The organism is Nocardia sp. NPDC004340, from assembly GCF_053602575.1.
This window is the reverse complement of the sequence record NZ_JBSGDW010000008.1, coordinates 166857-279442: the sequence shown is the minus strand read 5'-3', so window position 1 is coordinate 279442 and position 112586 is coordinate 166857. Positions and strand designations below refer to the sequence as shown.

General features: G+C 69.1%; 106 protein-coding genes and 2 pseudogenes (1 of these 108 only partly in view). 45 read left to right on the top strand and 63 right to left on the bottom strand.

What is annotated here, in order from left to right; translation table 11 throughout:
- Positions 1-453: 453 nt before the first annotated feature.
- From tyrS to ACWEOI_RS28435, 3 genes are all read right to left on the bottom strand, one after another.
- The gene (tyrS, locus tag ACWEOI_RS28445; protein WP_452361544.1) at positions 454-1737 is read right to left on the bottom strand and encodes a tyrosine--tRNA ligase; all 1284 of its coding nucleotides are present in this window, start codon (positions 1735-1737) and stop codon (positions 454-456) included.
- Positions 1738-1901: 164 nt separating this feature from the next.
- A complete protein-coding gene (locus ACWEOI_RS28440; protein WP_433666571.1) occupies positions 1902-2324 on the bottom strand; it encodes a DoxX family protein in 423 nt (140 codons plus the stop codon).
- A gap of 115 nt (positions 2325-2439) precedes the next feature.
- Complete coding sequence (locus ACWEOI_RS28435; RefSeq protein WP_433666572.1) at positions 2440-3111, bottom strand: FCD domain-containing protein; 672 nt, start codon at positions 3109-3111, stop codon at positions 2440-2442.
- 216 nt (positions 3112-3327) lie between these two features.
- Between ACWEOI_RS28435 and ACWEOI_RS28430 the strand changes: the two genes are divergently transcribed.
- The gene (locus ACWEOI_RS28430; protein ID WP_452361552.1) at positions 3328-4932 is read left to right on the top strand and encodes a 2-isopropylmalate synthase; all 1605 of its coding nucleotides are present in this window, start codon (positions 3328-3330) and stop codon (positions 4930-4932) included.
- Between the two features lie 10 nt (positions 4933-4942).
- Here ACWEOI_RS28430 and ACWEOI_RS28425 read toward each other — a convergent pair whose 3' ends face one another.
- The 5 genes from ACWEOI_RS28425 to ACWEOI_RS28405 all read right to left on the bottom strand — a co-directional run bounded on the left by ACWEOI_RS28425 (position 4943) and on the right by ACWEOI_RS28405 (position 8782).
- On the bottom strand, positions 4943-5488 hold the full coding sequence (locus tag ACWEOI_RS28425; protein WP_433666573.1) for a Clp protease N-terminal domain-containing protein: 546 nt from the start codon (positions 5486-5488) through the stop codon (positions 4943-4945).
- 89 nt (positions 5489-5577) lie between these two features.
- A complete protein-coding gene (locus ACWEOI_RS28420) occupies positions 5578-6201 on the bottom strand; it encodes a DNA-3-methyladenine glycosylase (protein ID WP_433666574.1) in 624 nt (207 codons plus the stop codon).
- Positions 6202-6278: 77 nt separating this feature from the next.
- A complete protein-coding gene (locus ACWEOI_RS28415; RefSeq protein ID WP_433666575.1) occupies positions 6279-6572 on the bottom strand; it encodes a DUF3761 domain-containing protein in 294 nt (97 codons plus the stop codon).
- A 98-nt stretch (positions 6573-6670) separates the two neighbouring features.
- A complete protein-coding gene (locus ACWEOI_RS28410; protein ID WP_433666576.1) occupies positions 6671-7582 on the bottom strand; it encodes an RNA polymerase sigma-70 factor in 912 nt (303 codons plus the stop codon).
- A 15-nt stretch (positions 7583-7597) separates the two neighbouring features.
- Entirely contained in the window at positions 7598-8782 is a 1185-nt protein-coding gene (locus tag ACWEOI_RS28405; RefSeq protein ID WP_452361543.1) for an NAD(P)/FAD-dependent oxidoreductase, read from the bottom strand.
- 176 nt (positions 8783-8958) lie between these two features.
- Between ACWEOI_RS28405 and ACWEOI_RS28400 the strand changes: the two genes are divergently transcribed.
- Positions 8959-9678: a DsbA family oxidoreductase gene (locus ACWEOI_RS28400; RefSeq protein WP_452361542.1), complete on the top strand. Its 720-nt coding sequence runs from the start codon at positions 8959-8961 to the stop codon at positions 9676-9678.
- Between the two features lie 23 nt (positions 9679-9701).
- On the opposite strand, the gene ACWEOI_RS28395 is transcribed toward ACWEOI_RS28400, so the two are convergent.
- Both ACWEOI_RS28395 and ACWEOI_RS28390 read right to left on the bottom strand, forming a co-directional pair.
- A complete protein-coding gene (locus ACWEOI_RS28395; RefSeq protein WP_452361541.1) occupies positions 9702-10346 on the bottom strand; it encodes a low temperature requirement protein A in 645 nt (214 codons plus the stop codon).
- A gap of 70 nt (positions 10347-10416) precedes the next feature.
- Positions 10417-10899: pseudogene (locus ACWEOI_RS28390) on the bottom strand (low temperature requirement protein A); the annotation flags it as partial.
- Between the two features lie 198 nt (positions 10900-11097).
- On the opposite strand from ACWEOI_RS28390, the gene ACWEOI_RS28385 reads away from it, so the two are divergent.
- Both ACWEOI_RS28385 and ACWEOI_RS28380 read left to right on the top strand, forming a co-directional pair.
- On the top strand, positions 11098-11796 hold the full coding sequence (locus ACWEOI_RS28385) for a response regulator transcription factor (RefSeq protein ID WP_452361540.1): 699 nt from the start codon (positions 11098-11100) through the stop codon (positions 11794-11796).
- The gene (locus ACWEOI_RS28380; protein WP_433666583.1) at positions 11786-12820 is read left to right on the top strand and encodes an ATP-binding protein; all 1035 of its coding nucleotides are present in this window, start codon (positions 11786-11788) and stop codon (positions 12818-12820) included. The genes ACWEOI_RS28385 and ACWEOI_RS28380 overlap by 11 nt, the downstream gene beginning before the upstream one ends.
- Here the strand turns inward: ACWEOI_RS28380 and ACWEOI_RS28375 are convergent.
- Genes ACWEOI_RS28375 through ACWEOI_RS28360 form a run of 4 tightly spaced genes read right to left on the bottom strand, consistent with a single transcriptional unit; the run spans position 12744 to position 15794 of the window.
- Entirely contained in the window at positions 12744-13199 is a 456-nt protein-coding gene (locus tag ACWEOI_RS28375) for a hypothetical protein (RefSeq protein ID WP_452361539.1), read from the bottom strand. The two genes, ACWEOI_RS28380 and ACWEOI_RS28375, sit on opposite strands and share 77 nt — an antisense overlap.
- On the bottom strand, positions 13196-14395 hold the full coding sequence (locus ACWEOI_RS28370) for a molybdopterin-dependent oxidoreductase (protein ID WP_452361538.1): 1200 nt from the start codon (positions 14393-14395) through the stop codon (positions 13196-13198). The genes ACWEOI_RS28375 and ACWEOI_RS28370 overlap by 4 nt, the downstream gene beginning before the upstream one ends.
- A 26-nt stretch (positions 14396-14421) precedes the next feature.
- Entirely contained in the window at positions 14422-15135 is a 714-nt protein-coding gene (locus ACWEOI_RS28365; RefSeq protein WP_433666589.1) for a DUF2064 domain-containing protein, read from the bottom strand.
- On the bottom strand, positions 15132-15794 hold the full coding sequence (locus tag ACWEOI_RS28360) for a glycosyltransferase family 2 protein (RefSeq protein ID WP_452361537.1): 663 nt from the start codon (positions 15792-15794) through the stop codon (positions 15132-15134). The genes ACWEOI_RS28365 and ACWEOI_RS28360 overlap by 4 nt, the downstream gene beginning before the upstream one ends.
- A gap of 125 nt (positions 15795-15919) precedes the next feature.
- Here ACWEOI_RS28360 and ACWEOI_RS28355 point away from each other — a divergent pair, with 125 nt between their 5' ends.
- Positions 15920-17305: a hypothetical protein gene (locus ACWEOI_RS28355; RefSeq protein ID WP_452361536.1), complete on the top strand. Its 1386-nt coding sequence runs from the start codon at positions 15920-15922 to the stop codon at positions 17303-17305.
- Between the two features lie 15 nt (positions 17306-17320).
- Here the strand turns inward: ACWEOI_RS28355 and ACWEOI_RS28350 are convergent, their stop codons facing one another.
- A complete protein-coding gene (locus ACWEOI_RS28350) occupies positions 17321-18379 on the bottom strand; it encodes an NAD-dependent epimerase/dehydratase family protein (RefSeq protein ID WP_433666595.1) in 1059 nt (352 codons plus the stop codon).
- A 176-nt stretch (positions 18380-18555) separates the two neighbouring features.
- Here ACWEOI_RS28350 and ACWEOI_RS28345 point away from each other — a divergent pair, with 176 nt between their 5' ends.
- From ACWEOI_RS28345 to ACWEOI_RS28335, 3 genes are read left to right on the top strand one after another with little or no spacing between them, the layout of a single operon-like run.
- Positions 18556-19290 carry an ATP-binding cassette domain-containing protein gene (locus tag ACWEOI_RS28345; RefSeq protein WP_433666597.1) on the top strand — a complete coding sequence of 245 codons (735 nt, stop codon included), beginning with the start codon at positions 18556-18558 and terminating at the stop codon, positions 19288-19290.
- Complete coding sequence (locus ACWEOI_RS28340) at positions 19287-20075, top strand: ABC transporter permease (RefSeq protein WP_387309581.1); 789 nt, start codon at positions 19287-19289, stop codon at positions 20073-20075. The genes ACWEOI_RS28345 and ACWEOI_RS28340 overlap by 4 nt, the downstream gene beginning before the upstream one ends.
- The gene (locus tag ACWEOI_RS28335; RefSeq protein ID WP_433666599.1) at positions 20072-20689 is read left to right on the top strand and encodes a TetR/AcrR family transcriptional regulator; all 618 of its coding nucleotides are present in this window, start codon (positions 20072-20074) and stop codon (positions 20687-20689) included. The genes ACWEOI_RS28340 and ACWEOI_RS28335 overlap by 4 nt, the downstream gene beginning before the upstream one ends.
- Before the next feature lie 18 nt (positions 20690-20707).
- On the opposite strand, the gene ACWEOI_RS28330 is transcribed toward ACWEOI_RS28335, so the two are convergent.
- The 3 genes from ACWEOI_RS28330 to ACWEOI_RS28320 are packed head-to-tail and all read right to left on the bottom strand — an operon-like array spanning position 20708 to position 23650.
- Positions 20708-20929 carry a Trm112 family protein gene (locus ACWEOI_RS28330; RefSeq protein ID WP_357097016.1) on the bottom strand — a complete coding sequence of 74 codons (222 nt, stop codon included), beginning with the start codon at positions 20927-20929 and terminating at the stop codon, positions 20708-20710.
- Between the two features lie 10 nt (positions 20930-20939).
- Positions 20940-21419 carry a GtrA family protein gene (locus tag ACWEOI_RS28325; RefSeq protein ID WP_452361535.1) on the bottom strand — a complete coding sequence of 160 codons (480 nt, stop codon included), beginning with the start codon at positions 21417-21419 and terminating at the stop codon, positions 20940-20942.
- Positions 21416-23650 carry a hypothetical protein gene (locus tag ACWEOI_RS28320; protein WP_452361551.1) on the bottom strand — a complete coding sequence of 745 codons (2235 nt, stop codon included), beginning with the start codon at positions 23648-23650 and terminating at the stop codon, positions 21416-21418. Before ACWEOI_RS28320 ends, ACWEOI_RS28325 begins: the two co-directional genes overlap by 4 nt.
- Before the next feature lie 422 nt (positions 23651-24072).
- Here ACWEOI_RS28320 and ACWEOI_RS28315 point away from each other — a divergent pair, with 422 nt between their 5' ends.
- From ACWEOI_RS28315 to ACWEOI_RS28305, 3 genes are all read left to right on the top strand, one after another.
- Positions 24073-25104, top strand: coding sequence for a glycosyltransferase (locus ACWEOI_RS28315; RefSeq protein ID WP_357097148.1), 1032 nt, complete (start codon positions 24073-24075; stop codon positions 25102-25104).
- Positions 25101-26240 carry a dTDP-4-amino-4,6-dideoxygalactose transaminase gene (gene rffA, locus ACWEOI_RS28310; RefSeq protein WP_433666604.1) on the top strand — a complete coding sequence of 380 codons (1140 nt, stop codon included), beginning with the start codon at positions 25101-25103 and terminating at the stop codon, positions 26238-26240. The genes ACWEOI_RS28315 and rffA overlap by 4 nt, the downstream gene beginning before the upstream one ends.
- 186 nt (positions 26241-26426) lie before the next feature.
- On the top strand, positions 26427-26849 hold the full coding sequence (locus ACWEOI_RS28305; RefSeq protein ID WP_452361534.1) for a hypothetical protein: 423 nt from the start codon (positions 26427-26429) through the stop codon (positions 26847-26849).
- 65 nt (positions 26850-26914) lie between these two features.
- Here the strand turns inward: ACWEOI_RS28305 and ACWEOI_RS28300 are convergent, their stop codons facing one another.
- Positions 26915-27823, bottom strand: a complete 909-nt coding sequence (locus tag ACWEOI_RS28300) for a LysR family transcriptional regulator (protein WP_452361533.1) — start codon at positions 27821-27823, stop codon at positions 26915-26917.
- A gap of 70 nt (positions 27824-27893) precedes the next feature.
- On the opposite strand from ACWEOI_RS28300, the gene ACWEOI_RS28295 reads away from it, so the two are divergent.
- Positions 27894-28301, top strand: a complete 408-nt coding sequence (locus ACWEOI_RS28295; RefSeq protein WP_452361532.1) for a nuclear transport factor 2 family protein — start codon at positions 27894-27896, stop codon at positions 28299-28301.
- Between the two features lie 103 nt (positions 28302-28404).
- On the opposite strand, the gene ACWEOI_RS28290 is transcribed toward ACWEOI_RS28295, so the two are convergent.
- The gene (locus ACWEOI_RS28290; RefSeq protein ID WP_433666609.1) at positions 28405-31368 is read right to left on the bottom strand and encodes an AMP-binding protein; all 2964 of its coding nucleotides are present in this window, start codon (positions 31366-31368) and stop codon (positions 28405-28407) included.
- 345 nt (positions 31369-31713) lie between these two features.
- Between ACWEOI_RS28290 and ACWEOI_RS28285 the strand changes: the two genes are divergently transcribed.
- The 4 genes from ACWEOI_RS28285 to idi all read left to right on the top strand — a co-directional run bounded on the left by ACWEOI_RS28285 (position 31714) and on the right by idi (position 36210).
- Positions 31714-33120, top strand: a complete 1407-nt coding sequence (locus ACWEOI_RS28285; protein ID WP_433666610.1) for a family 2B encapsulin nanocompartment shell protein — start codon at positions 31714-31716, stop codon at positions 33118-33120.
- Positions 33121-33135: 15 nt separating this feature from the next.
- Entirely contained in the window at positions 33136-34647 is a 1512-nt protein-coding gene (locus ACWEOI_RS28280) for a family 2 encapsulin nanocompartment cargo protein terpene cyclase (protein WP_452361531.1), read from the top strand.
- Between the two features lie 103 nt (positions 34648-34750).
- Entirely contained in the window at positions 34751-35623 is an 873-nt protein-coding gene (locus tag ACWEOI_RS28275) for a geranyl diphosphate 2-C-methyltransferase (protein WP_433666612.1), read from the top strand.
- The gene (gene idi, locus ACWEOI_RS28270) at positions 35620-36210 is read left to right on the top strand and encodes an isopentenyl-diphosphate Delta-isomerase (protein WP_433666613.1); all 591 of its coding nucleotides are present in this window, start codon (positions 35620-35622) and stop codon (positions 36208-36210) included. Before ACWEOI_RS28275 ends, idi begins: the two co-directional genes overlap by 4 nt.
- Positions 36211-36282: 72 nt before the next feature.
- On the opposite strand, the gene ACWEOI_RS28265 is transcribed toward idi, so the two are convergent.
- The 3 genes from ACWEOI_RS28265 to ACWEOI_RS28255 form a co-directional block, all read right to left on the bottom strand.
- Positions 36283-37530 carry an FAD-binding oxidoreductase gene (locus ACWEOI_RS28265; protein ID WP_452361530.1) on the bottom strand — a complete coding sequence of 416 codons (1248 nt, stop codon included), beginning with the start codon at positions 37528-37530 and terminating at the stop codon, positions 36283-36285.
- An 8-nt stretch (positions 37531-37538) separates the two neighbouring features.
- Positions 37539-37997: an Rrf2 family transcriptional regulator gene (locus tag ACWEOI_RS28260; RefSeq protein WP_433666617.1), complete on the bottom strand. Its 459-nt coding sequence runs from the start codon at positions 37995-37997 to the stop codon at positions 37539-37541.
- A 179-nt stretch (positions 37998-38176) separates the two neighbouring features.
- Positions 38177-39667 carry an NCS1 family nucleobase:cation symporter-1 gene (locus tag ACWEOI_RS28255; protein WP_452361529.1) on the bottom strand — a complete coding sequence of 497 codons (1491 nt, stop codon included), beginning with the start codon at positions 39665-39667 and terminating at the stop codon, positions 38177-38179.
- 217 nt (positions 39668-39884) lie between these two features.
- Here ACWEOI_RS28255 and ilvA point away from each other — a divergent pair, with 217 nt between their 5' ends.
- On the top strand, positions 39885-41108 hold the full coding sequence (gene ilvA / locus ACWEOI_RS28250) for a threonine ammonia-lyase (RefSeq protein WP_433666620.1): 1224 nt from the start codon (positions 39885-39887) through the stop codon (positions 41106-41108).
- 15 nt (positions 41109-41123) lie between these two features.
- Here the strand turns inward: ilvA and ACWEOI_RS28245 are convergent, their stop codons facing one another.
- On the bottom strand, positions 41124-41447 hold the full coding sequence (locus tag ACWEOI_RS28245) for a DMT family transporter (protein ID WP_213554672.1): 324 nt from the start codon (positions 41445-41447) through the stop codon (positions 41124-41126).
- Positions 41448-41473: 26 nt separating this feature from the next.
- The gene (locus ACWEOI_RS28240) at positions 41474-44296 is read right to left on the bottom strand and encodes an ATP-binding protein (protein ID WP_452361528.1); all 2823 of its coding nucleotides are present in this window, start codon (positions 44294-44296) and stop codon (positions 41474-41476) included.
- A 156-nt stretch (positions 44297-44452) separates the two neighbouring features.
- Between ACWEOI_RS28240 and ACWEOI_RS28235 the strand changes: the two genes are divergently transcribed.
- The 5 genes from ACWEOI_RS28235 to ACWEOI_RS28215 all read left to right on the top strand — a co-directional run bounded on the left by ACWEOI_RS28235 (position 44453) and on the right by ACWEOI_RS28215 (position 46920).
- A complete protein-coding gene (locus ACWEOI_RS28235; RefSeq protein ID WP_433666622.1) occupies positions 44453-44800 on the top strand; it encodes a VOC family protein in 348 nt (115 codons plus the stop codon).
- A gap of 48 nt (positions 44801-44848) precedes the next feature.
- Entirely contained in the window at positions 44849-45307 is a 459-nt protein-coding gene (locus tag ACWEOI_RS28230; RefSeq protein WP_452361527.1) for an iron chaperone, read from the top strand.
- A gap of 101 nt (positions 45308-45408) precedes the next feature.
- Positions 45409-45957: an RNA polymerase sigma factor gene (locus tag ACWEOI_RS28225; protein WP_379278469.1), complete on the top strand. Its 549-nt coding sequence runs from the start codon at positions 45409-45411 to the stop codon at positions 45955-45957.
- A 79-nt stretch (positions 45958-46036) separates the two neighbouring features.
- Entirely contained in the window at positions 46037-46507 is a 471-nt protein-coding gene (locus ACWEOI_RS28220) for a peroxiredoxin family protein (protein ID WP_452361526.1), read from the top strand.
- 179 nt (positions 46508-46686) lie between these two features.
- The gene (locus ACWEOI_RS28215) at positions 46687-46920 is read left to right on the top strand and encodes a hypothetical protein (RefSeq protein ID WP_452361525.1); all 234 of its coding nucleotides are present in this window, start codon (positions 46687-46689) and stop codon (positions 46918-46920) included.
- Between the two features lie 73 nt (positions 46921-46993).
- Here the strand turns inward: ACWEOI_RS28215 and argH are convergent, their stop codons facing one another.
- The 3 genes from argH to ACWEOI_RS28200 are packed head-to-tail and all read right to left on the bottom strand — an operon-like array spanning position 46994 to position 50589.
- On the bottom strand, positions 46994-48415 hold the full coding sequence (gene argH / locus ACWEOI_RS28210) for an argininosuccinate lyase (RefSeq protein WP_433666630.1): 1422 nt from the start codon (positions 48413-48415) through the stop codon (positions 46994-46996).
- The gene (locus tag ACWEOI_RS28205) at positions 48412-49338 is read right to left on the bottom strand and encodes an SAM-dependent methyltransferase (RefSeq protein ID WP_433666632.1); all 927 of its coding nucleotides are present in this window, start codon (positions 49336-49338) and stop codon (positions 48412-48414) included. Before ACWEOI_RS28205 ends, argH begins: the two co-directional genes overlap by 4 nt.
- 48 nt (positions 49339-49386) lie before the next feature.
- Entirely contained in the window at positions 49387-50589 is a 1203-nt protein-coding gene (locus tag ACWEOI_RS28200; RefSeq protein ID WP_433666634.1) for an argininosuccinate synthase, read from the bottom strand.
- Positions 50590-50826: 237 nt separating this feature from the next.
- Between ACWEOI_RS28200 and ACWEOI_RS28195 the strand changes: the two genes are divergently transcribed.
- Positions 50827-51612, top strand: coding sequence for a trans-aconitate 2-methyltransferase (locus ACWEOI_RS28195; protein WP_433666636.1), 786 nt, complete (start codon positions 50827-50829; stop codon positions 51610-51612).
- An 8-nt stretch (positions 51613-51620) separates the two neighbouring features.
- On the opposite strand, the gene ACWEOI_RS28190 is transcribed toward ACWEOI_RS28195, so the two are convergent.
- From ACWEOI_RS28190 to argC, 6 genes are read right to left on the bottom strand one after another with little or no spacing between them, the layout of a single operon-like run.
- Positions 51621-52151 carry an arginine repressor gene (locus tag ACWEOI_RS28190; protein ID WP_357097067.1) on the bottom strand — a complete coding sequence of 177 codons (531 nt, stop codon included), beginning with the start codon at positions 52149-52151 and terminating at the stop codon, positions 51621-51623.
- Positions 52148-53092, bottom strand: a complete 945-nt coding sequence (argF, locus tag ACWEOI_RS28185) for an ornithine carbamoyltransferase (RefSeq protein WP_357097069.1) — start codon at positions 53090-53092, stop codon at positions 52148-52150. Before argF ends, ACWEOI_RS28190 begins: the two co-directional genes overlap by 4 nt.
- The gene (locus tag ACWEOI_RS28180) at positions 53089-54282 is read right to left on the bottom strand and encodes an acetylornithine transaminase (RefSeq protein ID WP_379276844.1); all 1194 of its coding nucleotides are present in this window, start codon (positions 54280-54282) and stop codon (positions 53089-53091) included. Before ACWEOI_RS28180 ends, argF begins: the two co-directional genes overlap by 4 nt.
- Positions 54279-55178 (bottom strand): acetylglutamate kinase, encoded by a 900-nt coding sequence (argB, locus tag ACWEOI_RS28175; RefSeq protein WP_357288456.1) that lies wholly within the window; start codon positions 55176-55178, stop codon positions 54279-54281. The genes ACWEOI_RS28180 and argB overlap by 4 nt, the downstream gene beginning before the upstream one ends.
- On the bottom strand, positions 55175-56377 hold the full coding sequence (gene argJ, locus ACWEOI_RS28170) for a bifunctional glutamate N-acetyltransferase/amino-acid acetyltransferase ArgJ (protein ID WP_433673413.1): 1203 nt from the start codon (positions 56375-56377) through the stop codon (positions 55175-55177). The genes argB and argJ overlap by 4 nt, the downstream gene beginning before the upstream one ends.
- Positions 56378-56409: 32 nt before the next feature.
- A complete protein-coding gene (gene argC, locus ACWEOI_RS28165) occupies positions 56410-57483 on the bottom strand; it encodes an N-acetyl-gamma-glutamyl-phosphate reductase (RefSeq protein ID WP_433666640.1) in 1074 nt (357 codons plus the stop codon).
- Between the two features lie 88 nt (positions 57484-57571).
- Between argC and ACWEOI_RS28160 the strand changes: the two genes are divergently transcribed.
- Positions 57572-59308: an LCP family protein gene (locus ACWEOI_RS28160; RefSeq protein ID WP_452361524.1), complete on the top strand. Its 1737-nt coding sequence runs from the start codon at positions 57572-57574 to the stop codon at positions 59306-59308.
- A gap of 66 nt (positions 59309-59374) precedes the next feature.
- Complete coding sequence (locus tag ACWEOI_RS28155; protein WP_452361523.1) at positions 59375-60151, top strand: isocitrate lyase/PEP mutase family protein; 777 nt, start codon at positions 59375-59377, stop codon at positions 60149-60151.
- Between the two features lie 16 nt (positions 60152-60167).
- Here the strand turns inward: ACWEOI_RS28155 and ACWEOI_RS28150 are convergent, their stop codons facing one another.
- A complete protein-coding gene (locus ACWEOI_RS28150; RefSeq protein ID WP_452361522.1) occupies positions 60168-61067 on the bottom strand; it encodes an RNA polymerase sigma-70 factor in 900 nt (299 codons plus the stop codon).
- An 89-nt stretch (positions 61068-61156) separates the two neighbouring features.
- Between ACWEOI_RS28150 and ACWEOI_RS28145 the strand changes: the two genes are divergently transcribed.
- The 3 genes from ACWEOI_RS28145 to ACWEOI_RS28135 all read left to right on the top strand — a co-directional run bounded on the left by ACWEOI_RS28145 (position 61157) and on the right by ACWEOI_RS28135 (position 63911).
- The gene (locus tag ACWEOI_RS28145; protein ID WP_433666644.1) at positions 61157-61642 is read left to right on the top strand and encodes a nitroreductase/quinone reductase family protein; all 486 of its coding nucleotides are present in this window, start codon (positions 61157-61159) and stop codon (positions 61640-61642) included.
- Positions 61643-61914: 272 nt separating this feature from the next.
- Positions 61915-62793: an alpha/beta fold hydrolase gene (locus ACWEOI_RS28140; protein WP_452361521.1), complete on the top strand. Its 879-nt coding sequence runs from the start codon at positions 61915-61917 to the stop codon at positions 62791-62793.
- A 38-nt stretch (positions 62794-62831) separates the two neighbouring features.
- Positions 62832-63911, top strand: a complete 1080-nt coding sequence (locus ACWEOI_RS28135) for a GlxA family transcriptional regulator (RefSeq protein ID WP_452361520.1) — start codon at positions 62832-62834, stop codon at positions 63909-63911.
- On the opposite strand, the gene ACWEOI_RS28130 is transcribed toward ACWEOI_RS28135, so the two are convergent.
- From ACWEOI_RS28130 to ACWEOI_RS28115, 4 genes are all read right to left on the bottom strand, one after another.
- Positions 63887-64069 (bottom strand): hypothetical protein, encoded by a 183-nt coding sequence (locus ACWEOI_RS28130; RefSeq protein WP_452361519.1) that lies wholly within the window; start codon positions 64067-64069, stop codon positions 63887-63889. The two genes, ACWEOI_RS28135 and ACWEOI_RS28130, sit on opposite strands and share 25 nt — an antisense overlap.
- Positions 64070-64118: 49 nt before the next feature.
- Entirely contained in the window at positions 64119-64550 is a 432-nt protein-coding gene (locus tag ACWEOI_RS28125) for a hypothetical protein (RefSeq protein ID WP_452361518.1), read from the bottom strand.
- A 104-nt stretch (positions 64551-64654) separates the two neighbouring features.
- Positions 64655-65695 (bottom strand): hypothetical protein, encoded by a 1041-nt coding sequence (locus tag ACWEOI_RS28120; RefSeq protein WP_452361517.1) that lies wholly within the window; start codon positions 65693-65695, stop codon positions 64655-64657.
- A gap of 24 nt (positions 65696-65719) precedes the next feature.
- A complete protein-coding gene (locus tag ACWEOI_RS28115; RefSeq protein WP_433666650.1) occupies positions 65720-66229 on the bottom strand; it encodes a PspA/IM30 family protein in 510 nt (169 codons plus the stop codon).
- 205 nt (positions 66230-66434) lie between these two features.
- Between ACWEOI_RS28115 and ACWEOI_RS28110 the strand changes: the two genes are divergently transcribed.
- The gene (locus ACWEOI_RS28110; protein ID WP_452361516.1) at positions 66435-67607 is read left to right on the top strand and encodes a transcription termination factor Rho, short form; all 1173 of its coding nucleotides are present in this window, start codon (positions 66435-66437) and stop codon (positions 67605-67607) included.
- Here ACWEOI_RS28110 and ACWEOI_RS28105 read toward each other — a convergent pair.
- From ACWEOI_RS28105 to pheS, 3 genes are all read right to left on the bottom strand, one after another.
- Positions 67594-68379: an alpha/beta hydrolase gene (locus ACWEOI_RS28105; protein ID WP_452361515.1), complete on the bottom strand. Its 786-nt coding sequence runs from the start codon at positions 68377-68379 to the stop codon at positions 67594-67596. The two genes, ACWEOI_RS28110 and ACWEOI_RS28105, sit on opposite strands and share 14 nt — an antisense overlap.
- A gap of 64 nt (positions 68380-68443) precedes the next feature.
- A complete protein-coding gene (gene pheT / locus ACWEOI_RS28100; RefSeq protein ID WP_452361514.1) occupies positions 68444-70945 on the bottom strand; it encodes a phenylalanine--tRNA ligase subunit beta in 2502 nt (833 codons plus the stop codon).
- 32 nt (positions 70946-70977) lie between these two features.
- Entirely contained in the window at positions 70978-72036 is a 1059-nt protein-coding gene (pheS, locus tag ACWEOI_RS28095; protein WP_433666654.1) for a phenylalanine--tRNA ligase subunit alpha, read from the bottom strand.
- A 185-nt stretch (positions 72037-72221) separates the two neighbouring features.
- Here pheS and lipB point away from each other — a divergent pair, with 185 nt between their 5' ends.
- On the top strand, positions 72222-72893 hold the full coding sequence (gene lipB / locus ACWEOI_RS28090) for a lipoyl(octanoyl) transferase LipB (protein WP_433666655.1): 672 nt from the start codon (positions 72222-72224) through the stop codon (positions 72891-72893).
- Between the two features lie 63 nt (positions 72894-72956).
- Here lipB and ACWEOI_RS28085 read toward each other — a convergent pair whose 3' ends face one another.
- Positions 72957-74408 (bottom strand): DHA2 family efflux MFS transporter permease subunit, encoded by a 1452-nt coding sequence (locus ACWEOI_RS28085; RefSeq protein WP_433666656.1) that lies wholly within the window; start codon positions 74406-74408, stop codon positions 72957-72959.
- A 102-nt stretch (positions 74409-74510) separates the two neighbouring features.
- On the opposite strand from ACWEOI_RS28085, the gene ACWEOI_RS28080 reads away from it, so the two are divergent.
- Positions 74511-75083 (top strand): TetR/AcrR family transcriptional regulator, encoded by a 573-nt coding sequence (locus ACWEOI_RS28080; protein WP_452361513.1) that lies wholly within the window; start codon positions 74511-74513, stop codon positions 75081-75083.
- Between the two features lie 27 nt (positions 75084-75110).
- Here ACWEOI_RS28080 and ACWEOI_RS28075 read toward each other — a convergent pair whose 3' ends face one another.
- The 4 genes from ACWEOI_RS28075 to infC all read right to left on the bottom strand — a co-directional run bounded on the left by ACWEOI_RS28075 (position 75111) and on the right by infC (position 77429).
- The gene (locus ACWEOI_RS28075; RefSeq protein ID WP_452361512.1) at positions 75111-75914 is read right to left on the bottom strand and encodes a TrmH family RNA methyltransferase; all 804 of its coding nucleotides are present in this window, start codon (positions 75912-75914) and stop codon (positions 75111-75113) included.
- 107 nt (positions 75915-76021) lie between these two features.
- The gene (gene rplT, locus ACWEOI_RS28070) at positions 76022-76402 is read right to left on the bottom strand and encodes a 50S ribosomal protein L20 (protein ID WP_040807291.1); all 381 of its coding nucleotides are present in this window, start codon (positions 76400-76402) and stop codon (positions 76022-76024) included.
- A gap of 69 nt (positions 76403-76471) precedes the next feature.
- A complete protein-coding gene (rpmI, locus tag ACWEOI_RS28065; protein ID WP_040856904.1) occupies positions 76472-76666 on the bottom strand; it encodes a 50S ribosomal protein L35 in 195 nt (64 codons plus the stop codon).
- A gap of 64 nt (positions 76667-76730) precedes the next feature.
- Positions 76731-77429: a translation initiation factor IF-3 gene (gene infC, locus ACWEOI_RS28060; RefSeq protein WP_433673414.1), complete on the bottom strand. Its 699-nt coding sequence runs from the start codon at positions 77427-77429 to the stop codon at positions 76731-76733.
- 332 nt (positions 77430-77761) lie between these two features.
- Between infC and ACWEOI_RS28055 the strand changes: the two genes are divergently transcribed.
- A complete protein-coding gene (locus tag ACWEOI_RS28055) occupies positions 77762-78130 on the top strand; it encodes a DUF1844 domain-containing protein (protein WP_213560615.1) in 369 nt (122 codons plus the stop codon).
- Between the two features lie 79 nt (positions 78131-78209).
- Here ACWEOI_RS28055 and ACWEOI_RS28050 read toward each other — a convergent pair whose 3' ends face one another.
- A complete protein-coding gene (locus ACWEOI_RS28050; protein ID WP_452361511.1) occupies positions 78210-78818 on the bottom strand; it encodes a TetR/AcrR family transcriptional regulator in 609 nt (202 codons plus the stop codon).
- A gap of 6 nt (positions 78819-78824) precedes the next feature.
- On the bottom strand, positions 78825-79661 hold the full coding sequence (locus tag ACWEOI_RS28045) for a class I SAM-dependent methyltransferase (RefSeq protein WP_452361510.1): 837 nt from the start codon (positions 79659-79661) through the stop codon (positions 78825-78827).
- A gap of 403 nt (positions 79662-80064) precedes the next feature.
- On the opposite strand from ACWEOI_RS28045, the gene ACWEOI_RS28040 reads away from it, so the two are divergent.
- From ACWEOI_RS28040 to ACWEOI_RS28025, 4 genes are all read left to right on the top strand, one after another.
- The gene (locus tag ACWEOI_RS28040) at positions 80065-80895 is read left to right on the top strand and encodes an LppX_LprAFG lipoprotein (RefSeq protein WP_357097123.1); all 831 of its coding nucleotides are present in this window, start codon (positions 80065-80067) and stop codon (positions 80893-80895) included.
- Between the two features lie 212 nt (positions 80896-81107).
- Positions 81108-82592: a fatty acid desaturase gene (locus ACWEOI_RS28035; protein WP_379280307.1), complete on the top strand. Its 1485-nt coding sequence runs from the start codon at positions 81108-81110 to the stop codon at positions 82590-82592.
- An 82-nt stretch (positions 82593-82674) separates the two neighbouring features.
- A complete protein-coding gene (locus ACWEOI_RS28030) occupies positions 82675-83871 on the top strand; it encodes a 3-oxoacyl-[acyl-carrier-protein] synthase III C-terminal domain-containing protein (protein ID WP_433666662.1) in 1197 nt (398 codons plus the stop codon).
- A gap of 36 nt (positions 83872-83907) precedes the next feature.
- Entirely contained in the window at positions 83908-85761 is a 1854-nt protein-coding gene (locus tag ACWEOI_RS28025; protein WP_433666663.1) for an ATP-binding cassette domain-containing protein, read from the top strand.
- Positions 85762-85820: 59 nt separating this feature from the next.
- Here ACWEOI_RS28025 and uvrA read toward each other — a convergent pair whose 3' ends face one another.
- Positions 85821-88808, bottom strand: coding sequence for an excinuclease ABC subunit UvrA (uvrA, locus tag ACWEOI_RS28020; RefSeq protein WP_452361509.1), 2988 nt, complete (start codon positions 88806-88808; stop codon positions 85821-85823).
- Positions 88809-88954: 146 nt separating this feature from the next.
- Positions 88955-89791 carry a sigma 54 modulation/S30EA ribosomal C-terminal domain-containing protein gene (locus ACWEOI_RS28015; RefSeq protein ID WP_452361508.1) on the bottom strand — a complete coding sequence of 279 codons (837 nt, stop codon included), beginning with the start codon at positions 89789-89791 and terminating at the stop codon, positions 88955-88957.
- A 262-nt stretch (positions 89792-90053) separates the two neighbouring features.
- Between ACWEOI_RS28015 and ACWEOI_RS28010 the strand changes: the two genes are divergently transcribed.
- Positions 90054-90701, top strand: a complete 648-nt coding sequence (locus ACWEOI_RS28010; RefSeq protein WP_357097132.1) for a response regulator transcription factor — start codon at positions 90054-90056, stop codon at positions 90699-90701.
- 71 nt (positions 90702-90772) lie between these two features.
- On the top strand, positions 90773-92518 hold the full coding sequence (locus tag ACWEOI_RS28005) for a GAF domain-containing protein (protein WP_433666666.1): 1746 nt from the start codon (positions 90773-90775) through the stop codon (positions 92516-92518).
- A gap of 30 nt (positions 92519-92548) precedes the next feature.
- On the opposite strand, the gene ACWEOI_RS28000 is transcribed toward ACWEOI_RS28005, so the two are convergent.
- Positions 92549-93694 (bottom strand): beta-ketoacyl synthase N-terminal-like domain-containing protein, encoded by a 1146-nt coding sequence (locus ACWEOI_RS28000; protein WP_452361507.1) that lies wholly within the window; start codon positions 93692-93694, stop codon positions 92549-92551.
- A 177-nt stretch (positions 93695-93871) separates the two neighbouring features.
- On the opposite strand from ACWEOI_RS28000, the gene ACWEOI_RS27995 reads away from it, so the two are divergent.
- Both ACWEOI_RS27995 and ACWEOI_RS27990 read left to right on the top strand, forming a co-directional pair.
- Positions 93872-95206, top strand: coding sequence for a diguanylate cyclase (locus ACWEOI_RS27995; protein ID WP_433666668.1), 1335 nt, complete (start codon positions 93872-93874; stop codon positions 95204-95206).
- A gap of 158 nt (positions 95207-95364) precedes the next feature.
- Positions 95365-97650 (top strand): HelD family protein, encoded by a 2286-nt coding sequence (locus tag ACWEOI_RS27990; protein WP_452361506.1) that lies wholly within the window; start codon positions 95365-95367, stop codon positions 97648-97650.
- A gap of 64 nt (positions 97651-97714) precedes the next feature.
- On the opposite strand, the gene ACWEOI_RS27985 is transcribed toward ACWEOI_RS27990, so the two are convergent.
- From ACWEOI_RS27985 to ACWEOI_RS27975, 3 genes are all read right to left on the bottom strand, one after another.
- Positions 97715-98167, bottom strand: a complete 453-nt coding sequence (locus tag ACWEOI_RS27985) for a universal stress protein (protein ID WP_357097823.1) — start codon at positions 98165-98167, stop codon at positions 97715-97717.
- 349 nt (positions 98168-98516) lie between these two features.
- The gene (locus ACWEOI_RS27980) at positions 98517-98936 is read right to left on the bottom strand and encodes a DoxX family membrane protein (RefSeq protein ID WP_433666670.1); all 420 of its coding nucleotides are present in this window, start codon (positions 98934-98936) and stop codon (positions 98517-98519) included.
- 89 nt (positions 98937-99025) lie between these two features.
- Positions 99026-99889, bottom strand: coding sequence for a DUF6597 domain-containing transcriptional factor (locus ACWEOI_RS27975; protein WP_433666671.1), 864 nt, complete (start codon positions 99887-99889; stop codon positions 99026-99028).
- A 56-nt stretch (positions 99890-99945) separates the two neighbouring features.
- Between ACWEOI_RS27975 and ACWEOI_RS27970 the strand changes: the two genes are divergently transcribed.
- On the top strand, positions 99946-100428 hold the full coding sequence (locus tag ACWEOI_RS27970) for a VOC family protein (protein ID WP_452361505.1): 483 nt from the start codon (positions 99946-99948) through the stop codon (positions 100426-100428).
- Positions 100429-100574: 146 nt separating this feature from the next.
- Here ACWEOI_RS27970 and uvrB read toward each other — a convergent pair whose 3' ends face one another.
- Complete coding sequence (gene uvrB / locus ACWEOI_RS27965; RefSeq protein ID WP_452361504.1) at positions 100575-102740, bottom strand: excinuclease ABC subunit UvrB; 2166 nt, start codon at positions 102738-102740, stop codon at positions 100575-100577.
- Positions 102741-103303: 563 nt separating this feature from the next.
- Between uvrB and ACWEOI_RS27960 the strand changes: the two genes are divergently transcribed.
- Entirely contained in the window at positions 103304-103681 is a 378-nt protein-coding gene (locus ACWEOI_RS27960; RefSeq protein WP_433666674.1) for a DUF402 domain-containing protein, read from the top strand.
- 82 nt (positions 103682-103763) lie between these two features.
- Here the strand turns inward: ACWEOI_RS27960 and ACWEOI_RS27955 are convergent, their stop codons facing one another.
- Positions 103764-104240 carry a hypothetical protein gene (locus ACWEOI_RS27955; RefSeq protein ID WP_357097840.1) on the bottom strand — a complete coding sequence of 159 codons (477 nt, stop codon included), beginning with the start codon at positions 104238-104240 and terminating at the stop codon, positions 103764-103766.
- A 209-nt stretch (positions 104241-104449) separates the two neighbouring features.
- On the opposite strand from ACWEOI_RS27955, the gene ACWEOI_RS27950 reads away from it, so the two are divergent.
- The gene (locus tag ACWEOI_RS27950) at positions 104450-104974 is read left to right on the top strand and encodes a DUF402 domain-containing protein (RefSeq protein WP_357097843.1); all 525 of its coding nucleotides are present in this window, start codon (positions 104450-104452) and stop codon (positions 104972-104974) included.
- A gap of 78 nt (positions 104975-105052) precedes the next feature.
- Here the strand turns inward: ACWEOI_RS27950 and coaE are convergent.
- Positions 105053-105997: pseudogene (coaE, locus tag ACWEOI_RS27945) on the bottom strand (dephospho-CoA kinase); the annotation flags it as partial.
- A 294-nt stretch (positions 105998-106291) separates the two neighbouring features.
- Here coaE and ACWEOI_RS27940 point away from each other — a divergent pair.
- A complete protein-coding gene (locus ACWEOI_RS27940) occupies positions 106292-106510 on the top strand; it encodes a hypothetical protein (RefSeq protein WP_379280555.1) in 219 nt (72 codons plus the stop codon).
- Between the two features lie 115 nt (positions 106511-106625).
- Here the strand turns inward: ACWEOI_RS27940 and ACWEOI_RS27935 are convergent, their stop codons facing one another.
- Positions 106626-108149, bottom strand: coding sequence for a phospholipase C (locus tag ACWEOI_RS27935; RefSeq protein WP_452361503.1), 1524 nt, complete (start codon positions 108147-108149; stop codon positions 106626-106628).
- 181 nt (positions 108150-108330) lie between these two features.
- Positions 108331-109797, bottom strand: a complete 1467-nt coding sequence (gene rpsA, locus ACWEOI_RS27930) for a 30S ribosomal protein S1 (protein WP_357097851.1) — start codon at positions 109795-109797, stop codon at positions 108331-108333.
- A 226-nt stretch (positions 109798-110023) separates the two neighbouring features.
- On the opposite strand from rpsA, the gene ACWEOI_RS27925 reads away from it, so the two are divergent.
- The gene (locus ACWEOI_RS27925) at positions 110024-110896 is read left to right on the top strand and encodes a methyltransferase domain-containing protein (RefSeq protein ID WP_433666676.1); all 873 of its coding nucleotides are present in this window, start codon (positions 110024-110026) and stop codon (positions 110894-110896) included.
- Positions 110897-110932: 36 nt separating this feature from the next.
- Here the strand turns inward: ACWEOI_RS27925 and ACWEOI_RS27920 are convergent, their stop codons facing one another.
- From ACWEOI_RS27920 to ACWEOI_RS27910, 3 genes are all read right to left on the bottom strand, one after another.
- Positions 110933-111097, bottom strand: coding sequence for a hypothetical protein (locus tag ACWEOI_RS27920; protein WP_433666677.1), 165 nt, complete (start codon positions 111095-111097; stop codon positions 110933-110935).
- Positions 111097-111972, bottom strand: coding sequence for an SPFH domain-containing protein (locus ACWEOI_RS27915; RefSeq protein WP_433666678.1), 876 nt, complete (start codon positions 111970-111972; stop codon positions 111097-111099). Before ACWEOI_RS27915 ends, ACWEOI_RS27920 begins: the two co-directional genes overlap by 1 nt.
- A 126-nt stretch (positions 111973-112098) precedes the next feature.
- On the bottom strand, positions 112099-112586 hold the end of the coding sequence (locus ACWEOI_RS27910; RefSeq protein WP_452361502.1) for an FAD-binding oxidoreductase. The gene runs 877 nt beyond the window's last position; only the last 488 of its 1365 coding nucleotides appear in the window; the start codon falls outside the window, past its right edge; its stop codon occupies positions 112099-112101.

Genomic DNA, 112586 nt, shown 5'->3' with positions numbered 1-112586 from the left:
CCCTCACGGGGGTGAGAATGATTGGAACCAAATATAATATTTGGCACTGACATTCATCGACACACTATTGAGTTCTCAAAGAACACACGCACACGCCATCGAACCTGAAGTTGATCAGATTCCCCTGCGAGGCAACTTTTCCAGCCTAGTCATAGAACCCGACTGATGTCAAGAACTTTTTTCTGACTGGAAGGTGTTCATGTCCGGCGCTCCTCGTCCAACCTCGTTTTCCGTTTCCGATTTCCAGCCTCTGAGCTGGGCGTTTCGGTCCCGGTCGGTGTCCGTGTCGCTCTGACCTGGACTAAGTTACGCGGCGGATAACGCCAGGTCAAATCCGCTGGTCACCGGGACGTTTGCGCAGGTGAACGGGTTGCGGATCGGGCGAATCGGGGGCCTGAGCCACCGGCTTGTGACTCAGGTCATTTCGATCTTGTTCGCCTATCGAGGATCGCGTCAGGCGTCCGCGCGGCGCACGCCGGCGAAGTTCTTCTTGCCGCGACGCAGCACCAGCCAGCGTCCGTGCAGGTAGTCGGCCTCGGCGGGGATCCACTCGGGGTCGGCGATCTTCTCGTTGTTGACCGCCGCGCCACCCTCGTTGACCGCGCGACGGGCCGCGCTGCGGCCCTCGCACAGACCGGAGTCGACCAGCAGATCGACGATGGTCGAGGTGGGAGTGGCCTCGGCGAGCTTGCCGTCCACCGCGGATTCGGCCAGTGCCGACGACAGCGTGGACTCGTCGAGTTCGCGCAGGTCGCCGCGACCGAACAGGGCCTGGCTGGCGAGCTGCACCGCGCGGGTGTTCTCCTCACCGTGCACCAGCGTGGTCATCTCCGCGGCCAGGCGCTTCTGCGCCTCGCGGGCGAAGGGCCGCTCGGCGGTGGCCTTCTCCAGTTCGTCGAGTTCCTCGCGGGACAGGAAGGTGAACCAGCGCAGGTAGCGGACCACGTCGGCGTCGGCGGTGTTCACGAAGTACTGGTACCAGGCGTACGGGCTGGTCATCTCCGGGTCCAGCCACAGACTGCCGCCACCGGTGGACTTGCCGAACTTCTTGCCGTCGGCCGAGGTGACCAGCGGGACGGTGAGCGCGTGCACGTGCTCGCCGTCGACGCGGCGGTTGAGCTCGACGCCGGCGATGATGTTGCCCCACTGATCGGAGCCGCCGACCTGCAGCGTGCAGCCGTACTCGCGGCGCAGCTGCAGGAAGTCGTTGGCCTGCAGGAGCATGTAGCTGAACTCGGTGTAGGACATGCCGTCCGACTCCAGGCGGCGCTTGACCGTGTCACGGGCCAGCATGACGTTCACCGAGAAGTGCTTGCCGATGTCGCGCAGGAACGAGACCGTGCTGAGCGGTCCGGTCCAGTCCATGTTGTTGGCGATGATCGCCGCGTTGTCGCCGCCGTCCAGATCGACGAAGCGTTCCAGCTGGGCGCGGATGCGGCCCGCCCACTCGGCCACGGTGTCGGTGGAGTTCATGGTGCGCTCGCCGACATCGCGGGGATCGCCGATCAGGCCGGTCGCGCCGCCGGCCAGCACCACCGGGCGGTGGCCCGCGCGCTGGAAGCGCTTGAGCGCCAGCAGCGGGACCAGGTGGCCGGCGTGCAGGCTGGCCGCGGTCGGGTCGAACCCGGCGTAGAGGGTGATCGGGCCCTTGGCCGTGGCCGCGCGCAGGGCGTCCAGATCGGTGGACTGCGCGATCAGTCCGCGCCAGGTCAGTTCATCAATGATGTCGCCGCTCACGGCACCCATCTTTCCGCACGTGAATATGGCGGTTACAGAGGGTTGAGCCGTCGCGGCGGATCGGTACAAGCCCGGACCGATCCGCCGCGTCGGCGGGTGGAACTACCGGTGACGCCCGTAAGCCCGTCGCCGGGGCGACGGGCCGGGGGCCTGCGGTAGTTCGATCACTTCACCAGGTCGGTGAAGGTGGCGAAGGAGGCGCGGCGCTCGTAGGCGATCCAGGCGAAGACACCGACCAGGACCAGCGGGAAGATGGCCAGGCTCGGCGCGCCGAGCAGGAAGGCCTGGGTGGCGGCGGCGCACACCATGGTGATGGACAGGCCCGCGGCGGCCGGGCCGGACAGGCGGGGGATCATCAGGCCCAGGCCGCCGGAGACCTCGACCAGGCCGGTGAGGTAGCGGAACCAGTCGCCCCAGCCGATCTCGTTGTAGATGCGCACGGCGTCGGCCTGGCCCACGAACTTCGGCAGGCCGGAGGCGATGACGAAGAACAGGCCGAGGACGATCTGCAGGGTCCACAGCACGCGGTTGCGGAGCTTGCTCGGGGCGGCGACGGTGATGGTCGGGGTGGCGGCGATGGTGGTCATGTCGAATGTCCTTCCGGGGCTTGTCGGTTCGGTTTCGAACCGCTTGCTGGATAGGACGGGGGCCGTCGCGAAAACTCATCGCGGTCGCGAAAGTTTTTTTCCCGCGCAGGTCAGACTAGGTGTCGAAGGCTGCTTTGAGGGCGCTGAGGTGCACTCGGCTGGCGGTGGCGGCGGATTCGGGGTCGCGGGCGCGGATGGCGTCGTAGAGGTGTTCGTGCGCATCGTGGTCGCTCTGGGGCGCGCGCATGGGGCGGATGCGCAGCATGTCGATCATGGCGTGGCGCGAGCGTGGGACGAAGGCGTTGAACAGCTCGAGCAGGATGTCGTTGTGGGCGGCGGCGACCACGGTGCGGTGGAAGGCGGTGTCGGCGTCGACCAATCCCTCGACGGTGTCGCCGCTTTCGGCGCGGGCGGCCAGGGCGCGCAGCATGGCGCGCAGGTCGGCGGGGGTGCGGCGGCGGGCGGCGAGGGCGGCGCCCTCGGCCTCGATGGCGATGCGGGCTTCGATGACGGTGACGATGTCGCTGCGGCGCAGCACGGTGTCCCAGTCCTCGGCGGTGTCCAGGGCGGTGACGAATACCCCCGCGCCCTGGCGGCTTTCGAGCACCCCGCGACCGGCGAGTTCGCGGATGGCCTCGCGCAGGGTGGAGCGGCCGACACCGAGCTGTGCGGCGAGGGTGGTCTCGCCGGGCAGTTTGTGGCCCAGCTGCCACTCCCCCGCACGGATCCGGGTGAGCAGCACCTCGGCGGCTTGCGCGGCGAGCGGATGCCTCTGGACCTGCGCCACTTGTCGCCGTCCTCTCTACTTGTCTGAGGAGTTGTTTCCCTCTAGTCTAGTCCACATGCTGACCGGTGCCCTGCTTCTCCTTCGCTGCCGCGACGGGGTCTGATCGACCGGCACCCCGTCAGCGGGCTCGCGGTGCTGCGCCGGTCACCTCCTCCGACGCGAAAGCGAATGCCCGTGAGCACTCCCCCGATCTGGAATCGTCAGCAGCCCTCCGCCATGCCGTCGCATCGGTATCGCGATGTGTACCAGCGTGTTCCGGTGCCGTTGACCGAACGCGACTGGCCGTCCATCCGGATCACCGAAGCCCCGCTGTGGGTGCCGGTGGATCTGCGCGACGGCAATCAGGCGCTGGCCGAGCCGATGGATCCCGTCCGCAAGCGCCGGTTCTTCGAACTGCTGGTGGCCATGGGCTACAAGGAGATCGAGGTCGGATATCCCAGCGCCTCGCAGACCGACTTCGATTTCGTGCGGCTGATCGGCAGCGAGCGGCTGGCTCCCGACGACGTCACCATCGTCGTCTTCACTCCCGCGCGCCGCGATCTGATCGAGCGGACCGTCGAATCGGTGCGCGGCATCCCCAATGACGTGGTGATCCACCTGTACACCGCCACCGCGCCGACCTGGCGGAACGTGGTGCTGGGCAAGACCCGCGACGAACTGGCCGAGCTGATCGCCACCGGTGGGCGCGACGTCCTGGAGCTGGCCGGCGATATGCCGAATGTCCGGTTCCAGTTCTCCCCCGAGGTATTCATGCTGACCGAGCCGGACTTCGTGCTCGACGTCTGCAACCGCATGACCACGCTGTGGGACGCCACCCCCGGGCGGCCGGTGACGCTGAACCTGCCCGCGACGGTCGAGGTGGCGACGCCGAACGTGTACGCCGACCAGATCGAGTACATGCACCGGAATCTGGCGCGGCGCGAGGCGGTGATCCTGTCGGTGCATCCGCACAATGACCGCGGCACCGGCATCGCGTGCGCTGAGTTGGCGGTGCTGGCCGGGGCGCAGCGGGTGGAGGGGTGCGTATTCGGCAATGGCGAGCGCACCGGCAATGTGGATCTGGCGACGCTGGCATTGAATCTGCACGCGCAGGGCGTGAATCCGATGATCGACTTCTCCGATATCGACGAGGTGCGCCGCACCGTCGAGTACTGCACCGGGCTGCCGGTCCACGACCGGCAACCGTACGCCGGGGATCTGGTGTACACCGCGTATTCGGGCACCCACCAGGACGCCATCCGGAAGGGCTTCGCCGAACATCGGGAGCGGGCGGCGCGGCTGGGTGCGCCGGAACGCGAAATCGCTTGGGAGGTACCGTATCTGCCGATCGATCCGGCGGATGTGGGCCGTTCCTACGATGCGGTGATCCGGGTGAATTCGCAGTCCGGCAAGGGCGGGATCGCGTATCTGCTGGAGTCGGAGTACGGGCTGGAGTTGCCGCGCCGCCTGCAGATCGATTTCGCGCGTCACGTCCAGCGCCACACCGATCGGACCGGGACGGAGGTGTCCGCGCGGACGCTGTGGGAGCTGTTCGAGACCGCCTACGCGGGCGCGATCGTGGCGACCACGCCCGGTATCCGCGCCGACGCGACGGTCGAGGAGGCGGTGGAACTGCTGGGCCGCCACGGCCATTCGGTCGAGGTGCTGTCCATGACCCACCAGACCGTGGACCGGGCGGGGTCGGCTCCGGCCGTCACCTACCTGGAGTACCGCACCGCCGAGGGCCCGGCCTGGGCTTTCGGTTCCGGTGAGACGGCGGCGCGTGCGACGATCGCGGCCCTGGTGGCGGCGGCCGGGTCGCGCAGCACGGTACTCATCTAGGCAGCGGTGCTCATCCAGCCTGGGCGCCCAGTAATCGCTCCAGTTCGGTGACCCGGGCCTCCAGCTCCGCGATGCGCCGGCGCAGATCGGATTCGGGGGCCTGGGCGGAGCCGGCGAGCGGGCCCTCTGCGACGCGGGAGATGCGGGTGCGGATGTCGGCGGGCTCGGCGCCCAGGCTGATCAGGATCTGCGGGGCGATGCCGTCGCCCTCCTCGATCAGGGCGAGCAGGATGTGCTCGGGCCCGATGTAGTTGTGCCGCAGCCGCATCGCCTCGCGCAGTGATCCCTCGAGGACCTTCTTGGAGCGCGGGGTGAAGGGCACGTGCCCGCTGGGCGGCTTCTGCTCGTGTTCGCCGACCGCCTGCCGGATGCGTTCGCGCACGCTGGAGACGTCGAGGCCGAGGTCGCCGAGGACGCGGGCCGCGACCGGGTCGTCGCCGGCGAGGACGCCGAGCAGCAGGTGCTCGGTGCCGATCCAGTCGTGCCCGAGCGCCCGGGCTTCCTCCTGGGCGAGCACGATGGCGCGGCGGGACGCATCGGTGAACCGTTCGAACATGGGGCTTCCACCTAGGGGTGAGCTGTCGATCAATCCACCGTAGTCCTCCGGGCCGCCCTACCGATACGGGCTCGGCCCGAGAGCGCGGTCTAGGCGGATCGGTCCAGTTTGGGGGCGCGCGGACTGCGCCGGTAGACCGACACCGCCGGGGAGTCCGGCAGCCACAGTCGCCACGGGCGGTCGGCGGCCAGGCTGACCCCCACCCGGGGTCCCACCGAAACGGCGGCGGGATCGGTGATTTCGGGTCCGAGTTCCAGCCGGATCGGCGCGTCCGGATCGAACAGGCGGGTTCCGTAGTCGTCCAGCCCGATTCCCAGGGCGCTGCCGACGTTGCCGGGCCCGCGGGCCAGATCGGCGTCGGTCCTGGCGGCGGGGCGGCGACCGCGGGCGACATCGTGCCCTTCGATGATCTCCCCCGCCCGGACGAGCACGGCGCTCGCGGTGCCGTCGGGCCCGCTGACCACATTCACGCAGGTGTGCATGCCGTAACTGAAGTAGACGTACAGCACCCCGGGCGGCCCGAACATGACCGCGTTGCGCGGAGTCCGGCCACGCCCCGAGTGCGCCGCCGGATCGTGCCAAGGCCCGGCGGGATCGCCGCCGTAGGCCTCGACCTCCACGATGCGCAGGGCCACCGGGCCGGATCGCAGGACCCCGCCGAGCAGTCGCCGCGCCGCACGCAGCGGTTCGACGGCAAGCTCTTCGGCACTCACGGCGGATCATTCTTCCGCACGGTCGTCCCGGGCGCAGTGCCGGGACGACCGGGCGAGCTACCCGCGAGGGCCGCGCGCTAGAGCCATTCGGCGACGCCGTGGTGACCCGAGCAGGTGCCGCGGCGGTGCTGGCTGAAGCTGTAGCTGCCGTCCTTGCAGCGGGCGGTGGCCCCGTCGGGGACGGTGGCCGACTGTTCCGGACGGTGCACGCAGGCGCCGTCGGAGTTCTCGTATTCGCTTGCGGTGCAGGCGGCGTGGAGGACCGGCGCGGCGACCGCCGGTCCGGCGAGCACGGTGCCCGCGCCGAGGAAGGCCGCGGCGGCCCAGGGCAGAATGTGGCGCGCCACGCGGCGCGTTGTCCAACCGTTCACTACGAAATCCCTTGCACAAGAGCGTTGTCGACACGGGGGCGGTTGCCCCCGACGAGCGCCGAATAGTACGGACCCGCGCGGCGGTACGGCCGGGTTCTTTATTCGCCTACCGATCCGGCGGCCGATTCGCCGGTGCCCACCGGCCGCTGGATACCGGCCAGTTTGTCGGGGTTGACCTGAAAGCGAATGTTCTCGATGTGGCCGTCGCGGATGTCGTAGCTGAGGGCGCCGACGCGGAAGTCACCGAGCAGGACCATGACGCCGAGTTCACCATTGAGGCAGGCGGATTCGAGACGGACACCGGTGAGGACCGGTTTGGCCAGGACGCCCAGGATCCAGCGGGCCACGTGGTCGGGGCCGTGCAGGGGGCGGCGGGCGGCGGTGACCTTGCCGCCGCCGTCGTTCCAGAGGGTGACGTCGGGGGCGAGGAGTTCCATGAGGGCGTTGACGTCGCCGCCGTGCGCGGCGGCCAGGAACTTGTCGGTGATGTCGGTGCGGGTGGCGAGGTCGGTGTCGAAACGCGGCCGGCGCGAATGGACGTGGGAGCGGGCGCGATGGGAGATCTGCCGGACGGTGGCCTCGGGGCGGTCCAGGAAGCCCGCGATCTCGGCGTGCGAGTAGCCGAACACCTCGCGCAGCACGAAGACCGCGCGTTCGACGGGGCTGAGGGTTTCGAGGACGACGAGCATGGCGGTGGAGACCGTATCGGCCATATCGGTCTCCTCGGCGGCGTCGGCGGTGGTCGTGAGCAGGGGTTCGGGGAGCCACGGGCCGACGTAGGTCTCGCGGGTGGCGCGGGCGGAGGTGAGGCGGTTGAGGGCCAGGTTGGTGACGGTGCGGACCAGGTAGGCCTTGGGGTGGGTGACCGAATCCCGGTCCACCTCATGCCATTTGATCCATGCGTCCTGCAGGACGTCCTCGGCGTCGGTCACGGTGCCCAGCATCTGGTACGCGGTGCCGAACAGCAGCCGCCGGTGGGCGACGAAGGGGTCGATCGGATCGTCCTGCATGGACACATACCTACCTCACGCCAGGCCGCGGGTCGCGCGGCCGCCATTGCTGAGCTGCGCGCCGACGGTCATGTGCTTGCTCATCTTGTAGCTGGGCACCGGGCTGGCGCTGACCATCTCCTTGTAGGCGACGGCGGCGCGGCCCTTCAGGTACCAGCGGCGCGGGGTGTCGTCGGCATTGGTGAACTGGATGACGGCGTCGCGGCGGCCCAGGCTGACCGGCTGGTGCACGTAGCCGAAACGGAAGGGCTTCACGGTCTTTCCGCGCAGGCGGCGGGCGACGGCGTCGGCGGTGTACGCGCCGGTGGGGATGCCGCTCTGGCAGGTGCCGTGCAGGACGCCGAAGGGCATGCGGATCGCGGCGGCGTCGCCGATGGGCAGGATGTCGGGGTGCGAGACCGAGCGCAGGGTGGTGTCGGTGAGGATCAGGCCGCGGTCGTCGACGGCGATGCCGGCCCGCTCGGCCAGCGGCGACACCCGCACGCCCGCGGTCCACAGGGTCAGGTCCGAGGCGAGGAGTTCGCCGGTGGTCAGGCGGACGGCGTCGGGCAGCACCTTGGCGACCTGGACGCCGGTATGGCGGACGATGCCGAGGCGGTCGAGGGCGCGGTTCAGGTGGGCGCGGGCCTTGTCGCCCATCATGTTTCCGGGCTCGGCGGCGCTGACCAGGGTGACGGTCAGGCCCGGGTGGGCCTCGGCGATCTCGGTGGCGGCCTCGATGCCGGTCAGGCCGCCGCCGACCACGGTGACGGTGCCGGCGGTCGCGGCGATCTCGGTGAGGCGCTGCGCGAAGCGGCGGGCCCGGCGCGGGTCGTTGAGGGTCCAGGCGTGGTCGTCGGCGCCGGGGACGGTCGAGGTGTCGGTGTTGCTGCCCAGCGCGTAGATCAGGGTGTCGTAGCGCAGTTCTTCGCCGTCGTCGAGGGTGACGACACGGGCGGCGGGGTCGATCGCGACGGCGGCGCCGCGGCGGAAGGCCACACCCGATCCGGCCAGCACGTCGGGGATGCGGTGGTCGGCCAGTTCCTGTCCGGCGGCGACCTGGTGCATGCGCAGGCGCTCGGTGAATCGGTCCGAGGGGTTCACCAGGGTGATGCGGACCTCGAGCTTGCGGGTGCGGCGGGCGAGGCGGGCCGCGGCCATCATGCCGGTGTAGCCCGCGCCGAGGATGACGATCTCGTGGGTTGTGGTGGTGGCGTTCATGATCGGCTCCGTGGGTTCGTTCCTGCTGGGTCGGCTATGGGACAGGACAGCCCCCGCGAACGTGACAATCAGGCGGTGTGACGTGGGTCACCATGGAACATTCGGGTCCGGTGACCGGTTGGGAGAGGGGATGGCCGGGCCCCCGGCCTGCGACAACAGCGTCGGAGTGAGGTGTGATGGCCGTACAGGTCGAGATCTGGACCGATATCAACTGCCCGTTCTGCTACCTGGGCAAGCGGCGATTCGAGGAGGCGCTCGACGCCTTCCCGCACAAGGACGCCGTGACGGTGGTGCACCGGTCCTTCGAACTGGACCCGACGCTGCCCAAAGGTCACAGCGACGCGGTGGTCCCGCACATCGCCGAGAAGTACGGCATCAGCGAGGCGCAGGCCGCCGCCAACGAGCGCGGTCTCGGGGCGCAGGCCGAGGCGGCCGGGCTGAACTATGTCACCTCGGGCCGCGATTTCGGCAACAGCTTCGACATGCACCGGCTGCTGCACTTCGCGCTGGAGCAGGGCCGTCAGGAACAGATGCTGGACGCTCTGTACGTGGCCAACTTCGCCGAGGAGCGGGCGCTGTTCGGCGATACCGAGCGGCTGGTCGAGGTGGCCGTGTCGGCCGGATTCGACGAGTCGGCGGTGCGGGCGGTGCTCGCCGATCCCGACGCCTACGCGGACGCGGTGCGCGCCGACGAGGCCGAGGCGGCGCGGCTCGGGGCGCGCGGCGTGCCGTTCTTCGTGCTGGATCGCAAGTACGGGGTGTCGGGCGCGCAGCCGCCGGAGGTGTTCGCGCAGGCCCTGGAGCAGGCCTGGAGCGATCACGCGCCCGCGCTGGCCATGGTCGCGGACGGGGACGCCTGCGGACCCGACGGTTGCGCTGTGCCGCAGCGGGATTGAGCCGATCGCCGCGGCGGCGAGCGTCAGCGCCCGTTGCCGCGGTGCATCCGGAAGCCGACCGCGTCCACCGTCGGAATGTAGGCGCTGCGCTCGCCGGAGCGGAGGCGCAGGACGTCGTCGGCGATGACGAAGCCGTAGGCGACGAATACCAGCAGCACCAACTGCCCCCACGCCACCCAGGCGATGCCCAGCGGCGTGGTGGCCAGTACCGCGACCGCCCCGACCAGCCGCAGCCAGGCCCGGGGAATGCTCAGCGCCAGCCGGAACAGGGCCTGACCCACGAAGAACACGGCGACGCCGCCCGAAAGGGCCAGGGCCGCGGCGGTACTCGCGGGTTCGTTGCCGTGCGCGATGGTCATCGAGATGCCCGCGGCGGTCAGGATGATGCCGAGGATCAGCACGAACAACGAATAGCCGTAGGCGTAGACGGCCGGGCGGATGCGGGCCGGACCGGGCAGCGCGTGCAGGGCGTGTTCGCCGCGTTCGTCGTCGAAGCCGAAGTAGGCCCACCACAGCACATAGCCGAGGGTGAGGCCGAGGCCGGCGGTCGCGACCAGGCCGACGGTGAGGTCCATGCCGGTCAGGTTCGCGCCGATGGCGATGACGGATTCGCCCAGCGCGATGATCACGACCAGGCCGTGCCGTTCGCAGAAGTGGCTGGGGCGCACCGCGAATCCCTCGGCGCGGAGTCAGATACGGCGACACCACCTGGATCACGACGGCGACCATCCAGAGCACGGTCCGCAGGCCGCCGTGGGTGATGCCGCCCGCCAGCACCAGCAGCGCGGAAAGGCCGTTGAGCGGCGCCAGCCGCCACATCGCCGAGCTGGCCCCCTGGCCGCCGGAGGTCGCGAACATGAAGCTGTGCACCGTGTTCACCAGCAGGTATCCGAGTCCGAACGCCAGCCCGGAGCCGCCGAACGCGCTCGGGATGGCGATGGCGATGACGAAGAACCCGAACATGCCCAGCAGCAGGAAGGTGCGCCGGGAGGAGCTGTTCGGCGCGACCTCGTTGGTGAGGAACACGTACCCGCTGTACATCCACCAGATCAGGGCGAACATCAGCGCCACGTGCCCGAGTTCGGCCCAGCCCGGGTGATGGGTGAAGGCGTGGGTGAGCTGGGTGATGGTGAAGACGAACACGAGGTCGAAGAACAGTTCCAGGGTCGAGGCCCGGACCTGTCCCCCTTCGGCCTCGAGCTCGCGCGCCGAACCGGACATTTCGCTGGTCACGTGCAGATCGTAGAGCCGTCCCGCCTCCCCCGCCGCATTTGCCGCGCCCACGGCCGCCCGGCGTGAACCCGTCGGGATGACGAAACCATGACGCGTGCGGTGAGATGGCCGCGACCAGGTGGTTTCGGTGTGGCGGCCGCCTAGGGTGGAGTGGGGGGTGGCAGGTCGATCGGGAGTTGTGAGGCGATGCGGATTCTGGTGGCGGACGACGATCCCGTGGTGCGGGAGGTGGTGCGGCGGTATCTGGAGCGGGATGGGCTCGAGGTGGTGGAGACCGCGGACGGGGCGGCCACCGCGGCGGCGTTGGCGCGCGACGATGTCGATCTGGCGGTGCTGGATGTGATGATGCCGGGGCCCGACGGGATCGAGTTGACGCGCGCGGTGCGGGCGGGCGCGCGTCCGGAGCTGCCGATCATCTTGTTGACGGCGCTCGGGGAGGAGGACGACCGGGTGATCGGATTGCAGGCGGGCGCCGATGATTACGTAACCAAGCCGTTCAGTCCACGGGAGCTGGCGTTGCGGGTGGCGTCGGTGCTGCGGCGGTCGCATCCGCAGCCGGTGGCCGAGGAGGTGTTGCGTGGTGACGGGGTGGAGCTGGATCGGGCGGCGCGGACGGTGACGGTGGGCGGGACATCCGTCGAGCTGACCGCGCGCGAATTCGATCTGCTGGCCTTCCTGCTCGCGCATCAGCGGCGGGTGTTCAGCCGTCAGGAGCTCCTCGCGGAGGTGTGGGGCTGGAACTTCGGGGATCTGTCGACGGTCACCGTGCACGTCAAACGCTTGCGGGCCAAGCTGGGCACCGCGCATCGCATCGAGACGGTGTGGGGCCGCGGATACGCCTGGGGCCGAGCCGATCTCGGCGCGGAGGCCGGCGATGCCGACTGATACGCCCGGCCTGATCGGGTACGCGCTGGCGGGCACGCTGCCGGTGGTGGTGATCGGCGCGCTGCTGCTGCGCTACACCCGCGGTCGTGCCATGACCACGAGTATGGCCGTGCTGGTGCTGATTCCGACGCTGGCCACCCTGTGCGGGGTCGTCGCGGTGAGCGGTCTGATGTTCGGCGCCGAATTCGAGCGCACCGCCGTGGTGCTTGCGGTGGTCACCGCGGTGACCGTGCCGGCGGCGATCCTGCTGGGCCGCGAGCAGGCCCGCGCCACGGTGTGGGAGCGCGAGATGCTGGAGCAGGAGCGCGCCGCCGAACGGTCGCGGCGCGAGCTGGTGGCCTGGGTCAGCCATGATCTGCGGACGCCGCTGGCGGGGATCCGCGCCATGGGTGAGGCGCTCGAGGACGGAGTGGTGACACGGCCGGAGGAGGTGCGCCGGTACGCGGATCAGATCGTGCGCGAGACGAATCGGCTCTCTTCCATGGTGGACGACCTGTTCGAGATGTCGAAGATCAACGCCGGGGCGCTGCAATTGCACTTGGAGCCGGTGGATCTGCGCGAGGTGATCGACGAGGTGCTGGCGACCAATCAGCCCACCGCCGCCCGCGCCGGAATCACCTTGTCCGCCACCCAGCCCGCCGACAAGCTGCTGGTGGCGGGCAGTGAACGGGCGCTGGGCCGGGTGCTGACCAATCTGGTGGCCAATGCCATCGCGCACACCCCGCCCGGCGGGCGCATCGACATGTCCGCGGGCGCCGCGGACGGGCAGGCGTGGGCGCGGGTCGACGACACCGGGCCGGGCATTTCCGAAACCGATCTGCCGCGCATCTTCGAGGTCGCCTATCGCGGCAGTTCCGCCCGCTCCCCCGGCGCCGCCGAATTGGGCAGCAGCAGTGGGATGGGGCTGGCCATCGCGGCCGGGCTGGTGGCCGCGCACCACGGGGACATCACGGCGCGGAACCGTCCGGAGGGGGCGCGATTCGAGATCCGGTTGCCGTTGCTGGAGTCCGCCGGGCGGCGGTGAGCAGGCAGGCGGCGGCCACCGCCCAGACCACGGTCAGCGAGATCAGCAGGCCGACGGTGTAATTCCGGTCCAGGATGGTGTCGTTGCCGGGAACCGCGCCCTCGCGGCCGAGGACCGGGATCGCGAGCAGGATCAGGGCGAGGCTGACGAACGCGCCGACGGTGAAGACGGGCCACCAGCGGGCGGGGAGCACGGAGTGGCCGAGGGTGCCCGCGAGGGCGGCGACCGGGCCGAAGATCAGGTTCTCGGCCAGGATCGCGCCGACGAACCACAGCGCGATCGATCGCAGGTCGGTGGTGCTCATTGTCAGCAGCAGGTCCACACCGTAGGCGGCACAGCCGATTCCGAACGCGCCCAGCAGGATCCGAATGGCTGTCATGCGATTTCCTCGATGGTCCTCAGCCATTTGGTCTGCAGTACGCCCGGCCGGTTCGGGGCGATGAGACGGCAGGGGTAGCCGTGGTCCAGGGCCAGATCCTCGCCGTTGAGACGCAGCGCGATCAGGGTGGCGGCATCCACGACGTGGGTGTGCGGCAGCACGGAGGAGCCGTAGATGCCGGTGGTCTCCAGCGACACGAAACGCACATCGCCGCCGCCGTACTCACCGGCCCGGGCCAGCAGGTCGCGCAGGCGTACGCCGGACCAGCGGCCCTGGGCGCTCCAGCCCTCGACGCAGGCGATCGGTAGCGCACTGTCGTACTGCGGCAGGGCTTCGAGCTCGGCGCGGGAGAAGACGCTTTCCCGGCCACCGACTTTGACGGTCAGTGCGTACCGCGGCGAGCGAGCCGTCTCGGTGACGGCCGCCGCCGCTGCCGTCCTGTTGATCGGAATTCCCTGCGGTCCTTCGCCACTGCGCGGGGCCAGCAGCGACGCCCAGCGCAGGAACGGAACCGATTGCCCGACCACCGCGATACCGGTCACCACCGCGCCCAGCCCGGCAGCCGCCAAGACGGTTCGGCGCGAAATACCTCGGGGTACTTCCTCATCAATGGGCTCGTCGACAGGTTTCGACAGCGCCTGACGCACGATGGGAAGCTTGACCGCCAGGTGCACGGCGACGGCCCCGAAGGCCACGTAGGCCATGGCGTGATGCGTGGTGGTGAAGAAGAACTTCCACGGGTAGTACTGAGCGGTATTGAACAGGCCCGTCACGATCTGGAACAGCACCGCGCCGATGAGCACCGCCACCGACAACCGCTCCAGCGCCTCCGGGAGTCCGCGCCGCAGCGACGGTTTGATGAAGAACCGCGGATACACCGACCAGAGTTTCACCAGCAGCAACGGGATCATCATGACCCCGACCGTGACGTGCGTGCCCTGGGTGAGCCGATACAGCCACACCGGGTGGGCGGGCCACCGGAACCAGTCGGGCGGATGCTGGATCAGGTGGCTGATCAGCCCCGTCACGAACAGGATGGTGATTCCGGCCCCGAGTGCCAGGCCGGTGCGCGCGGCCACGGCCGTCGAGCGGCCCGGACTCCACCGGCGGGAAAGCCTCTCGGGGAGTAGCAGTTCGGGCCGCTCGATCGGGTCGGGACCGGCGTCCGCGGTTTCGGTGGGCTGACTCGGCGACACCGCGGGCTCCTTTCGAGAAATGAATATCAGAGGGGGACGGGCATTTTCGCGGTGACCAGCTCGGTGACGGCGCGAGCGAAGCGGCCTCGGGACACCGCCGCCACCGAGACGGCGTCGGCGTAGGTGTCGACGTCGGTGAGCGTGGGCAGCGCGTGCACCCGTAATCCGCTGTGCCGCAGGGCCGTCGCGGTGAGTTCGCCGGTGCGGTCGGTCGACATGGGGATGTCGGCCAGCAGGTGCGCGGCTCGCGGACTGGACAGGCCCAGCGCCCACCAGCCGCCGTCGGTGGCCGGTCCGAGCACGGTGTCGCCGGTGGCGACCAGGCGGGCGGCCGAGCGGGCGAGCAGGACCGGGTCGGCCTGCGGGGTGTCCATGCCGATCTGCAGCACCGGCACGCCGAACTCGGCGGCGTCGACGTGGGCGTGGGCGAGGCGCTCGCCGAAGCTGTCGCCGCGCTGCGGGATCACGGTCACCTCGCGCAGGGCGGCGTTCAGTTCGACCGAGCGCTCGGCCCGGTCCAGGTCACCGGTCCAGGCGACGACGGGGTGGCGGATGCCGCTCTCGCGCACCGCGTCCAGGGTGTCGAGCAGGGCGCAGGCCGCCAGGTAAGCGGCGTCGACCGGCGAGAACTGCGGGGTGAGGCGGGTTTTGGCGAAGCCCGGAATGGGTGATTTGGCCATGATGAGCAGGGCGGCGGGGACGGTGTCGTCGAGCGGGGCATGGTCTATCTCGGTGGTCATCGCACACTCCAGAAGTCGCGGGCGGCCCGCAAGGTGCCGCGCCAGGAACCGGAGACCTTGGACTCGCCGTGAGTCCGCGGCCGATAGGTGATGTCGCGCTCCAGCACCAGCCAGCCCGCACGGGCCGCGCCGGTGAGCAACGCCAGCGGATATCCGGACCGGGAATGCAGGTGGCCGAGCGCCTGCAATCGGTCGCGGCGGGTGACGCGCATGGCGGCGATATCGTGCACCGGCAGGCCGTACCGGCGGCGCAGCCGGAAAGCGAAGGCCCAGTTGCCGATTCGAGCGTGCACCGGCAGCGCGCCGGGGACGGCGCGGCGGCGGCCGACCACCATGTCGACGCCGGGAACGAATTCGGCCACCAGCCGGGGTAGTTCGCCGGGGTCGAGGGAGCCGTCGCCGTCGAGGACGGCGACCAGTTCGGTGTGGGCGGCATCGACGCCGGCGTGGACGGCGCTGCCGTATCCGGGCTTCGATTCGGTCACCACGGTGGCGCCCGCCGCGCGGGCCACCGCCGCGGTGCCGTCGGTGGAGCCGTTGTCCACCACGATCACCCGGTACCCGATGGGAATTGCCGACAGTACGCCGGGAAGGGCTTCCGCCTCGTCCCGGCAGGGGATCACCACCGTGACCCCGGGCTCGGAGTCCAACTCGGTCATGGCCTCGACGGTAAGCCCAATCGGGGCGTTCGACCCCCGGGACACGCATGACGAAAGTATGACGGGAGCAGCAAGAATGGCGATCCGGACAGTTCCGGCGGGTTTCGGGGCCTATGGTTTCCGGCATGGCGAACGCTTCCGCGACGAGGGTCGCGCGCTACGTCTCCACTCGCGTCGACGGCTACGGCGCACTCGCGGCCTTCGTTCTCGTCCTGGCCGCCTTCCTGATTCCGCGAATCGAGGGCAAACCCTGGCGGGACAAGCTCTATGCCGGGGCCGCACCGCTCTTCGGCGGCTGGCTCCCACATCTGGGCTGGGGCACGGTCCCCGCGGTGGCCATCGCGGCGGCGGTGGTGCGGTTCGGACCGGAGCTGGCGCGGCGGCTTTCGTTCGGGCGGCTGCTGCTGGCGACTTGGGCGACGGCGGCGGCGTGGGCGTTCGCGCTGGCCATGATCGACGGCTGGCAGCGGGGCTTCGCGGGGCGGCTCACCACCCACGACGAATACCTGCACGAGGTCGGCGGGGTGCACGACATCGGGGCCATGGTGCGCGGATTCTCCGGCCGCATCCTGGATTTCCAGCCCGACTCGTGGACCACGCACGTGTCCGGGCATCCGCCGGGGGCGCTGCTGGTGTTCGTGTTGCTGGACCGGATCGGGCTGGGCGGCGGGGCGTGGGCGGGCCTGTTGTGCCTGGTGGTGGGGACGAGTGCGGCGGCCGCGGTGCCGTTCACCTTGCGGGCCTTGGGCGCCGAGCATCGGGCGCGCGCGGCGACGCCTTTCCTGGCCCTGATGCCCGCGGCGATCTGGATCGCGGTCTCCGCCGACGGCTTGTTCGCGGGCGTGGCGGCGTGGGCCGTGGCGCTGCTGGCGCTCGCCACCCGGCTGGAGCGGGGCTGGATCGCGGCCGCGCTGGGGTCGGGTGTGCTGTTCGGGTTCACCGTCTTCCTGAGTTACGGCCTTGTGCTGATGGCGATTCCGGCCGCGGCGGTCCTGCTGGCGCGCTCGCTGCGGCCCGCGCTGCCCGCGCTCGCGGGTGCGCTGGCGGTGGTGGCGGCTTTCGCGGCGGCCGGGTTCTGGTGGTTCACCGGCTATCACCTGGTGGTGCAGCGGTACTACCAGGGCATCGCGCACGAGCGGCCGTACGGGTACTGGGTGTGGGGCAATCTGGCCGCGACGGTGTGCGCGGTGGGTCTGGCCACCGCCGCGGCCGGCTGCCGGGTCCTGGTCGAGCTGGAGATCCCGCCGCTGCGTCCGCTACGGGAATGGTTGTCGCGCTGGCGTTCTCACGTCGATCCGGCCGCGCTGATGGCGGGGGCCGGGCTCACCGCCATCCTGATCGCCGACATCAGCGGTCTCAGCAAGGCCGAGACCGAACGCATCTGGCTGCCGTTCGACGTGTGGGCGCTGGCGGCGACCGCGCTGCTCCCCCGCCACAGTGCCCGGTTCTGGCTCGTGGCGCAGGCGGCGGGGGCGCTGATCGTCAATCATCTGATCCTGACGAACTGGTGACCGCGGCACGCGGATTCACCGCCAGGTGGGCGCTCCGTCCCCGCAGGCGGCACGCAATGGCGCGGACGAGAATTCGGCCAGGCCCGCGGTCGGGGTGACGGCGGCGGTGAAACCCAGTGCGCGCCGTGCCCGTTCGGGTCCGGCCACGATGTGGCGGACATCGCCGGAGCGGTATTCCCCGGTCACCACCGGCTGTTTGCCGCCGCACGCGGTGGCCAGGGTGGCCGCCACGTCGCCGATCGTGATGGGAATGCCCGAGGCGATATTGAGCGGGGTGAACGCCGTCAGCGGCTGTTCGAGGGCGGACACATTGGCGGCGGCGATATCGCGGACGTGCACGAAATCGCGGGCCTGGGTGCCGTCCTCGAAGACGCGCGGGGCCTCACCCGCCTCGAGCGCCGACCGGAAGATGGCGGCGACACCGGAATACGGTGTGTCCCTGGGCATGTCGGGTCCGTAGACATTGTGGTAGCGCAGGGCGGTGACGGTGCCGCCGGTGGCCGCGGCCCAGGCCGTGGCGTAGTGTTCCTGCGCGACCTTGGAGGCGGCGTAGAGGCTGCGCGGCCGCAGCGGCGCGTCCTCGTCGATGGGCGCCCAGGACAGCGGACGCCCGTCGGGGCCGCGGTGGTCGAAACGCCCGGCGTCGAGGTCGGCGCGGGTGCGCGGGGCCGGGTCGACCGGGTCGCCCGCGGAGTCGACGTAGCGGCCCTCGCCGTAGACCACCATGGACGAGGCCAGCACCAGATGGCGGCAGCGGGCCCGGTCCATGGCGGCGAGCAGGACCGCGGTGCCGAGGTCGTTGTGGCTGGCGAAGGCGGGCGCGTCCTGCGCGCTCACCCCCGCGCCGACCACGGCCGCCTGGTGGCAGACCGCGTCGACGCCGGTCAGCAGCTCGGCCAAGGCGTCCGGGTCGCGGACGTCGGCCGGGACGATGCCGGGCGGCGGGACGGCGTCGCGACCGTGGGCGGCGGCGAGCATGAGGTCGACCGGGACGACCTCGTGGCCGGCGGCGAGCGCCGCGCGGTGGATGTGCGAGCCGATGAACCCGGCTGCGCCGGTCAGGAGTACACGCATGCGGCGATTCTGGCCGCACTGCCGCCGGAATGCGCCCGGACCGGCCGAGGTCGCCGGGTTCGTCACGATTTGGTCAGATCGCGGCGGGCCGACACGCGGGGGTCTTGCCTCGCGTCGCCGACCGGCGCACAATTCATCACGTAGTGAATTCAACACTCGATGAATTGAGGGTGACCGTGACGGCACCAGCGACAACCACCGACGCCATCGCCATCGAGCACCTGGAAGTGCGCCGCGGCGGGCATCAGGTGCTGCAGAACATCTCCCTGACCGTCCCCAAGGGCAGCATCACCGGACTCCTCGGACCGTCGGGGTGCGGCAAGACGACGCTCATGCGCAGCATCGTCGGCACGCAGATCATCGAATCCGGCACCGTGCGGGTGCTCGGCGACGAGGCCGGATCGCGCACGCTGCGGCGGCGGGTCGGGTACGTGACCCAGGCGCCCAGCATCTACGACGACCTCACCGTCGCCGACAATGTGGCGTATTTCGGCGCACTGTACGGGGCCTCGCGGGCCGAGGTCGCCACCGCGCTGGCCGCGGTCGGTTTGAGCAGTCACTCCGGCCATCGCGGCAGCGAGCTGTCGGGCGGACAGCGCACCCGGGTGTCCCTGGCCTGCGCATTGGTGGCCGATCCGGAACTGCTGGTACTCGACGAGCCGACCGTCGGCCTGGACCCCGTGCTGCGCGCGGACCTGTGGGAGCAGTTCGACGCGCTCGCCGAACAGGGCCGGACCCTGCTGGTGTCCAGTCACGTCATGGACGAGGCCGAACACTGCGACCGGCTGCTGCTCATGCGCGAAGGCCGCCTGCTGGCCCAGCTCACCCCCGCCGAATTGCGTTCCGACACCGGCGAATCCAGTCTGGAGAACGCCTTCCTGAAGCTGATCCGGATGGGAGAAGAGCTGTGACCGCGACCCTTTCGCGCCCGGCGGGCCCGCGCCCGCTGGGCTGCTACACCGCCACCACCGTGCGCATCCTGCGGCAGTTGCGCGCCGACCACCGCACCGTCGCCATGATCGTGCTGGTGCCCGCGCTGCTCATGACGCTGCTGTATTTCGTGTACAAGAACTATCCGATGATGCCCGGCGCGCCCCGGCTGTTCGACCGGATCGGCATCACCATGCTCGGCATCCTGCCGTTCGTGGTCATGTTCCTGATCACCGCCATCGCCATGCAGCGCGAACGGGTCTCGGGCACCCTCGAACGGCTGATGACCACCCCGCTGTCCAAGCTGGATCTGCTGGCCGGGTACGGCACCGCGTTCTCCATCGCGGCGGCCGCGCAGGCCGGGGTGGCGTGCCTGGTGGCGTTCTGGCTGCTGGGCCTGAACGCGGCGGGCAGTCCCGCGCTGGTGGTGCTGATCGCGGTGATCGACGCGGTACTCGGCGTCGCGCTGGGCCTGCTGGCGAGCGCGTTCGCCCGCACCGAGTTCCAGGCCGTGCAGTTCATGCCGGTGATCGTGCTGCCGCAGTTCTTCCTGTGCGGGCTGCTGGTGCCGCGCGGTCAGCTGCCGAGCTGGCTGGAGGCGATCAGCAATGTGCTGCCGCTGAGCTACGCCGTCGACGCGCTCGAGCAGGTCTCGACGCACACCGGAGCGACCGGCCAGATGTGGCGCGACATCCTGATCGTGGCCGTGTTCGCCGCGGTGGCACTGGTGCTGGCGGCCGCGACCCTACGTCGGCGGACCGCGTGACGGGTAGCTCCGGCACACGCAGCGGCCGCCGGCCCGGCAACTCCGGCACCCGGGAGGCGATTCTCGACGCCGCCCGGGTGCGGTTCGCCGAGGTCGGCTTCGACAAGGCCTCCATCCGGTCGATCGCGACGGCGGCCGCCGTGGATCCGGCGCTGGTGCACCACTATTTCGGCACCAAGCACCAATTGTTCGCGGCGGCACTGCAATTGCCGATCGACCCGCAGGAGATCCTGGCCGGATTCGCCGTGGTCCCCCTGGAACAGCTGGGCGAGCACATCATTCGCACGGTGGTCGGCATCTGGGACTCCCCCATCGGGATGCCCGCGGTCGCCGCCTTCCGCAGCATGCTCGCCAGCGACGATCCCACGCTGGCGCGCACCTTCCTGCTGGAGGTGGTGCTGAAAGAGATTCGCCCGCGCGTGGATTCGCCGCCCGGCACCGGCGCGCAACGCGCGGTCCTGGCGGCCTCGCAGCTCGCGGGGCTGCTGGTGACCCGCAAGATCCTGCGGCTGGAACCGATCGCCTCGATGCCGATCGACCAGCTGGCCACCACCATCGGTCCCACGCTGCAGCGCTACTTCACCGCGGACCTCGACGGGCTCACCGCGGGCTGAGCGAACTCCGGGCCGGGATCAGTCCTGACCCAGGAACAGGGTGTGCTCGTCGTCGGAGACGTCGCGGGCCTCGTCCACGAGCAGGACCGGGATGCCGTTGTCGACCGGGTAGGCGCGGCGCAGGCGGGGGTTGTAGAGCACGGTGTCACCGGTGGCGGTGTGGACCAGCTGCAGGGGGCCCTTGTCCTGCGGGCAGGCCAGCAGGGTCAGCAGGGTGGGGTCCAGGATTTCCTCCGACATGTCCGACAACCTACCGGTCGGGCGGCGCGGCGACGGAATCGGCGGGGCGGCGGAAGCTGATGTGGCGGTGGCCGAAGAAGCTGGCCACCGCGACCAGGCCCATGACCACGACCGCGGCCGGTTTGGCCGGGGCGTGCAGCAGCGAGACGGCCAGCTGCAACAGCACCATGTTCAGCACCATGCCGACCGCGTTCACGCCGACGAAGGCCACGAAGTCGCGCAGCAGGTGGCCGCGCACCCGGAACACCAGGGTGCGGTGCAGGGCGAAGGCGATCACCATGCCGACCGCGTAGGCCAGCGCCACCGACAGGGCGGCGGCGACATCCTTGGACACCGCGTCGCCGAGCACGGTCAGCCAGAAGATGGTGAGCACCATGCCCATCAGCGTGTTGAACCCGCCGACCAGCGCGAAGGCCACCTCCTGGCGGCGCACCAGCCGCAGCAGCGGCCCGGCGGGCGCGCCCTCAGCGGGCAGCTGGGTCTCGGTCACCGCCCCGAACCCACCAGTTCGCGATCCTGGTCGTCGTCGAGCTGTTCGACGGCGGGCGCGTCCGCGCCGCGGCGGCGGGAGCGGATGTAGAGCCACTGCAGCAGGCCCACGCCGACGAGTCCGGCTCCGGCGCCGGCGATTCCGATCTTCCAGCCCGGCGGGCGCCAGCTCAGTTCCAGTTCGGCACTGTCGGTGCCGGCCGGAATGTCCACGGCGACGAAGACTTTCGACACGGTGTGGAACGGGATGGTCTTGCCGTTCAGCGTGACCCGGTAGCCGGGCCAGCCCAGGCGGGCGAAGGTGACGCGGCCGCCGGTCTCCGAGGACACGCGCACCCGGCTGGTGGTGTCGGTGTCCTCGATCGAGGTGGCGGTGACATCGTGGGCGTCACCGACGCGGCCGTTGACCGTGGAGATCGGGCCGTTGTCGCGTTCGAGCACCCAGATGTACTTCTCGTGGCCCGGGACGTCCACGAAATGCCAGCCCTCGGGGGCGGGCTGGTCACCGGCGTCGGGGAGCATGGCCTTCTGCAGCACCACCCGGTCGATGAGCATGAGGTCGGCCAGAATGCGGCCGGTGGTCGGCTCGGGGCTGAACAGGCGCTTGTAGGCGTCGGGGCAGACGCTGGAATCCCACCGCATGCAGAGCATCTCGCCGAAGTAGAAGTGCCCGTTGGGGGTGTACCCGTTGACGTAGTCCTTCTCCAGGTCCTTGGCGTAGTTGCCCCACACCAGCGATCCGTACGCCCCTTCGAGGCTCTTGTCGGCGGGCTGCAGCAGGCCGCGTTCGGCGAGCTGAATGGTGGTGCCGCCGGAGAACTTCGGGAACGCGGCCATGGCCTCGCTGCGGTTGGCGGGCAGGTTCCACGACATCGGGGTGGGCTGCACCCACCACACCTGGAACCACGCGATCGGCACCATGGCGGCGATCACCAGCGCCGCGGCCCCGGACGCGCCGCGGGTGCGGCCCAGCCACACCACCCCGAAGCCGAGCGCGATCACGACCGCGGCCGAGCCCAGGTGCCACAGCACCTGGTGCGGGTCGGCGGAGAAGGTGCGCACCCACAGCGCGAGAACCAGCACCAGCGCGGCGATGATCCGGTTGTTGCGGTCCTTCAGCGTGGCGAAGCGACCCAGCAGCACGCACACCAGGACCAGCAGCCCGAGCGCCAGCATGGGCAGCACGCGAGCGGGCCAGCGCAGCGGGCCGACGGTGCCGGGCCCGGCGGTCCACATCAGCGCCATCAAGGCGAACAGGGCGATGGCGACGAACTGCTTCCAGTGCTTCTGCGCCGCCTTCCAGTCCACGAAGGCCAGCGCCGGGATCAGGAACCAGGCGATGTAGGTCATGGGCAGCGGCTGCACATAACCCCACCACGAGTTGAACGCGGGCATGGTGGTGGGCAGGCTCGCGTTCAGCGACTCCGACCACGGCACCGTCAGGAACTGGTCGTTATTGATCTGCGAATTGCCGCGCCAGCTCACCTGCGCCGACAGCATCGACGGCAGGAAGGTCAGCAGGCCCGCCGCGCCCGCGCAGCCCGCGGCGGCGGCCAGGCGCAGCAGCGGGGCGAACGCGGCGCGCCACTGCGGCCAGGTGCGCGGTCCCCGGCACACCAGGAAGCCGACGGCCACCGCGATGAGCATGAGCACGGCCTCGACCGCGGGGAACACGTACTGCACCGAGATGGCCAGGTACAGGTAGACGAAGACCGGGATCGGACCGCCCTGGCCGCGCAGGTAGCGCTCCGAGGACGCCCAGGCGTGGATCATCCACGCGGTGCCCGCCATGGCGGTGAACCAGCTGGCCTCGTCGAAGAACAGGAAGAATCCGGTGAACGGCATGGCCACACCGGCGACCGCCGCCCACTGCGGGCGCGCGCCGTACGCCAGGCAGACGCGGTACACGCCGAGCCCGGTGATGATCGCGTAGATCGCCTTCACGATGGTGGCGTAGAGGGCCAGGTTCGGCACCGAGGGCGCGATCAGGTCGATCAGCAGCTGCGGCGGGTTGAACAGTCCCGCTTCCTCATTGGTGTAGTTGCCGGTCATCCACTGCTGGGGCTGCAGCAGCGGGAAGTGGCCGTCGCGGAAGGCGCGGCCGAAGAACACCCACAGTCCGGTGTACTGGGATTCGGTGTCGTCGGTGAAGAAGTGGCGGGGGTTGGCCAGCACCACGGCCAGATAGCCGAGGATCACGCCGAGGACGGTCACGCCGCCCCAGCGATACACCTCACGCCGGGTCGCGCGGCGCGCCGCGTCGTCTTCGTCCGGCCCGGATTCGGCGGCCCCGACCGCCTGGGAAACTGAGCTGTCCACCACGAGTTCCAGACCCTACAGGGCGGTGCTGTCGATGGCACTTACGCCGTGGCGGCGGGGCACTTCCGACGGCGGCCCGAGCGGGCGGGCGTCCATCCCGCTTACGCCGATCCGTCGCCTCCGGCGGGGATGGGGAATGATGGGCGAATGTCGACACTTCGCGCCGAATGCCGCGCCGAGCAGCGTGTTAGAGTTCACGGCGGCTCGGGCTCCGGTTTCCGGTGTGGAGTTCCGGCGCACTCCGTCATCGAAAGTACATTCAGCTGATGCCGATTCCGTCCGCCCGCACCTACGCGAGCGACCCCAGCGTGACCTCCGGCGAGCGCCCGGCGCGGGTGCACGCGGTCTCCGTCGTGGTGCCCGTGTACCGCGGTGAGGACACCATCGCCTCGCTGGTCAGTGAACTGGACAAGCTCGGCGAGCCGGTGACCACGCCGCGCGGCGCGAGCTTCCGGGTCGAGGAGATCGTGCTGGTGCACGATCACGGCCCCGACCGCTCCGATGTGGTGCTGCGCGAACTCGCCGAGACCTACCCGCAGGTGCGGGTGGTGTGGCTGAGCCGTAACTACGGTCAGGACGCCGCCACCATCGCGGGCATGGCCGCCGCCCAGGGCGACTGGACGGTCACCATGGACGAGGACGGTCAGCACGATCCGGCGTTCATCGCCGACTTCCTCGACGCCGCCCTCACCGAGCGCGCCGATCTGGTCTACTCCAAGCCGGTCAACACCCGCCCGCACGGCTTCCTGCGCAACATCACCTCGCGCGGGGCGAAGTTGGTGCTGGCCACCCTGTTCGCCTTCCCCGACTCGACCCGCTTCGAGAGCTACCGGCTGATCCGCGGCGACATCGCGCGGCAGCTGGCCCGGGTGGCCTCCAACGGCGTCTACCTGGACGTGGCGCTCACCTGGGTGGTGGGCGAGGTGGCGCAGGTGCCGGTGCAGCTGCGCGCCGAGGGCCGCGACGAGTCCGGCTACAACTACCGCCGGCTGTTCTCGCTGTTCTGGAAGATGGTGCTGTGCAGCGGAACCCGCGGCCTGCGCCTGGTCAGCATGCTGGGCGTGACGCTCGCGCTGGGCGGGCTCGGCATGGCGGGCTGGGTGGTCTACCACGCGCTCACCAACAGCGGCCGGGACCCGGAGGGCTGGGCGTCGCTGATGACGGTGCTGCTGCTGTGTTCGGGCGCGGTGCTGTTCTCGCTGGGCCTGATCGCCGAATACCTCGGGGTGGCACTGCATGTGCTGGTCGGTAAGCCCCTGTATCTGACGGTGGATTCGCCGACGCCGCGCCCGGAGCAGGGCGTGGGCGCCGGAATCCGCCACACCGCAACTCGTTTCGACGGTATCGAGGGGGATCCCCGCGCGTGAGCAGTGACCGCATCATCTTCAGCCGCCCGTTCCGCGCCGCGCGCGAGCTGCCGAATGTGGAGGCCGTGCTGACGTCGGATCACAGCCACGGCGACGGTCCGTTCACCGCCGCGGCGACCGCGAAGCTGCGCGACATCACCGGCGCGCCGCACGCGCTGCTGACCACGTCCTGTACGCACGCGCTCGAAATGGCCGGGCTGCTGCTGGAACTCGGGCCCGAGGACGAGGTGATCGTGCCGAGCTTCGCGTTCACCTCGACCGCCACCTCGATGGCGTTGCGCGGCTCCACCGTGGTGTTCGCCGACATCGATCTCGCGACCGGCAGTCTGGACCCGGAGTCGGTGGCCGCGGCGGTCACGCCGCGCACCAAGGCCGTGGTGGTCATCCACTACGGCGGTGTGGCCGCGGACATGGAAGGGCTGCAACGGCTGGCGGACGCGCACGGCTTCGCCATCATCGAGGACAACGCGCACGGTCTGGGCGGTTCCTACCGCGGCCGTCCGCTGGGCAGCATCGGCACGGTCGGCGCGCTGTCGTTCCACGACACCAAGAACGTGCACTGCGGTGAGGGCGGCGCGGTGCTGCTCACCGACGAGATCCTCATGGCGCGCGCGGAGATCATTCGCGAGAAGGGCACCGACCGGGCGCGGTTCCTGCGCGGCGCGGTGGACAAGTACTCGTGGCAGGACATCGGATCCTCGTATCTGCCCAGCGAATTGAACGCGGCGGTGCTGGACGCGCAGCTGGCGGAGTTCGACACCATCCAGCGCAACCGGCACCGGGTGTGGGACCACTACGCGGCGACGCTGCCGGACTGGGCCGCCCGCAACGACATTCGGCTGATGTCGGTGCCGTCGGACCGGGAGCACACGGCGCACCTGTACTACCTGCGGGTCCCGACGGAGGACCGCCGGGACGCGCTCATCGCGCATCTGTCGGGTCTGGGCATCGTGGCCCCGTTCCACTACGTGCCCCTGGACTCCTCCCCCGCTGGTTTGAAGCTGGGCCGCACGCCGAACCCGTGTGTGCGCAGCGCCGAGTTCTCGGCCACCCTGGTCCGGCTGCCGCTGTGGCCGGGGCTCACCGAGGCACAGCTGACCCGGGTCGTCGAGGGCGTCACGAGCTTCGCCGTCTAGCGCCCGGCAGCGACCGGAATCGGCTATCTGGTACCGGAAGTCACATCCCCAACCTGGGCGTATGACCAACTCTGAACCGAAAACTTTGTGAGAGAATTTTTCTCGAAATCGCTCACAGGAAGTGTGGAGCAGATACCTTTCACATCCAGTCGGCGCGTCTGGCCGACAGGATTGAGAGGTAAACCTATGGGCAAGATGCAGCGAGCCGGTTACGGTGCGGGCGCGTTCGGCGCCATGGCGGCTGTCGCGGTTTTGGCGGCGCCGTCCGCCAGCGCCGTCATCAACAATGTGGTCGTGGCGAGCACCAACCCGGTGGTCGGTTGCTCCTACCTGGTCACGGCGAACACTTCGCTGCTGGGCAGCGTCTTCACCGTCACCTTCCTCGACAACGGCGTCGAGTTCGGCAAGTCCAGCGTCGTCCTGGCCGCGAACCAGGCCACCATCAACTGGACCCCGAAGAGCGCCGGCAAGCACACGATCACCGCCAAGCAGGAGCTGATCAGCAGCCAGTCGGTCGACGTCACCGTCTCCGAGCAGAGCATCGTGTCGAAGCTGCTCGGCACCGGCAGCGCCTCCTGCACCTCGCAGAGCAGCCTGAGCGCGCAGTAGCCCGCCGCATCGGCTCGACGCCCCCGGAGACTCCTTCCTCCGGGGGCGTTCGCTGTTTCCCGGGGTCACTCCCGCAGGCGGGCACGTACTTCGGCGGCAAGCGTGGCGGCGGAGTCGCGCAGGGCCTCGATCATGGGGTGATCGGGGGCGGTGGTGTCCCGGCGGTAGGCGAGGACCGTCGCGCGGCGGGCGGCCGGATCATCGATGCGGACCACGGAAATCCGTGCGGGCAGCCCGGATACGACGAGCCCCGGAACCACGGTGACGCCCAGGCCGGCCGCGACCAGACCCAGTTTGGCGACCCAGTCCCGGGCGGTGTGCGCGACGCGGGGCTGCCAGGAGGACCCTGACCACGCACCCAGCAATGTATCGCCGGGGTCCGAGCTACCGGTGATCCACGCTTCGGCGCGCAGCTCGGCGATCGGGACACTGGCCCGGCCCGCCAGGCGGTGAGCGCCGTGGACGGCGATGAACAGTGAATCGTCCAGCAGCGGTTCGACGTCCAGGTCTTCGGGAAGGTCCGGATGACCCGACAACACGGCCAGATCGATGCGCCCCTTGCCGAGAGCGTTCGACAGCGCGGGCGTGGTGCCTTCGCGTAGGTGTACGCGCACACCGGGATGACGGGCGGCGACCGCGGCGATGGCGCCGGGAACGAGGGCGGCCATGGCGGTGGAGAACGCCCCCACCCGTATCCGTCCGGTGGGCAGCGGGTTGCGCAGTTCGTCCCCGGCGGCGGCGAGCGCGTCGAGCACGGTGTCGGCGTGGCGCAGGACTATCCGGCCCGCGTCGGTCGGGTGCACGCCGCGGGCCCGCCGTTCGAACAGAGGAACTCCCGCCACCTGCTCCATGAGCGTGATCTGCCGCGAGACCGCCGACTGGGTGTAACCCAGCCGTTCGGCGGCGCGCGTGAAGGACCCCGATCGCGCGGCCTCACGGACCACCCGCAAGCCGGTCACCGTGAACTCACCCATGCGGTCCAGTCATACCTGACATGCGAGATCCTCGCTGGTCGCATGCCCGCGCGGGCCGTAGTTTCCAGACATGAGCACGCTGGAGAACAAGGAAACGATTCGCGCCGTCTTCGCGGAGATGGCGAACGGCAACGGCCGCGCCCTGACCGACGCCATGGCCGACGAATGCCGCTGGGTCTTCCCCGGCGTCTGGTCGTGGGCCGCGGTGTGGGAGCCGAAATCCGCTGTGGTGCAGGGTCTGCTGCGCCCCTTGATGGCGCAGTTCGCGGGCGACTACCGCATGGTGGCCGACAGTATTCTCACCGACGGGGACCGGGTGGTGGTGCAGGCGCATGCCACCGGCACCACCCTCGCGGGCGAGCCCTACCCGCAAACCTATTGCCTGGTCATGCGGTTGGCGGGCGGGCGGATCATCGAGATCGTCGAACACTGCGACACCGCCCTCGTCGAACGGGTCCTGACGCCGCTCGTGCGGTAACGATCGGCGAATCTCGTTACGGTTCGCGGAGATCGGAGTGACTACGCCCTGAACCGAAGAAAGCGCCCCGGCACGGATGCCGGGGCGCTTTTCCAGAAATCGATCAGGCGAACAGGCGCGACGCCAGTTCCGGGGTGAGCACCTCGTAGGCGTCGGTGGTGCGGTTGTACCACCAGGTGCGGTCGTCGGGCTCGGCCCGGCCCGCGGCCTGCACCGCCCGGGTGGAAGGCCGGAAGGTGGAGCTGCGAGGAATGTCGTCGACCACGTAGACGATGTCGGGCCGCTGCTCCGGAGCCAGGGCCCGGACCGCCTCGGTGACATCCTTGGGGGCCAGGCTGAAGCCCTGGCGGACGCTCACCGCGGCCACCGCCAGCACCCGGTCGCGCGCCGGGATGGCGAAGGCCACCTCCATGTCGACCGCGGTGATGTCGTTGAGGACGTCCACGATCGGCTGGGTGTAGACCGGACCGCGCGGCGTCGGGATCACCGTGTCGCGGCGGTCCATCAGCCAGTAGTCGCCGTCGCTGTCGCGGCGGAAGAGGTTCTCGGTCGGCATCCAGGCGTCGCCGGGGGTGAACACCCCGCGCAGGCCGCCCGCGGACAGGTCGACGGTGTCGGTCACCGTGCCGATCAGCAGGCCCACCTCGTTGTCGGCGCAGCGCCGGGCGAAGCCGCTGTCCTCGGTGAGGATCTCGTCGGTCAGCGGGTCGTAGGCGATGAGTTCCACCTTCGCGGTGCCCGGCACCGGACGGCCCTTGGAACCGATCTTCGCGCCGGCCACATTGGCCAGCACCACGTCGCCCTCGATGGAGGCGTAGAACTCGACCACCTTGGCGGGGGTGAAGCGTTCCTCGGTGCGCCGCCACAGGCCCGCAGGCATGCCCGAGCCGATGAACAGGCGGATCGGGTGCGGGTGCCCGGCGACGAAGGTGTCGGTGTCGAGGATGTCGCGCAGCATGGTCCAGGTGTAGGTGACCACGGTGACGCCGTAGCGGTGCACCTCCTCCGCGAACCGGGCGGGCTCGAGCGAGCGGGCCAGCGCGATCCGGCTGCCACCGGCGACCGCGCCGCCCAGACTCACCAGCAATCCGGACGAATGATGCAGCGGCGCAAGGCAGTACACGGTGTCGTGCCGGCCCAGGTTGGCGGCCGAGGCGGTGCCGAAGGCCGACAGCGCCCAGCGGTGGTTGGTCACGTACTTGACGTCGAACTTGTCACCGGTGCCGGTGACCAGGATGAAGGCCAGCTCCCGGGCCAGGCCCGGATTCGGGCGGTACCAGGCGGGCAGCTCCACCTTGTCGGGGTCGATCTGCTCCATGTCGATCACGTCGGCGCCCACCGGGACGTCCAGTTCGCGGGCGTCGCCGCCGCCCAGCACCAGCACCCGGTGCCCGGTGGCCGCGGCGCTGGCCAGGTTCTCCGGATCGGCGAGGATCAGCTTGGTCCCGGTCAGCTCGGCGATCTTGGACAGTTCACTGCCCGGCGCGAGCAGCACCGCGACCGCGCCCAGGCGCGAGAGCGCGGCGATGGCGGCCAGCGCGCTGGGCCGGGTCTCCATGACCACGCCGACCCGGGTCGCGGGACGCACGCCGACCGAGATCAGCCCGCGCACCACATTGTCGATGCGCTGGTTGACCGCTTCCTGGGTGTGCACACGGTCGTCGAACAGGAACAGGTCCCGGCCCGGCGCGCGAGTCGCCTGCTCGGCGAGCAGACGGCCCAGCGAGATCCGGGTGTGCGGCTGGATCATGCCCAGCCGGGTCAGCCGGGGCAGCGCCCGGGCGGCCTCGCTGGTCAGCTCGACGGTGCCGCGCAGGGTCTGCCCGGCCACGCCCTCGATGGTCTTGCCGACGCTGGTCCCGGCCTCGGCCAGGGTGCCCAGGGCGTGCACCACCCGGGTCAGACCGGTGCGCGGGCCGCCGCGGACCACCTCGGTGCTCATTCGCTCGACCTGCTCGGGCAGGACGCCGCGGCCGCTGACGTGGTTGACCCAGTCGCGGACCACGGGCCAGGTCTGCTTGGTGGCGGTGGATCCCGACACCAGTCCGAAGTGCCCGGCCACGATGCTGGTCTCGTACACCTCGGCGTTCGGGGCGGCGCGCACGATGCCGCGCACGGCGGCGGGCTGGCCGATGTCGTCGACCTCGCCGACGAAGGCCAGGATCGGGCACTTGATCTCGGCCAGCGAGATGAGCTGGTCGCGGATCACGAAGCCGCCCAGCATCATTCGATTGTGCTTGACGAACTGCTGCAGCAGGTCGGTGAGCGCCGGGCCGGGATAACCGAGCCAGCCGTCGACCTCGAGGAAGCGGCGCTGGCGCTCCTTGGGCAGCAGCGCCTCACGGTTGTGCAGCTGGCGCAGGAAGTCCAGCCGGGCGCGCACCGTCTTGACCGGGTCCAGGGCCTGGAAGCCCAGGCGCACCATGGAATCGGTGATGGGCAGCCGGTTCAGCACGTGGTCGGTGAGGAAGTCCGCGGCGTCGGCGGCCAGCCCGTGCGGCAGGCCGAACGGCATGCCGGCCACGGCGTCGACCGGGCTGCCGAAGGTCACGATGGACTCGATGCCCTTGCCGTAGCGGTAGGCCGCGGTCTGATACGCGAACATGCCGCCCTGCGAGTAGCCCATGAGATGGACGGCGCGCCCGGTGATCTCGGTGACCGTGTCGATGGCGCTCGAGACCGCCAGCACGTGGTCGGCGAGGTCGCGGTCCCAGCCACCCTCCTCGGTGGCGGGCGAGCCGAAATCGACCACCCAGCAGTCGATTCCGCCCTGGTGCAGAATGCCGACCGCCCCATCGGCGGCATTCACGTCCCAGATCTCGGCGGTCACCATGATGGGCGGCACCAGCACCACCACGGGGCGCTCGGCCCCGGTGTCATCGGGGAAGTAGTGCCGCAGGCGGTACATCCGCTTCCGCTCCACCACTTCGTACGGTGACGATTCGATGTCGTGAACCAGCCCCCCGAACCGGATCACCTCCAGGCCGTTCTGCGCGGTCGCTACCAATCGCTCGATCGGACCCACGACGGACCTCGTATTGAATTTCACGGCTTCTCTCCCAGACATTTCCTGGCCTTGACCAGCGTCACCCGCCCCGACGCGTCCCGATGAGCTTGCCATACCCCCAGCCTACTGCGCTGGCGCTGTGACCAGCACCATGCGAGCTAATCGTGGCTAACCAAACCGGGCGTTCGGGGTTTACGGGATACAGCAACATTCCAGGCATCATGTTTTGCCTTTTCGGTCCGCCGCACCCAAGCGACCTCTACCATCGGTATCGCTGGAACGCAGTGTCGCGCTTGTCAATTCACTCACTTGTCTAATTTCTGCAGGCCTTTTCCCGGCCTGCCGCTCTGCCGTGGACTCCACCGCTCTATGACCGCGGTGGCCCTTCGAGGTGAGGACCGCAGCATGACCATCGAATTGCCCATCGAGCTCACTAACGGCCAACGCAAGTCCCTCAGCACCGCCGCGGCCAGCCAGCTGGCCCACACCACCAAATCCGAACCGCAGATGCAGGGCATCAGCTCCCGCTGGCTGACCCGCTCCCTGCCGTGGACCCAGGTGAAGGGCGGTGTCTACCGGGTCAACCGCCGCCTCACCCACACCGTCGGCAACGGCGAGGTGGAGTACATCATCAACGGCCCGCACGCCCGGGTCATCCCGCTCGAGCTGCAGGAGCTGCCGCAGCTGCGCGGCTTCGACGACGAAGAGGTGCTGGCCGCCGTGGCCGGGCGCTTCGAACAGCGGGATCTGCCCGCCGGCACCGTGGTCGCCGAATTCGGCAACCCCATGGACCAGGTGCTGCTCATCGTGCACGGCAAGCTCTCCAAGATCGGCGCCGGCGAGTACGGCGAGACCACCAAGCTCGGCATGCTCGGCGGCGGCGACTTCTTCGGCGACGAGACCCTCACCAGCGGCGACGCCATCTGGCCGGTCACCATCAAGACGGTCACCCCGACCACCATGCTGGTGCTGGCCCGCTCCACCGTCGAGCAGCTCACCGAGAACATTCCGGCACTGGCGGAACACCTTTCCGCCGTGGCCACCGCGCCCGCGCTGCCGCAGAACAAGTACGGCGAGGCCGAGATCCTCATCTCCTCCGGCCATTCCGGGGAGCCGATGCTCGAGGGCACCTACGTCGACTACGACGACCAGCCCCGCCAGTACGAGCTGAGCCTGGGCCAGTCGGTGCTGCGCGTGCACACCCGCGTCGCCGACCTGTTCAACGATCCGATGGATCAGATCGAACAGCAGCTGCGCCTGACCACCGAGGCCCTCTACGAGCGCCGCGAATACGACCTGGTCAACAACCCGGACTTCGGTCTGCTCAACAACTGTGACCTCAAGCAGCGCATCTACACCGAATCCGGTGCGCCCACCCCGGACGACATGGACGACCTGCTGTCCATGCGCCGCAGCACCAAGCTGTTCCTGGCCCACCCCAAGGCGATCGCCGCGTTCGGCCGCGAATGTTCCAAGCGCGGACTGTATCCGGACCCGGTGGAGGTCGACGGCCATCGCGTGCCGGCCTGGCGCGGCGTGCCGATCTTCCCGTGCGGCAAGATCCCGGTCTCCGACACCCAGACCACGTCCATCCTCGCCATGCGGACCGGCGAGAAGGATCAGGGCGTGATCGGCTTGCACCAGACCGGAATTCCGGACGAGTACGAGCCCAGCCTGAACGTGCGATTCAAGGGCATCGACGATCAGTCGATCATCTCCTACCTGGTCAGCTGCTACTACTCGGCCGCCGTCCTGGTCCCCGACGCGCTCGGCATTCTCGACAATGTGCTGGTCGCCCGTCAGTCCGACTGAGCGAGGTGTCCACCCATGTCGGTGCTCTCCCGCGCCGCGGCCCCGCCTGCCACCCATGAGGTGGCGGCGGCCGTCGCCGCTCTGCTGACCAATCTCGACACCACCGCACCCGAGACCCTGTTCGCCGCCGCCGAAGCCGCGGCGGCCCAGGGTGATCGATCCCTCGGCCTCGCCGATCCCGGCCTCGGCACGCCCGAGGAGCTCTCCCCCCGACGGCTGCTCGGCCCCTCGGGCCTCGGGGCCCCGAGTCTCCGCGTGAACCTACCCACCCCCCAGGTGATCACGGAGCTCGCGGGACAGGCATCGCGTCCGCCGTCGCCTGCCGGCGGCGCGGTGCCGACGCCGCGGCCGCCGATCTCCCCGGCCCGGCCACGGGGTCCCATCCCCCGGTCCCTGGGTTCCGGGCGGATTCCCGCTCCGCCCGCCGAACCGGTCACCCCGGTCTCCGGTGCGGCGCCGAATTCGGTTGAGCCCCGCCGGTTCTCGCACGGACCGACCGGTATCGGGACAGCCTCCACCCATCGGGGCCAGCCGCGCGGGTCGATGATTCCCACGCTCTACTGTCCGCCGCCGGTGCGGGACAACCCCGCGCTCGCGGAGGCGGTGAACGTCGGAATCATCGCGTGGGCCGAGGAGATCGGGCTCTACGAGGGCCGGCTCGACGAACTCCGCAAGGCCGACTTCGGCCGGTTGATCATGCTCGCGCATCCGGACTGCGACGATGCGGACCGATTGCTGGCCGTCGCCAAATGCGCGGTCTCGGAGTGGTCGGTCGACGACTACTACTGCGAGGAGGACGCCAGCGACATCGCACCGGACGGCAGCAAGTCCAGTGCGGAGGCCGAGCTGGGGCCCCGGCTCGAATTGGCCGCCGCCGCCATGGATCCCGTGCACCTGCCACCCCGCTACCAGGTCAAGGTGGAGGAGGCGATGCGCGCCGATCCCATCCTGCGTGCCTTCCGCACCTCCTTCGAGCACCTGTCGCGGTTCGCGACCCCGGCCCAGGTGGCCCGGTTGCGCACCGAGATCGCGGGCTGGTTCATCGCGCTCGGCGCCGAGGCGGGCTGGCGGGCGGCCGGCCGGATGCCGCCGGTGTGGGAATACCTGCTGAACCGGCAACCGCACAGCTTCCTGCCCTGCATGGCCCCGCTGGACGCGGTCGGCGGGTACGAGCTGCCCGCCGCGGAGTACTCCGATCCACGGGTGCGGCGGGTGGTCACCACCGCCGCGCTGGCCAGCCAGATGGTCAACGACCTCTACTCGATGGCCCGCGAGGACCTCTCGGGCGGACGGGAATTCAACCTCCCGACCGTGCTGGCCGCCGAGGAGAACTGCTCGCGCCGCGAGGCCGTGCGGCGCACCGCCGAGGTCCACGACGAACTGGTGCACCGCTTCGAGGCCGAGGCGGGTGCGCTCGCCGCCACCGGATCCCCGGAGCTGCGCCGCTTCCTGACCGGGCTGTGGTCCTGGATGGGCGGCAACCGCGCCTGGCACGCGGACAGTCGCCGCTACAACGACAATCCCTGAGCCGCTTCGCATTTCACGCGATCGGTGTTCCCGTCCCGCACCGGTGTGTTCGTTCGCGCAGTACTTCCAGCGTCAATCACCCATTTCGAGAGGATGACCTGCCATGACCGCGCTTCACCCCCAGACCGACGCCGTCCTGAAGACCGAGTACCAGAAATCGGTCGCGTCGTACTGGAACAACAACCCCAACGACGACCGGGTCAACACCAAACTCGGCGAGGTGGACGGGCTCTATCACCACCACTACGGCATCGGCGCACCCGATCTGTCGGTTCTCGAGGGTCCGGAGGAGACCCGCCAGGAACGTCTGGTCAAGGAGCTGCACCGGCTCGAGACGGCCCAGGCCGACGTACTGCTCGACCAGCTCGGCGACGTCCGCCCCGGCGACGCGCTGATGGACGGCGGGTCCGGTCGCGGCGGCACCAGCTTCATGGCCAACCAGCGCTTCGGCTGCCGGATGGACGGCGTCACCATCTCCGAGTACCAGGTGGGCTTCGCCAACGACCAGGCCCGCGAGCGCGGCGTCTCGGACAAGGTGCAGTTCCACTTCAAGAACATGCTCGACACCGGGTTCGAGACCGGCTCCAAGCGCGGCATCTGGACCAACGAGACCACCATGTACGTGGACCTGTTCGAGCTGTTCGCCGAGTTCTCCCGGCTGCTCGAGCCGGGCGGGCGCTACGTCTGCATCACCGGCTGCTCCAATGACGTGTTCGGCGCCCGCTCCTCCTCGGTGAGCTGGATCGACGCCCACTACGGCTGCAACATCCACCCGCGCAGCCAGTACTTCAAGGCGCTGGCGGCCAACAACCTGGTGCCGGTCGCGGTCCGGGACCTCACCCCGGACACCATCCCGTACTGGGAGCTGCGCACCCACTCCGAGCTGGCGACCGGAGTCGAGAAACCCTTCCTGACCTCGTACAAGGAGGGCAGCTTCCAGTACCTGATGATCGTCGCCGATAAGGTGGGCAGGTGACCGGCACCCTTGACGCATCCGGCACCACCCCGGTGGCGGATTCCGACGCCACCCCGGTGGCCGACCGTGAGACCCTGCTCGTCGAACTCGTCGACGAGCAGGGCCACGCGCGCGGATCACTGTCGGTGGCGGCGGCGCACACGGCGCCCGGACAGCTGCATCGAGCGTTCTCGGTGCTGCTGTTCGACGCCGGTGGGCGGGTGCTGTTGCAGCAGCGGGCCGCGGTGAAGACCCGCTTCCCGCTGCTGTGGACCAATACCTGCTGCGGACATCCCGAGCCCGGGCAGCCGGTGCTGGAGGCGGCGGCCAAGCGGCTGCACGAGGAGCTCGGCGTCACCGCGGAACTGTCCGAGGTGGGCGCGTTCACCTACCAGGCCACCGACCCGAACACCGGCCGCGTCGAATTCGAATACGACCACGTCGTGATCGGACGGCTGGACGAGACCGTCCCGCACCCGAATCCGGACGAGGTGGCCGATACCGCGTGGATCCGGCCGGACACCCTGGCCGAGGATGTGGCGAACGAGCCCGCCCGCTACACCCCCTGGCTGAGCGGCGTCCTGGAGGTCATCGCCGCGCGCCGCTAGGCGCAGCGCCCGACGGAAGCGCCGGCGGTCGGCCGGAACGGCGGCCCATCCGGCCGATCGCGGCGGGTCCGGTCAGGCCATGGCGGGCTGCTGCTCCGCGTCGCGCAGCCAGTCGTTCGGCGCGAAGAGCTCGAAATGGACTTGGTCCGAAGGGATTCCGGCAGCCGCGAGCTGGGCGCGCACATGCTGCAGGAAACCGGTGCCACCGCACAGGTAGTAGTCCGCACCCTCGGGGAGCTCGACCTGGGTGACATCCAGCAGACCGTGATCGTCGGCCTCGTACCAGGCGCGGACGTACACGTCCGACAGGCGGCGGGACAGCTCGGCGACCGTCTCACGCAGCGGGTGCGAGGTGCTGGAGCGGTCGGCGTGCAGGACGACCGTTCTGCGCGTGGGGGTTTCAGCCGCCAGGTATTCCAGGATTCCGGCCATCGGGGTGACACCGATGCCCGCGGAGATCAGCACGACGGGCGTGGCGGCCTCGGTGTCGATGGTGAGATCACCGAAAGGAAGGGTGATCTCGAGGGTGTCGCCGGGCTGGATGTTGTCGTGCAGCCAGTTCGACACCTCACCGGCGGGCACATCCGAGTCCGCGGGCACCGCGCGCACTGTGAAGGCCAGGCGGCCGTCGCCGCCTCGGTTGACGAGGCTGTACTGGCGCAGCTGGCGCGCGCCGTCGGGCAGCCGGGCGCCGACCGAAATGTACTGTCCGGGTACGAACCCCGGCAGCGGCCGGGTCGGGTCGACGGATTCCACAGCGAAGGTGACCACGCCCGAGGGATCAGTGATGCGCTCCACCACCCGCGTCTGACGGAAGACATCACCGGGCTCGACCCCGGCCTGGTCGTACAACTCGCGTTCGAAGTCGATGAGAGTCTTGGCCATCAGCCAGTACACGCGATCCCACGCGGCCGCGATCTGCGGACTCACCACGTCCGCGCCCAGCACCTCGACGATGGCGGCGAACAGGTGCTCGTGCACGATCCGGTATTCGGGTTCGGTGACGGCGAGCGAGACGTGCTTATGGCCGATGCGGGCCAGCAACTCACGCGGGTGCGGCAGCGCCGGGTCGACCAGGTGGGTGGCGAAGACGGCGATGGAGGCCGCCAGCGCCTTGGACTGCCCGCCCTGCTTCTGATTACCGCGATTGAAGCGGTCGCGCAGCAGTTCCGGATGCGCGGTGAACATCTTGCGGTAGAACAGCTGGGTGATCTGATCGATGTTCGCCGCCACCAGCGGTAGCGTCGCGCGAATCACCTCGGCGTGCTCGGGTTCCAGTTCGGGGACGGTGTTCAGGGTGGAATCCGGCGCGAGCCTCATGAGGTCTCCTAGATTTCGGTGAGTGCGACTGCCGGGAAGACCGGCATGTGCAGCAGTTCCACGGTGCGCTGATCCACCAGATCGGCCAGGACGTACCGATCGAGTTCGGCATAGAAGGCGTTCTGCGCCTTCGCGAGGACTCCCCGCAAACGACACGCATTCGCAATGGGACACGGATTGTCACCGATGCAGTCGACGACTTCGTTATCACATTCCAGCTGTCGCACAATAGTGCCGATGGTAGTTTTTCGGCCGGCATCGGTCAGGAAAATCCCGCCGGTGCGCCCGCGCTGGGACTCGACATAGCCGAGTTCTGCCAGCTTGGAGACGGCCTTGGCAACGTAGTTCTCCGAGGCATTCACCTGCCGCGCAATGAGTTTGACGGTGACGCGCTCGTCGGCCCCACTGCTGACCGCCAGGCGCATGAGCGACCGCAAGCCGAGATCGGTGAACCGGGAGAGCTGCATGAGATCCACCGTACTAATTGCGATTAAGAAAAGCCGAATATTTTGACTGTGCCGTCTAATACGCGAAATCGTGGGGATTATGTAAGCCACGCCACATTTCTCAGCGCTTCTTCATCATCGAATGGCAAATCCCTGGCAGCGTCCGGCACCGCTGCCAGGGATTTCGGTGAGGGATGGCCTCAGGCCGCGACCATCAACTGGGTGCGCGTGGCCAGCCCGTAGTAGATCACCAGCGCCAATCCGCAGCCGATGAACCAGCTGTACTGGGCCGCGGTGTGCATGCCGTACAGGTCCTTGGCCAGCACCGGGAACACCGCCGCGATGGCGCCGATCACAGTGGCGATCACCGCGACCGGGTTGAATCCCTTGCGGTACCAGTACTTCCCGGTCTCGGCCATGGTGAACAGCTCGTCGACCACGATGGTCTTCTTTCGCACCAGGTAGTAGTCGGCGATGAGCACGCCGAACAGCGGTCCGATGAACGCGCCCAGCACTTCCAGGGTGTAGTGGATGACGTCCGGGTTGTTGTACAGGTTCCACGGCGTGATCAGCACCGACCCGACCGCCGCGATCATGCCGCCCATCCGCCACGAGATCTTCTGCGGGCTCACGTGCGAGAAGTCGAAGGCGGGTGAGATGAAGTTGGCGACGATATTGATGCCGACCGTGGCGATGGTGAAGGTGAGCGCGCCGAGCACGATCGCGAAGGTGGAGTCGATGCGCGAGACGGTCTCGACGGGATCGGTGATGAGCTCGCCGTACACCGGGATGGTCAGCGACGCGGTGATCACTACCAGCAGCGAGAAGGCCAGGAAGTTGACCGGCAGCCCGAGCAGGTTGCCGCGCTTCACCGCCTCCAAGGACTTGCTGTAGCGGGAGAAGTCGCCGAAGTTCAGCATGGGCCCGCAGAAGTAGGACACCACCAGCGCGATCGCGCCCAGCAGCACCGGCAGCGCGTCCCAGCCGTGGTACTTCACCGCGCCCAGCTGCAGGTCGATCGCGCCCCAGCCCGCCTTGTAGATCAGGTAGCCGCACAGGAAGAACATGACGACATAGACGGCGGGACCGCAGAAGTCGATGAACTTACGGATGGACTCCATGCCCTGCCAGAACACGGCGGCCTGCACGATCCACAGCACCAGGTAGGCGCCCCAGCCGAGCAGCGACAGGCCGAGGAAGCCGTAGTCGCCGGACTTGGCGTAGGGGGCCAGGCTCGGGAAGAGCTTGACCGCCACCACGATCAGCGCGGCCGAGGCCAGGTAGGTCTGAATCCCGTACCAGGCCACCGCGATCAGGCCGCGGATGATGGCCGGGATGTTCGCGCCCTTCACGCCGAAGGCGCTGCGGCACACGACCGGGTACGGGACGCCCGCGCGCTGGCTGGGCGCGGCCACCAGATTGCACAGGAAATATACGATCGTGATGCCGATGAGCAGGGCGACCAGCACCTGCCAACCCGCCAGGCCGAGCGCGAAAAGGCTACCGGCGGTGACGTATCCGCCGACGCTGTGCACATCCGACATCCAGAAGGCGAAGATGTGGTACGAGCCCCAGGTCTGTTTCTTCAGGGGGGCGAGATCGTCATTGGTGAGCCTGAGGTCGTAGTCTGGAGCGGGCGGCGGTGCCGCTGATTCCGCACCCGCCGCTGCGGGAGTGACGATGTCGGTCATGGGGTTGCATCCGATCCGAAAGCCGATGAGTGTGCTCAAGGTAGGAATCAGCCGTTCCCCATGGATTGCTTTTCGGTTTCCGGGCCATTGCGTGATCCGTATATCTTTTCCGACCAGCCCGTTCACACGTGCTTCACATTTCTCGGGCGCTGCGTGCGGGATTCGCCATTATCCGCCGCGCCGCGCCACCCCGCGGGTGAGGTGAATTCCTGGCAACATGGCGCGCATGGAGCTCATGGCGCGAATCGAGGCGGCGGCGACTCTGCTCGAACCGGTGATCCGCCGGACGCCCGTGGTCGGTTCGCGGGTGCTGGCGGAGCGGGTCGGGCACCCGGTGTGGCTGAAGTGCGAGAACCTGCAGCGCACCGGATCGTTCAAGCCGCGCGGCGCCTACAACCGGATCGCGAATCTGTCGCCCGCCGAGCGGGAGCGCGGCGTGGTGGCGGCCAGCGCGGGCAATCACGCGCAGGGGGTGGCTTGGGCGGCGACCTCGCTGGGTCTGGACTCCACGGTGTTCATGCCGGTCGGCGCGGCCCTGCCGAAGCTGGTGGCCACCCGGGCCTACGGCGCGACCGTGTACCAGGTGGGCGACACCGTCGATCAATGCCTGTTCGCGGCAAAGGAATTCGCCGATCGCACCGGGGCGACGCTGGTGCACCCGTTCGATCATCTCGACATCGTGGCCGGGCAGGCGACGGTGGGGCTCGAAATCCTCGAGCAGCTTCCGGATGTCGGCACCGTGCTGGTCCCCACGGGTGGTGGCGGCCTGCTCGCGGGCGTCGCGGCGGCCCTGCAACGGCTGCGCCCGCAGGTCCGGGTGATCGGGGTCCAGGCCGCCGAGGCGGCCGCCTGGCCCGCCTCCCTGGCCGCGGGGAAACCGATTGCCTTGGAACAGATGTCCACCATGGCCGATGGCATCGCGGTGGGCCTGCCCGGCGAGGTCCCGTTCGAGCACGTCCTCGACTCCGCGCCCACCATCGTCACCGTCGACGAGGACGCCCTGTCCAGGGCGCTGCTGCTGTGCATGGAACGGGCCAAGCTGATCGTCGAGCCCGCGGGCGCGGCCGGTGTCGCCGCCCTGATGGCCTACACCGCAGCGGAACTCGCCCTCGACGGCCCGGTCTGCGCCATCCTCTCCGGCGGCAATATCGACCCCCTGCTGCTGACCCGCGTCATCGGCCACGGCCTCAGCGCCGCCGGCCGCTACCTGGCCGCCCGCATCACCATCTCCGACCGCCCCGGCAGCCTGTCCCGCCTCCTGTCCGAGCTGAGCCGCACCGGCGCGAGCGTCCTCGACGTCGCCCACTCCCGCACCGGCGCCTGGCTCGGCATCGACGAGGTCGAGGTCCTCCTCACCCTGGAAACCCGCGGCCCCGCCCACCGCGACGAGGTCCTCACCACCCTCGCCGACGCGGGCTACGAGGTCCGAGTCCAGGACTGAGCCCCTCCCCGAACCTCAGTGCGCCCCACCGAGTTCCAGCGCCAGCACCCCCGCGATCACCAACACGATCCCCCCGATCTGCACCGCCGTGATCCGCTCGTCCAGGAACAACGCCCCGATGGTCGCCACCGCCACCACCCCCACCGCCGACCAGATCCCGTACGCCACCCCGATCGCCATCCCCCGCTTCAACGCCTGCGACAGGAAGTAGAACGCCGCCCCGTACCCGATCACCACGATGATCGACGGCACCAGCTTGCTGAACCCCTCGGAGATCTTCAGCGACACCGTCGCCGTCACCTCACACGCGATCGCCAACGCCAGCAACAACAAGGTCATAGCCGCACAATAGCGAGGCTGACCCGCTACAGGTGCACCAGCGCGGTCATCGGGGAAACGCCCAGGGTGGTCAGCATCGCCGTGCCGTCGGTGGCATCCGCGCCACCGGCCAGCACCCGGGTCCGGGCCGCCTGATAGACGCACCCCGCGGCGTCGAAAGTGGCCGCGGTGGACAGCAATCGGTCCCGATCCTTGGTCAGCAGCGCCTCGGCCCGGTCGATGATGGCCGCGGCGACCGGGTTTCCGGCGGCGGTGAGGCGTGCCTGGTCGAAGTCCTCTGACGCATCGCCGTTTCCGGCCAGTACCGCAGCCTCGGCGTGCAGCGCGAGATACCAGGGGAGCCAGGCGCCTGGGACGCGGGTGGTCGCTTCGGCCGGGGTGAGTTCGGTGCGTTCGAGGGCGTCTTCGGGCTGGCCGTGGTGGAGCATCAGGAGGGCGTCGAAGACGGCCTGGTAGCCGTCGGCGTCGGCGGGTGGGGTGCCGAGTTGCTGGAGGACGCCGGTCCATTCGCGTTCGGCGTCGAAGTCGTCGCGGAGGCCGTGGATCATTCGGACGCCGGCGACGGCGGCGCCGAGGGCGGAGCGGGCGGGGCAGTCCTCGCGGTGCCAGGCCTCGAGGAAGCGGGCGCCGTGGGTGAGGACGTCGTCGACATTGCCGGCCAGGGCCTCGGCGACCAGGAGGCGGCTGGTGGCGGTGTGGCCGACCTCGGCGAGCATGGGGTGTTCGGCCAGTTGCCGGCCCCAGCGCCGGGCACCGGCGAGATCGCCTGCGCCGAGGCCGAATTCGGCGGCCTGGCCGAGGGCGTCCATCAGTTCGTGGGTGCCCACCGGGTTGTCGGGAGTGGTGGACAGCAGCCGGATGCGCTTGCGGGCCGTGGCGGCGGCGGCCCTGACGTCCCCGGCGGCGCTCTGGGCGGCGGCGAGGGCGTCCAGTGCGGCGGATTCGGCGAACAGGTCGCGGGTGGCGTGGGCCAGTTCGACGGCGTGCTCGACCTGCGACATCGCTTCGGCGGCAGTCACTTCGGCGGTGCCCTGCGGCGCGTTGAACGGATTGGCGAAGACTGTCGCCTCGGCCGAGGCGATGGCGGACCGGGCCGCCGCCACCCGGGCGTCATCCCCGCCCGCGGCGGTGTCGGCCAGCTGCCGGGCCTCGGTGATGAGCGCCGCCGCGTCCTGCCGGGTGGGGAGCTGCACGAACTTGCCCCAGAAGCGGTACGCATCCGAGGCCGCGGTGGCCAGGTCGATGGCCGCGGCGGCGGGATCACCGGCGCGCTGGGCGAATTCGGCGGCGGAGCGGTGCAGGCGGTACATGTCGTCGCCGTTGCCGCCGCAGCCCGCCGCGGCCGCCGACTGTCGGAGCAGGTCGGCGGCGACAGCGGGGTCATCGGCGAGATAGGCGGCTTGTTCGTGGCGCCATTGGGATTCGCCGGTGTGATGGCGGGCGAAGAGCAGGTGTCCGAAGCCACGGGCCAGGGCGAAAGCGTCGGCCCGCTGGTCCGGGCGTTCGAAGGCCCAGCCGAGGGCGGCGCGGAAATCGTCCGCGGCGATATCGAATCGGGGCCGCCAGCCGTCGCGAACGGAAACCAGCTCGGTGGCCTCCGCCGCGCACCAGCGCAGGTGGGCGGCGCGGGCGTCGTCGATCTCACCGGCGGCGTCGAGCTGTTCGAGGCCGTACTGGCGGATGGTCTCGAGGGCGCGGAACCGGGTTCCGGTCGGGGTGTCGGTGACGACCAGCAGGCTCTGCTCGGCCAGCCGCGCCAATCCTGCCGCGACCGTGCCCTTGTCGAGGTTCGCGGCCGCGGCGGCCCCCTCGACGGGGAAGGCGGCCATGAACACCGAGATCCGGCGCAGCAGGGTGCGGTCCTCGGGTTCGAGCAGGGCGTGGCTCCAGTCCAGGGCGGCGCGAACCGACCGGTGCCGGTCGTCGGCGCGGGCGCCGCCCGACAGCATGCGCAGCTGGTCGTCCAAACCCGCGGTGAGGCCGTCCAATCCGAGGGAGGTCCAGCGGGCGGCGGCCAGTTCGATGGCCAGGGCCACGCCGTCGAGGCGACCGCAGAACGCGGCCACCTGGTCGCGCAGCGCGTGGTTGGGCGGCCAGCCGCCGGCGGCCGCGCGGTCCATGAACAGGGCGACGGCGTCCGAATCACCTTCTCCGGCAAGCGACATGGGCGGCACGGTGTAGGCGTGTTCGAACGGCACCAGCAGGCGGGCGCGGCTGGTGGCCAGCACGCGCATGCCGGGACAGGTGGCCAGCAGCTCTTCGATGAAGGGGGCCACGCCGTCGCGGACGTGTTCGCAATTGTCCAGGACCAGCAGTGCATTCCGGTCGGCGAGCGCGGCCAGCACGGCGCGGTCGAAGGGGCGGCCGGGCTGTTCGCCGACGCCGAGGGCCATGGCGACGGTGCCCGCGACCACGCAGGTGTCGGGGCTGGCCAGCGGCACCAGGTCGACGAACCACACGCCGTCGGCGAAATCGGCGGCCAGCTCGGCGGCGACGGCGAGGGCCAGCCGGGTCTTGCCGACGCCACCCGGTCCGACCGCGGTCACCTGACGCTGGGTCCGGAGCAGTTCGGCGAGTTCGGCGCGTTCGCGGGTACGGCCGATGAACGAGGTCAACGGTTTCGGCAGCACGGGCGCGGCCTGCGGGCTCGCGGTGCGGGTGGCGGCCGCGTGCTGGGCCAGGGCCCGGCGGTCGGGCACGTCGAGTTTGCGCAGCAGCGAGGAGACGTGGCTCTCCACCGTGCGCACCGAGATGAACAGTCGCGCACCGATCTCGGCATTGCTGAGGTGCTCGCCCACCAGGGCCAGCACCTCGGCTTCGCGGGTGGAGATTTCCAACGTCACAGCCATGAACCCAGTCTGCCGTATGGGATGGGCCGCGGCGGTACGGGCGGGCTCGGTGTCGCTCTCCGTGGTGGATTCCGTGGTCGCCACGGATGTGACCGAGGGGCCCCGGAGGCGAAGCTGGAAGCACACCGAACGAACACCCTCTCACCAGGAGAAACAATGACCACCCAGGGCATCAAGACCGTGCTGCACCCCGTCGCCGACCTGGCCGCCGCCAAGACCGTGTACGCCGCTCTGCTGGGCCTCGAGCCGCAGACCGACTCCCCCTACTACGTGGGCTTCGAGACCGAGGGCCAGCACATCGGCCTGGTCCCGGCGGGCAGCCCGCAGAGCCCGGAATCCCCCGTCTCCTACTGGCACGTCGCGGACATCGAGGCCAAGGTCGCGGCGCTCACCGCCGCGGGCGCCACGGTGCAGCAGGCCGCCCGCGAGGTCGGTGGTGGCCGCCTGGTCGCGACCGTGACCGACCTCGACGGCAATGTCCTGGGCCTCATCCAGGACAACTGATCCTCCCCCACTCCCGCGTCTCCCCCACTCCCGCGAAGGAACCCAGACATGGCCACCGAGAACCCCGCCGAGAAGACCACCGTCGGTTTCAGCGCCGACGAGCGCGCCGCCATGAAAGCCCATGCCGAGGAACTGAAGACCGCTGCCCGCCGCCGTAACTCCCGCTCCGCCAAGGCCGACGGCGAGCAGGACGTGCTGGCCAAGATCGCCGAGATGGACGACGCCGACCGCGCGATCGCCGAACGCCTGCACGCCCTGGTCAAGTCCATCGCCCCCGAGCTCGGCGCGAAGACCTGGTACGGCATGCCGTCCTACACCCGCGACGGCAAGATCGTGTTCTTCTTCCAGCCCGCCGCCAAGTTCAAGTACCGCTACGCCATCCTGGGCTTCAACGATGCCGCCAACCTGGACGACGGCGAGATGTGGCCGGTCAACTATGCGCTGACCACCATGAACTCCGCCACCGAGGCTCGCGTCACCGAACTCGTGCGGCAGGCCCTGAGCTAGCCCTCGCAGCGTCGAAACACCCACGGGCGAACTTTCCCCGGCCGGATTCGAATCCTCTTCCGGCCGGGGACGCTCTTATGGTGGTGACTGTACGAATCCCAGTGAGAGAGCAGGACGTGGAACGCGGCTGGGCCGGTGAGCAACTGGTGACGGCGGCCCAGAACGGTGACCGCGAGGCGATCGCCGCCGTCGTGTACGGCGCGCATCCGCATGTGCGCAGGTTCGCGCAGCACCTGTGCGCCTCCGACACCGATGCCGAGGACGCCACGCAGGAAGCGCTGATCATCCTGTACCGCAAGATCGGCACGCTGCGCGCGACCACCGCGCTGGCGTCGTGGATGTTCCGCATCGTCCGCAACGAGTGCCTGCGCCGGGCGCGCCGGGTCCTGGACCACGCGCCGCGGATCGAGGCCGGCGACGTCGTCCTCTCCGCCGAGGACGAGGTGCTGCGGCGGCTGGACGCCGACCAGCTGGCCGAGGCGATCACGGCGCTGCCCGAGGTGCAGCGCCGGGTGCTGATCATGCGCGATGTGCTGGGCTATCCCGGCCGCGCGACCGCCGACGCGCTCGGATTGAGCACCGCGGCAATGAAATCGCAGCTGCACCGCGCCCGCGCCGCGGTCCGCCTGGGTCTCGACGACCTCCGCTGACCGCCGGGCCGAACGCGCCACCGGTCATCGCACGCCATCCGGCCATCTCGTACCACCCCATGCGAAGGGACGCTCCGTCATGCTCACCACCGAACACCCCGCGCCGAACCTGGACCTGATCGATACCGCCGGACAGCCCTGGCGGCCGGCGGACAGCCGCGACGCACGCGGCACCCTGCTGTACTTCATGCGCTCGACCTCGTGCCCGATCTGCAACCGGCACGTCCGTGACCTGATCGCGCGGCACGACTTCTTCGACGACGAGAACATCCGGGTCGTGATCGTCGTGCCCGAGGATCGCGACGCCGCTCTGGCCTGGAAGACCAAGCACGCCATACCGTTCGCCGTCCTGACCGGTTCGACCGGCGACCCGCACGAGTCGGTCGGCCTGACCCGGCGGATGTTCGGTTCGATGCGGCAGTCGGGCACGGTGCTCGTCGACGCCCGGGGCACCGTCCGCCACGCCCACGGCGCGACCATGCCGGTCAGCAGCTACGACCGGAAGGGCATCACCGCCGCCGTCCTCGCCCTGCGGGACACGCGGAATTAAATGGGATGCGGCGGATGCGGGCCTGTGGTTAGAGTGCTCGGCATGTGGCTGTTCCTGTTCTCCTGAGCGCGATTCGCGTCTGACGCCCGGCGGTCTGTCGTCTCGACCGCCCGTGGCTTTCCCGATTCCGACCGGCATCCGATCCGGTTAGTCGGTCACGCATATTTCTAGGAGGACTTGTGCCCGAGCACTTCTCGCTGCCCGAAAACGCTGCGTCGCCTGCAATTCCCGCGTCACCTGTAATTCCCGCGTCGCCCGAGATCCCTGTCGAGGCTCCCGCGGAGCGTCAACTCTCGCGGGCCGAACGGCGCGGCAAGGGCGCACGCAAACAACACGATCGCGACGGCAAGGTGCACGACTCCGGTCGCGCGTCCGTGCCCGCCGCGAAACACATGAATTACCGTCGCGGATGACGAACGGCCCGTGGGGGTTCCGGAAAAGGAACCCCCACGGGCCGTTTCGTCGATCAGCTGTCGCCCGGGTGGGTCAGCCCAGCCAGGCGCGCTGGGTGGCGGCCGTGCCGCGCACCTCTTCGAGCTGCTTGGCGACCTGGGTTCCGGCGGTGCCGCCGCGCGCGTTGCGGGAGGCGATGGAGCCCTGCACCGTCAGCACCTCACGCACGGCGGGGGTGAGCCCCGGGTCGACGGCCGCGAACTCCGCGTCGGTCAGCTCGTCCAGGCCGACGCCGCGCGCCTCGGCGGCGCGGACGCAGCCGCCCGCGGCCTCGTGCGCGACGCGGAACGGAACGCCTTGGCGGACCAGCCATTCGGCGATGTCGGTGGCCAGGGTGAAGCCCGCCGGGGCCAGCTCGGCCATGCGGTCGGTGTGGAAGGTCAGGGTGGAGACCAGGCCCGCGATGGCGGGCAGCAGCAGCTCGAGCTGGGCGACCGAGTCGAAGACCGGTTCCTTGTCTTCCTGCAGGTCACGGTTGTAGGCCAGCGGCTGCGCCTTCAGCGTGGCCAGCAGACCGGTCAGGTTGCCGATGAGGCGACCGGCCTTGCCCCGGGTCAGCTCCGAGACGTCGGGGTTCTTCTTCTGCGGCATGATCGACGAGCCGGTGGACCAGGCATCGGCCAGCGTGATGTAACCGAATTCCGGTGTGCTCCAGATGATCACCTCTTCGGCCATGCGGCTGAGGTCGACGGCGATCATGGACAGCACGAACGCGGCCTCGGCGGCGAAGTCGCGCGAGGAGGTGGCGTCGATGGAGTTCGCGGCCGAGGAGTCGAAGTTCAGTTCGGCGGCGATGGCTTCCGGATCCAGGCCCAGCGAGGAGCCCGCCAGCGCGCCGGAACCGTAGGGCGACACCGCGGCCCGCTTGTCGAAATCGCGGATCCGGTCGATGTCGCGCAGCAGCGGATGCGCGTGCGCGAGCAGGTGGTGGGCCAGCAGCACCGGCTGGGCGGCCTGCAGGTGGGTCTTGCCGGGCATGACCGCGTCCGGGTGCGCGGCGGCCTGCGCGACGATGGCGTCGACCACGTCCAGCACGCCGGCGGCGATGTGCCGCACCGCGTCCCGCAGCCACATGCGGAACAGCGTGGCCACCTGATCGTTGCGGGAGCGGCCCGCGCGCAGCCGCCCGCCGAGCTCGGTGCCGACCCGGTCGATCAGGCCGCGCTCGAGCGCGCCGTGCACGTCTTCATCCGATTCCAGCGGCCCGAACGCGCCCGACGCCACATCGGCAGCCAGCTGATCCAGCCCGGCCAGCATGCCCTCCAGATCCGGCGCCGAGAGCAGCCCGGCCTTGTGCAGCACGCGCGCGTGCGCCTTGGAGGCGCGGATGTCGTACGGCGCGAGCGCCCAGTCGAAGTGGGTCGACTTGCTCAGCGCCGCCATCGCCGCGGCGGGCCCGGACGCGAAGCGTCCACCCCACAGCGCGCCTTCATTGGTGCTGCCGCCCTGGCTCATAGCGTGTCGTCTCCTCGGGGTCGGAGTGCGGTCATCAGAATGTGGTGGCCCATACCGGCCTTGGCCGTCTCCGGGACGGTACGGCCGCGGTCCTCGAGCAGCGTGACCGGGTCGCCCTCGGTCACCAGCCACTGGTGCATGGCGAACCAGGTGCGGGGGTCCTTGCGGTCCTCCCACGGGTAGAACAGGTTTTCCAGGTCGATCTTCACCCCGGCGTCGGCCATCACCTTGGCGCGGCGTTCCCGGAACTGGTCGGCCATGTCCTTGTCGGTGCCGAGGTTCAACGCCACCCGGCTGCCGGGCGCGCTGAGTTCGGCCACCTGCTCGAGCAGCTTGTCCTGGGCGTGGCCGGGCAGGTACCGCAGCAGCCCCTCCGCCAGCCAGGCGGTCGGCTCGCCGGGTTCGAAACCCTTGTCCAGCAGGGCTTTCGGCCAGTCCTGCCGCAGGTCGATCGCCACTTCGCGGCGGTCGGCGGCGGGTTCGTCGCCGGCCAGCGCTCGGGCCTTGAACGCCAGTACCTTCGGCTGATCCAGTTCGAAGATGCGGGTGCCCTCGGGCCATTCGAGCCGGTAGGCGCGGGCGTCGAGCCCGGCGGCCAGGATCACGATCTGCCGGATCCCGGCGCGCTGGACGGCGGCGAAGTACTCGTCGAAGTAGATCGTGCGGGCGATCAGGACGCTGCCCATCGACCAGTTGCTCAGGTCGGTGTCCTCGCCGCCCTGCTCACTGTCGCCGAGGTCGCGCATCCCGGCCATGAGGTTGTTCCAGCCGTCGGAGCCGACGGCGCTCACCAGTTTCGCGGCGTACGGATCCTGGAACAGCGCGTCCTCGCGCCCGCTCTCGTGGGCGCGCAGGGCGGCGACGCCGAGGGCGGTCGCGCCCACACTCTCCGTGATGTCCCAACTGTCGTCATCGGTTCGCATGGGCGCGTCTCCTTCGGCCGGGTGCGTGCACTGCCCGGATCGACGCTACTACTTGCTGTTGAGGTCCCGTCGGGCCGCGACCTTGGAGGACAGGCCGTGGATCTGGACGAAGCCCTTGGCCAGCGACTGGTCGAAGGTGTCGCCCTCGTCGTAGGTGGCCAGGTTGAAGTCGTAGAGCGACTCGTCGGAGCGACGGCCGTTGACGACCACGCTGCCGCCGTGCAGCACCATGCGGATCTCACCGGAGACGTGCTGCTGGGTGTCCTGCACGAACGCGTCGAGGGCGCGCTTGAGCGGGGAGAACCACAGGCCGTCGTACACCAGCTCGCCCCAGCGCTGCTCGACCTGGCGCTTGTAGCGGCCCAGCTCGCGCTCGACGGTGACGGCTTCCATCTCCTGGTGGGCCGCGATCAGCGCGATGGCGCCGGGGGCCTCGTAGATCTCACGGCTCTTGATGCCGACGAGCCGGTCCTCGACCATGTCCAGACGGCCCACGCCCTGACGGCCGGCGCGCTGGTTCAGCTCGGTGATGGCCTCGAGCATGGTGACCGGGCGGCCGTCGATGGCGACCGGGACACCCTTGTCGAAGGTGATGATGAGCTCGTCGGGCGCCTCGAAGTTGACGGTCGGGTCGACGGTGTAGTCGTAGACGTCCTTGGTCGGGGCGTTCCACAGGTCCTCGAGGAAGCCGGTCTCGACCGCGCGGCCCCACAGGTTCTGGTCGATGGAGAACGGCGACTTCTTGCTCACGTTGATCGGCAGCTTGTTCTCGCCGGCGAACTCGATGGCCTTCTCACGGGTCCAGGCGTAGTCGCGGACCGGGGCGATGACCTTCAGGTCGGGCGCGAGCGCGCCGATGCCGACCTCGAAGCGGACCTGGTCGTTACCCTTGCCGGTGCAGCCGTGCGAGACGGTGTCGGCGCCGTGGTACTCGGCGGCCTCGACCAGGTGCTTGACGATCAGCGGCCGGGAGATGGCCGAGACCAGCGGGTAGCGGCCCATGTAGAGGGCGTTGGCCTGCACGGTGGGCAGGCAGTACTCGTTGGCGAACTCGTCGCGGGCGTCCACGACGATGGACTCGACCGCGCCGCAGTCCAGCGCGCGCTGGCGCACGTCGTTCATGTCCTCGCCGCCCTGGCCGAGATCGATGGCGACGGCGACGACCTCGGCGCCGGTCTCCTTACCGATCCAGCTGATGGCGACCGATGTGTCCAGTCCGCCGGAGTAGGCGAGTACGACGCGCTTGGTCATAGTCCGTGTGCTCCTCATTAGTCCGTTTAGGCCCTCGGCCGGTGCGCTGCCCGCGGTCCCTACCCGGTCCCCTGGTGCGCTCCGTCGTCCTGCAAATGATTATGCATGACGATGCAATCCCATTCATAACCGGGGTCCCCGCCTGCGCCTATCGCGGCCAGGAGTCTTGCACCGACCCCCGAACAGGAATACAGTACGTACGTACGGTTTGGTAAATTCGACGATGCGGAGGAACCCATGTGGGACCCGGCCACCTACCTCGCCTTCGACGACCTGCGCGCACGCCCGTTCTTCGATCTGGTCAACCGCGTCCGAGCCGACCGCCCCCGCCGCGTGGCCGACGTGGGCTGCGGCCCCGGCAATCTCACCGCCGCCCTCCCCGAGCGCTGGCCCGACGCCACCATCGAAGCGTTCGACTCCTCCCCCGAAATGGTCGCCGCCGCACGCGAACACGGCATCGACGCCACCGTCGCCGACGTCCGCGACTGGCACCCCGCCCCCGACACCGACGTGGTGGTCACCAACGCGGTCCTGCAATGGGTCCCGGACCACCTTGCCCTGCTGCCGAAATGGATCGACGCGCTCCCCGGCGGCGCGTGGCTGGCCCTCCAGGTGCCCGGAAACTTCGACGCCCCTTCGCATGTCGCGATCCGCGACGTCGCATCCTCACCACGCTGGCGCGAGCGGCTGTCGGCCGCAGGCATTCTCGACCGCCACGCCGTCCCCGACGCCGCCGGATACGCGTCCGTCCTGGCCGCCGCCGGCTGCGCGGTCGACGCCTGGGAAACCACCTACCTCCAGCCCCTGACCGGCGAAGACCCGGTCCTGCACTGGATTACGGGCACCGCCCTGCGCCCGGTCCGCGACACCCTCGACGACCGCGAATGGCAGGACTTCCGCGCCGACCTCGCCCCGATCCTGCGCGACGCCTACCCGCGCAACCCCGACGGCACGACATGGCTGCCGTTCCGCCGCGTCTTCGCGGTGGCGCACAAGGTCTCCGCGGTCGCGCACGAAGGCTGAGTGACCGCTCAGGCCAGCTGTTCGATCTTGGCGGCGAGTTCGGCGCCGGTCATGGGTTCGCGGGCGATGACGGCGATGGTGTCGTCGCCGGCGATGGTGCCGACGACCTCCGGAAGGGCGGCCCGATCCAGCGCACTCGCCAGGAAGTGGGCCGCGCCCGGCGGGGTGCGCAGGACCGCGATATTGCCGCTGGCGTCCGTGGAGACCAGCAGGTCGCCGAGGAGTTTCGAGAGGCGTTCGGTACCGCCGGTGACGCCGCGGACGGGGCTGCCGTCCTCGGGGACCACGTAGACGCCCGCGCCGCCGTCGGCGGCGCGGAGCTTCACCGCGCCCAGTTCGTCGAGGTCGCGGGAGAGGGTGGCCTGGGTGGTGTCGATGCCCTCGCCGGAGAGCAGCGCCGCCAGTTCGGACTGGCTGCGGACCTCGTGCTGAGCGAGGATGGCGACGATGCGGGCTTGCCGGCCCGCGCGCGTGCGTGCGATGGCCGCACCGGACTTACCCGAAGCCGGTGCGGCCGTGCGTCGTTCGCCGCTGCTCACCTGTCGCCTCGCGCGAATCGTTCCAGCAGCCAGACCAGCAGGGCCTTCTGGGCGTGCAGGCGGTTCTCGGCCTCGTCCCAGACCGCGCTGTGCGGGCCGTCGAGGACCTCGTCGGTGATTTCCTCGCCGCGGTGGGCCGGAAGACAGTGCAGCACCGTCACATCCGCGGCCGCGCGGGCCAGCAGCTCGGCGTTGACCTGGAACGGGCGGAACGGGGCGACGCGGTCGCGGCCGTCGTTCTCCTGGCCCATGGAGGTCCAGGTGTCGGTGACCAGGGCGTCGGCGCCCTCGACGGCGGCGAGCGGGTCGTGGGTGAGGGTGATGGTCGCGCCGGTCTCGGCGGCCCGCTTCTGGGCGGCGTCCACGATCCAGCCGAAGGGCTCGAAACCCTCGGGGGCGGCGATGGTGACGTTCATGCCCGCGGTGACGCCGCCCAGCATGAGCGAGTGCGCCATATTGTTCGCGCCGTCACCCAGGAAGGTGAGGTTGCGGCCGGTCAGGTCGTCGCCCTTACGCTCGCGCAGGGTCTGCAGGTCGGCCAGCACCTGGCACGGGTGGAACTCGTTGGACAGCGCGTTGACGACCGGAACAGTTGCGGCGCCGGCCATCTCGTCCAGACGGGCCTGTTCGAAGGTGCGCCACACGATGGCGTCGACGTAGCGGGAGAGCACGCGGCCGGTGTCGGCGAGGGTCTCCTCGCGGCCCAGCTGGGTGTCGCGGCCGTCCACCACCACGGCGTGACCGCCGAGCTGGGCGATGCCCATCTCGAAGGAGAAGCGGGTGCGGGTCGAGTTCTTCTCGAACATCACCGCGACGCCGCGCGGGCCTTCCAGGGGCTTGCGGGCCAGCGGCGCGGCCTTCAATTCCGCGGCCAGGGCGAGGATCTCGGCCTGTTCGGCGGGGGTGACGTCGTCGTCGCGCAGGAAATGCCGGATGGTCACTTGGACTCCTTCTGGGCCTGGGCGGCATCGAGGATGCCGGGCAGGTCGGACAGGAAGTTCTCGGCCTGGGTCTCGGTGAGCACCAGGGGCGGAGCGAGCCGGATCACGTTGGGCTTGGCGGGATTCAGCAGATATCCGGCCTCGCGGGCGGCGAGATCGACCTCGGCGGAGACGTCGTCGGTCAGCTGGATGCCGATGAGCAGGCCCGCGCCGCGCACGTGATCCACCAGCGGGTGCCCGAGGTGCTCGATGCCGTCGACGAGGATCTTGCCGACCTTCTCCACGTGCGAGAGCAAACCCTCTTCGTCGATGGTCCGCAACACGGCGAGAGCGGCCGCCGCGCACACCGGGTTGCCGCCGAAGGTGGTGCCGTGCATGCCCGGCTGCAGCAGATCCGCGGCCGGGCCCTGGGCCAGCACCGCGCCGATGGGCAGGCCGCCGCCGAGTCCCTTGGCCAGGGTGATGACGTCGGGGACGATGCCCGCGGCCTGGTGGGCGTAGAACGCGCCGGTGCGGCCGATGCCGGTCTGCACCTCGTCCAGGATCAGCAGCGCGCCTTGGTCCTTGGTGATGGCGCGGGCCTTGGCCAGGTAGTCGGCCGGGGGCACCACGACGCCGCTCTCGCCCATGATGGGTTCGAGGAACACTGCGGCGGTGTCCTTGTCGACGGCGGCGGCCAGCGCGAGCGCGTCACCGTAGGGCACGTGCACGACGCCGGCGGGCATGGGCTCGAACGGTTCCCGCTTGGACGGCTGGCCGGTGAGCGCGAGCGCGCCCATGGTGCGGCCGTGGAACGCCTCCTCGCAGGCGACGATCTTGGTGCGCCCGGTCAGCCGCGCCATCTTGAACGCGGCCTCGTTGGCCTCGGTGCCGGAGTTGCAGAAGAACGCCTTGCCGTGACCGTCGCCGAAGTGCGCGAGCAGCCGCTCGGCGAGCTCGATGACCGGTTCGGACGCATAGAGATTCGACACGTGGCCGAGGGTGCCCAGTTGCTGGGTGACGGCCGACAGGATGGCCGGGTGCGCGTGGCCGAGGCTGTTGACCGCGATGCCGCCCAGGAAATCGAGGTAGCGCTTGCCGTCGGCGTCGTAGACCACCGCGCCCGCGCCGCGCACCAGCGCGACCTTCGGGGTGCCGTAGTTGTTCATCAGGGCGGTCTGCCACCGCTGCTGAATGTCGGCTGTACTCATGAGATCTCCTGTGCGGGGGTGACCATCGTGCCGATGCCCTCCCCGGTGAACAGTTCCAGCAGGACCGAGTGCGCGACGCGCCCGTCGATCACGTGCGCGGTCGGGACGCCGCCCTCGACGGCGCGCAGGCAGGCTTCCATCTTCGGGACCATGCCCTCGTCCAGCGACGGCAGCAACTTGGCCAACTCGTCGGTGTCGATGCGGCTGGTCAGCGAGGACCGGTCGGGCCAATTCGTGTACAGGCCCTCGACATCGGTGAGGATGACGAGCTTCTCCGCGCCGATGCCCTCGGCGAGCGCGGCCGCGGCGGTGTCGGCGTTGATGTTGTGCACCACGCCGTCCGCGTCGGGGGCGATGGTGGACACCACCGGAATCCGGCCCGCCGCGATCAGATCCAGCACGGCCGAGGGTTCCACGGAGGTGACGTCGCCGACCAGCCCGATATCGGTGGCCTCGCCGTCGACCTGCACGGTGCGGCGGGTGGCAGTGAACAGGTGCGCGTCCTCACCCGAGATGCCGACCGCGTACGGGCCGTGGGCGTTGATGAGCCCCACCAGTTCCCGGCCCACCTGCCCGAACAGCACCATCCGGACCACGTCCATGACCTCGGGGGTGGTGACCCGGAAGCCGCCGCGGAATTCGCCGGTCATGCCGAGCTTCTTCAGCATGGCGCTGATCTGCGGCCCGCCGCCGTGCACCACCACCGGGTGCACGCCGACCGTGCGCAGGAACGCCATGTCGGCGGCGAAGGCGCGCTTGAGGTCGTCGTCGATCATGGCGTTGCCGCCGTACTTCACGACGACGATCTTGTCGCGGAACTTCTGCAGCCACGGCAGCGCGTCGGCGAGGACGTGCGCCTTGTCGAGGGCCGAAAGCTGTTTCACCACATCGCTCATGAGCTGTAGGCCGAGTTCTCTTCGACGTATCCGTGCGACAGGTCGGTGGTGCGGACGGTGGCCTCGCCGTCGCCGAGGTTCAGTTCCACCAGCACCTGGATGTCGGGGCCGGACAGGTCCACCTCGCGCGCGCCGGGCGCGCCCGCGCCGTCGATGCACACCGGGGATCCGTTGAACGACACCGAGACCCGGTTCGGATCCAGTTCGATGGGCGCGATGCCGATCGAGGCCAGCACCCGGCCCCAGTTCGGGTCGGAGCCGAAGAAGGCGGTCTTGACCAGGCTGTCGCGAGCCAGGGCCCGCGCGCCGATCAGCGCCTCGTCCTCGCTGATCGCGCCCTTGACGGTGATGTGCACGCGCTTGGTGACACCCTCCGCGTCGGACATGAGCTGCTCGGCGAGGTCGTCGCAGACCGCGAGCACGGCCGCGTTCAGGTCGGCCTGGCTCGGGGTGACCCCCGACGCGCCGTTGGCCAGCAGCAGCACGGTGTCATTGGTGGAGCAGGAACCGTCCACGTCGAGGCGGTCGAAGGTGTAGCGGGTGGCGTTGCGCAGCGCCTCGTCCAGCTGGTCCGGGGTGGCGGCCGCGTCGGTGGTGAGCACCACCAGCATGGTGGCCAGCGACGGCGCGAGCATGCCCGCGCCCTTGGCCATACCGCCGACGTTCCACTTGTCCTGGTGGTGGAAGGCGGTCTCCTTCGGCACCGTGTCGGTGGTCATGATGGCGCGCGCGGCCTCGGCGCCGCCGGACAGGCCACCGCCCATCTCGTGCACGATCTCGGTGACGGCGGGGATCAGCTTGTCCATGGGCAGCCGGTCACCGATCAGACCGGTGGAACAGACGGCGATCTCACCGGCGCCGGTCTCGGTTCCCCAGTTGCTCAACGCCTTCGCGAGTTCCTCGGCCGTGGTGTGGGTGTCCTGGAAGCCGCCGGGGCCGGTGCAGGCGTTGGCGCCGCCGGAGTTCAGGATGACGGCGCGCAGATGCCCGCCGGTCAGCACCTGCTGCGACCACAGCACCGGTGCGGCCTTGACCTTGTTGCGGGTGAACACGCCCGCGGCCGCGTAATCGGGGCCCTCGTTGAACACCAGCGCCAGGTCGGGCTTGCCGCTCTTCTTGATGCCCGCCGTGATGCCGGCCGCCCGGAAGCCCAGCGGCGCGGTGACGCCCTGCGACCGCACCAGCTTGCCGTTCCCCACAGCCTCGCTGTCGTTGCTGACGTTGTCGTTGCTCACGGTGCCACTCCTACGGTGGAAAGTCCTGCGGTCTCGTCGATTCCGAGGGCCAGGTTCATCGATTGCACCGCGGCCCCGGCGGTGCCCTTGGTCAGGTTGTCGATCGCGCCGATGACCACCAGCAGTCCGGCGTCGGTGTCCACGGTGACCTGGAGGGTGACGGCGTTGGAGCCGAGCACCGAACCGGTCTGCGGGAGCACGCCTTCGGGCAGCAGGTGCACGAAAGGCTCGTCGGCGTACGCCTTCTCGTAGACGGCCCGGGCCTGGGCGGCGTCCACGGTGGTGGGGGCGGTGCAGGTGGCGAGGATGCCGCGCGGCAGCGGGGCCAGCACGGGGGTGAACGACACGCTCACGTCGGCATCGGCTGCGCCTCCGGACAGCTGGGCGGCCTTCAGGTTCTGCGCGATCTCGGGGGTGTGCCGGTGCGCGCCCGCGATGCTGTAGGCCCGCATCGAGCCCATCACCTCGGAGCCGAGCAGGCCCACGTCGAGTTTGCGGCCCGCGCCCGAAGTGCCGCTCACCGCAACCACATTCACCCGAGGTTCGATGATGCCCGCCGCGACGGCCGGGGCCAGCGCGAGACTCGACACGGTGGGATAGCAGCCGGGGACGGCGATCCGGGTGGCGCCGCGCAGCTTGTCGCGGCCGCCCGGCAGTTCGGGCAGCCCGTAGGGCCAGTGGCCGGCGTGCGGGGTGCCGTAGTACTTCTCCCAGGCCGCGCCGTCGGTGAGCCGGAAGTCGGCGCCGCAGTCGATGATGATCGTGGAGTCCGGCAAGGCCGTGGCGATCGCCGCGGACTGGCCGTGCGGCAGGCCGAGGAAGACCACGTCGTGGCCGGAGAGTTCCTCGACGGTGGTGGGCGCGAGGACCCGGTCGGCGAGCGGCAGCAGGTGAGGCTGCAGCTCACCGAGGGTGGTGCCGGCGTTGGAGCCCGCGGTCAGCGCCCCGATCTCGAGGTGCCCGCTTCGGTAGGCGGGGTGTCCGAGGAGCAGGCGCAGCACTTCACCGCCCGCGTAGCCGCTCGCACCAGCTACCGCGACCCGTAGGGGCCCGTTCGAGGTATCCACCATGTGATGATTATGCACGACTGTGCAAGCTCATTCACAACCGGGCGGAAATCTGACAGGACGCGCCGCTTACGGCACACTCGACAACGCCATGTACGACGACGCCACCCAGCCGCTGCCGGTTGTCGGCCCCCAGTCGGGCCGCTCTCACCGGGCACCGGAGACGCCGAATCCCGCCCCCCGCCGCTCGCGGCGCGCCCAGGGTGACTCGAAGCCCCCGCGCGCGGGCCGCCGTCGTACCGAGGGTCGGAGCGGCGGCGGCGAGAAGCCGGACAGCGGCGGCAACCGCCGCGAGCGCACCCCCGCCGAGCGCGAGCGCGACAAGAAGCTGCGCCTGGCCGGACGCGGTGCCATGGCCATGGTCGCGGCGGGCGTGATGGGCATCACCGGTGTCGTCTGGTACGGCGAGACCACCCTGGACCAGGGCTTCACCCGCTCCGGCGCGATTTCGCCCGAGGACGTGAACCTCGACGGCGACATCAACATGCTGCTGATCGGTCTGGACACCCGAAAAGACCTGAACGGCAACGATCTCCCCAAGGAGATCCTCGACCAGCTGCACGCCGGCGACGGCACCGAGGGCGGCTACAACGCCAATTCGCTGATCCTGGTGCACATTCCGAAGGACCTCAAGCACATCGTCGCGTTCTCCATCCCGCGCGACGACTATGTGCCGGTGCAGGGCATTCCGGGCTACGACCACGCCAAGATCAAGGAGTCGTACGGCCTCAAGAAGTACACGGTCGAGGAGAAACTCAAGGCCAAGGGCATGGCCGAGGGTCCCGAACTGGAGCGGCAGGGCCGGGAAGCCGGGCGTGCCAGCATCGTTCAGACCGTGAAGGCACTGACCGGCGTCCCGATCAACCGGTTCGCGGAGATCTCGCTGGCGGGGTTCTACGATCTGGCGACCGCGCTCGGCGGCGTCGACGTGTGCCTCAACCACGCCGTGGACGACAGTTACTACTCGGGCGCGCAGTTCCCGGCGGGACCGCAGCACCTGGACGGTTCGGACGCGCTGGCGTTCGTGCGGCAGCGGCACGGCCTGGAGAACGGCGACCTGGACCGCACCCACCGGCAGCAGGCGTTCCTGACCTCGGTCGCGAACTCTCTGAAAGGCTCTGACACGCTGACCAATCCGGGTCGGCTCAAGGCGCTGATCGATGTGGCGCACAAGGACGTGGTGCTTTCCGACGGCTGGAGCCTCACCGACTTCGCCACCACCCTGGGCCGCGCGGACTCGCCGTCGGTGGAGTTCCGCACGCTGCCGGTGCTGCGCTACGACAATGTCGACGGCCAGGACGTGAACGTCATCGATCCGGTGGCGATCAAGAAAACGGTGCGCGAGGCGTTCGGCGTCTCGACTCCGGCCGCGCCCAGCGCCCCGCTCGTCACCCCCACCTCGACGCTGGACGTGGTCAACGCCAGCGGCACCCCCGGCCAGGCGGCGAAGGTGTCGAAGCTGCTGACCGCCAAGGGATTCCCGGCCGGTGAGGTCGCCAACGCCTCCTACGCCGACGGCACCAGCTCGACCGTGTATTACGGCACCGGCGGCGACACCGACGCCAAGCAGGTGTCGGAGATGTTCGGCGGCCTACCGGTCAGCCCGTCGACGTCGGTGTCGGCGGGGCATGTGAAGCTGGTCGTCGGCAGCGACCTCGAGATCCCGACGTCCCTGGACCCGACGGCGACCGCCACCACCCCGACCACCACCGCCAACGGCTCCAGCACCAGCCAGGCCGCGACCTCGGACACGACCACCTCGGACGCGCCCGACTCCGGCAAGCCGGTGACCACCACCATCGGCTCGAAGATCCCCTGCGTGAACTGATCTCACCCGCGTGACCTGATATCGCCGCGACCCGCGTGACCCACCGTCGACGAACGGAGTGCCGCTATGACGAAGACCGAGCTCTTCCGCAGTCTGCACCACGGTGACCGCCCGCTGGTCCTGCCCAACGCGTGGGACTACGGGTCGGCGGCCATGCTCGCCGAGGCGGGGTTCCCGGCGCTGGGCACCACCAGCCTGGGCGTCGCCGCCGCGGCCGGACTGCCCGACGGCACCGCCGCCACGCGTGCCGAAACGCTCGCGCTGGCGCGGCGGCTCGGACGGCTGACCATCCCGGTCACCGTGGACATCGAGGGCGGGTTCAGCACCGATCCGCGCGAGGTGGCGGAGTTCTGCGCGGAACTCGCGCACGCGGGGATCTCGGGAATCAATCTGGAGGACAGCCGATCCAATACGGCGTTGGCGGATCCTCGCGAGCAGGGCGAGCTGATCGCGGCGGTGAAGGCTCGCGTGCCCGAGTTGTTCGTCAACGCGCGCACCGACACCTACTGGCTCGGCATCGACGCGGACTCCACGCTGGAACGGGTCCAGCATTACGAGAAGTGTGGTGCGGACGGCATTTTCGTGCCGGGGATCAGCGACGCCGAGGGGATTCGTGCCCTCACGGCGGCGTTGAGCGCGCCGTTGAACATCCTGTTCTCCCCTGCCGGGCTGACGGTGGCCGAGCTGGGCGGCTTGGGTGTCCGGCGCATCAGCACGGGATCGCTGCTGTACCGCGCGGCACTGGCGGCCGCGGTGCATACGGCGGAATCCGTGGCCCACGGTCATCCGCTGGTCGCCGAAATACCCAGTTACGCAACGATTCAGCGCGTCCTGGAGCCTTAGGCTCCGCAGCGAGCGGTCACCGAGCGAGCACGCGCGTCAGTTCAGCGGTCCGCAGCTTGTCCGGATTACGGATCGCATACAGCCCGGTGATGCGGTCGCCGCTGGTTTCGATCAGCTGCACGGTGTCGAGTAGTCCATCCGTGGTGCGCAGCAGGACGGCGGGCAGTGCGTTGTACGTGCCGAACTCGACGGTCATGTCCGCGATGCCGTTCCGCGCCAGCCGCACCAGGTAGATCGCGACCCGCTCCGCGCCCGCGACGGGCTTCCGGGCCGCGGTGACCTTCCCACCACCGTCGGAGATCTGCACCACGTCCGGCGCGAGGACATCCATCAGCGTCTGCGTATCGCCGGTCTGTGTGGCCAGCAGGAACCGTTCGATCACCGCCCGGCTCGTCTCGGTGTCGGGTTCGAACCGCTTGCGGCGTTCCCGTACGTGCGCGCGAGCCCGATGCGCGATCTGCCGCACGGTGGCATCGGATTTGCCCACCATCCCGGCGATTTCGACGAAACTGTGCCCGAACACTTCCGACAGCACGAACACCGCCCGCTCGGTCGGCCCGAGGGTTTCGAGCACCAGCAGCATGGCCATCGACACCGATTCCGCCAGCAGCACATCGTGTTCGGTGTAGGCGTCGGTGCGGATGGGTTCGGGCAGCCAGCTGCCCACGTATTCCTCACGCCGCCGTCGCACCGTCCGCAGATGATTCAGCGCCTGCCGTGTCACGACCGTGGTCAGATACGCGCGCGGGTTCTCGACTCGTTCCCGGTCCGTGTCCCGCCACCGGAGGTAGCTGTCCTGCACCACGTCCTCGGCGTCGGCGGCGCTCCCGAGCAGTTGGTAGGCGACCGTGAACAATAACGGTCGCAGCCCATCGAACTCGTCCACCCCGGCCGCCCGATCCGTGTCCGTCCCCATCCCCGAAGCCTAGCCAGTAGGCCTCGCGTCAACTCGCTGGACACCATGTACAGTCAGTTTCGAACGCCCACCGTCCCGAGGGGAATCCAATGACCGGCGCCGATCCCGGCAAGCTGACCCTGATGGGCCGCTTCAACTTCTACTCCAGCACCTATCTGGGCGGGGTGGCCCGCTTCTACGCTCGCGTGCACCGTCGTCTCTACACGCGTTTCGGCGGCACCCGGTTCGCCACTCTCTTCGGCGACCCTGTCTTCGAGCTGACGGTGCCCGGCCGCAAGTCCGGCGAGCCTCGGCCGGTCATGTTGATGCTCGTCCGGTCCGGCGATGATCTGCTGGTGTGTGGTTCCAATGGCGGTAACCCCGGTGTGCCCAACTGGTGGAAGAACCTTCTGGCCACCGACAAGGCTCAGGTTCGGATCGGGCGCGAGAGCTTTCCGGTCACGTATCGGGTGGTTACCGATTCCGCTGAATACGACGCGCACTGGCGCACTCTCGCTGCCACCTACCCCCACTTCGATACCTACCGGGCGCTGAGTCCGCGGCAGTTCCCGATCGCTGTTCTCAGCCGTGCGTAGGTAAGACTGACGCCCGCATCGCCCTGGGCCGCAAGGGTGGCCGAGCCCGCGGACACGGCGGAGTCGGCGCTGCGGGACGCGCTCACCGCCTGGTTCGAGCCTCCGAAACGGCGACGACCGAGGTGCGGGTCGGGGCGGTCAGCGACTGACCGGATCGGCCACACCACTGATCCGCCCTGCCCGGCCCCTCGGCCGAACCCCGGTTCCGGCGTTCAATTCCTGCATGCCGCCCACCGCGGCAGCGGAGCGAAATCGCTTGGAAGGAACTGGAAATGACCGAGTATGTAGAGCTCGAGCACGGGCGGATCGCGTGTGACGTGACCGGTGACGGGCCCTTGGTGGTGTTGTCGCACGGGATGGGGACCTGGCGGCGGGACTTCCGTCATCTGGTCGCCCCGCTGGCCGCCGCCGGGTACCGCGTGGTCAATGTCGATATGCGCGGGCACGGCGAGTCCAGCGTGGACTGGCCGTCGGTGACCGGGAAGGCCGCCATCAGCCGCACCGACGTGGCCCTCGACTTGCTCGGAGTCATCCGGCATTTCGGGGGTCCGGCGGTGATCGTCGGGCACTCGCTGTCGGGCGGTTCGGCGACCATCGCGGCGGCCGAGGCGCCGGAGCTGGTGTCGGCGATCGTCGAGATCGACCCCTTCACGCTCACCCAGGGCGTGGATTTCGGGGCGCTGTGGGCGGATCGCCGTCACCGGCGCGGCATGCTGGAACTGATCGGCACCCAGCTGTTGAAGTCGCCGCGTCTGTGGTTCGGGTACCTCGACGGCGTGGCCTACCCGACCGCGCCCGCCGATCACGACGGCTACCTCGCCGAACTGCGGACCCAATTGGAGCGCCCCGGCCGCTGGGCGGAATACATGAAGACCGGCAGAACCACCCCGGCCGACGCCGCGGCCCGGCTGCCCGAGGTCCACTGTCCCGCACTGGTGATCATGGGCGCGGACGATCCGGACTTCCCGCACCCGGAAGACGAGGCCCGGGCGATCGTGGCCGGCCTGCCCAGCGGGCTCGGCCAGTATGTGCTGGTCGAGCAGGGCGGGCACTATCCGCACGCCCAGTTCCCCGAGCTGGTGGCCGCGCTGATGATCCCGTTCCTGGACCGCCACACCACCCGCGATCCGGCCGGATCGATCAGCAACTGACCGTGACAGCCGCCTGCGCCGACTGCGATGATCGGGAGGTGCCCGCGCCTCGCACCGTCGTCTTCGTCGTCTTCCAAGGCATGCAGATCTCCGAACTGGCGGGACCGCTCGATGTGTTCGCACTCCTCAACACCATCGTCGAGACGCCGCCGGATCGGTTGCCACCGGAATTGCGTGGCCCGGCCGGCGCCCTCGGCGAGACCGCTGACGCCTCGGACGGCGACTCCCCGGCACTGCCGTACCGGCTGCTGACGGCGTCGCCGGGCGGGCTGCCCATCGAGGCCGATGGCGGACTGACCCTGTCGGTCGCGCATTCGCTCGAGGACATCACCGCCGGAGACGACTTCGACACCCTCATCGTGGTGGGCGGCGATGTCCACGGTCCCGGGGCGGCGGCGGTGGTCCCCGCTCTCCCCGCCCTCGCCCGCAAGGCCCGCCGGGTGACATCGGTGTGCGCGGGCGCGCTGCTGCTGGCCGCCGCGGGCCTGCTCGACGGCTACCGCGCCACCACCCACTGGGGTTCGACCGCCCTACTCGCCCAGCGCTATCCGCGGGTCACGGTCGAACCGGATCGCATCTACGTCCGCGACCGCAATCGCTGGACCTCGGCGGGCATGTCCGCGGGCGTCGATCTGGCGCTGGCTCTGGTCGAGGACGACCACGGTCGCGAGACGGCCGCCATGATCGCGCGGGTGTATGTGGTGTTCACCCGTCGTCCGGGCGGTCAGGCCCAGTTCAGCGCCCAGTTGCGCAGTCAGCCCGCCCGCACGCCCGCCATCCGGGCCGTGCAGCAGTGGCTGCCCGATCACCTCGGCGACGAGCTCACCGTGAGTGGGCTGGCGGCCCGCGCGGGCATGAGCGAACGTCATTTCGCCCGCGCCTTCCGCACCGAAACCGGCTGCACACCAGCGGCATTCGTGGAGGATCTGCGAGTCGAGGCGGCCCGACGACTCCTGGAGTCCACCGAACTGACCATCGGCGCGATCGCCCGCCAGGTCGGCTACCGCCACGGGGAGACCCTGCACCGGGTGTTCACCCGCCGCCTGGCCACCACACCCGAACGCTACCGCCAGCATTTCGCCCTGAGCCCGGCTCAGCCGACCGGCACCGGCGAGTAGATCCACCACGGCCGCTGCGGCAGTTCGAATTTGAAGAGCTGCACGTGCATGCTCACCCATTCGCCGGTCTCGGATGAACGCACCCGGATGGGTCGGCGCTCGATATCGGCGGGCGACACCTCTGTCGACCACAGCCGCACCCACTCCGGGTGCGGCACTGCGGAAGCGCGGGTATCGCCTGTCGCGCACCGGTTTTCACCCACGCCGTCAGGCGACGGCGATGTGCTGGTGGTCGGTGCGGATGCGGCCGTCCTCGTCGAGCGCCAGTACGTCCAGGCCGCCACCGACCACGGCGCCGTCCTCGGTCACCATGGACCAGGTGATGGCGATGACATGGTTCAGCAGCGCCGTTGTCTCCCCGCGCTGCACGAAGCGGTGGCCGGTGCCGATGAACATGTCGTAGGCCCGTTCCACGCGACGTTCCAGTGCGTGGTGGCCGCGGACCTCGAGGGCCGGGATCGGGAAGTTCAGCTCGGCGGCCGCGGTGCGCATGGCCTCGGGCGGATCGACGAGGATCTGCGCGCCGTCCTCGGCCCACAGGTCGTGGATGAGCTTGCGGCGCGCCTCCGGATCGGACTCGTTCCACTGGGCCAGGTAGCGGGCGGCGATGTCGTTCAGGTCGATGTCGTTGTTCGTCATGACCATGAGTCTGCGAGGAATCGATACGCTGCGCGATTCCCTCCAGGGAATGACGCGGGGCCGCACGCGATCACCGCGTACGGCCCCGGATCGAGTCTCCGGCGTCAGTTCCCGGCGAGCACCGCCAGCACCGGCTCGGACAGGAAGAACGGCTCCAACCGCTCGCGGATCAGCTTGGCCAGCACGCCGTTCCGCTTGGCGGCCTCCACCACGGCGGGGCCGTAGCGCAGGATCTCCTCAGCGATGACGGCCTCGGACAGGCCCAGTTCGGGCAGCATGGCGGCCAGGGTGTGGTCGCCGTACTTCTCGAAGAACACCTCGACGCCCTGGTCCACCAGCACGCCGACGTATTCCTTGTTGCGGGTGGTCACGCCGATCCGGTGGATGATCAGCGCCAGCTCCTTCAGGTCCTGCTGCGACAGGTACTCGCGCAGGCCGCTGACCGGTTCCCCGGCGTGCAGGTCCCAGAACTCCATGGCCGCGTCGTGCACCGGCGCGTCGCGCAGCATCTCGCGGATGGCGTTGTTGGTCCGCTTGAGCGCGAATTGCGCTCCCTTCCCGGCCATTTCGCCGATGAAGGTGCCGCCGGCCTTCTCCGCCGCCTTGCGCGCGGTCTTGGCGGCATTGGTGCCCATCGACACCAGCGAGCCGACCCCGGGAATCTTCGAGGCCATCTGCTTGTTGGTCTCCATCAGATCGTCGACCAGCTTGTCCACGAACTTGGCGGCCACGGTCGCGATCAGGGGGCTCTCGGTGAGGCGTTCCAGGATGCGTTCCTGCGCCTGGTGCATGCCGAAGAGCTTCTCCAGCAGCTGTTCGACCGGTTCGCGGTCGACCACGTCACCGAGGGTGTACTCGGTGTTCCCGGCGATGTCCTCGTAGAGCGTGTCGGCCAGCGTGCCGACCATCTCGCCCAGCACCGGGCTGCCGCCGATGAGGTCGATGACATTGGCGACGGTCTGCTTGGCCTGATCGATCTCCACCACGTCGCGGAAGATGATGGTGTCGGCGACGCCGATCACCGCTTCCACATCGCGGGCGATCACTTCGGCGAAGCGATCGCCGGAGACCTCGGCGACAATGAAGTCGACCTGGAGATCCAGCAGTTTCTCGGCAATTTCGCGCGGCTCGGTCAAAGGTTCCACCCAATCTCAGACGGAACGCCGGACCTACTCGGAATCGTTGCCCTGCATCGATTTTCGAATTTGATCCAGTCGTTCCCGCGCGGCCTCGGCTCGCGCATCCCACTGTTCCTCTACGCTACGGCCCACTGGTGTCTGCCGATCGAGCTCGCCCATCCCCTGCGAGGTCCCGTAGCGCTGCTCGACCTTATCGCGAACTGACTCGAAAGTAGGGACCCCGGCGGAGGTATAGCCGCCGACCGAGGGCGCGGTGGGGATACCCGCAGGCGGTACCGGTATCCCGGTCGCCACCGGACCCGCTCCGACCTGCCCGGATCCCCCGACCGTCTCAGACTGTGAATAGCCATCCACCGGCAGGGTGTCAGGAGTCACATCGATGACATCCGGGGCATGACCGAGGGTGTCCGCCAGGGATCGCGCCACCGCGTGCAGGGCGGCCAGACCGGCCCGGCCCTCGGTGGCGGCCCCGACCACACCCGCGAGTTCGGCATCCGGCAGCTGCGCCAACAGCGCCGCGAGTTCCTGGGCATCGCTCATGGGTTCCAGGCTACGCATTGACCGCGCCCCGCGGGGTGACGTACCGTGGTGGCGTCGCGATCCCGTGGACGCAGGTAGACGCAGAGTCCCTCCCACCGCGATTTCCTTCCTCACCGAGCAGATCCCGCCTATGCGGTGATCCCTCGACATTCATCCGCGGTCATCCACCGCCCTCGGCCGTATCCGGCCACACCAAGGAGAAACCATGACAACCACCGAAATCCGGCCCCCGGTCGTATCCACCGATCCGACCCCGGCCCTCGACCACATCGAAACACTCACTCCCGCAACGGGAATCGTGGACCTGCACGGCCAGACCGGCGTCCTGCGCCGCGACGGCTACCTGCCCGGCCCGCACGACGTCCACGTCCCGGCCCGCCTGATCCGCACGCACGGACTGCGCCGCGGCGACCTGGTCACCGGACTCGCGCAGCCGAATCCCAAGGGCGGCAAGCAAGCTCCCCTCGTGCGCGTCGACACCGTCAACGGCCGATCGGCCGCCGAGCTGGGCGCGCGACCGCACTTCCGGGACCTGACCCCCATCCACCCGAACGAGCGGCTGCGGCTGGAAACCCAGCCGAACAAGCTCACCACCCGCGTCACCGACCTGATCATGCCGATCGGCAAGGGCCAGCGCGCGCTCATCGTCGCACCGCCGAAGGCGGGCAAAACCTCTGTGCTGCAGTCGATCGCGCATGGCATCGCCGTCAATCACCCGGAAGCGCACCTCATGCTGGTGCTGGTCGGCGAGCGCCCCGAGGAGGTCACCGACCTGTCCCGCGGCGTCCCCGCCGAGGTGGTCGCCGCCACCTTCGACCACTCCCCCGCCGAGCAGACCGCGTTGGCCGAGCTGGCCATCGAGCGGGCGCAGCGCCTGGTCGAGGAGGGCCGCGACGTCGTCGTCCTGCTCGACTCGCTCACCCGGCTGGCCCGCGCCTACAACACTTCCGGACCGGCCTCGGGCCGAATCCTCTCCGGCGGTGTGGATTCCACCGCGCTGCTGCCGCCCAAGCGGTTCCTGGGCGCGGCCCGCAATATCGAGAACGGCGGCTCGCTGACCATCGTGGCCAGCGCGCTCGTCGAAACCGGTTCGCTCGCCGACACCGTCATCTTCGAGGAGTACAAGGGCACCGGCAATGCCGAGCTCAAGCTCGACCGCGCCCTGGCCGGCCGCCACGTCTTCCCGGCGGTGGACATCGCCAAGTCCAGCACCCGCCGCGATGATCTGCTGCTCGATCCGGCCGAACGCCAAGCCGTCGCCACCCTGCGCCGGACTCTCGCCGATCTGGACGATCAGCGCGCCCTCGACCTGCTCCTCGACGGCCTGCGCAAGACCGGCGGCAATGCCGAGTTCCTCGCCAACATCATCCGGAAATGAGCCGCTTGGGCGGTAGTACGCCCGCCGCCCAGGACGCGACCCGCTCGGCCCAGCCGGGGAATCCGATCAGATTGTTGTGCAGCCCGCCCGGATAGATCACCAGCTCCTTGGGCTCCGGCGCCGCCGCGAACAACTCCCGACCCATCCGCACGGGCAACAGCTCGTCCGCGTCACCGTGCATGATCAGGACCGGGCAGGTCAATCGCCGAATCCGCTTCAGACTCGGATAGGCGTTGGGCACGAAGACCTTCGGCAGGAACGGATACACCGTCGTCGCCGCGTCCCGCATGTTCGTGAACGTCGACATGAGCAGCAGTGCCGCGGGCGGCACCGCGTTCGCCAACTCCAGCATCACTCCCCCGCCGAGCGACTTGCCGAGATACACCACCCGTTCGGCATCCACCCCGGGCTGCGCCAGCAACGCCTCCCGCGCGGCCCGCACATCCCGATAGGTCCCGCTCTCATCCGGCCGCCCGGTACTGCGTCCGTACCCCCGATAGTCGAAGACCATCACATCGAATCCGGCCGCCGCCAGCATGGCCAGCATCGGCGATCGATCCCCGAGGTTCCCGCCGTTCCCGTGCGCGAACAGGATGTGCCCCACCGGTTCCCCCACCGCACGCACGAACCACGCGTTGACGGTCTCCCCGTCGGAGGTCCGCAAGTACAGGTCGTCGTAGGCGAACCCGTACGTGTCGGGAGTCATCGCGATGCCCCGCTCGCCCGGTTGGTAGCTGAGCGCGTTGAGGACCGCCGTCGCCGGATGCCACATGGTTCATTCATACCGAAAGGGCCCCGATCCACCCGGATCGGGGCCCTTTCGGTAGGGACTGGGATCAGCCGCGCAGCACCGCGCCCACCGCGTCCGCGGCGCGAGCGACCGCCGCGTCACGGGCGGCGCTGGCCTCGTCCTCGGTGAGGGTGCGGTCGGTGGCCCGGAAGCGCAGGGCGTAGGTCAGCGACTTGCGGCCCTCACCCGCCTGCGCGCCCTCGTACACGTCGAACAGCGAGATGTCCTCGAGCAGCTCGCCCGCGCCGGTGCGCAGCGCGTGCTCCACCGTCACGGCGGCAACGGCCTTGTCGACGCTGACCGAGACGTCCTGCAGCACCGCGGGGAACGCGGAAACCACCGGGGCGGGCCGGATCTCGCGCAGCGGCAGGGCGTCGAGGTCGAGCTGGAAGGCGCAGGTGCGCGGCGGCAGGCCGGAACGCTCCAGCACGGCCGGGTGCAGTTCACCCGCGTGGCCGACGACGACGCCGTCCACCAGCAGCTCGGCGCAACGGCCCGGGTGCCACGGAAGGAACTGCGCCGCACGGCGTTCGATGGTCAGACCGGCGGCCTCGGCGATCGCGTCGACCAGGGCGAAGGCGTCCGACGCCTCGACCGGGCGGCCGGGGCCCCACGGTCCGCGCGGCTCACGACGGCCGGTGAGGACCGCGCCGACCCGGGTCGGCTGCTCGGGCAGCGAGTCGAGCAGGACCTGGATCTCGTCGTCGGTCGGGCGGCGATCCACGGGCAGCAGCCCGACGGGCGCGGTCCGCTCGGTCGGCAGGGTGACCTGGCCGATCGCGTAGATGGCGAGATCGCGCTGGCCGCGAGAGATATTGCGGGCCGCGATCTCCAGCAGACCGGGCAGCAGGGTGGTCGACAGTTCCGCGCGCTCGACGTCGAGCGGGTTCAGCACCCGCAGCGTGTTGCGGCGCGGGTCGTCGGCGTCCAGACCCCAGGTGTCGAAGACACCGGCCTGCATGAAGACCGGGGCGGGCACCTCGACACAGCCCTCGAACGCCAGCGCCTTGCTCACGGCACGACGACGCAGCTGGGCGGCGGTGAGGCCGCGGCCGGCGGGAGCGGTGGGCAGCACCGACGGGATCTGGTCCAGACCCTCCAGGCGCAGCACCTCCTCCACCAGGTCGGCGGGCTGGGTGAGGTCGGGACGCCAGGACGGCGGGGTCACGATCAGCTGCGGGTGGCCCGCGTCGCTGACGCCGACCTCGATGGCGCAGCCGACCTGCTGCAGGCGGCGGGTGGCCGCGCCGGGCGCGTAGTGCACGCCCGCGGTGCGGTCGGCCAGATCGATGTCCATGGTGATCGGCCGCACGGCCGGGGTGAGCACGCGCACGTCGGTCAGCACGGATTCGACGGTGCCACCGGCGATCTCGGCCAGCAGGGTGGCGGCGCGATCGAGGGCGGCGATATTGACCTCGGGGTCCACGATCCGCTCGAAGCGGCGGCTCGCCTCGGAGCCGAGCTTGTGGCGGCGCGCGGTGCGGGCCACGGCCACCGGGTTCCAGGTGGCGGCCTCGAGCAGGATGTCGGTCGAGGTGTCCGACACCTCGGTGCTCGCGCCGCCCATGATGCCGGCCAGCGAGATGACGCCGGACTCGTCGGCGATGATCACGTCCTCGGCGTCGAGGGTGCGCTCGGCCTCGTCGAGGGTGCGCAGGGTCTCGCCGGTGTTCGCGCGGCGCACCACGAATCCGCCGCGCACCTTGGCGGCGTCGAAGGCGTGCAGCGGCTGACCGAGTTCGAGCATCACGTAGTTGGTGACGTCCACGGCCGGGGAGATCGGGCGCACGCCCGACAGCAGCAGGCGGCGCTGCAGCCACCACGGGCTCACGGCCTTCGGGTCGATGCCGGTGACGCGGCGCACCGCGAAACGCGTGCAGCCCGACTCGGGGTCGATCTTCACCGGCCACGCCTCGACCTCGGAGTCCGGCAGCAGCCGCACGGCCGGATCGCCGTACTCCAGGTCGAAACCGCAGGCCAGCTCACGCGCAAGGCCGCGCGCGGAGAACGCGTAACCGCGGTCGGGGGTGATGGCCAGCTCGATGATGGTGTCGCCCAGGCCCAGCAGCTCGTTGGCGTCCGCGCCGGGCTCGGCGGTGCCGGGCTCCAGCACCAGGATGCCGCTGTGGTCCTTGCCGATGCCGAGTTCGGCGACCGAGCAGATCATGCCGTTGCTGGTGTGGCCGTAGGTCTTCCGCGACGCGATCTTGAATCCGCCGGGCAGCTCGCCACCGGGCAGCACCACCACGACCAGGTCGCCGACGGCGAAGTTCCGTGCGCCGCAGACGATCTCCTGCAGTTCGGGGTTACCGACGTCGACCTTGCAGAAGCGGATCGGCTTCTTGAACTCGGTCAGCTCGGTGATCTCGGCGACCCGGCCGACCACCAGCGGCTTGTCGATGTCACCGCCGATGGGCGCCAGATGGTCGACCTCTTCGACCTCGAGACCGACCCGGACGAACCCCGCGTCGAGCTCCTCGGCCGTCACCGACCACCCGGGGGTGGTCCGCTGCAGGATGTCCGTCAGCCAGGACTGAGCTACTCGCACTTGACGTTTCGCTTCCTCGTATCGGGGTCAGGTCAGGACTGGATGCCGAACGGCAGCGTGAACCGCACATCGCCCTCGACGATGTCGCGCATGTCCGGCAGGCCGTTGCGGAACTGCAGGGTCCGCTCCAGGCCCATGCCGAACGCGAAGCCGCTGTACACCTCGGGGTCGATGCCGCTGGCGATGAGCACCTTCGGGTTCACCATGCCGCAACCGCCCCACTCGACCCAGCCGGGGCCGCCCTTCTTGTCCTCGAACCACACGTCCACCTCGGCGGACGGCTCGGTGAAGGGGAAGAAGCTGGGCCGCATGCGGGTGGTGGTGTTCGGGCCGAACAGCGCCCGCGCGAAACCGTCCAGGGTGCCCTTGAGGTGGGCCATGGTCAGGCCCTTGTCGATGGCCAGGCCCTCGATCTGCGAGAACACCGGGGTGTGGGTGGCGTCCAGCTCGTCGGTGCGGAACGTGCGGCCCGGGCACACCACGTAGATCGGCAGCTCGCGAGACAGCATGGTGCGCACCTGAACCGGCGAGGTGTGGGTGCGCAGCACCTGCCGCGAACCCTCCGGCGCGATGTGGAAGGTGTCCTGCATGGTGCGGGCCGGGTGGTCGGGCAGGAAGTTCAGGGCGTCGAAGTTGAAGTGCTCGGTCTCGACCTCGGGACCCTCGGCGACCTCCCAGCCCATGGCCACGAACACGTCCGCGACCCGCTCGGACAGCACCGAGATGGGGTGCCGCGCGCCGGTGGCGCGCCGGTCGGCGGGCAGGGTCACGTCGATGGTCTCCGCCACCAGGACCGCCGCGTCGCGCTCGGCGAGCAGCTCGGCCTGGCGCGACTCGTAGGCCTGCGACACCCGGCCGCGCGCCACGTTCACCCGCTTGCCGGCGTCGGCCTTCTCTTCCTTGGGCAGCGTGCCCAGCGACCGCTGCGCCAGCGAGATCGGCGACTTGCCACCCATGTACTCGGTCTTGGCCGTGGCCAGCTCGTCCAGGGTCGAGGCCGAGGCGAACGCCTTCTCCGCGGCTTCCGCGGCGGCGGAGAGCGATTCCTCGCTCAACGCGGCGGTCTGCTCGGCACTGTTGTCATCGGCCACGATGGTTCGTCACTCCCCAGGCTGGTTACGGGTCGGGCGGAAAGTCTTATCGGCAATGGTTACTGCCCACCCATTCTTGCTGGTCGCATCGTAAACCTTGTAATCAGCCCACCTCACCTGGATTTTCCCAGCTCGGGCCCACCCTTCGGCGTGGTGGTGACCACAGCGGTGGTACCAATGGACTCGTGAAGTCCCGGCCGCTGACCTTGATCGACGACTCCGACCGCCTCATCGAGTACGCGGCGGCGATGGACCGCATGCAGCAGATGTGGGAGGAGCGCGTCGCCGACCAGCGGCCCGACACGCTGTGGCTGCTGAGCCACGAACAGACCTTCACGATCGGCCGCCGCACTCCCGAGGAGCACCTGCCGGCCCCCGAGACCGACATCCCGGTCTTCACCACCAACCGGGGCGGCCAGCTCACCTACCACGCGCCCGGCCAGCTGGTCGGCTATCTCATCGTGAAGCTGCAGCCCGGCGAGGGCGTCGTGGATCTGATCCGCGATGTGGAACTGCGCATCGTCGCGGCGCTGGCCGACCTCGGCATCCCGGCCGAGCGCCGCGTCACCCCGCCCGGCTCGGAGCTGCTCACCGGCGTCTGGACCCGCGACACCGGCCGCAAGATCACCTCGATCGGCATGCGCGTCGGCCGCAATGTCTCCACCCACGGCTTCGCCCTCAATGTCACCGGCGACCTGTCGCCGTGGAAGCTGGCCGTGGCCTGCGGGCTGCCCGACGTCGACATGACGTCGGTGGAAAGGGAACTGAACACCGACGAGGCCCCGACGATGGATCGCGTCGTCGCGACCATCGCCGGGGCCTTCGAGGCGAGCGCTACCCCGTCTCCCCTGCCCTGACCGGAACCCGCCGGATCGCGTGCACGATCGGCGCCGATGCCTCTCCCTTCGATTGGGTCCGGCTCAGTGCGCGAGAACGGTTGCGCCGGAACCTGATTCGGCCGTGGCGCGACGTCCGGGCAGCAGCAGCGCCACGAACGCGCCCAGCGCGACGATGACCGAGCCGACCTTCACCGCGGGGATCAGGCCGTCGACGTAATCCGCCGGGCTCATGTACGAGCCGTGCGAGGCGAACACCGAGGCCAGCACCGCGACACCCATGGCCACACCGACCTCACGGATGGTGTTGTTGGCGCCCGAGGCCATGCCCTGATCCGCCGGTGACGCATTGGCCATGACGACCGTCGCCGTGGGCGCGAAGGTCAGACCCATGCCCACACCGCCCAGGATGAACGGCAGCACGAAGTGGCTGTAGGACACGTCCACGCTCGTGGTGAGCGCCATCCAGAGCAGCGCGGCCGCCAGCAGCGCCTGCCCGATCGACACCAGCACCCGTGCGCCGACCCGGTCCACGATGAGTCCGGCCAGCGGGGCCACCACCATCGGGGCCATGGTCCACGGTAGCGTCCGCACGCCGGAAGCCAGCGGCGAATAGCCCTGCACCACCTGGAAGTACTGGGCCAGCAGGAAGATCGAGCCGAAGGTGCCCAGCGAGAAGGTGAACGACACCACGTTGATGACGTAGCCGCGCTTGCGGAACAGGCGCAGCGGCAGCATCGGATCTGTGGTCCGGCTCTCCAGGATCACGAACGCCGTGAGCGCGATCGCGCCGCCGATCAGGCCGGTCAGCACCTTGGCCGAGGTCCAGCCGTCGTCGGCGCCGTGGATGACGCCCCACACCACCGCGAGCACGCCGCCCGCCGACAGCAGCAGGCCGAGCAGGTCCAATCGCCGTGCGCCGCCGAAGGATTCGTTCAGCACGCGGGCGACCAGCGGCACCGCGATCAGGCCGATCGGCACGTTCAGCCAGAAGATCCACTGCCAGTTCAGGCCGTCGACCACCGCGCCGCCGACCACCGGGCCCAGTGCGATGCCCAGGCCGGAGATGCCGCCCCAGATGCCGATGGCGGCGCTGCGCATCTTCTCCGGCACCGCCGCGGACAGCAGCGTCAGCGACAGCGGCATGACCGCCGCCCCGCCGAAGCCCTGGGCCGCGCGGGCGGCGATCAGCATCCACGGTTCGGTGGCCAGCGCGCACGCGGCCGAGCCGAGCGTGAACAAGGCGATGCCGCCCAGGTAGACGCGCCGGCGGCCGAGCCGGTCGCCCAGCGCGGACGCGGTGAGCAGCAGTGAGGCGAAGGCCAGGGTGTAGGCGTTCACGAACCACTGCAGGTCCGAGAGCGAGGCGTGCAGTTCGGTGCGGATCACCGGCAGCGCGTTGGTCACCACGAGGTTGTCGAGCGTGACCATGAACATCGGAATGCCCACGGCGGCGAGGACGGCGGCGAGCGGGCGCTGCCGGGCCTGTGCGGCCACCTTTCCGGTGAGCGAGGAGGTTTCGAGTGTCTCAGTCATGTCCGATCCCCTTGTTGTAATCGACTGATAACTAGAGAGTATGCATCGACTGATAACATGTCAATGGCAAGGATGATTCCCCCACGAGGAGGCGCTGCCACCATGACCAGGACCCGGATGACGGCCGAGGAACGCAGCGAGGAAGTGCTGCGCGCGGCGATCTCCGCATTCGCCGAATCCGGTTACGCGGCAACGAAAACCGATGAGATCGCGCGCCGCGCGGGGGTCTCGCAGCCGTATGTCATCCGCCTGTTCGGCACCAAGCAGCAGCTGTTCCTGGCCGTCCTGGACCGGGTGTGCGGCCGCATCGAGGACCTGTTCCGCGCCGGCGCCACCCAGGCCGAGCCCGACGCCTCCCCCAAGGACCGCCTCGACTCCCTGGGCTCCCACTTCGGCGAGTACTTCCTCACCGAACGCGAGCTGCCCCGGGTCTTCCTGCAGGGCATCGCGGCGGCGGCCGAACCGGCCATCGGCGAGTGCATCCGGGAGAACTTCGGACGGCTCTACATCCTCGCCAAAGAACTCACCGGCGCGTCGACCTCCGAGGTCCGCCGCTTCTTCGCCACCGGCATGCTGCTCATCGACCTCACCGCGCTCGGCGTCACCGAACTCGAGGCCGAGACCCCGCCCTGGGCGGCCGAGATCCTCGAGAACCTCGGCGAGGACGGCATCTGACCGGCGGGCCGGAACCCGCCGCGGACCTCACTTCGCGTGCTGGACCCGCGAGCTCGAGTAGAGGCAGATAGCCGCGGCGGCAGCCAGATTCAGGCTCTCGGCGCGGCCGTGGATGGGAATCCGGATCCGGTGGGTGGCGCGGGCGGCGATGGCCTTGTCCAGGCCGTGCGCCTCGTTGCCGAACAGCCAGGCGACCGGGCCGCTCAGGATCTCGTCGGCGTCGTCGAGGTCGACCTCACCCTTGGCGGTGGTGGCCAGGATCGCGATGCCGGCCGCCTCGAGCGCGTCGAGGGTGGCGTCGATATCGCGAGAGCGGGCCACGGGGACGTGGAAAAGGCTTCCGGCACAGGCGCGTACGCATTTGCCGTTGTGGGGGTCGACCGAATCACCGGCCAGCACGACGCCGTCCGCACCGACGGCGTCGGCCACGCGGATCAGGGTGCCCGCGTTGCCCGGGTCGGCGATCTCGACGGGCACGGCGAGCATGCGCGGCGACGCGTCGAGCACCTCGCGCAGCGGCACGTCCACCAGCCGGCACACCGCGACCAGCCCGGGCGGAGTCACGGTCTCCCCCAGCATCTCCGCGGCGCGGTCGGTCACCATCGTGGTCCGCACCCCTTGGGCGGCGGCCCCGGCGACCAGCGCGTGCTCGCGTTCGGCGGCCTTCTCCGAGAAGAACAGTTCCTCGACCCGGCCGGTGTCCAGCGCCGCCTCGACCGAGTTCGCGCCCTCGGCCAGGAACAGGCCGGTCTTGCGACGAACCGGACTGCGGTGCAGCTTGACCGCCGACACGATCCGGGAGTTACGCCAGTCGATGGAATCAGCGCTCACGGCCACCTTGCCCCTCGGAGTTACGCGGAGATAAGAGAAGAAACGAAACGACCCGCGGACCATCGTCCGCGGGTCGTTCCGGCTATTGCTTTGTCACGCAGACCGAATCAGGCGGCCGGGGCGTTGACGTCGGCCGGCAGGGCAGCCTTGGCGGCCGCGACCAGCTGGGCGAAGGCCTCGGCGTCGGAGACGGCGAGCTCGGCCAGGATCTTGCGGTCCACCTCGATGCCGGCGGCCTTGAGGCCCTGCATGAAGCGGTTGTAGGTCATGTCGTTCAGACGCGCGGCGGCGTTGATACGAGTGATCCACAGCTGACGGAAGTCACCCTTCCGCGCCCGGCGGTCCCGGTAGGCGTAGGTGAGCGAGTGCAGCTGCTGTTCCTTGGCCTTGCGGTACAGGCGCGACCGCTGACCGCGGTAGCCCTTGGAGGCCTCGAGAACGGAACGGCGCTTCTTCTGAGCGTTGACGGCCCTTTTGACGCGTGCCACTTTTCAGTCCTTGATCGAATAGGGGGTGCGGCGATCGCACCCGGAGGTTGGTCGGTCGGCTCAGCCGAATTACTTGGCGAGCAGCTTCTTGACGCGAGCGACGTCGGCCTTGGCGACGACCTCCACGCCGTCCAGACGACGAGTCCGGGTGGACGGCTTGTGCTCGAGCAGGTGGCGACGGTTCGCCTGCTGACGCAGCAGCTTGCCGCTGCCCGACACCTTGAATCGCTTCGAGGCGCCGCTGTGGCTCTTCATCTTCGGCATGGATTCCTCAGTTCTGTCGTGCCGGAGGCGCGCGGATACCACACGCCTCCGGAGCTTCTCGTTATTACTGCTGCGGGGTGACCGATTCGGCAGCCGGGGCTGCGGTCTCGGCCGGGGCCGCCTCGGCGGGAGCCGGCGCGGGCGCACTGCTGCGCTGCTGCGTCGAGCTCGCGTCGTTCTGGGCCTTCACCCGCGTCTTCGCGCCCTTGTGCGGCGCGAGGACCATGGTCATGTTTCGGCCGTCCTGCTTGGCCGAGGTTTCGACGAATCCGAGGTCGGCGACGTCGGCGGCCAGTCGCTGCAGGAGCCGGAACCCGAGTTCGGGGCGCGACTGCTCGCGACCACGGAACATGATGGTGACCTTGACCTTCGACCCGGCCTCCAGGAAGCGCATCACGTGGCCGCGCTTGGTGGCGTAGTCGTGGTCATCGATCTTCGGGCGGAGCTTCTGCTCCTTGATCACGGTCTGGACCTGGTTCTTCCGAGACTCACGCGCCTTCTGCGCGGTCTCGTACTTGAACTTGCCGTAGTCCATGATCTTGCACACCGGCGGGCGTGCATCGGGCGCGACCTCGACCAGGTCGAGGTCAGCTTCCTGAGCGACGCGTAGTGCATCTTCAACACGCACGATCCCAACCTGCTCGCCGCCGGGTCCGATGAGTCGGACCTCGGGAACGCGGATGCGATCGTTGATGCGGGTCTCAGTGCTGATGGGGCCTCCTAGGTCAAGCGGTTCGTCAACGACCGCAAGCAATAACTGCAACCCCAATTTCAACACGAAAGCCCCGCTCCGGTATTTCACCGGCACGGGGCCCGAGTCGACCGATCCGCGACGCAAACAGCTCGCATCGCACCGCACGCAGGAAAAACCCACGCGCAGAACCCATCACGTGAATGATGGGCGACCGGACCGTTCAACCCGGCGCTGTCAGCGCTGGTTGACGGTGGGAGTCGGGCTCCACTTGATGCCCCGAGTCGGTTGCAGGAACCAGTCCGGGGCGGTCGTCGCGGAAGAGTCTAACACTCATAGCGGGGAGCTCCGAATCGGCCGCCCCCACGACCAGCGCCGACGCGCGCGATGGCATTCTCTACCCCATGAGCGAGGCTACCTTGAACGACGATTCCGCCCTCATCGACGGCGAGGTCGTGCGCGAATTGGCCGAGATCCCCGCGGTCGAGGTCATCAGCCGCGCCGCCGTCATGCTGATGAGCTCCGCGGCCGAGAAGCTGGGCCTGGGCGAACCCGACCCGGCCAGCAGCCCCCACCTGGACCTGGACGAGGCGCGCCGCGTCATCACCGCGCTCGCCGGCCTGGTCACCGCGTCGGTCGAGTACCTCGGCCCGCACGCCGGTCCGATCCGCGACGGCCTGCAGTCGCTGCAGCGCGCGTTCCGCGAATCCTCGGAGTACCCGGACGCCCCGGGCGCGGGCCCGGGCGAGAAGTACACCGGCCCGGTGTACTGATCGGACGCCCTGACGTCAGCTGTCGAAAACGGCCCGCCCGAGTTCTTTCGGGGCGGGCCGTTTTTCGTTCGGGCAGCCGCTACGCCCTGGGGCCGATGCCGTCGAGGAGTGTGGCGACGACCGCCGCGGGCTCGATGGCGGGCGGTGACATGCCGGGCAGCACCGCGTTGAGGACCCGGTCGTGGCAGATGCCGACCAGGACCGCCGCCGCGGCGGCGATGTCGGCGTCGGGGGCGAGGCGGCCGAGTCGCCGCTCACCGGCCAGATAGTCGGAGAGCAGCACTCGCCAGTCGGGCTGAGCCGTCGGCAGTTCGGCGAACCGATCCAGCACGGCCGGGGCGGACAGCAGGCCCGCGAAGACCGGCAGCACCGCGCGGTGCAGATCGAGGCCCGCGCTCAGATATATACGGAGATTCTCCGCGACCGTCGCTTCCCCCGGGGCGGGCAGTGAGCCGAGCGCGCGGTGCGCGGCGTCGACGTGCGCGCGGACCGCGGCGGCGAGCAGGGCGTCCTTGTCCGGGAAATGGTTGTAGAGGACGCCGTCGGCCACCCCGGCCGCGCGCGCGATGGCGCGCACGGTCAGGGTGGCGGCCGAGCCGTCGGCGAGCAGGCGCTGCGCGGTGGCGACGAGGTGATCGCGCAGGGTGTCGTCGGTGGCGCGCAGCGCCGCGGCCTTACGGGGGGACATGGATGGTTACGGTAGCGGGGTCGCGGCCGTGACGAGCCAGGCCGACCCGCGCAGCGCGATGCCGCCGGGAGTGGCGTAGGGAATCAGGGCCGTGGAGATCGCCTGGCGGACTTCGTCGTCGGTGGCGAACCCGGCCAGGGAGCGGTGGTAGCGGACCGGACCCCAGCCCATGATGAATTCGGTGGCGTCGGCGATGTCGTCGCCCCAGATGCCTTCGGCCTCACGGTATTCGACGCCGATCTCATGGAAACCCGCGGCGGACAACAGGTCCCGGATGCGGTCGGGCTCGGAGAACGGGCCTTCGGCGGGGCTGACCGTGAAATCGCCGAGATGAGCTGCGGCGGCGCCGAATACGGCGCCCAGGTCGGTGCCGGGCAGCGGGGTCATGGCGGCGAAGGCCAGGCGGCCGCCGGGGCGCAGGGCGCGGGCGATATTGGCGAAGGCTGCCACCGGGTCGGTGAAGAACATGATGCCGAAGCGGCTCAGCGCGGCGTCGTAGGCGGCGTCGGGGAAGGGATGAATCTGGGCGTCGCCCTGTTCGAAGCCGACATTGGGGACGGCTTCGGCGGCGGCCCGTTCACGGGCGCGGGCGAGCATCGGTCCGGACAGGTCGACACCGGTCGCTGAACCGGCGCCGGCGCGGCGGGCGGCGGCGCGGGTCAATTGGCCGTTACCGCAGCCGATGTCGAGGACCCGGTCGCCGTCGGTGATGCGGGCGGCGGTCAGCAGGGGTTCGTCGAAGCCGTGGTTCACGGCGTCGTAGCGGTCGTAGTGGCCTGCCCAGTGTTCGCCTTCGTAGCCGTTCCAGGCTTCGGACTGGGCGGTATTCACGATCTCGGTCATGCTCGGCTCCTATTGTGAACAGGTGTTCATGAACGTATGTTCATATTGCGCGCGGCCGAAGGCGCGTGTCAATACCCGCCCCGGGTAACGAATTACGCTGAACGTTCAGCGACCAACCGGCAAACGTCCAGCGACGGAGCGGCATCCGGAGAATCGGCCGCTCCGGCCTGCTGGGATCTCGGCCGGATTGTTAACGCGCGGCCGGACCTGCGACATAGCTGGTTGCGGGCTGATCGCCTGTGCGGCTGGATGATCGAAACAGCGTGGCGACATCGAGCCGGTGCTGGTTGGATGCCGGAGTATCGCACCGATCGGCGCGAGCGCGGGCGACGTCCTGCATACTACGACGGGCAGCGGCAAGGCTGCCCTCACTACGAGATCGAATGGACTTCGGGGGTTGTACATGAATGACCTGATATCCCAAGGGAACCGCACGTCCGGCAGCCGGATTCGGCGCGGCGTGCTCCCGATCATGATCGCCGCGGCCGCGACCGCCGCGCTCGTGTCGGGCTGCACCTCGTCCTCCAGCTCGGACAGCAAGGCCACCACCTCGCAGGCGGCCCCGCCGTCGCAGCTGCCCGAGGGCGCGCAGATCGTCGCCGAATCGGCCAAGACCACCCAGACCCTGCAGTCGGTGCACGTGGTGCTGGACGTGAAGAACCTGCCCACGCTGTCGGTCAAGAGCATCAAGGCCGATGTCACCAACCAGCCGCAGGGCCAGGGCCAGGCCATCGGTGACGCCGAGGTGAAGGTCAAGCAGGACGGCGACTTCACCAAGACCAAGTTCATGGTCGTCGACAAGACCCTCTACACGGGTGACGGCACCAAGTACTCCCCCGTCGGCCCCGCCGAGAAGATCTACGACCCGGGCGTCCTGCTCGACAAGGACAAGGGTCTGGCCTACGCCATCTCGCAGGTGAAGAACGCCAAGGCCGAAGGCCGCGAGAAGATCGACGGCGTCGACACCGTGAAGGTCAGCGGCACCATCTCCGCCGACGTCATGGACCCGGTCGTCCCGCAGATCGGCAAGGACGGCGGCGAGTTCCCGATCACCCTGTACATCAAGGACGTCGCGCCGCCGAGCGGTGCGGGCACCACCCTGCCCTCGACCGCGGCCTCGCCGGGCACCGGCCCGAACCTGGTGCGCGCCATCGTCACCAAGGACGCGGGCACCGTCACCGTGACGTTGTCCGACTGGGCGAAGCCGGTGCACGTCACCAAGCCCGGCGGCTAAACACGCGCCCGTCTGTCCTGTGAGTTGGGAGCCGGTTCGGGGAACGAGCAACGGCGGCAACAGCTGTCGTCCGACCCCGGCCGGCTTTCGCATTTTTTCCGGGCTGCTGTTAACAAAAGCCCACTTAAGAGATTGTTCAGTGAATTGCAAGCCGCAACGCCGACGATTCCATCCGTAAGTTCGAACGCGGTGTGTGCGTGTGGAGGAAAGCTATGACGATCGAACGGCCCGAGGCCGAGGCGACGATCGAACGGCAGGCGCCCGAAGGTGAATTCCGCCGGCCCCCGCTCGACGGACCGCCACCCATCTCCAACGTCTGGGTCTACGACGGGAAAGCCTACGACCTCTCCGACTGGATTTCCAAGCATCCGGGCGGCGAGTTCTTCATCGGCCGGACCAAGAACCGCGACATCACCTCGATTGTCGGCTCGTACCACAAGAATCCGGAAGCCATCGGCAAGATTCTGAAGAAGTACGCGCTCGACCGTGACGCCCTGCCCGAGGACATCCACCCCAAGGCCAACGCGCCCGCGTTCCTGTTCAACGAGGGTTTCGACAGCTGGCGCGACACCCCGAAGTTCAGCTTCGACAACAAGGACGACCTGCTGCACAAGGTGAAGGCGCGGCTCAAGGAACCCGAGCTGGCCGCCCGGATCCGGCGCATGGACACCTATTTCAACATCGTGGTCGCCATTCTCGCGGTGGCGTACTTCGCGGTGCAGGGCCTGCGGCTGTTCGAGCGGTCCTGGATGCCGTTGCCGGTCTTCGTGATCGCGATGGTGCTGCTGCGCAGCTCACTGGCCGGGTTCGGGCACTACGCCATCCACCGTGCCCAGAAGGGCATGAACAAGATCTACACGAACGCCTTCGACTTCAATTACGTCGCACTGGCATTCGTGACCGCGGACGGCCACGCCCTGCTGCACCACCCGCACACCCAGAGTGAAGTCGACATCAAGAAGAACGTCTTCACCATGATGATGCGGATCCCGCGGCTGTACCGGGTGCCGATCCACACCCTGCACAAGTTCGGTCACACCGTCACCGGCATGACCTTCCGCCTGCTCGACGTCTGCCGCCTCACCCGCAAGGTGGGCATCAAGGACATGTACGGCACCTGGGGTGGGGCGCTGCCGCACTTCATCGGGTCGTTCGGCGCGCGGTTCCTGCTGCTGGGCGAGCTCATCGCCTTCACCGTGATGGGCGACTTCTGGGCCTGGGCCCTGCAATTCGTGATCACCCTGTGGGTCTCCACCTTCCTGGTGGTGGCCAGCCACGACTTCGAGGTCGAAACCGAGGAACTCGAGCACAACTCCGAGGACTGGGGCGTCGACCAGATCGAACAAGCCTACGACCTCAAGGTGGTCGGCAACCGCTACCTGGACTGCTTCCTGTCGGCGGGCCTCAGCTCGCATCGCGTCCATCACGTACTGCCCTACCAGCGCAGCGGTTTCGCCAATATCGCCACCGAGGACGTGCTGCGTGAGGAGTCGGCGAAGTTCGGCGTGGAATGGCTTCCCGCCAAGAGCTTCTTCACCGACCGCTTCCCCAAGCAGATCCGCACCTACATCCTCGCGCCGTCCGACGACGCGGTGGAGCGCAAGTGGGGGTTCGTCAAGGAGCACTTCTCGCCGCTCGCCCTGAAGACCTGTGTCGTCTACACCGCGCAGGGCTTCACCGGAATCGGCACGGTCTGAACCGATTCCGAACACCGCGGCGCGCCGGAACATGCGCCGGCCGCACCGCGGGTTCCACCAAAGAATACGAGGGGAGTCATTCGTGTCCATCACCATCGACGAAGGGGCCGCCCGGCCCGCAGCCCGGTTCGCGGGAGGCGAACCCGGCTACGACTTCGCGCCGACCCCGATGCCGCCGGCCCCGCCGACCACCGTCGGCGTGATCGAGTCCATCGCCACCGGCGCGCCCGCGCAGATCTTCGCGCAGGCCGACGCCGCCGCCCAGGTCGCCGGACTGTTCACCGACCCGGCCCAGCAGGCCCGGATCCCGCGGATCTACCAGAAGACCCGGGTCACCACCCGCCACCTCGCGGTGAACCCGATCGACCCCGAATTCCTGTCCTACAGCCGGGAATCGGGCACCATCCGCGACCGCATGAACACCTTCTACGACCACGCGGTGCCGCTGGCCGTGGACGTGGCCGGCCGCGCCGTCGCCCACCTCGAGGACCCGGCCGCCGAGATCGGCATGCTGGTCTTCGCCACCAGCACCGGGTTCATCGCACCCGGCGTGGACGTGGCCGTGGTCAAGCAGCTGGGCCTGTCCCCCACCGTCAACCGGGTCGTCGTGAACTTCATGGGCTGCGCCGCGGCCATGAACTCCGTGCGCGCCGCGACGGATTACGTGCGGGCGCACCCGGACAAGAAGGCGCTGGTCATCTGCATCGAGCTGAGCTCGGTCAACGCCGTGTTCGACGACAATGTCAACGACGTCATCATCCACAGCCTCTTCGGCGACGGGTGCGGCGCGGTGGTCATCGGCGCCCGGCAGGCGCACCAGCAGCTGCCGGCCGGATCCATCGTCATCCGGGACAGCTTCAGCTACCTGTTCGACGACGCCGAGGACGGAATCGTGCTGGGCGTCAACGACAACGGCATCACCTGCGAGCTGTCGGAGAACCTGCCGCAGTACATCCTGCGCGGCGTGGACCCGGTGGTGACCGAGGTGCTCGCGCGCCAGGGCCTCACCAAGTCCGACATCGATCTGTGGGCGATCCACCCGGGCGGCCCCAAGATCATCGAGGAGTCGGTGCGCTCGCTCGGCCTCGGCGCCGAAGAGGCCGCCACCAGCTGGGACGTGCTCGCCGAGTACGGCAACATGCTCAGCGTCTCGCTGATCTTCGTGCTCGAGCAGATGGTCGCGCAGTCGGCGTCCCAGCCGATCTCGACGGGCGTGGCGTTCTCCTTCGCGCCCGGCGTCACCCTCGAGGGCGTCGTGTTCGACGTCATCCGTTCCTGACCAGCCCGACCCGTCCAGTCCAGAGAGCCAGCAGTCATGCAACTCATCAGATTCCTCATCTCCATCTCGTGGATGCGGATCGCCGGCGTCATCGCCTCCGGTCTCGTCTGCGGTGCGGCCAATACCTACCTGGTGACATTGATTCGGGGAGTGGTGTCACCGGAACCGCACCCGGGCGTCACCGTCCAGGCGTTCGTCGCGACCGCCCTGGTCATCCTGATCAGCGGCGTGATCTCGCAGGTGCTGCTGATCCGGCTGGCCCAGGACGCCATCTACCGGCTGCGCGCGGACCTGAGCTCGCGCATCGTGTCCGCGCCGCTGGAACACCTGGAGCGGCTGGGCCAGCACCGGCTGATCGCCACCCTCACCGAGGACGTGCGGGCCCTGTCGCAGGCGGTGACGGCCATCCCGAGCATCTGCATCGACCTGGCCACCATCGTGGGCTGCTTCGTGTTCCTCGCGGTCGTGTCCGGGCCGATCTTCGCCACCACGGTGGCGGGCACGCTGCTCGGAATCGCCTGTGTGGAACTGGTTCTCAAGCGGGTGCGGGCGCTGTACCAGTCCGCACGGGAGAACGAGGACGGGCTGCTGCGCTCCTTCCAGGCGGTGTCGCTGGGCATCAAGGAGCTCAAGCTGCACCGCGGCCGGCGACGCGACTTCATGGACAAGCACCTGCTCGGCTCCGCGGAGACGCTGCGGGCGCAGAACATCGACGCCGGGTCGAAATTCACCGTGGCCCAGGGGTTCGGGCAGCTGCTGCAGCTGGCCACCATGGCGCTCATCCTGTTCGGGCTGGCGCGGGCGCTGGAACTGCCGCAGAACGTGATGGTCGGCTACGTGCTCGTCACCACGTTCCTGGCGATGCCGATGCAGAACTTCATGCACCGCATCCCGGACCTGCTGCGCGGTGACGTGGCACTGGCCAAGATCCGGTCGCTCAACCTGTCCATCCAGACCGCGCACGACGAATCGCGGCTGCCCTACACCGAGCGGGCCGCCGTCACCGCGGCGCGGCTCGAGCTCAACGACGTCGGCTACAGCTACCTGACCGAGGCGCCGCCGGCGATCCCGCCGCTGCCCGGCACCGGACCGCACCCCGGCCCGGGTCCCGGACAGCGCCCCGGCGGGGGCCGGCCGCATCCCGGCGGCCCGCCCCCGGGCCACGGTCCGCAGGGTGTCGACCGGCCGGATGTCAACGGGCACAGGTTCGTCGGCCACGGCGGGCACCCGCTGCCCAACGGCGGGCCCATGGCCCCGCCGCAGGCCGACGGCTCCGGCTTCCACCTGGGCCCGCTGGATCTGACCTTCGAACCCGGCCAGATCAGCTTCATCGTGGGCGGCAACGGCAGCGGCAAATCGACGCTGGCCAAACTGATCACGGGCCTCTACGTCCCGCAGCACGGCCATCTCACGCTCAACGGCGAGACGATCGACCACACCAATATCGAGTGGTTCCGGCAGAACAGCTCGGCGGTCTTCACCGACTTCCACCTGTTCGAGGACTACCTCGGCTTCGAGGACGGCGTCGACGACCAGGTCCGGAAGTACCTGAAGGAACTCCGGATCGATCACAAGGTGACCGTGGAGAACGGCCGCCTGTCGACGATCGACCTGTCGCAGGGACAGCGCAAGCGCCTGGCGCTGCTGACCGCGCTGCTCGAGGACCGGCCGATCTACCTGTTCGACGAGTGGGCCGCCGATCAGGAGCCGAAGTTCCGTGACGTGTTCTACCGCGAGATCCTGGTCTCGCTGAAGAACCGCGGCAAGACCGTCATCGTCATCACCCACGACGACCGGTACTTCGACTGCGCCGACCAGCTCGTCAAACTCGACTTCGGCCACATCGCCGAGGTCAAGGAACTCGAGCCGCCGCTCGCGGCCGCCGAGTAGGAGCGAAAGCCGAAGGCCCCGTACCGATTCCGGTACGGGGCCTTCGCGCTGTGGGACGGTCAGCGCAGCGCGGCGGCCTTGCGGCGCGCCGCGGCGGCCTTCTTGGTGGCCGCGGCCTGAGCCTCGGTCTTCGGGGCGGCCTTCTTCGCGGGCGCCTTCTTCGCGGGCTTCGGCTCGGCGAGGGCCGGCGGCTGGGCCGCGAGCACGGCCTTCAGGAACTGACCGGTGTAGCTGTCCGCCACAGCCGCAACGTCTTCCGGGGCGCCCTGGGCGATGACCATGCCACCGCCGGAACCGCCCTCGGGGCCCATGTCGATGACCCAGTCGGAGGTCTTGATGACATCGAGGTTGTGTTCGATGACGATCACCGTATTGCCCTTGTCCACCAGGCCATTGATGACGGCCAGCAGCTTGCGGATGTCCTCGAAGTGCAGGCCGGTGGTGGGCTCGTCGAGAATGTAGATGGTGCGGCCGGTGGACCGCTTCTGGAGTTCGGCGGCCAGCTTCACGCGCTGCGCCTCACCACCGGACAGCGTCGGAGCCGACTGGCCCAGGCGGACATAGCCGAGACCGACGTCCACCAGCGTCTTGAGATAGCGGTGGATCGAGGTCACCGGCTCGAAGAAGTCCGCGGCCTCCTCGATCGGCATGTCCAGCACCTCGGCGATGGTCTTGCCCTTGTAGTGGACTTCCAGGGTTTCGCGGTTGTACCGCGCGCCGTGGCAGACCTCGCACGGGACGTACACGTCCGGCAGGAAGTTCATCTCGATCTTCAGGGTGCCGTCACCCGAGCACGCCTCGCAGCGGCCGCCCTTCACATTGAAGGAGAACCGGCCCGGCTGATAGCCGCGCACCTTGGCCTCGGTGGTGGCCGCGAACAGGGTGCGGATCTTGTCGAAGACGCCGGTGTAGGTGGCCGGATTCGAGCGCGGGGTGCGGCCGATCGGCGACTGGTCTACCTGCACCAGTTTGTCCAGGTGATCGAGGCCGTTGACCCGGGTGTGGCGGCCCGGCACCTGACGCGCGCCGTTCAGCTTGTTCTGCAGCACGGTCGCCAGAATGTCGTTGACCAGCGTCGACTTACCCGAACCGGAGACGCCGGTGATCGAGGTGAGCACGCCCAGCGGGAAATTCACGTCGATGTCGCGCAGGTTGTGCTCGGTCGCGCCGACCACGGTGAGCTGCTTCTTCTTGTCGATCGGCCGCCGCACCAGCGGCAGGTCGATGCGCTCGCGCCCGGAAAGGTAAGCGCCGGTGAGGGAATCCTTGTCCTTCAGCAGCCCCTCGTAGGGACCCGAGTACACCACCTGACCGCCGTGCTCACCGGCCAGCGGGCCGATGTCGACGACCCAGTCCGAGGCGTGGATGGTGTCCTCGTCGTGCTCGACCACGATCAGCGTATTGCCGAGACTCTTGAGGCGCGTGAGGGTTTCGATCAGGCGGCGGTTGTCGCGCTGGTGCAGGCCGATGGACGGCTCGTCCAGCACGTACAGCACGCCCACCAGGCCCGACCCGATCTGGGTGGCCAGGCGGATGCGCTGCGCCTCACCGCCGGAGAGGGTGGCGGCGGCGCGCGAGAGCGTCAGGTACTGCAGGCCGACGTCGAGCAGGAAGCCCAGGCGCGCCTGGATCTCCTTGATCACCTGCGCGGCGATGGCGGCCTGCCGGTCGTCGAGGGTGAGGGTGTTCAGGAAGTGCGCGGCATCGCCGATCGACAGATCCGAGATGTCGGCGATGGAGCGGCGTTCCGTGCCGGCCGACAGCGTGACCGCGAGGATCTCCGGCCGCAGGCGCGCGCCGGCGCACACCGGGCACGGGATGTCGCGCATGTACCCGTCGTAGTGCTCCTTCATCGCCTCCGACTCGGTGGCGTCCATGCGCCGCTGCAGGAACGGCATCACACCCTCGAAATCGGCGTAATACGAACGCTTGCGGCCGTAGCGGTTGGTGTAGGAGACGTGCACCTGCTCGGAGCTGCCCTCCAGCACCGCCTTGCGGGCCTTGAGCGGCAACTGACTCCACGGCGTGTCCATGGAGAAGCCGATGGCCTCGGCCAGGCCCGACAGCAAGCGGGTGAAGTACTCGGCGGTCTGCCCGCGCGACCACGGCGCGATCGCGCCCTCGGCCAGGCTCAGATCCGGGTCCGGCACAACGAGATCCGGATCGACCTCCTTGCGAATACCGAGACCGGTGCAATCCGGGCAGGCGCCGTAGGGCGAGTTGAAGGAGAACGACCGCGGTTCCAGATCCTCGATGTCGAGGGGGTGCCCGTTCGGGCAGGCCAGCCGCTCGGAGAAACGTCGCTCCCGATCGTGGGCGTGCTCGTCGCGGTCCACGAAGTCCAGCACCACGATGCCGTCGGCCAGCCGCAGCGCGGTCTCGATCGAATCGGTCAGGCGCTGTTTGGAACTCGGCTTCACGGCGAGGCGATCGATGACCACCTCGACATCGTGCTTCTCCTGCTTCTTCAGCTTGGGCGGATCGGTCAGCGGATGCACCACGCCGTCGACCCGGACGCGCGAGTAGCCCTGCGAGTTCAGCGACTCGAACAGGTCCACGAACTCACCCTTACGGGTGCGCACCACCGGCGCGAGCACCTGGAACTTGGTGCCCTCCGGCATGGCCAGCACCTGATCCACGATCTGCTGCGGGCTCTGCTTGGCGATCAGGTGACCGCAGACCGGGCAGTGCGGGGTGCCCGCGCGCGCGAACAGCAGACGCAGATAGTCGTAGACCTCGGTGATGGTGCCGACCGTGGACCGCGGGTTGCGGTTGGTCGACTTCTGGTCGATGGACACCGCCGGGGACAGGCCCTCGATGAAGTCCACGTCCGGCTTGTCCATCTGACCCAGGAACTGCCGGGCGTACGCGGACAGCGACTCCACGTAGCGGCGCTGTCCCTCGGCGAAGATGGTGTCGAAGGCCAGCGACGACTTTCCGGACCCGGACAGACCAGTGAAAACGATGAGGCTGTCACGGGGTAGGTCGAGATCGACCCCTTTGAGGTTGTGCTCCCGCGCTCCGCGCACCGTCAGGCGATCCGCCACCTGGCCATCCTTCCAACGTTCCGGCATCCAGACATACCCCCGACGCCATGCTAGGGGCACCCACCGACAAGTTTGGATACGCCGACTGAAACGCTGGTCACAGTGTGTTTATTGCGACGGGCGAGAGTGATCTCGCCCGCACCGGCTCAGACCGACTTCTCGGTGATCGCCGTGGCGGCCCCGGCCACGCTGGGCAGCGCCCGGCGCACGCAGCTCGAGAGCACCCGCGGCGGCCGCGCCCGCTCCCGATCGCGGGCGCGATCCTCGGACCCGGCCGCGGTGACCAGGGCCAGGTCACCGTCGAAACGGCGGTAGAGCAGCCGCCCGCGGCGGACGTCGGCGTCGATGAAGAACAGGTACGGCAGCCCGCCCAGGCACAGCCGCGCCACCGCCTCGTCCTCGAGCAGCATGGGCACGCCGTCGCGCGGACGGCCCAGCGTGCGCACCCCGAGCGGCCCGGTCCAGCAGACCACCGCCTCGGATCCGGTGTCGGCGTCGATGAACAGGTGCGCGTCGTAGTCCATGGCGTCGAGCACCCGCGCCGCCGCCGCGGGCGTGGCCACCTGTAGTCGGCAGTCCTTGCGCCGCACGATCGGCCGCGGCTCGGTGATCGCGGACAGCGACGGGCGCGCGGGATCCGGCCAGGGCCGGGACAATTCGTCCGGCGGGCAGCCCAGTCGCAGGTCCAGCCGTTCCAATGCGAAGGTGGCGGCGAACCGGCCGGGCCCGGCGACCTGTACCCGGAACGACTTCCCCAGCGCTCGGACACTCGCCTGCGCGAGGGTGGTGCCGTCCTCGGGATCGCCGTCGTCGGGATCGGGCCAGTGCAGGCGTGCCCGCACCGGCCCGACGACTCCGTGGCGGCGCAATACCCTGCCCAGTCCGCGCGCCACGCGGGTCACCTCCCCCGACGGGACGGGCCCGTGCGTGGTCACCACGAAATCCGGATCGATTCCACTCGACCACACATCGAACGCGCCCATAGCCGACCCCGCTCTCCCTGTCTCCGACCCGGCAACCGAACTCCATGGCAACACACGTCACGTGGGCCCGACAGTGCCGAAAGTCCCGAAACAGACCACTTTCGGGGAAAAGTCTCCGACAAAAGATCTCGGGCGCGCCGATTCGCCTGGAGATTAGGGACCTTCGGCGGTATCCCGTTGCCGCGCCGCGAGTTACGTTGGCCGGGACCATTCGCGCACGCGCGCGAACCGACCGCGCATCACCGACATCCTGGAGGCCGTCGTGATCAAAGTCTTCCTGGTCGACGATCACGAGATCGTCCGCCGCGGTCTGACCGACCTGCTGGAGGAGGACCCCGAGCTGACCGTGGTCGGCGAGGCGGGCGACGTCGCCCAGGCGCTGGCCCGGATCCCGGCGCTGCGCCCCGATGTGGCGGTGCTCGACGTGCGCCTGCCCGACGGCAACGGCATCGAACTGTGCCGGGACCTGTTGGCCGACATCGACGATCTGCGCTGCCTGATCCTCACCTCCTACACCGACGAACAGGCCATGATGGACGCCATCCTGGCCGGCGCCAGCGGCTACGTGGTCAAGGACATCAAGGGCATGGAGCTGGCCAAGGCCATCAAGGAGGTGGGCGCGGGCCGCTCGCTGCTGGACAATCGCGCGGCCGCCGCCCTGATGGCCCGGCTGCGGCGCAGCACCGAATTCGACGGCCCGCTGGCCGGTTTGACCGATCAGGAACGCAAGTTGCTCGATCTGCTCGGCGACGGCCTCACCAACCGGCAGATCGCCGAACGGATGTTCCTGGCGGAGAAGACGGTCAAGAACTACGTGTCCCGGCTGCTGGCCAAACTCGGGATGGAACGCCGCACCCAGGCGGCCGTCCTGGCATCGAAATTGCGTACGGGACAACCACGTTCGGCATGACAACCGCACGGCAACCCCGGCGCGCATAGAATCGCGCTGACGTCGCGTATCCGCCGGACCGCAGGACATACATGCACGACATCCCCCGCACCGGCCCTTACTCGGTGCGTGAAACGCTGTCGCAGCTGCGATTACGCGAGTTGCTCACCGAGGTCAAGGACCGAGTCGAACAGATCATCGACGCCCGCGATCGGATCGACGGGCTCGTCGAGGCGATGTTGCTGGTCACCTCCGGGCTGGACCTGGAGCAGACGCTGAGCACCATCGTGCGCGCGGCCACCATCCTGGTCGACGCCCGCTACGGGGCGCTGGCCGTGCTCGGGCACGAACAACAGCCCAGCCAGTTCATCTTCCACGGCATCGACGAGCAGACCCGGGTCAAGATCGGGGCGATGCCCGAGAGCCACGGCGTGCTCGGACTGCTGCTCGACAAGCCCGAACCGCTGCGCCTGGACGATCTCACCCGTCATCCCGCCGCCGTCGGCTTCCCCGAGCATCATCCGGAGATGCGCACCCTGCTGGGCATGCCGGTGCGCATCCGCGGCGAGATATTCGGAAACCTCTACCTCGCCGAGAAATCCGGCGGCCACCCCTTCACCGAGGACGACGAGGTGCTGCTGCAGGCGCTGGCCGCCGCGGCCGGTATCGCCGTCGACAATGCCCGGCTCTACGAGCAGGCCCGCACCCGGCAGGCGTGGATCGAGGCCACCCGCGACATCGCCACCGAATTCCTCGCCGACACCGAACCCAACAAGGTGCTCGCCCACGTGGTGGCGCACGCACGCGAACTCACCGCCTCCCAGCAGGCGCTGCTGGCCGTGGTCGCCGATCCCGAGGAAGCGCCCGAGCGGGTCACCGAGCTGGTGGTGGCGCAGTGGTCCGGGCCGGGCGAGCCGCCCGCCGGGCACGCGGTGCGCACCGTCGAGACCGCGGTCGGCCAGGCCCTCACCACCCGCACCCCGCTCCGTTTCGACGACGGCCGCCACATCGACCTGGGCACCCCGATCGCCGATATCGGCCCGGCCCTGGTGCTGCCGCTGCACACCCCCGATTCCACCCTGGGCGTGCTGATCACGCTGCGCTCGGCCGAATCCGCGCCCTACTCCGACGAATTGGTGGAGCTGATCGCCGCCTTCACCGATCAGGCCGCGCTGGCCATGCAGCTGGCGGTGGCGCAGCGGCGCATGCGCGAACTCGACATCCTCACCGACCGCGACCGCATCGCCCGCGATCTGCACGACCACGTCATCCAGCGGCTGTTCGCCATCGGGCTGGCGTTGCAGGGCACGGTGCCGCGCGCGCGGGTGCCCGAGGTGCAGCGCCGGCTCGCGGACGCGATCAACGATCTGCAGGACGTGGTGGAGGAGATCCGCACCTCGATCTTCGACCTGCACGGCGGCGACGGGCACAGCAACCGGCTGCGACAGCGCATCGAGCGCGCGGTCAAGCAGCAGACCACCGCCACCGACATCCGGGCGCTCATGCACATCACCGGCCCGCTGTCGGTGGTCGAGCCCGCGCTCGCCGATCACGCGGAAGCCGTTGTGCGCGAGGCCGTCTCGAACGCGGTCCGGCATTCGGGGGCCGACACCATCACCATCGACATCGGGGTGGCCGACGATCTCACCATCGTGGTCGCCGACAACGGCCGCGGGATCCCGGATTCCATCACGCCCAGCGGGCTCACCAACCTGGCGCGCCGGGCCGAACAGTCGGGCGGGCGGCTGGCGGTGTACCCGCGCCGCGACACCAATGGCGACGACGAGGACATCACCACCACGGGAACCAAACTGCACTGGTCGGTACCGCTGCACTGAATCAACGCCACCCGACCGCACCGGCCGGCGTCAGGTGAGCGGGCCGAGCACCACCGCACTGTTGTTGCCGCCCATGCCGAGCGCGGTCTTCAAGGTGAGGCCGCGGATGCCCGGCTGCACGCCGTCCACCAGGCGGGCGTACGCCGGCGCGACGATCGGCGCGGACACCAGCACCCCGCGCTCGTAGCCCATGGCCGCGGCGGCGATCTCGATTCCGGCCGAGGCGGCCTGGCAGTGCCCGGCCAGCGGCTTGAGCGCCGTCACCTGCGGGCGGTCGTCGAAAATCCGGGCCAGCAGCGCGGTTTCGGCCGCGTCGCACTGGGCGGTGCCGGAGGCGTGGGCATTGAGGCAGGCGATCTCCTCGGGGCGGACGTCCGCCGCGGCGAGGGCGCGGTGCACACAGTGGTAGATCTGCTCGAACGACGGCTCGACGGAGACGACGTGGTAGCCGTCGCTGGTCATGGCCCCGCCCAGCACCGCCGCGTAGGGGCGGTCGGCGTCGCGGGTCAGCATCAACGCGACCGAGGCCTCACCGAAGACGAAACCGCGGCTGCCCTCCTGGAACGGCCGGCACGCCTCGAGCGGATCGGCGTCGAAGACCGCGGCGCCCAGATTCACGAACGCCTGCACCATGTCGGGTGAGGCCGACAGGTCGGTGGCCACCACCAGCACGTCGTCGGCCACGCCGTGGTCCATCCATAGTCGGGCGGTGACCAGGGCCACGTTGAGTGAGGAGCAGGCGGCGCTCACGTTCATGGCCGGACCGTGGAAGCCGAACTCGTTCATCAGCATCGACACCGGGGTCGAGGGGATCAGCCGCAGATAGTCGCGCGAGCGCCGCTGTCCGCCGTCGACGGTGAAGAAGTCCTGCCATTCGTCGAGGTTGCCGAGCACGATCGCGTGCAGCAGTCCGACGGTCCGGCCGGGCCGCCAGCCGCGGCCACGGGCGTCGGTGACCGCTTCGCGTGCGGAGTCCAGGACCGCGCGGAGGTAGCGGCTCGGCGGTAAGTCCGGATCGCCGCCTTCGGGAATCCGCGCAACCCACCCATGCCGATCGCGTCCGGGCCCGTACCCTGGATGTAGCCGGGCCGCGGACTTCCCGCTCAGCAAACCCTCCCAGAGGGTTTCTCGGCCCCAGCCGTACCCGGTCACGGCACCGATACCGGCAATCGTCATATGATCTTGATGCTGACCGTCGGCAATCGAGACGGGGTTGGCGCCAGGCATTGCATCGCTCCTCTCCAGGCACTTCATTCAATACGCTCGGCAAGCTGCACCAGCAAATTTTCAGATAACAGAATGGTGCCGTGCTCCATCGACGTGTTCCGCACCGACGATCAGGGGGTGAACGAAATGGTGGGTAACGATCGGGCAAACCTCCCGTCCGACACCGAACAGCTGGCCCAGCGGTACCGGTCCCTGGTGGACTTCAGCCCGGACGGCATCGTGGTCCACGAACGCGGAATGATCGTCTACGCCAATCCGGCGCTCCTGCGCATGCTCGCCGCCGACGACCCCGAGGACGTCATCGGCCGGCCCGTCACCGATTTCGTCTCACCGCCGTCGGTCGCGCCCATGCTCGACCGCATCCGCCGGCTCACCATCGCCGGCACCGCCTCCGACCCCACCGAGATGACCCTGCTGCGCTGCGACGGGAAAACGCTGGAGGTCGAGACCGTGTCGGTGCTGACCGCCTGGCACGACCATCTGGCCTATCAGGTCGTCGTGCACGACCTGACCCCGCAACGCCGCGCCGAGGCCGCCCAGCGGCAAGCCGAGCAGTTCTTCACCTCCGTGGTGTCGCAGCTGGAGGAGGGCGTGGTGGTGATCGACCGCGACGGCCGCATCGAATCCGCCAACCCGGCCGCGCGCCGCATCTTCGGCTACGACGCCAAGGACCTGATCGGCACCCACATCGACGACCTGCCGCTGTGCCTGCTCGACGCGAACGCCCAGCCCATGCCCTCGACCTGGTATCCGATCATCCGCACCCTGGCCACCGGCGAGGACGTGACACGGTTCGTGTTCGGGCTGGACCGGCCCGACGGGCAGCGGCGCTGGCTCTCGGCCAACAGCCGCCTGCTCAACCCCACCGACCCCAACTCCCCCGCGGTGTCGTCGTTCAACGACATCACCGAATTTCGCGCCAGCCGAAGGCAGTTGGAGTACCAGGCCACCCACGACCCGCTCACCGGGCTGGCCAATCGGTCGCTGGTGCTGTCGAAGCTGGCCGCGGCGGTGGGCACCGCCGAGACGCTGCCGGTGTCGAGCGTGCTGTTCATCGACCTGGACGGATTCAAGACCATCAACGACACCCTCGGGCACGCCATCGGCGACACCGTGCTGCAGATCGTGGCCCAGCGGCTGCAGCGCGGGCTGCGCGCCGACGACGTGGTGGGCCGCATCGGCGGCGACGAATTCCTGGTCCTGCTGTCGGGGCGCACCCTGGGCGACGATCTGGACGTCCTCATCGCCCGGCTGCGGCAGGCCACCTCCGAGCCGATCATCGCGCGCGGACACCGCATCCAGGTCGACGCCTCCGTCGGCGTCACCCACCTGCACGCCGGCGACACCCGCACGCCGGAAGCCGTGCTGCACGACGCCGACCTGGCCATGTACCGGGCCAAGCCGCCCAACCACCACAACACTCCGCTGACGCGGCGCACCGACAGCACCCACGCCTCGTAACCCGGGCACCCACGCCTCGTCACCTGGCGATACGGCGCGGGCAAGCCAGGCGCACTAGACTCGACAACTCTGTTCTCGATGCTTCGCGCGCCGTCCCCGCACGGCGGACGTGGTGAACAAGGAGTTCCGTCTTGCCCGACCTCACCGAGGAGCGTTCTGTGCCCGATTCCGCTGACGCGGTATCCCCGGACCTGGAACGCGAGCAGCAGTACCTCACGAAGCTCTACGAACAGCTCGACGGCATGCGCGCCTACGCCCAGCGGCGGCTGCGCACCGTGCTCCTGGAGACCGGCGGCACCCCACAGGCGCGCAGTGAGCGCGAGTCGTTCACCCAGCTCTACTCCGAGGACCTGTCCAAGTACGACGCCGCCGAACACGGCCTGTGCTTCGGCCGCATCGACATCGCCCCGGGCGAGAACGACGGCGACGGCGAGAACCGCTACATCGGTCGTATCGGCATCCTCGACGAGAGCGCCGACTACGAGACACTGCTGCTGGATTGGCGCGCTCCCCTGGCCCGGCCGTTCTACCTGGCCACCACCGCCGCCCCCGACGGGGTGACCCGCCGGCGCCACATCCGCTCCCGCAACCGCAACGTCACCGGCGTCAACGACGAGTACCTGAGCCTCGAGGCCGCCCAGGCCGCCGGCGTGATCAGCGCGGACGGCGGCGTCGGCAGCGAGAGCGCGCTGCTGGCCGCCCTCAACGCCGCCCGCACCGGGCACATGAACGACATCGTCGAGACCATCCAGAGCGAGCAGGACGCGATCATCCGCTCCGAGCACAAGAGCGTGCTCGTGGTGCAGGGCGGGCCGGGCACCGGCAAGACCGCGGTGGCGCTGCACCGCGCGGCCTACCTGCTCTACACCTACCGCCAGCAGCTGGACAAGGCCGGTGTGCTGATCATCGGGCCGAACTCCACCTTCCTCGACTACATCGGCCAGGTGCTGCCCTCGCTCGGTGAGACCGGCGTGCTGCTCTCCACCGTAGGCAACCTGTACCCGGGAGTGCGAGCGACACTGGAGGATTCGCTGCGCGCCGGGGAACTCAAGGGTTCCCTCGACATGCTCGAGGTGCTCAAGAAGGGGGTGCGCGACTGGCAGGACGTGCCGCGCGAGACCATCCCGCTCTACTTCGACGGGCACCAGCTCGAACTCGACCGCAAGATCGTCACCAAGGCCCGCGGCCGCGCCCGCTCCTCGCGCCGCCCGCACAACCTGGCCCGGCCCATCTTCGCGGCCGCGGTGGTGGACGCGCTCACCGACCAGCTCGCCGCCGCCATCGGCTCCAACCCGCTGGGCGGTCGAAACCTGTTGAGCCAGACCGATCTCACCGAGATCCGCGACGAGATGCGCGCCGACGCCGAGATCCAGCGCGCCATCGCCGGACTGTGGCCGATCCTCACCCCGCAGGAGGTGCTGGGCGGGCTGTGGGCCGACCCCAGGCGCCTGTCCAACGCGGCCGGACAGCTCAGCGCGGCCGATCGGGCCGAACTGCAGCGCTCCGACAGCGGCGAGTTCAGCGACGCCGACGCGCCGCTGCTCGACGAACTGGCCGAACTGCTGGGCATCGACGACAGCGAGGAGCGTGAGCGCTCCCGCCGCCGCTGGCGCGCCCAGCTCGCCGAGGCGCAGGACGCCCTCGATATCCTGACCGGTTCCGCGCCACAGGATCTCGAGGACGACCTCGACCCCGAACTGCTCATGGCCTACGACCTCATCGACGCCTCCCAGCTCGCCGAGCGCCAGCAGGTCCGCACCCGCCAGACCACCGCCGAACGCGCCGCCGGGGACCGCACCTGGACCTACGGGCACGTCATCGTGGATGAGGCGCAGGAGCTTTCGGCCATGGCGTGGCGGATGGTCATGCGCCGCATCCCGAATCGGTGGATCACCGCAGTCGGCGATGTCGCCCAGACCGGCGATCCGGCGGGCGCCTCGTCGTGGCAGCAGGTGCTGGAACCGTATGTGGCCAAACGCTGGAAGCTCACCGAGCTGACCGTCAACTACCGCACGCCCTCGGAGATCATGGCGGTGGCCGGGGACGTGCTGGCCGCCATCGATCCGGCCGCGCCCGCGCCGCGCTCGGTCCGCGACTCCGGTTTCGAACCGGCCGCGACCCGGGTGACGGCGGGCGAGCTGGCCGACGAGGTCAAGCGGCTGATCGCGGCCGAGGCCGAGCATCCCGGCACCACGGCGGTCATCGTGCCGCACGATCTGGCCGCCGAACTCGGTCACCTGTCCGATGATTCGACGCGGGTGCTGACCGTCCACGACGTGAAGGGCCTGGAATTCGACGCGGTGATCCTGGCCGAACCGCACCGCATCCTGAGCGAATCGCCGCGCGGCCTCAACGACCTGTACGTGGCGCTGACCCGCGCCACCCAGCGGTTGGCCGTCGTGCACACCGAGGACCTGCCGCAGGTCCTGCACCGGCTGCGCTGACCCGCGAACGGAGAAGCGGCCGGGTCCCGATGGGGCCCGGCCGCTTCTCTTCGTTCTTCGAGCGTCAGCGCACGGTGTGCACGATCAGCACGTCGCAGCGCGACTTGCGGGCCACGTCCGAGGGCACCGAGCCGAGCAGGCGACCGGCCAGGGTGTTGAGGCCGCGGTTACCGACGACCAGCAGGTCGGCCTCCACGTCCTTCACCAGGTCCAGCAGCGACTCGACCGGCTCGCCGACGACGGGCTTCTCCACGACGTTCACCGCGCCGAGGGCGACGGCCTTGTCACGGGCGACGCGCAGGATCTCGCTGGTGGGCGCGGAGCCGCGCACCTGGTAGGCCTCGTCCTTCAGCACGTCCGCGGCCGCGGCGACATCGCGGTCGTCGGTCGGGAAGTAGGCGCAGGCGATGTACAGCGTGGCGCCCTCGTCGCCGGCCAGAGCCGCGGCCCGCTCGACGGCGACGTACGACGAGTCCGAGCCATCGGTACCGACGACGATCGTCCGGTAGGCGGTCATTTCTCCTCCAAGTACAAGGGTCGGGGCCGCGGATTCCTCGACAGTGGGGTTTTCACCGCGGCAACTTCGCCTGACAATAGCGGCATAACCGGCGGAAATATTCGATATCGCAACACATCACACCGCGTGGCGGGATCGGCGACTGTGACATTCCCGGCACGCTCCGAACACGGCCCCGGCTACCAGCGAATTTCCCGGCGATCGCGACGCGGAACACACAATGCCAACGGCCTTGCACGCCTGGGAGATTCGTCACAAGCCCGAAATGTCCGCGGGCCGTTCGTTGTGCCACGTCACAACGAACGGCCCGGGAATCAGTGACTTCGTTTTGCCCGTCGCCGCGGATTTCCTAGGAGAGGTCGAAAAGCGGTCCGGTGAGCGTCAATCCGAGATCGTGGCCGACGTGGGCGAAGAAGGCGAACAGCATGAGCGACGCGCCCGCCAGTGCGATGTCCTTGTTGAAGTTCACCATCTCGCCCTGCTTCGCCTCGGGATCGGTCTCCTTCCAGAAGGCGTGCATGAGGAAGGCGGTCGGCACCAGGAACAGGATCAGCAGCAGTGCGCCGAGGTCGGCCCAGACGCCCAGCAGCACGCTCAACCCGCCGGCCAGCAGCAGCACGCCCGAGGCGGGCACCGCCAGCGTGGGCATCGGTATGCCCTTGAACTGCGCGTACTGCGCCATCGACTCACGCTGCGCCAGATGCCCGAAGCCGGAGCCGAGGAACAGCAACGCGAACAGGATCCGTCCGATCAACACCAGCACGTCCATGGCCCGCTCCTTCGATGATCGATGCGCCATTGGGTGATATGGCAACCAACTTCATCAGGTCCACTGCTATTCCCGTACCAGTCAGTTTGTCAGGATGGTAGCGAGATGCGGGCGTATTCGAGCGGAGGCATTCCGATCTCCTTGGCGAACTCGTTGGAGAAGTGCGCCTGATCGAAATAGCCGAGCTCGAGGGCCAGCGCGGCCAGGTCCGAGGTCCGGCCCTCGGCCAGCAGGTGCGCGCCGTCCTGCAGCCGATAGCGGCGCAGGACCCACTTCGGACCCGCCCCGACATAGCGGCGGAAGAGACGCTGCAGCGTGCGGATCGGGATGCCGAAACGCTCGGTGACCTGGTCCACCCGGGTCAGGTCGCGATCGTGCTCCATGGCCTCGATGATCATCAGGACCTGGCGGTAGGCGCTCTGGTCGCCCTCGGCGCCCTGAGCCGCCACCAGGAAATCCTCGATCAGCTCGCGGCGCAGCAGCGTGTCATCGGTGGCGAGCACGGCCTCGGCCAGGGTGTCGGCGGCGGGGAAGATCTCGGCTGCCGGGACCGAGGTGTCGCTGAGCGCGCCCACGTCCAACCCGGTGAACGCGCCGAAGCCGCCGGCCCGGAACTTCACCCCGAACGTCTCACCCGCCCCGGCCAATTCGCGCACGTACTTGGTGGTCCACACGCCGGTGACGAAGGCGCCGGTGCGTTCGTGGGTGCGCTCGAAGGTCAGGTTCACGCACGGATACGGCAGCACCTCGGCATGGAACGGCGGCTCGCCGCGGCGGTCCCAGCGGACCGCCCAGTACCACTCGACATAGCGCGACACCCGTTCGCCCGCGGGCAGGCGGGCGTGATTGTTGGCGGCGTTCTGCTGGCGCGGCCGCAGGATGCCCTTGGCGGTCTCCGGCGGCGGCACCGGCCGTGGCGCGAACCGGTTTTCGGGATTGTCAGCGCTGGTCATCGCCCCCGTCGCATTCTTACAAGACCATCGCGGCCGCGCCGAGGAGGGTAGCGGTCATGAGCGAAACCGTGAATCCGATCCCGCAGGACTACCACTCCATCACCTGCTTCCTGGCCGTCCCCGACGCCGATGCGGCCATCGACTTCTACAGCGCCGTGTTCGGCGCGAAACTGCTGAGCCGCAACGATCTTCCCGACGGCCAGGCCGCGCACGCCGAACTGCTGATCGGCGACTCCACCATCCAGGTCGGCATGCCGATCCCCGACGAGGGCCTGCGCGCCCCCGCCGACGACTGGGTCCACACCAGCGTGGTGCACTACTGCCCGGACGTGGACGCGGTCTCGAAGTTGGCCACCGAGAACGGAGCCCGCTTCGTCTCCGAGCCGCAGACCTTCGTCACCGGCGACCGCTACGGCCGCGTCATGGATCCGTTCGGCCACCGCTGGATCGTCATGACCCGCGTCGAGGACGTCTCCCGCGAGGAGGCCGAACGCCGCGTCAACGAATGGATGGCTGATTCCGCCTCCCCGAGCCTGTAGCGGACAGCTCTGAGCCGCCGGCACTTGGCAACCCGTGCCGGCGGTCGGGTGCCAACCCGATTTCGGACGTGCCCGACGAGTTACCCCCATCGACCCGAAATCAGTTGTCGCGCCGGCATTCGCATTGCCGCCTAGGGGTTTCCGCCTCACGACAGACCGGCGGCATCCATGCCGCGTAGTTCCTTCTTCAGGTCGGCGATCTCGTCGCGGAGGCGACCGGCCAGCTCGAACTGCAGCTCCCGGGCGGCGTTCATCATCTGCGCGGTCATGTCCTTGATCAGGTCGGCGAGTTCGGCGCGCGGCATGTTCCGCACGTCGCGGCCCTCGTAGACACCGGCGCTCACCGCCCGTCCGGGCTCGCCCTGGGCGCGGCGGCCGCGGCTGGCATTGCGGCCCGAGCCGCCCACCTCGACCTCGGTCTCCTCGGCCTCGCGGTACACCTGGTCCAGAATGTCGGCGATCTTCTTGCGCAACGGTTTCGGATCGATGCCGCGCTCTTCGTTGTAGGCGACCTGCTTGGCTCGGCGGCGCTCGGTCTCGTCGATGGCGTGGCGCATGGAGTCGGTGATCTTGTCCGCGTACATGTGGACCTCACCGGACACATTGCGCGCCGCGCGGCCGATGGTCTGGATGAGACTGGTGGAGGACCGCAGGAAGCCCTCCTTGTCGGCGTCCAGAATGGCGACCAGCGATACCTCGGGCAGGTCCAGGCCCTCGCGCAGCAGGTTGATGCCGACCAGTACGTCGTATTCGCCCAGACGCAACTGCCGCAGCAATTCCACGCGGCGCAGGGTGTCGATCTCCGAGTGCAGATACCGCACCCGCACACCGAGTCCCAGCAGATAGTCGGTGAGGTCCTCGGCCATCTTCTTGGTCAGCGTGGTGACCAGAACGCGTTCGTCGCGTTCGGTCCGCAGCCGGATCTCGTGCACCAGATCGTCGATCTGCCCCTTGGTCGGCTTGACCTCCACGTGCGGGTCCACCAGGCCGGTCGGGCGGATCACCTGTTCGACGAACTCACCGCCGGTCTGGCCCAATTCGTAGGGGCCCGGAGTGGCCGACAGGTACACCGCCTGCCCGATCCGCTCGGCGAACTCTTCCCAGGTGAGCGGCCGGTTGTCCACCGCCGACGGCAGCCGGAAGCCGTACTCGACCAGGTTGCGCTTGCGGGACATGTCACCCTCGTACATGCCGCCGATCTGGGGCACGGTCACGTGGGATTCGTCGATGACGAGCAGGAAATCGTCGGGGAAGTAATCCAGCAACGTGGCCGGCGCGGAACCCGCGGGCCGCCCGTCGATATGCCGCGAGTAATTCTCGATACCCGAGCAGAAACCGACCTGCTTGATCATCTCCAAGTCGTATTGAGTGCGCATCCGAAGCCGTTGCGCCTCCAGCAGTTTGCCCTGCTTCTCCAAATCCGCGAGCCGCGTCTCGAGTTCGGCCTCGATGGCGCGCACCGCGCGTTCCATACGGTCGGGACCCGCCACATAATGGGTGGCCGGGAAAATCCGGACCATATCCACCTGGCGCACCACATCACCGGTCAGCGGGTGCAGATAGTAGAGCGCCTCGATCTCGTCGCCGAAGAATTCGATGCGCACCGCCAATTCCTCGTACGAGGGAATGATTTCGACGGTATCGCCGCGCACCCGGAAACTGCCGCGGGTGAACGACATGTCGTTGCGGGTGTATTGCACGTCCACCAGCAGGCGCAGCAGCCGGTCCCGATCGATCTCGGTGCCGACCTCCAACTGCACCGACCGGTCGAGGTAGGACTGCGGGGTGCCGAGGCCGTAGATGCACGACACCGACGCGACCACCACGACGTCGCGGCGCGAGAGCAGGCTCGAGGTCGCGGAGTGGCGCAGCCGCTCCACGTCATCGTTGATCGAGCTGTCCTTCTCGATATAGGTGTCGGTCTGCGCGATGTACGCCTCGGGCTGGTAGTAGTCGTAGTACGAGACGAAGTACTCGACCGCGTTGTTCGGCAGCATCTCGCGCAGCTCGTTGGCCAGCTGCGCGGCGAGGGTCTTGTTGGGGGCCATGACCAGGGTCGGCCGCTGCAACCGCTCGATCAGCCAGGCAGTGGTCGCCGACTTGCCGGTACCGGTGGCGCCCAGCAGCACCACGTCCTTCTCCCCCGAGCGGATGCGCCGCTCGAGCTCGGCGATGGCGGCCGGCTGGTCACCGGCCGGAACGTGCTCGCTGACCACCTGGAACTGGCTGTCGGTCCGCTCGACCTCACCGATGGGCCGATGCTCCGAATGGGCCAGCGGCAGGTCGTCCGGGATCTCGGTTGCGAAAGCCATGGCACCAGCCTAGGACGGACCACCGACAAGAACACTCAGCGGCGAGCCTGTTCACCGAGGGCGGACCCGGCCGTGACCCCGGCCACGGCCGGCGGTGCCCGCGGTCCCGTCGCCACGCGATGGCTGCCCGCGCGGCGCACACCCGTCCAATCGCGCAGCGGCTCCGAATTCTCTAGTCCGGTACTCATTTCGGTAAAGGGCTTCCAATGTCCGAATTTACCTTTACCCCAACGGATTTCAGGCCGTCCAGGCCGATCGGTGTCGCGTAGATCTCAGTCCGTTCACGACGGTTTGAATACCAGGTTCCAGGTGTACTCTGAGCTCGCTGGTCGCACGATTCGAGAGAAGGCATGGCGATGACCGGTTTGTTTACGCCACAGCGGAATTCCACCAATGGCGCGCGTCCGCACCGGACGACCGACGGCACCCCCGCGGTGTCCCCGCATCGCCCCAGACTCGAGTATTTCAATCTCGCGGATCTGTCGTGGACCGATTATCGCGGGTTTCTGCACCCCGTGGAGCGTTTACACGCCGAACCGTTCGGTCTGTATATCGAACGGACAGTGGATAATCCGCGGTACCACTATGTCGAGTCCTGGCTGCTGCCCGAGCTGTCGCTGCGCGCCACGGTGTATCACCTGCGCCCGGGCCACGATCGGACCCAGACCCACTTCCTCGACATCGGCGAGTACGGGCCGTGCGAGGACAAGAAGTGGCGCGCCGAGAGCCACTATCTCCACGTGGTGGCCCGCCCCGGCCGCGCGCCCGAACTGCTCGGCATCGACGACCTGCTGACCGCGCACGCGGCCGGCCAGTTCGACACCGCGCAGACCCACCGGGCCATCGAGCGGGCGGCCGCCGTGGTCGACGGCCTCGGCGCCTGCGGGCACGATGTCGACCGGTGGCTCGCCACCCAGGGCGTCACGCTCACCTGGCTCTGACCGGCACCGCCCGGAGAACGCGAACGCCCGGTCCGGATGGATCCGGACCGGGCGAGGTCTTGCGGGTATCTCCGCCCTCCGACTAGCCGGAGATGCTCGGCAGCAGGCCGTTCAGACCACCCGACAGGCTCGGGAACAGGCTGCTCGAGCCGCTGCTCAGACCGCAGCCCACGCTGCCGGTGCTGGTCAGCGGGTTGGCCTCGGCCACGTCGACGTCGATCGACTTCGAGATCAGGGTCTGGGTCACGGTCAGCGTGTGCTTGCCCGCGGTGCTCGGGGTCCAGTTGATGGTGACCTTGCCGCTCAGCAGCGACGGGGTGACCGGGCTGCCCGGCAGCTCGGTGCCGTTGTCACGGAAGGCCACCGACAGCAGCCGGTCGACGTCGATGGACGCGGTCAGCGTGTAGGAGCAGCCGACATTGTGGCTGGTGCCGGAGACCTCGAGGCCGGTCGGCCACGCACCGGCCTGGGGCGCCGCCAGGACGATGGTCCCAGCCACCGCGCCGAAGGTCGTGAGGCCCATGCCGACCCGGCGGGCACGGGTTTTCTGTTCGCTCATGCAGGTATTCCCTTACGGTTGATCCCGCCCACGAACGGCGGGTAGTCGTGCGCGACGATACAGCGCAATCGAACAATAGCGAAACATGTTCGCTTCAAATAGAGTTTTCGGGATATTCGCCCCGCTCCACGCCGGATTCCAGCAATCTGCGAGCGACGCCACCCCCGCTCCCCTGGACGGCCGCCGCTCGACAGGCGATGCTGAATGACATGACTCGGGCGCCCGCGGTGGATCTGCACCGACCCAAGGTGGAGTACTTCAATATCGACGAGCTCACCAATATCGATCCCAAGGGTTTCGTGCGGCAGGTGGAGCGCTACCAGGTGGAGCCATGGGGCCTGTACATGGCCCGCACCTCGGACCATCCCGAGTTCCACTACATCGAATCCTGGCTGCTGCCCACGGTGTCGTTGCGCGCCACCGTCTTCCACTTCACCCCCGCGCATCTGCGCGACCAGGACTACTACATCGACATCGGCGAGTTCGCGCAGGTCGGGCCGAAGCGGTGGAAGTCGGTGGACCACTACCTGGACCTGGTGGTGCGGCAGGGCCGAGAGGTGGAGCTACTCGACGTGGACGAGCTGCTGGCCGCCCACGCCGCCGACTACCTGACCCTGGCCGAGGCACAGCAGGCCATCGAGTCCGCCACCGCGACCATCGACGGAATCGCCGCGCACGGACACAGTTTCGAGGACTGGCTGGCGGCCCAGGGCATTACGCTCACCTGGATGTAGACCGAGAAACCAGGGGCCGTCCGCACCGAGAGGCGCCGACGGCCCCTCTTTCGTCGGCTAGGCGCCGATGATCAGGGTGACCGCCCGGCCCGGATCGGCATTGGCGTGCAGTCGCTCCCCCGCCGCGAGCTCGACGCCCGCGGCGAGCGGATCGCCGGCGGGAACCGGCGGAAAACCGATGTCCGCCAGTCGATCCCGCAGCGAGTCGGGGTCCACCCCGGCAGCGACCGTGATCCGGATGTCGAGGACGTCGGCCGCGGGCTTGCCCGCCACGGCGGTCGCCCCGACATGTTCGATGCTCGCGGCGTCGGCGGCGCACGCCAGGGCCAGGCGGGCGATCACCCGCCGCGCCTGCGCGGGCCATTCCGGATTCGCTTCCACCACGGGCAGTTCCGGCCGCGCGGCGGGCGTGCGGGTGCGCAGATTGCGTTCGAAGGGCACGAGGCGCTCGTCCCACAGCCGATGCACCTCGGCGTCGATCAGGCCGGTCGCGCCATTGTTGTCGAGCAGGACGTCGGCGGTGGCGCGACGCTGGGCGTCGGTGGCCTGGGCGGCGATGCGGGCGCGGGCGTCGGCCTCGTCGATGCCACGGAACTCGACCAGGCGGCGCAGCCGGGTCTCCTCGGCGGCGTCCACGATGACCACCAGGTTCATGAACGGCGCCAGGCCGTTCTCGACCAGCAGCGGAATGTCCTGCACCACAATGCCGTCGGCGGGCGCGGCGGCGATGAGTTCGGCGGTGCGCTTGCCGACCAGCGGGTGGGTGATGCCGTTGAGGGTGGCGCGGGCCTCGTCGGTGGCGAAGGCCTTGGCCGCCAGGGCGGGTCGGTCGAGGCTGCCGTCGGCGGCGAGGATGTCGTCGCCGAACGCGGCGACCAGGGCGGCCAGGCCCTCGGTGCCGGGGGCGACCACCTCGCGCGCGATGACATCGCTGTCCACGAGCACGGCTCCGCGCTCGGTGAGAATGCGGGCCACGGTGGACTTGCCCGCGCCCATGCCTCCGGTGAGACCGATTCGCAACATTCGACCAGTCTCGCATCGTTGCCGGTTCCGTCGCGTGCCAGGGTTACCCACTCGACCCTGGTCAGGATTACCCACTCGACCCGGTCGTTTCACCTGCAAGCACAGTCCTTGCCCGTTCCGTGATGCCGGTGAGATCATTTCGCAACTTTTCCGGCCAATCCCGACCGTTTGTCGGCAACATTCCGACACGCCGGGGCGCACGCCCCGCAAAATTCTGTGACTCACACTTTTGTTCGGCTATTGTTCGCCGCAGGCGATCTTCAGGCCGGTTAACACGCAAGAGAAGGAACATCAGTGAGCACCAAGAACCTCCAGACGGGTCGCCACCGTCTGGGCCTGGCGGGCACCGTGCATTGCATCGAGATCCCCGCCGTCGCAGCCGCTCTCGCCGAGCACGGACGGTCCTGGCTGACCGCGCTGTTCAGCCCCGCCCGGCACAGCGCGACCACCAGGCGAAAACAGTCACCCGAGTCCGGCGTCGTCCGCCGCTGGGTGCCTGCCACCGTCGGCTGATTCCGCCGGAACTTCCAGCACCGCTCCCTGATTCGCCACATACATACGCAGTGGCTCGGTCCGAACCGGACCGAGCCACTGTGTTGTGCGCGTGTCTCCTTACGCGGCAGCGGAATTACACGATGCCGCTGGGCTTGCGCCGGGTGCCGGGATCCTGGCGCGGCATGGAGTTCGGCGGCACCGGATACGGGGTGCCGACAGTCGCGGTCCCGAGGGCGATGTTCGGGCCGCACTGCGCGATGGCGTCGTTGACCTTCCGGTCCGCCGGGGCGAACACGGGCTTGGACGCATCGGGGCCGGAACCGAAGTCGAAGGCCGAGGTCATGTCACCGGTGACGCTGCGCCGCCACGCCGTCAGGTTCGGCACGTCGACTCCGAAGCGGCGCTCCAGGAGTCGCAGCTGCGAGGTGTGGTCGAAGGTCTCCGAGGCGACCAGGCCGCCGCGGCTGTAGGGCGAGACGACCAGGCCCGGTACGCGGTAGCCGAGACCGATCGGACCGGTGATGCCCTCGTGCTTCTTGTCGATCGGCACCGTGACGTACTCCCCCGGCGTGCCCGCGGGCGCGGTCGGCGGGGTGACGTGGTCGAAGAAGCCGCCGTTCTCGTCGTAGCTGATGATCAGCGCGGTCTTCTCCCAGACCGCCGGGTTGGAGGTGAGGATGTCGAGCACCTGCATGATGCCGACCGCGCCGAAAGCCGGTGGCAGCGCGGGGTGTTCGCAGTTCAGCAGCGACGGGATCACCCACGACACGGCGGGCAGCTGGTTGGCGGCGACGTCGGCGGCGAAGTCCTGCGGATAGGCCGGGGCCTTACCGCGCCGGGCCAGTTCGGAATTCGGGTCGGCGGCCTGCTTGAAGCAGCCCATCATGCCGTCCAGGATCACCGACGACAGCGGGCCGACGTCCCGGTTGTTGTAGATCTTCCAGCTGACGCCGGCATCGGAGAGGTTCTCCGGCATGGTCCGCCAGCTGTAGGCGTTCTGCGGGATCAGGGTCGGCGTCTCGAGCAGCGGGCCGCCATTGTGCCCCTCGGGGTCGATGGTCGCCGACATCCAGTACAGCCGGTTGGGGTCGGTCGGGCCGAGCACCGAGCAGTGGTAGTTGTCGAGCAGGGTGAAGGCATTGGCCAGGTCCCAGTGCACCGGAATGTCGGCCTGGGTGTAGTAACCCATTGCGGCGGGCGCGTTTCCGGGCCCGACCGAGGCGATCGACATGGGCATCCAGCCGTCGTTGCGGCCGTTGTTCCACGCCTTGTGCATGGCCGCCCAGCTGTGGTCCGGGTCGTTGATGCACTCACCGTCGAGGCTGGCGCCGCGGGTGGTGTCGAGGCGGAACGGGTTGAGGAAGCCGTCCGCGGTGGGGCCGACGCCGGGGGTGTACCCGTACTGGTTCCAGGCCGGGGACGGGTCGTCGAACCCGCGCACCCCGGACATGGTGCCGAAGTAGTGGTCGAAGGAGCGGTTCTCCTGCATGAGCAACACGAAGTGCTCGATGTCGCCGAGTCCGCCCATGCCCGCCGGGTCTGCGGCGTAAGCCTTTTCGATGATCGGTCCGGCGACCGACGCGAGCGCGCCCGCACCGCCCGCTGCCATGGCTTTCGCCAGAAATTCCCGCCTGTTGACTCCGGCGAACACGCCCATGCTCCGGTGGTGCCTTCCCGCTAGAAGTGACAGTGAAGGGACGGTGCCGACACGGATCGGTCGCACGTCCAGTTCGTATCCAACCTGCGCATCATGACAGCTCAGCGAACCGCTGGTAAACGAAAGTCCCCTGGTCGAGGACCAGGGGACTTTCGTTTATCGCTTAACGCGGATCAGCGAATCAGGCGTTGCCCGACAGCTTCTCACGCAGCGCGGCCAGCTGCGCGTCGCTCGCGAGCGAGCCACCGGCCGGCGCGTCCGAGGAGGAAGCGGCAGCCTGCGAACCGGACTCCGAGGAGTAGTTCTGCGGTCCACCGTTGGCAGCCTCGGCGGCGGCGTCGGCGGCCATCTTCTCCATCTGAGCGGTGTGCATCTTGTGGCGACGCTCGGCCTCGGCGTACCGGGTCTCCCACTCTTCACGCTGCTTCTCGAAACCGTCGAGCCATTCGTTGGTCTCGGAGTCGAAGCCCTCGGGGAAGATGTAGTTGCCCTGGTCGTCGTAGCTGTCGGCCATGCCGTACTTCGACGGGTCGAACTCGGCGGTGTAGTCCTCGTTGGCCTGCTTCAGCGACAGCGAGATACGACGACGCTCGAGGTCGATGTCGATGACCTTGACCATGGCGTCGTCGCCGACGGCGACAACCTGGTCCGGGACCTCGACGTGGCGCTCGGCCAGCTCGGAGATGTGCACCAGGCCCTCGATGCCCTCTTCGACGCGCACGAACGCACCGAACGGAACCAGCTTGGTGACCTTGCCCGGCACGATCTGACCGATCGCGTGGGTGCGGGCGAACTGACGCCACGGGTCTTCCTGGGTCGCCTTGAGCGACAGGGAGACACGCTCGCGGTCCAGGTCGACGTCGAGAACCTCGACGGTGACCTCGTTGCCGACCTCGACAACCTCGGACGGGTGGTCGATGTGCTTCCAGGACAGCTCGGAGACGTGCACCAGACCGTCCACGCCACCCAGGTCCACGAAGGCACCGAAGTTGACGATGGAGGAGACCACACCCTTGCGGACCTGGCCCTTCTGCAGCTGGTGCAGGAACTCGCTGCGGACCTCGGACTGGGTCTGCTCGAGCCAGGCGCGACGCGACAGGACCACGTTGTTGCGGTTCTTGTCGAGCTCGATGATCTTGGCCTCGATCTCCTTGCCGACGTACGGCTGGAGGTCGCGGACACGGCGCATCTCGACCAGCGACGCCGGGAGGAAGCCGCGCAGACCGATGTCCAGGATCAGGCCGCCCTTGACGACCTCGATGACGGTGCCCTTGACGGCCTCGTCCTTCTCCTTGAGCTCCTCGATCGTGCCCCAAGCCCGCTCGTACTGAGCGCGCTTCTTCGACAGGATCAGGCGGCCTTCCTTGTCCTCCTTGGTGAGAACGAGGGCCTCGACCTCATCGCCCACGGAAACGACCTCATTGGGGTCGACGTCGTGCTTGATGGACAGTTCGCGAGACGGGATCACGCCTTCGGTCTTGTAACCGATGTCGAGAAGGACCTCATCGCGATCGACCTTGACGATCGTGCCTTCGACGATATCGCCGTCGTTGAAGTACTTGATGGTCTTGTCGATGGCGGCGAGGAAGTCCTCGGCAGTGCCGATGTCGTTGACGGCAACCTGCGGCGAGGTGACAGTGGTGGGCATGTGTTGGGAGGCTCCGGACGGATTGTGGTCGGTAGTGGACATGTGGACTTTCGGTTTTGCTGCGGACAGCGGGCAATGGCTCTAATGTTGCACAACGCAGCACGACTATCTGCTCTACGCGGCTCGAGAAACCGGGTACAGAAGACACTCGCGGAAAACAGCGTACGCGACGGGTGTTGTACCAAGCAAACATGGGTCTCATCGCAAGCCTCGCTAGGGTGTGCCCATGTCCGAAGATCACTCTGCCACCCCCGACGACGCCCGGCACGCCCAGGCCAATGCCCTGCTCGGCACGGTGGGAGTGACACGCGCCAAGGTCGATTCGGAGTCGAGTCAGCGCGCCAGCCGCAAGTGGTGGGACGCCGATGCGGCGGCCTATCACGAGACGCACGCCGACTTCCTCGGCGTGGACTCCCCCGCCGGCGAGTTCGTGTGGTGCCCGGAGGGGTTGCACGAGGGTGACTGGCATCTGCTCGGCGATATAGAGGACAAGCGGATCCTGGAGATCGGCTGCGGCTCGGCCCCCTGCTCGCGCTGGCTCGCCTCGCACGGCGCGCACCCGGTCGGCCTCGATATCTCCCGTTCCATGCTGGATCGCGGTCTGGCCGCCATGGCGGCGGGCGGACCCCGCGTCCCGTTGATCCAGGCGGGCGCGGAGGATTTGCCGTTCGCCGACGAATCGTTCGATCTGGCCTGCTCGGCCTTCGGCGCGGTCCCCTTCGTCGCCGACTCGGCGCGCGTCATGCGCGAGGTCCACCGTGTCCTGCGTCCCGGCGGCCGCTGGGTCTTCTCCGTCAATCACCCGATGCGTTGGATCTTCCCCGACGATCCGGGTCCCGGCGGCCTGCGCGCCACCATTCCCTATTTCGACCGCACGCCCTATGTGGAGCTCGGCCCCGACGGCGAGCCCACCTACGTCGAGCACCACCGCACCATCGGCGACCGCGTTCGGGAGATCGTCGCCGCGGGGCTGATCGTGAAGGACATCATCGAACCCGACTGGCCGGAATGGCTCGACCGCGAATGGGGCCAGTGGAGCCCCCTCCGCGGCGAGATCTTCCCCGGCACAGCCATTTTCGTCACCGAGAAGCCGAGCTGACGGCTTCCGGATCCAGGTGCCGACCGCGGGTCGCGACTACTTCGGTTCGCGGCCCGCTTGTTTCAGAGCCATCCGGAGCGCGTATTCGATCTGGGCGTTGATGCTGCGCAGGTCGTCGGCCGCCCATTTGGCGATGGCGTCGTGGACGGCCGGGTCCAGGCGCAGCAGCACGCGTTTCGGCTCGCGTTTGGCGGCGGACATCAGGCGTAGAGGGTGCCGGCGTTGACCACGGGTGCGGCGGAGCGGTCCCCGCACAGCACGACCAGCAGATTGGACACCATCGCCGCCTTGCGCTCCTCATCCAGATCGACCACGCCCTGTTCCGCGAGCCGGTCCAGCGCCATGCCGACCATACCGACCGCGCCTTCGACGATGCGGCTGCGGGCCGCGACCACCTGGGCGGCCTGCTGGCGGACCAGCATGGCCTGGGCGATCTCCGGCGCGTAGGCGAGGTGGGTGATGCGGGCCTCGATGATCTCGATGCCGGCCAGTTCGGTGCGGGCGCGCAGCTCCGTGGTCAGCTCGCCCGCGACCTCCGCGCCGTCGCGCAGGCTCGAGGTGCTCGCGTCGTCGGTCTGGTACGGGTGGGTGGTGGCCAGGTGCCGGACCGCGGTCTCGGACTGGGTGCGCACGAAGTCCTCGTAGTCGTCGACGGCGAAGGCGGCCTTGTAGCTGTCCACCACCTGGTAGACGACGACCGCGGCGATCTCGACCGGGTTGCCGTCCAGGTCGTTGACCTTCAGCTTCTGGGTCTCGAAGTTGCGGATGCGCAGCGAGATGCCGCGCCGGCTGGACAGCGGGGTCACCCAGTGGAAGCCGGACTCGGCGACCGAGCCGATGTAGCGGCCGAAGAACTGGATCACCTTGGCCTGGTTGGGATTCACCGTGATGAAGCCGCTGGCGGCGAGCACCGCGGCCACGATGGTGACCGCCAGCGCGATGCCGATGACGGTCCGCGCACCTCCTTCGGCGCCGCTGCTCAGCGCGTGCGACTCCAGCACGATTCCGACGACCAGCAAGATGAAGACCCCCAGCATGAGGAACCCGTTCAACCGGAAGGCCCGACGCATCTCCATGACACTCTCCTAGTATCGAAGTGATATCACGACGATAGCGCGGGCAGGCTTGCGCGGCAAGCTCGAAAAGCAGCTCGCCCCGCCGCGCAAAGGTGCGGCGGGGCAAAGGGCTTCGGGTTCAGGCGATCAATTCGGGCGGATATTGCGGTTGTTGCGGAACAGGTTGGCGGGGTCGTACTTCGCCTTGAGCGCGGCCAGCCGGTCGTAGGTGGCGGGGCTGTACCCGGCCCGGGTCTGCGCCTCGTCGGCCTGGTCGCCACTGCCGTAGAGGAAGTTGAGGTTGTGGCCGACGGTCCACGGCCGCAACGTCTTTCGCACCAGCGCCAGCTGGTCGCGCACCGCCCCGACAGTGTCGGGTCGCGGCATGGCCAGCACCCGCGCGATGTACTGCGCGTCGCGGTGGTCCATCGAGATCCCGTGCGGGCCCGGACGGCTCAATGCCCCGCCCAGGTGCCGGAATCCGGCCACCGTGGGCAGCGCGGCCTCGGGTCCGGTCGCCGCCAGGAAAGCGTCGGCGGCGTCGGCGGGCAGGTCCGAGAGCAGCGCGTTGGTGGCGGTGTAGGCGTGCGGGTGATCCGGATCCCGGTAGATGGCATGGCTTTCCGTGTAGGGCA

Coding starts and splice junctions, on each gene's coding strand:
- ACWEOI_RS28425 (WP_433666573.1), bottom strand. CDS start 5,488: ATGTTCGAACGGTTCACCGATGCGTCCCGCCGCGCCATCGTGCTCGCC.
- ACWEOI_RS28040 (WP_357097123.1), top strand. CDS start 80,065: ATGAATGACCTGATATCCCAAGGGAACCGCACGTCCGGCAGCCGGATT.
- ACWEOI_RS28295 (WP_452361532.1), top strand. CDS start 27,894: ATGAGCACGCTGGAGAACAAGGAAACGATTCGCGCCGTCTTCGCGGAG.
- ACWEOI_RS28110 (WP_452361516.1), top strand. CDS start 66,435: ATGACAACCACCGAAATCCGGCCCCCGGTCGTATCCACCGATCCGACC.
- ilvA (WP_433666620.1), top strand. CDS start 39,885: ATGGCGCGCATGGAGCTCATGGCGCGAATCGAGGCGGCGGCGACTCTG.
- ACWEOI_RS28330 (WP_357097016.1), bottom strand. CDS start 20,929: ATGTCGGAGGAAATCCTGGACCCCACCCTGCTGACCCTGCTGGCCTGC.
- ACWEOI_RS28365 (WP_433666589.1), bottom strand. CDS start 15,135: ATGACCACCGAGATAGACCATGCCCCGCTCGACGACACCGTCCCCGCC.
- ACWEOI_RS27925 (WP_433666676.1), top strand. CDS start 110,024: ATGTCCGAAGATCACTCTGCCACCCCCGACGACGCCCGGCACGCCCAG.
- ACWEOI_RS27985 (WP_357097823.1), bottom strand. CDS start 98,167: ATGACCGCCTACCGGACGATCGTCGTCGGTACCGATGGCTCGGACTCG.
- ACWEOI_RS28255 (WP_452361529.1), bottom strand. CDS start 39,667: ATGACCGACATCGTCACTCCCGCAGCGGCGGGTGCGGAATCAGCGGCA.
- argH (WP_433666630.1), bottom strand. CDS start 48,415: ATGAGCCAGGGCGGCAGCACCAATGAAGGCGCGCTGTGGGGTGGACGC.
- ACWEOI_RS28275 (WP_433666612.1), top strand. CDS start 34,751: ATGACCGCGCTTCACCCCCAGACCGACGCCGTCCTGAAGACCGAGTAC.
- ACWEOI_RS28260 (WP_433666617.1), bottom strand. CDS start 37,997: ATGCAGCTCTCCCGGTTCACCGATCTCGGCTTGCGGTCGCTCATGCGC.
- ACWEOI_RS28180 (WP_379276844.1), bottom strand. CDS start 54,282: ATGAGTACAGCCGACATTCAGCAGCGGTGGCAGACCGCCCTGATGAAC.
- ACWEOI_RS27915 (WP_433666678.1), bottom strand. CDS start 111,972: ATGGAGATGCGTCGGGCCTTCCGGTTGAACGGGTTCCTCATGCTGGGG.
- argC (WP_433666640.1), bottom strand. CDS start 57,483: ATGGTGGATACCTCGAACGGGCCCCTACGGGTCGCGGTAGCTGGTGCG.
- ACWEOI_RS27970 (WP_452361505.1), top strand. CDS start 99,946: ATGAGCGAAACCGTGAATCCGATCCCGCAGGACTACCACTCCATCACC.
- ACWEOI_RS28125 (WP_452361518.1), bottom strand. CDS start 64,550: ATGACGAACAACGACATCGACCTGAACGACATCGCCGCCCGCTACCTG.
- ACWEOI_RS28300 (WP_452361533.1), bottom strand. CDS start 27,823: ATGGGTGAGTTCACGGTGACCGGCTTGCGGGTGGTCCGTGAGGCCGCG.
- ACWEOI_RS28380 (WP_433666583.1), top strand. CDS start 11,786: ATGCCGACTGATACGCCCGGCCTGATCGGGTACGCGCTGGCGGGCACG.
- ACWEOI_RS28205 (WP_433666632.1), bottom strand. CDS start 49,338: ATGCGAACCGATGACGACAGTTGGGACATCACGGAGAGTGTGGGCGCG.
- ACWEOI_RS28410 (WP_433666576.1), bottom strand. CDS start 7,582: ATGCAGGACGATCCGATCGACCCCTTCGTCGCCCACCGGCGGCTGCTG.
- ACWEOI_RS28045 (WP_452361510.1), bottom strand. CDS start 79,661: ATGACCGAGATCGTGAATACCGCCCAGTCCGAAGCCTGGAACGGCTAC.
- rpmI (WP_040856904.1), bottom strand. CDS start 76,666: ATGCCGAAGATGAAGAGCCACAGCGGCGCCTCGAAGCGATTCAAGGTG.
- ACWEOI_RS28235 (WP_433666622.1), top strand. CDS start 44,453: ATGACCACCCAGGGCATCAAGACCGTGCTGCACCCCGTCGCCGACCTG.
- ACWEOI_RS28355 (WP_452361536.1), top strand. CDS start 15,920: ATGGCGAACGCTTCCGCGACGAGGGTCGCGCGCTACGTCTCCACTCGC.
- ACWEOI_RS28245 (WP_213554672.1), bottom strand. CDS start 41,447: ATGACCTTGTTGTTGCTGGCGTTGGCGATCGCGTGTGAGGTGACGGCG.
- uvrB (WP_452361504.1), bottom strand. CDS start 102,740: ATGGCTTTCGCAACCGAGATCCCGGACGACCTGCCGCTGGCCCATTCG.
- ACWEOI_RS28050 (WP_452361511.1), bottom strand. CDS start 78,818: ATGTCCCCCCGTAAGGCCGCGGCGCTGCGCGCCACCGACGACACCCTG.
- ACWEOI_RS27995 (WP_433666668.1), top strand. CDS start 93,872: ATGGTGGGTAACGATCGGGCAAACCTCCCGTCCGACACCGAACAGCTG.
- ACWEOI_RS28375 (WP_452361539.1), bottom strand. CDS start 13,199: ATGACAGCCATTCGGATCCTGCTGGGCGCGTTCGGAATCGGCTGTGCC.
- ACWEOI_RS28230 (WP_452361527.1), top strand. CDS start 44,849: ATGGCCACCGAGAACCCCGCCGAGAAGACCACCGTCGGTTTCAGCGCC.
- ACWEOI_RS28150 (WP_452361522.1), bottom strand. CDS start 61,067: ATGGGGACGGACACGGATCGGGCGGCCGGGGTGGACGAGTTCGATGGG.
- ACWEOI_RS28400 (WP_452361542.1), top strand. CDS start 8,959: ATGGCCGTACAGGTCGAGATCTGGACCGATATCAACTGCCCGTTCTGC.
- ACWEOI_RS27955 (WP_357097840.1), bottom strand. CDS start 104,240: ATGAGCGAACAGAAAACCCGTGCCCGCCGGGTCGGCATGGGCCTCACG.
- ACWEOI_RS28200 (WP_433666634.1), bottom strand. CDS start 50,589: ATGACCAAGCGCGTCGTACTCGCCTACTCCGGCGGACTGGACACATCG.
- ACWEOI_RS28360 (WP_452361537.1), bottom strand. CDS start 15,794: ATGACCGAGTTGGACTCCGAGCCCGGGGTCACGGTGGTGATCCCCTGC.
- ACWEOI_RS28000 (WP_452361507.1), bottom strand. CDS start 93,694: ATGACGATTGCCGGTATCGGTGCCGTGACCGGGTACGGCTGGGGCCGA.
- ACWEOI_RS28080 (WP_452361513.1), top strand. CDS start 74,511: ATGACCAGGACCCGGATGACGGCCGAGGAACGCAGCGAGGAAGTGCTG.
- ACWEOI_RS28280 (WP_452361531.1), top strand. CDS start 33,136: ATGTCGGTGCTCTCCCGCGCCGCGGCCCCGCCTGCCACCCATGAGGTG.
- ACWEOI_RS28115 (WP_433666650.1), bottom strand. CDS start 66,229: ATGAGCGATGCCCAGGAACTCGCGGCGCTGTTGGCGCAGCTGCCGGAT.
- ACWEOI_RS28430 (WP_452361552.1), top strand. CDS start 3,328: ATGCCGTCGCATCGGTATCGCGATGTGTACCAGCGTGTTCCGGTGCCG.
- ACWEOI_RS28285 (WP_433666610.1), top strand. CDS start 31,714: ATGACCATCGAATTGCCCATCGAGCTCACTAACGGCCAACGCAAGTCC.
- ACWEOI_RS28005 (WP_433666666.1), top strand. CDS start 90,773: ATGCACGACATCCCCCGCACCGGCCCTTACTCGGTGCGTGAAACGCTG.
- ACWEOI_RS27935 (WP_452361503.1), bottom strand. CDS start 108,149: ATGGGCGTGTTCGCCGGAGTCAACAGGCGGGAATTTCTGGCGAAAGCC.
- ACWEOI_RS28440 (WP_433666571.1), bottom strand. CDS start 2,324: ATGACCACCATCGCCGCCACCCCGACCATCACCGTCGCCGCCCCGAGC.
- ACWEOI_RS28290 (WP_433666609.1), bottom strand. CDS start 31,368: ATGTCTGGGAGAGAAGCCGTGAAATTCAATACGAGGTCCGTCGTGGGT.
- ACWEOI_RS28265 (WP_452361530.1), bottom strand. CDS start 37,530: ATGAGGCTCGCGCCGGATTCCACCCTGAACACCGTCCCCGAACTGGAA.
- ACWEOI_RS28385 (WP_452361540.1), top strand. CDS start 11,098: ATGCGGATTCTGGTGGCGGACGACGATCCCGTGGTGCGGGAGGTGGTG.
- ACWEOI_RS28405 (WP_452361543.1), bottom strand. CDS start 8,782: ATGAACGCCACCACCACAACCCACGAGATCGTCATCCTCGGCGCGGGC.
- ACWEOI_RS28155 (WP_452361523.1), top strand. CDS start 59,375: ATGACGAAGACCGAGCTCTTCCGCAGTCTGCACCACGGTGACCGCCCG.
- ACWEOI_RS28305 (WP_452361534.1), top strand. CDS start 26,427: ATGGGCAAGATGCAGCGAGCCGGTTACGGTGCGGGCGCGTTCGGCGCC.
- ACWEOI_RS28140 (WP_452361521.1), top strand. CDS start 61,915: ATGACCGAGTATGTAGAGCTCGAGCACGGGCGGATCGCGTGTGACGTG.
- ACWEOI_RS27980 (WP_433666670.1), bottom strand. CDS start 98,936: ATGGACGTGCTGGTGTTGATCGGACGGATCCTGTTCGCGTTGCTGTTC.
- ACWEOI_RS28025 (WP_433666663.1), top strand. CDS start 83,908: ATGCAACTCATCAGATTCCTCATCTCCATCTCGTGGATGCGGATCGCC.
- ACWEOI_RS28220 (WP_452361526.1), top strand. CDS start 46,037: ATGCTCACCACCGAACACCCCGCGCCGAACCTGGACCTGATCGATACC.
- ACWEOI_RS28085 (WP_433666656.1), bottom strand. CDS start 74,408: ATGACTGAGACACTCGAAACCTCCTCGCTCACCGGAAAGGTGGCCGCA.
- ACWEOI_RS28240 (WP_452361528.1), bottom strand. CDS start 44,296: ATGGCTGTGACGTTGGAAATCTCCACCCGCGAAGCCGAGGTGCTGGCC.
- ACWEOI_RS28350 (WP_433666595.1), bottom strand. CDS start 18,379: ATGCGTGTACTCCTGACCGGCGCAGCCGGGTTCATCGGCTCGCACATC.
- ACWEOI_RS27950 (WP_357097843.1), top strand. CDS start 104,450: ATGACTCGGGCGCCCGCGGTGGATCTGCACCGACCCAAGGTGGAGTAC.
- ACWEOI_RS27920 (WP_433666677.1), bottom strand. CDS start 111,097: ATGTCCGCCGCCAAACGCGAGCCGAAACGCGTGCTGCTGCGCCTGGAC.
- ACWEOI_RS28015 (WP_452361508.1), bottom strand. CDS start 89,791: ATGGGCGCGTTCGATGTGTGGTCGAGTGGAATCGATCCGGATTTCGTG.
- ACWEOI_RS28195 (WP_433666636.1), top strand. CDS start 50,827: ATGTGGGACCCGGCCACCTACCTCGCCTTCGACGACCTGCGCGCACGC.
- ACWEOI_RS28035 (WP_379280307.1), top strand. CDS start 81,108: ATGACGATCGAACGGCCCGAGGCCGAGGCGACGATCGAACGGCAGGCG.
- argB (WP_357288456.1), bottom strand. CDS start 55,178: ATGAGCGATGTGGTGAAACAGCTTTCGGCCCTCGACAAGGCGCACGTC.
- ACWEOI_RS28145 (WP_433666644.1), top strand. CDS start 61,157: ATGACCGGCGCCGATCCCGGCAAGCTGACCCTGATGGGCCGCTTCAAC.
- ACWEOI_RS28055 (WP_213560615.1), top strand. CDS start 77,762: ATGAGCGAGGCTACCTTGAACGACGATTCCGCCCTCATCGACGGCGAG.
- ACWEOI_RS28105 (WP_452361515.1), bottom strand. CDS start 68,379: ATGTGGCATCCGGCGACGGCGGTCCTCAACGCGCTCAGCTACCAACCG.
- ACWEOI_RS28160 (WP_452361524.1), top strand. CDS start 57,572: ATGTACGACGACGCCACCCAGCCGCTGCCGGTTGTCGGCCCCCAGTCG.
- rpsA (WP_357097851.1), bottom strand. CDS start 109,797: ATGCCCACCACTGTCACCTCGCCGCAGGTTGCCGTCAACGACATCGGC.
- ACWEOI_RS27975 (WP_433666671.1), bottom strand. CDS start 99,889: ATGACCAGCGCTGACAATCCCGAAAACCGGTTCGCGCCACGGCCGGTG.